Below are 111,063 nucleotides of genomic sequence, written 5' to 3' on the forward strand. Positions count from 1 at the left end.
TGGGCTGGCGTGCCGTTTTACATTCGCACCGGCAAACGGATGGCGGAAAAATCGACGAAAATCGTCGTCCAATTTAAAGATGTACCGATGAACTTGTATTACCGGACGAATGAGACGATCGCCCCGAACTTGCTCGTCATCCACATCCAGCCGGACGAAGGGATCACCCTTCATTTAAACGGCAAAAAAACCGGGGAATCGACGACCATAACAGCTCCATTTCAACTCGACTATTGCAACAACTGCATCGATGGGATCAACACGCCGGAAGCGTACGAAAAGCTGCTGTACGACTGCATGCGCGGCGACGCGACAAACTTCACCCATTGGGATGAGGTAGCAGCGTCATGGCAGTTTGTCGACCCAATTTCTGAGGTGTGGGCGAACACAAAAGCTTCCGACTTTCCGAACTATGCGGCTGGCTCCATGGGCCCGGCGGCCGCGGGCGAGCTGCTCAAAAAAGACGGCTTCCACTGGTGGCCGATCGAGCATCCGCGGCCATAACCGCGAATCGTTTGCGCCCGCCGCCCTTTTGGACAAGCGAGCGTTATCTCTCATGCAAAGGAGCGAATGAACGATGAAGGTGTATGACGTCACGGCCCCGATTTACGAGGGCATGCCCGTATATAAAAACAAACCGGAAAAACAACCGAAGCGCACCACCGTCACCAACGGCTATGTGACCGAATCGCGCATTGACATGGACGTGCACACCGGCACGCACATTGACGCCCCTCTTCATATGGTCGAAGGCGGAGCGACGTTTGAAACGATTCCATTGGACGACCTCGTCGGCCCGTGCAAGCTGTTCGATTTAACCGATGTCAACGACCGGATCACGAAAGACGACATCGCGCATCTTGACATTCAAGAAGGGGACTTCGTTCTGTTTAAAACGAAAAACTCCTTTGATGATGCATTTAACTTTGAGTTTATTTTCGTCGCCGAAGACGCGGCTCGTTATTTGGCCGACAAACAAATCCGCGGCGTCGGCATCGACGCCCTTGGCATTGAGCGAGCGCAAGAAGGCCATCCGACCCATAAAACGCTCTTTTCGGCCGGCGTCATCATCATCGAAGGGCTGCGGCTGAAAGACGTCCCCGAAGGCCGCTATTTCATGGTCGCCGCCCCGCTCAAACTCGTCGGCACCGACGCCGCCCCGGCGCGCGTCTTGCTGTTTGACCGCGAGCCGTAAAAACAGCCGGCCCCTTGATGGGACCGGCTGTTTGATCATGTCAAATTGAATATTCGCCATGGCCGCCCTAAAGACTGGTAAAATGGCGGGGGCTTCCCCGCCTCTGTTTACATCTCTTCCCCGTTCGTGCGAATGACGCGCTGGAACCAATAAAAACTTTTTTTCTTATAGCGCTTCAAATCGCGCAAGTTCTCGTCGTCGCGGTTGACGAAAATGACGCCGTAGCGCTTGCGCATCTCCCCTTGCGAGCTTAATAGATCCGTCGCCCCCCACATCAAATAGCCGATCACCTCGACGCCTTCTTCCATGGCCATCTTCATTTGTTCGATATGACGGCGCAAATAGTCGATCCGCTCATCATCTTCGACCGTACCGTTCTCATTCAGCTCCTCTTCCAATCCGATCCCGTTTTCGGTGATGAAAATCGGCATCTGATAGCGGGCGTACACGTCTTTTAAGGCAATCCGCAACCCGATCGGATCGATCGCCCAGCCCCATTTCGTCTTTGGCAAGTGCGGGTTCGGTTCAAGCCCTTTGATGATCCGCTCATCCTGTTCCTGATGGCGGACGATTTGGCTTTGATAGTAGCTGAACGACAAAAAGTCGACCGTCTGCGAACGGAGCAACTCCTCATCCCCCGCTTCGAGCGGCAGGCAGATTCCTTTTTTCTCAAGCCGGTTGGTCACATAACGCGGATAGGCGCCGCGGGCGAACACATCAAAGAAGAAATCAATGAACAGCTCTTTCGCCTGCACGTTCGCCAAAGCGTCTTCCGGCCGGCATGTCGCCGGATACGTCGTCAAATACGTCACCATCCCGCCGATCTTCGCCTCGGGAGCGATTTCGCGCAGCGCCTTCACGGCTTTCGCGTGGGCGATGAACACGTTATGACAGACGCGGTAGGCAAACGCTTCCGGGTCTTCGTCTTCCGGGCAGATCGCCCCCCATAAATACGGCTGTTCGAGCACTAAATTTTGTTCGTTGAACGTCAGCCAATAGTTCACTTTCCCGCGGTAACGCGCAAATACGGTGCGCGCGTACCGCTCAAACAAGTCGACGACTTTCCTTGATGCGAAGCCGTTGTATTTTCTCGCCAAAGCCAGCGGCAAATCAAAATGGTACAGCGTAATGACCGGCTCGATGCCGTTCGCCCTCAATTCATCAAACACAGCGTCATAAAACGCCAAGCCCGCTTCATTCGGCTCCCCTTCCCCGTCCGGAAAAATGCGCGTCCAAGCGATGCTCGTCCGGTAGGCGGTAAAGCCGAGCTCCTTGAACAACGCGATGTCTTCTTTGTAGCGATGGTAAAAATCGACCGCCACTTTCCAATCGGAATGCCCTTTTGGAATCGGGCGCGCATCCACGATCGACAGCCCTTTGCCGCCTTCGTTCCACGCCCCTTCCGTCTGGAACGACGTCACCGCCCCACCCCATAAAAAGCCGTCGGGGATGATCGATTTTCGTTGTGATGGCACGGCAAATCCCTCCTATGTGCGAACGGACAATGATTCGCTGATTCGAAAACATAGCACGTTGACTTTCAGGCGTTATTTTCATTATGACATAGTTGCTTTTTTCAGAACAAGCCAGGAAAAGGGGCAAGATCGGTCAAAACATGGCAGGTGATAAAATAGGGATGCTCCCCTTTTAGGACATCCCTTTACCTGCATGACAAAATGAGTAGTGCTCCTATAACTATTTGAAATTGTGTTTTACACTTCTCAGCCACGTATTGTAGAGAATTGTCGCAAAGGCAGAAACGAGAAATGCGAAAGTAAATTCCTTATTGCAACTTAATTTAAAGCCAAGAAAACACCGTTCTTTTTTCTACTTTGCTTTATTTAAGAAAGGCTTGCGATGTTGACGTTTTTGGTGTATATAATCTCTAACTTCATCGGAAAGAGTAGCATTCATATGGAGTTCCCTTGCAATGACATTCAACATCTTAGCAACGTCTTCGATACGAAAAAGATCGAGATCAGGAAGCAATTGAGAAACTGTCCGCTTGGCACTTTCTCTGTTAAAAAACGGATCTATACATCCTGCTTTCTGAGCAACTTGTAATGATAATTGTGCCGTTTGTTTTCGATAACTAGTTCCCCCATTTTGCTGAAAACGTAACTCTTGACGTAGCTCTTCGAGAAATTCCGGAAAAGACACTACGGGTCCCTCTCCTGTCCTGTTATTCATGATAGTTGCCCCCTTTCCTTCACAACTTAATTTTTACCTAATATTTTATCACATTCTCTCTATAATATGCCTTTTTCCTTCAAAATGTTATCTAGTTCATACAAATTCAAATCTCGATTTGAGGGATTCAGCAAATATTCTCTATATTCCGCTACCATTTCCAGCAACTTTTCTGTATCACATTTTTCTAATATCGGTGTCTCTTTTAAATCAATTAAATCTTTTTCACGAGTGGAAAAAATTTTGCAACAGGCAAGCAATTCGATAGTTGGAACATAGACACGAATAGCCGAAAAATCCAAATCCAACTCAAAAAGTGATTCCTTATTCCGCAAATCTTCCGATGGGGGAACTTCCATAATTCCTCCAACCACATCGACATTTATTTTTTCTAACTGCCTTAATAAGGCTTGCATATTGTTGGTGCTGATAAGATTAACATCGATATCCCTTGTAGGACGAAACTGTTCTCCCATTTGCTCCATAAGTAATAAAAGCGCCGCTCCCCCTAAAACAACGATTTCAGCGACAATTCCTTGTTTGCAACAGAGATAGTCCAATGTATAGAATTTATCTAAAATGGCGTCCCTGGTTCCCATTTCCTCAGATGAGTAGCCCATCGCTAAATTCCACCTCTATTTTCCATTCATTCTTTGAATCCATAATAACTCATTGTTTTATATACTTTCAATTTTGATTTCCGCATCATCGCTTCCATCTCATCGTCCCCCTTCTCCCTAAACAACCAAAAAACAGGTATAATGGAAAACGGAACAATACGCCGTATCCAGCGGAAAAGGGTAGGGGGACACGACGTTGAACATTTTGCTCATTGAAGATGATGTGACGTTGTTTCAAGAAATCAAAGCACGTTTGGAACAATGGTCGTACGACGTTTGCGGCATCCGCGATTTCGGTCGTGTGATGGAAGAGTTTTCTGCTTGCAAGCCGCACTTGGTGATCATCGACATCCAGCTGCCGAAATTTGACGGGTTCCACTGGTGCCGCCAGATTCGTGCTCATTCGAACGTCCCGATTTTGTTTTTATCATCGCGCGACCACCCGACTGATATGGTCATGTCGATGCAGCTTGGAGCTGATGATTACATCCAAAAGCCGTTTCATTTCGATGTGCTGATCGCCAAAATCCAAGCGCTGCTCCGCCGCGTGTACAACTACAATGCCGGACCCGTTCAGCTGCAAACATGGTGCGGGGCAACGGTCGACTATGAAAAAAGCACAGTCTCAAATGAACACGGAACAGTGGAGCTGACGAAAAACGAGCTGTTGATTTTGAAACATTTATTGGCCAAGAAAAACCAGATCGTTGCTCGGACGGAGCTGATCAAACGGCTATGGGAAGACGAACGGTTTGTCAGCGACAACACGCTGACCGTCAACGTCAACCGCCTGCGGAAAAAACTCGACGAACTCGGTTTGGGCCGCTTCATTGAAACGAAAATTGGGCAAGGCTATATGGCTACGGAAGAAGGGAGCCACTGATGATCAAAGACTATTTGTGGGAACGAAAAAGCTGGATGGCCCTCTTTCTCTTTCTGGAGCTGTTCATCCTGTTTGTCGCTTATCTGGATCCGACGATTCCGCTCTCCTCCATCCTTTACATCGTCTTTTTAACGACTATCATCTTTGTTGTCTTTGTCATCATCCGTTGGAAAAAAGAAACGGCATTTTATCAACGTTTGCAAGAGTGGGAGCGCGGCCTCGATCCCGTCTCTGCCCTGCGGGCGGCAAGCCCACTGGAGAAGATCGTCGAACGCGTCCTCGCCAGCCAAACGGACCAATGGAAACAGGAGCTGAAAGAACACCTCGCCACGTTGGAACAAGAGAAAGATGAACTGTTGTCATGGATTCACGAAATGAAAACGCCGCTGACGGCCATGCGGCTCATCATCGAACGGGTCGGGGACGAAAACACGAAAGCGCAACTCTTGTACGAGTGGCTGCGCATTCATCTGCTTCTTGATCAGCAACTTCATCAACGACGGCTTCCACACATGGAAAACGACTTATATATCGAACAAGTCGAGCTTGAGCCGCTTCTCATCAATGAGATTAAACCGCTGCAATCGTGGTGTATGCAAAAAGGCATCGGCTTTGACCTTCAATTGGACGTCCGCTCCGTCCTAAGCGATGCCAAATGGCTTTCTTTTATCATCCGGCAAATCATCACGAATGCGGTGAAATACAGCGAGTCATCTGACATTGTCGTGAAAAGCTTTATGAAAAACGGCCATGCCCGCTTGCAAATTCAAGATTTCGGCTTGGGCATTGATCCAAAGGACTTGCCGCGCATTTTCGAGAAAGGATTCACCTCCACCACCGAACACCAAAATGAAGCGGCGACGGGGATGGGGCTGTATTTGGCGAAAAAAGCCGCCAAACCGCTTCTTCTTGACTTTCATGTCGAATCCACGCCCGGACGCGGAACGACATTTACGATCCTATTTCCACAAGAAAATGACATCATCCGCACGCACCGCATGTGACGATTTTGTCACACGCGGTTTCGTTTTGTTCGGCCAAACGCAGGAAAAAACCAACCCCATTGCTTATGATAGAAACGAAGGAGGGAAAACGAGATGGTCATATTGGAAGCAACCAACATCTACAAAACGTACGGAACGAAAAAGAACCTACAAGAAGTGCTCAAAGGCATCGATCTGCGTGTGGAGAAGGGGGAATTTCTCGCGATCATGGGGCCTTCTGGATCAGGGAAAACGACGCTCCTCAACGTTCTTTCCTCAATCGACCGGGTGAGCGAGGGCGCTATTTTCATCGAAGGAAACAACGTCGTCGCCATGAAAGACCGAGAGCTGGCAGAATTTCGCAAACGCCATGTCGGATTCATCTTTCAAGAGTATCATTTGCTTGACACGCTGACGGTGAAGGAGAACGTCCTTTTGCCTTTATCGATTACGAAAACGCCCAAGCGAGAAGCGGAAAAGAAATTTGCAGAATTGGCGGCTGAACTTGGCATCACTGACATCCAAAACCACTATCCGAGCGAAATTTCTGGTGGGCAAAAACAGCGCGCTGCGGCGGCGCGGGCGTTCATCCATGAACCGAGCATCATTTTTGCCGATGAGCCGACGGGCGCACTCGATTCAAAATCGGCTTCCGATTTATTGCACAAGCTGCAACAACTTAATAAAAAACGGAAGACGACAATCATCATGGTCACCCACGATCCGGTCGCCGCCAGTTTCTCAGGCCGTGTCGTTTTTATCAAAGACGGACAATTGTATACGCAACTGTATAAAGGAACGGAAACGCGGCAGCAATTTTTCCAAGCCATTATGCAAACGCAAGGCGTGCTGGGCGGTGTTCGGCCATGAGCATGAAGCAACTCCTGTTCCGCAACTTGAAACAAAACATCCAACATTATTATTTGTACGTGTTTGCCTTGATGTTTGCTTCCGCCTTGTATTTCGCGTTCGTGACATTGCAGTACGATCCATCGCTTGATGCCATCAAAGGGGGAGTGAAAGGCGCGGCGGCCGTCCGCACAGGCGCGGTGCTTCTTATCGTGATTGTCGCCGTCTTTCTTTTGTACGCCAACGCCCTGTTTATCAAGCGTCGGAGCCATGAGATCGCTCTTTTGCAGTTGATCGGCATGACGAAACGAAACATCTTTTTTATGCTGGCGGCCGAAAACGTCATTCTTTATTACGGCACACTGATCATCGGCATATTGGTGGGATTTGCCGCTTCCAAGCTGTTGATGATGATTTTGTTTAAAATCATCGATATTCCGCTAGCGGCATCTCTCTCCTTTTCTGGACGAGCATTGGTGCAAACGTTGATTGTGTTCAGCGTGATTGATGTTCTCATGATGGGGATGAACCGCTTGTTTCTCAAAAAACAGACGATTTTATCCTTGTTCCGCACTACATCCACAACCGAAGCAAAACACGTATCCGTATGGAACATGGTCGTAGGGATGGTGGGGATCATCCTCATCGGCAGCGGCTATGGTATATCGACGAAATTGTTTAGCAGCGACTGGAAGAGCGTTCAAGGATTATTCATGGCCATGGCGTTCATTTTAGGCGCTGTCATCATCGGCACCTATTTATTTTTCAAAGGAACGATCAGCTTTCTGTTCCACCTATGGCGAAAACAAAAAGGTGGCTATTTGTCGATCAACGACGTGCTATCGGTATCGTCGCTCATGTTTCGCATGAAATCGAACGCGTTGCTGCTTACGATCATCACGACCGTGTCGGCCATCGCGATCGGGTTGATCTCACTAAGCTATATTTCCTATTATTCAGCCGAGCAATCAGCCAAAAACAACGTCGCCGCCGATTTCGCGTTTACGGACAAAAAGGATGCCGCCCGTTTTACGGCGGCGCTGCGATCTCATGATATTCGCTATCGGGAAACGATGATCGATGTCATCGAAGCACCGACTGATATTTCGATGATTTTAGACATCGCTGATCAAAGCCGGCTCCAGTTTCAGCCGTCCGCCGCGCCGCTATCGGTGATCAGCGACACAAGTACAGGCCGCATCGATGTCAAGCCTAATGAAGCACTGCTGACGGGATATCAGGACATGCTCCGTCAATTCTTGCCGTTTAAAGAAACGGGAACGATTCGCTTAGAAGTAAACGGCTGCATGGTCCCGCTTCAGTACCTTGGGATGAAAAAAGACTATTACGTCAACTACCATTTCACGTACGGCATGCCGACTGTCATCGTCGACCAAACAATGTTTGATCATTTGCAAAAAGAAACCGATCCACAAAAGAAAAAGGTGCATATCGGAATTCATCTGACTGACGAAACAAATATTGAACGGGCTGATCAGTTGTTTCAACGCATGGAGTTTTCCTCCATCGCCGATTCGCGCCTGATGATGAGCCGCCACCAAAAGCAAACGTTCGGATTGATCATGTTTGTCGTCACCTTTTTAGGACTCGCCTTTTTGGTCACATCCGGCTGCATTCTTTACTTCAAGCAAATGGGCGCCGGCGAAGAAGAGCGGCCGAATTACACCATTTTGCGCAAACTGGGATTCACCGAAAAAGACTTGCTCGGGGGCATTCGGCGGAAACAGCTGTTCTACTTTGGCATTCCGTTGTTGCTGGGATTGTCCCATAGCTATTTCGCTGTCCGTTCCGGCTGGTTCTTTTTCGGCACCGAACTGTGGACGCCGATGTTGACGGTGATGGCGATTTACACGGTCTGCTATTCGCTGTTTGGCGTGTTGTCCGTTCGTTATTACAAAAAGCTAATTCGCGAGGCGCTTTAAAACGATGCAGCGAGTGAGGGAAGAACCAAAACCGTTCCAACGTTCGCCCACTCGATCAGTGGTCATCCCATTCTGAAGATGCAGTTCCAGTTGACGGAACGAATTTTAGCTTTATCGAACACGAAAAGCCCTTAGAGTGGTGAATGACTCTAAGGGCTTTTTTCTTATTTCAACCATTCCGTATGGAAAATGCCTTCCTTGTCAACGCGTTCGTACGTGTGGGCGCCGAAGTAGTCGCGCTGCGCTTGGATTAAGTTGGCTGGGAGCACCGCGGTGCGGTAGCTGTCGTAATAGGCGAGGGCGCTTGCGAATCCTGGCACCGGAATGCCGCGCATCGCCGCGGTGGCGACGATTTCGCGGAGCGCGTCTTGGTAGCGTTCGACAATGTCTTTGAAATACGAATCCAAGAGCAAGTTCGAAAGCGCTGGATCACGGTCATACGCCTCTTTAATTTTTTGCAAAAATTGCGCGCGGATGATGCAGCCGCCGCGGAAGATCATGGCGATATCACCGTAGCGCAAGTTCCAGTTGTATTCCTCAGAAGCCGCCTTCATTTGCGCAAACCCTTGGGCGTACGAGCAAATTTTGCTCATATAAAGCGCGCGGCGCACGGCTTCGATGAAGTGGGCGCGGTCGCCTTCAAACGGCTTCACCGCTGGGCCTGCCAGCACTTTGCTTGCTTTCACGCGCTCGTCTTTCATCGCCGAGAGGAAACGGGCGAACACCGATTCCGTGATGATCGGCAGCGGCACGCCCAAATCGAGGGCGTTTTGGCTCGTCCATTTGCCCGTCCCTTTTTGCCCAGCTTTGTCCAAAATGACATCAACAAGCGGCTTGCCTGTTTCTTCATCGATTTTCGTGAAAATGTCGGCCGTAATTTCAATCAAGTAGCTGTTCAATTCGCCTTTGTTCCAGTCGGCAAACACTTCGTGCAGCTCTGCAGCATCCATGCCGAGCACATGTTTGAGCAGGAAGTACGCTTCAGCGATCAGCTGCATGTCGCCGTATTCGATGCCGTTGTGCACCATTTTGACATAATGCCCCGCGCCGTCCGGACCGATGTACGTCGTGCACGGCTCGCCGTCGACTTTGGCGGCGATGGCTTCAAAAATCGGGCGCACGAGCTCATGCGCTTCTTTTTGGCCCCCTGGCATAATCGACGGGCCTTTCAGCGCCCCTTCCTCGCCGCCCGAGACGCCCGTGCCAATAAAGTGGATGCCAAGTTCAGCGAGTTCTTTATTGCGGCGCTGCGTATCTTTAAAATACGTATTGCCGCCGTCAATTACAATATCGCCTTTTTCCAAATGCGGCTTCAGCTGTTCGATCGTCGCGTCCGTCGGCGCTCCGGCTTTGACCATCAGCAAAATTTTCCGCGGTTTTTCCAAGGCGTTGACGAATTCTTCGATGCTGTATGTACCGACAATGTTTTTTCCTTTCGCTTCTTGCAAAAACTCGTCCGTTTTTTCGCGCGAACGGTTGTAGACCGCCACTGAATAGCCTTTGCTTTCGATGTTGAGCGCCAAGTTTTTCCCCATGACCGCCAGTCCGATGACGCCGATTTGCTGTTTCGCCATTGTCCAACGTCCCTTTCCGTTTTTGTTTGTTCATCAAACAACATACCATACGTTTGCGCTTGCCTGCAAGTTTTTCTAAACCGATTTAGGAACGAGTCTGCACGACGGATTTGTTTGCCATTTTCATATTGAAAATGAAAGGGGCGCAACGCCCCTCATGCTTAGTAGCCTCCATAGTGCGGGAAGCCGTATGGTCCAAACAGGTAATGACCATAAGGCACGCCATACGGGAAGTGATGATAGCCGTCATACCCTCCATGCCAATGATGATGATGATAACCGTATGGAGGATAGCCGTAGCCGCCAAAGTACGGCGGATAAAAGCCGCCCATATACGGACCGAACGGTCGAACCATGGAATGCGCCTCCTCTTCATGAGTTGAAGTTCATTTCCATGATTAGGATATGCGCGGAAGAAAAAACGGTATAGGCAAACACCTATACCGTCTCTCCTGCCCGGGCAGCGGCTTGGGCAGCGGCCACCTGCTCGCGAATCGCGTCCGCTTCTTCCAAATGGGCAAACAAGACGCGCGGATCCAGCACCGTGAGCAGCCGCTCCGGCAGCGTCGCGATCCCGACGACATACGGCGTGCGCTCCGCGGATACGAGCTGCAGCGGTTTGATGGCTTCCGGTTCAATATCGACAATTTCCTTTGCTTCGTCAACGATAAACGCCACCGACAACCCGTCGACCGCGGCGACGACAAGACGCGTCTGCTCGGTTTCCTCGATCGCTTTCCCATATAGAAGCTTTCGCATATCGAGCACCGGCACAAGCTCGCCGCGGATGCGCACGACGCCGGCCATATAGTCCGGCATATGCGGAACGGCGGTCGGCGCTGTCATTTTTTCAATCGAGACGACATACGCGATCGAAACGGCGTACTGTTCCCGCTCAACGCGAAAGATGACGTATTTGTCCATTCCCCAGCCCTCTCTTCTTCAACATCTTGCCTTTGCTTTTTTTATCGGCAGCTTTCATCCTACTTTTCAGCGCGAATGTTCTCCGCTCGAGAAAAAGAGCATCCAGCCTCGGGATGCTCACTCGGCATTGGCGACTTCTTCGACAATGGCGATGACCATTTCCGTCAGTTTGACCAACTCTTCAATCGGCATCCGCTCGTTCGTCGTATGGATCTCTTCATAGCCGACAGCGAGGTTGACCGTCGGAATGCCGAAGCCGGCGATGATATTGGCATCGCTGCCGCCGCCGCTTTTCTCCAGCTTGCACGGCCGGCCGATTTTCGCCGCCGCCCGCTTGGCGATCTCGACGACGTGGTCGCCGTCGCTGAACTTGAAGCCTGGGTACATCACTTCGACCTCGACATCGGCGCGGCCGCCCATTTCTGCGGCGACTGTTTCAAACGCTTCTTTCATTTTCGCCACTTGCGCTTCCATTTTTTCCGGAACGAGGGAACGGGCTTCCGCTAAAATATCGACGCGGTCGCAGACGATGTTCGTTTGCGTGCCGCCTTCAAAGCGGCCGATGTTGGCCGTTGTTTCCTCGTCGATGCGGCCGAGCGGCATTTTCGCGATCGCTTTCGCCGCAATCGTAATGGCTGACACCCCTTTTTCCGGCGCCACACCGGCATGAGCGGTTTTGCCATGCACAACGACTTTCAGCTTCGCCTGCGTCGGGGCGGCGACGACGATGTTGCCGACTTTGCCGTCGCTGTCCAAGGCATAGCCGTATTTCGCTTGGATGAGCGACGGATCAAGCGCCTTCGCCCCGACAAGCCCCGACTCTTCTCCGACGGTGATGATAAACTGGATCACGCCGTGCGGGATGTTTTGCTCTTTCAACACCCGAATCGCTTCCAACATCGCCGCCAAGCCCGCTTTATCATCCGCGCCTAAAATCGTCGTCCCGTCGGTGACGACATAGCCGTCTTGAATCGATGGCTTCACGCCTTTGCCCGGCACGACCGTATCCATATGCGACGTGAAATAAATCGGATCCACCCCGTCTTTCGTCGCCGCGAGCGTGCAAATCAAGTTGCCTGCCCCATGCCCCGTTTTCGCGGCCGCATCGTCTTCGATCACATCGAGGCCAAGCGCTTCAAACTTTTGTTTGAGCACTTTCGCAATGTCCCTTTCATGCTTCGTTTCCGAATCGATTTGCACGAGTTCCAAAAATTCGTCGACAAGACGCTGTTCATTGACCATCGCTTTTTTCCTCCTGCTTATGTATTCCACCTTAAGTATACCGAAATGTTCCGCCAAGAGCCAAACCAGACGCCGGAACGATCGGCACGCACAGCGCTGACAGCCACGTTCGCAATGCGCCAGCGCGAGCTCCCGGGTTCGACAGACGAAAAAATCCGTAAGCAATGGGAGACATAGCAGCGGAATGAGCCTGATGGATGCGAATCCGTATGCGAAAATAGAGGCCAAGCAACAAAACGGGGCCCCTTGACCCCGTTTTTACAGCGGAATATTGCCATGCTTTTTCTTCGGCCGCTCCTCGTGCTTGTTTCGAAGCATCTCGAGCGCCTGAATGAGCTTGATTCTCGTATCGCGCGGGTCGATGACGTCATCGATCATGCCGTATTTGGCGGCGACATACGGATTGGCGAATTTCTCGCGGTATTCGGCAATTTTTTGCGCCCGCGTTTCTTCCGGATTCGGACTTTTTTCAATTTCGCTCGCGAAAATGATGTTCACCGCCCTTTGCGGCCCCATGACGGCCACTTCGGCGTTCGGCCACGCATAGACGACATCGGCGCCGATCGATTTGCTGTTTAAGGCGACGTACGCGCCGCCGTACGCTTTCCGCAAAATGACCGTAATTTTCGGCACCGTTGCTTCCGAGTAGGCGTACAAAATTTTCGCCCCATGGCGGATGATGCCGCCGTGCTCCTGCTTGACGCCCGGGAAAAAGCCGGTGACGTCCTCAAACGTAACGATCGGGATGTTGAACGAATCGCAAAAACGGATAAAACGCGCCGCCTTGTCGGACGAATCAATGTCAAGCCCGCCGGCCATAAACTTCGGCTGGTTGCACACAAGCCCCACCACTTCGCCTTTGATGCGGGTAAAGCCGATCACGATGTTTTTGGCGAAATCTTTTTGCACTTCCAGAAACGATCCGTCATCGACGACGTGGGCGATGACGTGGCGCACATCGTACGGGCGGACGGCGTCAATCGGCACGACATCAGCCAAATCGGGGCGGTAATCGTCCCCGTCCGGAATCGGGCCAAACGGCGGCTTTTCGTTATTGTTTGACGGCAAATAGCCTAAGAGCCGCCGCACCTCGGCGAGCGCTTCCTCTTCATTCGCCGCCGCAAAATGAGCGTTGCCGCTGATCGTGTTGTGCACGCGGGCGCCGCCTAAATCTTCGGCGCTGATTTTCTCCCCGGTCACCGCTTCAATCACTTTCGGGCCAGTGATGAACATTTGGCTCGTTTTTTCGACCATGAACACAAAATCGGTGATAGCCGGCGAATAGACGGCTCCACCGGCGTACGGCCCCATGATGACAGAAATTTGCGGAATGACCCCGGAGTAAATGGCGTTGCGGTAAAAAACGTGCCCGTACCCGTCCAGCGACAAGACCCCTTCTTGAATGCGGGCGCCGCCCGAATCGTTCAAGCCGATGACCGGCGCCGCGTTTCGGCGCATCTTGAATCATGCGGATGCCGTGCTCCTTCAGCTCACGGATGCGCTCGGTGATGTCTTCCACCCCAAGCGCCACATGCTGAATCCCTTCGCCGCGCTTCTCGATAACTTTCGCCACCGCGCTCTCTGCCGACAGCGGCTCAAGCGGCTCCAGTTTCGCCTCTCCCGCCTGCAAAAACGCCACTTTCACCTGCTCCGACTCGACTTCCTCGATGCCGAGAAACGGCAGGCCGAGCACATCTGCATAAAACGGAAGCGCTTTCTAAATCGAGCGGACGGCGATGCCGATATGGTCGACTTTTTTCACGTGCATCGTCTGCAACCCCTTTGCCGCAAAATGATGAGGCCAACGTTTTATTATTCGCCGTTTCGACAAAAAATCCTGCTTTTTTTGTTTTTCTTTGTCTGCGCAACGGTCAAGCCATGGAGCGGTTCGTTTCATCTCTCATCCTGCTTTTTTCCTTGTCCGCTCCGCTGTTTGCCGTTACAATAAACGTAGAACAGCGGACGGAAGGAGGACGGACCGTTGTCGCGCAAAACGCAAAAATTCGTGGTTTACTTGATGCTCATTTGCATGCTGCTGACGACGCTCCTTGCCGGCATCAGCCTATGGTTTTAACCCGGCAAAAAACGCAAGCTCCGAAACAGGAAGCTTGCGTTTCTCATTGGATGGCGCCGTATCGCTTGGCAATGTCGTAAAACGACTCGTTGCTGCGGAGAATGAGCACGCGTGCGCCGATCGGCACTCGCTCGTACAAATGCTCGACATCGCGGTTGTGCATACGCACACAGCCTTGCGAAGCGTAGCCCCCGATCGATGCAGGGTTGTTTGTTCCATGGACGCCATAGATGCGCCCATCCGTCCCGCGCGCATCAAAACCGATCCACCTTGTGCCGAGCGGATTGTTCGGCGCTCCGCCCGGGATGTTCTTTTTCCGATAATACGGGTGTTTCGCCTTTACCGTCACGGTAAACATTCCTTCCGGCGTCAACGCCGCATTCACCCCGGTCGCCACCGGATAGACGGCTTCGATGCGGCCGTCGCGGACGAGCGCGAGCTTATTGATCGCTTTGTTCACAATGACAAGCGGCTTCGCCTCCGCCGCTGTCTGAAAAGGAGCCCCCAATACTTCGGCAATCACGAGACAAATGGCCAACCATACCCGCATATCCGTCCATCCTTTGCTTGAGCGTTTGGCTATAGTGTGCGCCAAAACGGATGGACATATGCCCTGCATCATGCCTTCAGCCGCTGCGGTTTTCGTTCATTTCCGAGATGGAATTCGCTTTTGATGATTAAATATCGCTCCAATTCGCGCACCAAATGAAACAACGCCGCCTGCTCTTCAAACTGTTCGCTCGTCGTTGACAGCGGCATCGCCTTAAACTGTTCGCGCATCTCGGCAAGGCGCCGCAAAAACCGATCGGCCGTATTTCCCGGGTGAATGGCATCGCTTAATTCGTCGATAAAATCGGCGACCATCATCCGCTGCTCGACCGTGTAGACAAGCGATGTCACAAGCGGAAGCATATGCTCGATGATTTCCAACTGCCGCTCGCGCATGCGGAAGTAGCGGACATATTCATCCTCATTCCGCCATAATTGATTGTCGGCGTGGCGCATGGCGAGCTTTTTCGCTTTGTCGAGCGTCTCCGCCGCAAGCGGCAGCTCCTTCCCATCCCAATCAAGCTCATTTGTGCGCAAGTAGCGGACGATTTCTTTTAAAATAATGCGAAACAAATCTTCGACAATGCACTGGTACTCTTTGAGCTGCTTCTCGGCGCTCGGCATATACATGTTCATCAGCAGCGCTACCCCAATGCCAACCGCTACCAGCAAGATCTCATTGGCGACCAATCCCCACGTGATGTCCCCGGCCGCATACAAATGCAAAATAATGACCGAGCTTGTCGCAATGCCTTCATTGATTTTCAAGCGAACCGTCACCGGAATGAACAACAAAAGCAACAGCCCAATCGTCCACGGATGATAGCCGAAGACGGTAAAAAACAACGCCGCAAACCCGATCGCGACAACGCACGCCGCAAAACGAGCCCGGGCGGTCTCAAGCGACCGCTTTTTCGTCACTTGGACGCATAAGATGACGATAATGCCGGCAGAAGCGAAGTTATGAAGACCGATGAGCTGAGCGATGGCAATCGCCAGCGCCACCCCCACCGCCGTTTTCAATGTCCGATAGCCGATTTTCATCGCGAGTCTCCTTTGCCAATGGTTGCCGACTTCATTGTACCGATGACGGCCCTTTCGGTGCAAGGAAAAACGGACAATCCTGGCCTCCGCTCTGAAGCCGATCTGTCCCAACAGGCGCAAAAGGACAAAAAAGGCGGCTGTCCGCTCATGCAGGGCAGGCCGCCTAGGCTCACGACGGAGATTTCTCATAAATCGTCTTCCCGTCGCGCTCGATTTCGCGCCGGATCGCTTCGTTCAGCGCGTCGAAAAAGAGCACATCACATGAGTAAATGCCGACAATCTCGTCAAGATCCTCTTTGATTTTCCACTTCTGTTTTCCGGTCTAGTCAATGCACAAGTCAATGTCCGAGTTGTAGCGGGCCATGCCGCGCGCCCGCGAGCCGAACAAAACGACTTTTTGTATATCTTCTTCGCCCGCGAAATACGCCATCAGCCGTTCAAACACGGTCGGGCTCATTCCATACATCACGGTCGATCACTTCTTCTTTGATGTTTTGCAGTAGCGTTTCGATTTCGTGGACATATTCATTCATCTGAAATCAAACATGCCTACTTCAGAAAACAGTGAACAGACTAAATCACTTCTAACGATATTTCATGTAGCATATCGAGATCTTGCGTCTGGCAAGATGGGAGGAGCTCACCGTAGACACTTATATTTACTTTCCGCTGTGGAAAAGCCTCAACATGAATTGATTCAATTCTCGCCATATAACGCCCGTTATTTTGAATAAGGTTAAACATAAACTCGCTATAGAAAGCAGGAATATACACGTTCATAATAAAATACATACTTATCCCCATCGTGTAATAAGTTTCCAATATGATATCGCTGCCGAGTACATTCATTTTGCCAAATTAACCAAAGCACAAAAGGGCGCATCGCTTATTTCACCTCCATATACCAATTTACGAGCCATTCTTTTCGATACAGTAATAATTTTAATACCGATTCTTTGTAAATTTTACTCATGACATTTTCTGAAACACCATCTAAAACAGTTGTGACTTGTTGCTCATTTATTTGACTGATACGATCAATTTCCTTCTTCATTTCTATTATCACAAACAATAATGGTCATGCAAAAACCCGAAGTCCCTTTTCGAACTTCGGGTTCTCCTTTCACACTTCCTCGCAATATTCGTCAAACAGCGCCTGCAGCTTTTGCACGACGGCGACCGGTTCGTGCCCTTCGATGTCGTGGCGGTGGAGCATGGCACACAGTTTTCCGTCTTTTAACAACGCGAACGACGGCGAGGACGGCGGCTCGCCGACAAAATACTCTCGCGCGCGGGCCGTTGCTTCTTTGTCTTGGCCGGCAAAGACGGTCACCAAATGGTCCGGGCGCTTGTCGTAGTAAACGGCATGGGCCGCTGCGGGACGGGCGATGCCGCCGGCGCAGCCGCATACGGAGTTGATGAGGACAAGCGTGGTGCCCGGACGGCGGAATGCCGCATCGACGTCTTCCGGCGTACGCAGCTCTTCAAATCCGGCTTCGACCGCTTCACGCCGCGCTTGTTCGACGATGTCGTGATAGAGCGGAAATTGAAATTGGAACATCTCAACACCTCCTTCGGTTTGCCTTTATCATATCATACTTCGCCGCCGAGGCTCCGTTCGTATGCTTCAATCAGCTCGCGGACGGCGGCGGTGACCGGCTTGGCGCCGGAAATGACGCTGTTCTCGAGCATCGGAAGCTTCTCTTTCACGATCGGGTCGGCGAAAAAGCGCGTTTCGATATATTCTTTATCATGGCGTGCATCCAGTCTTTTTGCTGCTGGCGGCGGCGCCGTGCTCATACAAAAACGCGTAGTCTTGCGGCGGGATGACGCCGCCGACAAAAACGAGAATGTCGCCGCGGCCGATTTTTTCAAGCTCCGCCACAAGCTGCGGCACAAGCGTTTTATGTTCACCGGCGAGCGAGCTGATGCCGACAGCGTGCACGTCGTTTTCGACCGCCTGGCGCGCCGTTTCTTCCGGCGTTTGAAAGAGCGGGCCGATGTCGACGTCAAACCCTAGATCGGCAAACGCTGTGGCGACGACTTTCGCCCCGCGGTCATGCCCATCCTGTCCCATTTTCGCAATCAAGATGCGCGGACGCCGCCCTTCCAGTTCGGCGAACTGCTCCACCCGCCGCTTCACCCGTTCGAGCTGGATTTCGTTTTTGTATTCCGAGCTGTACACGCCGCTGATCGAGCGGATGGCGGCGCGATGGCGACTCGCCACTTTTTCGATCGCGTACGAAATTTCCCCGAGCGTCGCCCGGACGCGCGCCGCTTGGACGGCAAGCTCAAGCAAGTTCCCTTCGCCCGTTTCCGCCGCTTTTGTAATGGCGGCAAGCGCCGCTTCGATCTGCTCGCTATCGCGCGTCGCCTTGAGCTCGTTCAGCCGCTCGATTTGCCGCTTTCGCACGGCGGTGTTGTCGACTTCCAAAATGTCGATCGGTTCTTCTTTGTCCGGGCGGTATTTGTTCACGCCGATGATCGTTTCCGCTCCTGAATCGATGCGCGCTTGGCGGCGGGCCGCCGCTTCTTCGATGCGCATTTTCGGGATGCCCGTTTCAATGGCTTTCGCCATCCCGCCCAAGCTTTCAATTTCTTCGATATGCACCCACGCCCGCTTCATCAACTCGTTCGTCAACGTCTCGACGTAATACGAACCGGCCCATGGATCGATCGTCCGGCAAATGCCCGTTTCTTCCTGCAAGTACAGCTGCGTATTGCGGGCGATGCGCCGTGAAAACTCATCAGCGAGTCCGACATCTTTGCGACATCGCTCATTCCGATCCCCCTTTGCCTTCCAGACATAAGAAACCGCTTTCTTTTCAAGCCGCACCTTTCCCTCTCGAACCCGTCTGCTCAGAACAAAACGCTGATGACGCTTCGTGTGGGAAAAACGGTTTCTATGTTTATTGTAGTACATCGGCCGCGTTTGGACAATGAACAAAAAGGCAAACAACTTGCTGATGCCACCATTTCGCCATGAAATGGAAAACAAAGCGGTCAAAAAAACATGAACGATCCCGAAATGGCTCGATGACTTGGCGAAACAACACCATCTCAACGATTCACAAATCCTCCAAGAAGCCCTGAAAAAACATGAAAGGAAGAGGGCGTTGTTGCATGCTCTCTTGGACGATGCTCCCTCGTCCCCCTCCAAATCGCCGCTTAGCGAAAATCTCAACTGCCATTTATTCATTGGAAAATGTTTCGCAAATCGATCACGAAATCCTTCAATACATGAACCAAAACGGCGTCATCCCGGTTGTACACTCCATGAAGTTCCAATCTTCCTGTTTTTCCGCGCAAATACACTTCCACCACTTGATTCGCCGGGTCAACGATCCAATATTCCTTCACCCCGGCCCGCTCGTACGCGATCCGTTTGTCCATCCGGTCGATTTTGGCCGTGGCGGGGGACAAGATCTCGACGACCAAATCCGGAGCCCCGACAATGCGGTTTTTTTGAATTTTGTTTTTGTCGCAGATGACGACAAGATCGGGGCATACCCAGTTTCGGACGTTTTCATCCATCCATCCCTTTCGATGATCTTCGAAAAGATACACATCGATCGGGGCGGCCAACACGCGGCAATCCTTCCCACGAAGATGCATCCCGAATTCAATGGAAAGTTGGAGCGAAACGGATTGATGTTCCGGTGTCGGCGACGGCGCCATGCTGATGATGTTCCCATCCAACACCTCGCACCGTTTTCCTTCCGGCCATGTCGCATACTCTTTGTAGGTCATAGGGGCCTGTTCCTTTTCTGGTGAATCCATATCCTCCACCTTCCTCCTAATTTTATATTGATTATACACCATCCATTCCTGTATCTTGAACGATGTTTATTCCTCTTCCCGAACGAGCGGCAGGCGGACGAATACGGTCATCCCGCGTCCAAGGTCGCTGTCGAACCAAATCGCGCCGTCATGAAGAGAGACGATTTGTTTGACGATGGCAAGCCCCAAGCCGGTGCCGCCTTCTTTGCGAGTGCGGGCGCGATCGACGCGGAAAAAGCGCTGGCCGAGAAACGGGAGCTGGTCTTTTGGAATGCCTTTGCCCGTATCTTGGACGACAAGCTCGCCTTCCGCTTCCGAAAAGCGGGAAAGCCGCACCGTCACCACACCGCCTTCTGGGGTGTAGCGGATGGCGTTGTCAAGCAAGTTGCGCACGACTTGTTCGAGCCGGTCGGCGTCGCCGTTGACGATGATGTCATAGTCCAACTCGCACGCCAGCTCGATCCGCTTTTGCGCGGCGATCGGTTCGTACGTGGCGATGACATCTTCGATCACTTGGGCGAACGCCACCGGCGCGCGCTCGAGCGGCACGCTTTGCCCTTCAAGGCGCGCCAGGTCAAGAAGATCGCGCACCAGCCGCTCCATCCGCTCCGTTTCGCGGCGGATGAGGCGAAGGTACGCCTTTTCTTCTTCCTTCGTTTTCGCGAGGCCAGCAAGGAGCGCTTCGCTGTATCCTTTCATATAGCTGAGCGGCGTGCGCAGCTCATGCGAGACGTTCGCTAAAAACTCGCGCTTCCGCTCGTCTTCTTTGGCAATGGCGTCCGCCATTTGGTTGAACGCCTCCGCCAGGCGGCCGATTTCATCATCGCTCCGCACGGGGATGTCCGCTTTGTAGCGTCCTTCCGCCATGCGTTCTGCCGCTTGTTCCATCGCCTGCAGCGGCTCGGTCATCTGCCGCACCATCCGTCGGCCGACAACCAAAAGCGCGGCGGCGAATATGGCGGCCAACGGCCAAAACGCGGCGGCCGCCCGCTTCGTTGCTTCCTGAACGTCGGCTAACGGCAAATACAAGTAAATCGCTCCTTCAAGCCGCTTGCCGTCCAAAAGCGGAACGACGACCGCCATCACGCGGCGGCCGAACCGCTTTTCGTATCCCGTTTTGACAACAGGCTTCCCGGCTAACAATGTTTCCCGGTCGCGGCCGCTGACTAACGCGTCATAGTGGACCGGAAACGGAAAGCAGGCGCTCAGTTCGCGCGGGTTGTCAATCAATAAGATCGTGGCCGTTGATTTTTCGTCATACCATTCGATTTGACGGCGATATGCCTCCGTCACCGCCCCGCCGCGATAGTCGCGGGCGAGGCTCGTCCCTTCCGCGATCAACGTTCGCTCAACTTCTTTCATGTACACCGTCCGGTAAAAATAATTGAGAAGACCAAAAGAAAACGCCAGCGTCACCACGACCGCGGCGCCGATCGACAGCCATAGTTTTTGTCCTAACCGAAGCCGTTTCATGTTCATCCCTCAAACTTGTAGCCGATGCCCCAGACGGTTTGGATATGGCGAGCGGCGTCTTTCAGCTTCATGCGCAGCGTTTTCACATGCGTATCGACCGTGCGAGCGTTTCCTGTATAATCATATCCCCACACTTTGACGAGCAAGTCGTCGCGGCTGAACACCTGACCGCGGTGCTTCGCCAAAAACAGCAACAGCTCAAACTCTTTCAACGTCAATTTCACCGGTTTGCCGCCAACGGTCACGGTTCGGCCTTTTTCGTCGATGACAAGGTCGCCAAATTGCAGCCGTCCGTCGTGCTCGCGGACACGCTGCACCCGGCGCAGCACCGCCTCAAGGCGGGCGATGAGCTCTCCCGGGCTGAACGGTTTGACGATGTAATCGTCGCCTCCCAGCTTCAATCCTTTCACTTTGTCCCATTCTTCGCCAAGCGCGGTCAAAAACAAAATCGGCACGTCCGACTGCTCGCGGATGCGGGCGCAGACGGCGAATCCGTCCTGTTTTGGCATCATGACGTCCAACAGCACGGCATCAACCGGATGTTGCGAAAGCAGCACCAGCGCTTCTTCCCCGTCCCCTGCTTCGAGGCAGCGAAAGCCGGCGTTTTCCAAATACATGCCAACGAGCAGGCGCATTTCTTCTTCATCATCGACGATTAAAACGGTTCGTTCGCTCATGTTCGTCCCTCCCGAATGAATAGTTGCAGCGGGCCGTCTCCCGTCTTCCAACGGACAAGCGGACGCAACGTCGCCTCATCGACCACGATGATTTCATCGCTGTCATAGCTCGCGATATACAAACGACCGAACGCCGCTTCCATCGCAAATGGATTGGCGCCGACAGACGCCGAAGCGAGTTTCTTTCCATCTAGGGAAAATTGGTAAACTGTGTTGGAGCCATGGCTTAGCACAAACACGCCGCGGCCTGTTTCGACGAAATCGACCGGCATGACCGGAGCGGCGATCGTCCGGAGCAAGCGGCCGTCTTGCAGTGAGTAGACATGAATGTTCGTTTCCACACGGCTTCCGCTGCCGTGCCCGCCGACCCACAGCTCCTCTTGTCGCTCACGCACCACTCCGCCCAAGGCGAACTTCGGCACGGCGAACGAACGGATGACGCGGCGGCGGTCCACATCGATGATCCACGTCCGTTCGTCTTGAAAATCGATCACATACAACCTCGTTCCAGCGCGATTGACCAGCAGCGTCATCGGGGAGCGTCCGACCGAAAGGCGGGCGATTTCTTTCCCGTCCCGGCTCACAACGCGCACCGCGTGATGGGTGCTGTCGCCAAAAAACCACGTGCGGCCATCCGGAGATGGAGCAGCGCTCACAATGCCGCTTCCTATTTTCCATTCGCCAAGCAGCTTCCCGGTCGCGAGATCGTACCGATAGACCCCGTCAAGATCCCGCCCGTACAAAAAAAGCGTCCGGCCGTCTGGGCTCAACACCCCGCCTTGAAACGGCTGATCAATGTTCCAGCGGGCGATTTTGCCGCCATTTTTCGCGTTCAAAAAGGTGACCGTTTCCGCTTTGACATCGAGACTGATGACGACCGACAGCGAATCAGCGATCGGAGGAAACGATGTCTTCGCGCAGCCGCTTAGCATAAAGAACAAACACAACAGCATCCATACGCTCTCTCGTTTCATCTCGAGTTTCTCCTTCACCTATTCGTTTCTGCCCCCATTATACCTCACATTTGTGAGAGAAGTTTGAAATCGCGCCATGCAAAAACCCCACCGCCAACCGATGGCGATGGGGGAACCGTTAATAAATCGGCGTGTTGTCTTTGTTCATATTTTCCAAAATCGCTTTGACGCGGGCAAGGAAGCGTCCACAAATGAGGCCATCCAAGACGCGGTGGTCAAGCGACAAGCATAAGTTGACCATGTCGCGGATGGCGATCATGCCGTTTTTGACGACGGGTCGTTTGACGATCGTTTCCACTTGCAAAATGGCCGCTTGCGGGTAGTTGATAATGCCCATCGACTGCACCGAGCCGAACGCGCCGGTGTTGTTGACGGTGAACGTGCCGCCCTGCATGTCTTCCGGGCGCAGTTTGCCGGCGCGCGTTTTCGCCGCCAGTTCAGCGATTTCACGGGCGATGCCTTTGATCGTTTTTTCATCGGCGTGCTTGATGACGGGCACGAACAAGGCGTCATCCGTCGCGACGGCGATCGAGATGTTGATGTCTTTGCGTTGAATGATCTTATCGCCCGCCCACGTCGAGTTCAGCTGCGGGAATTCTTTCAGCGCTTGGGTGACCGCCTTGACGAAGAAGGCGAAATACGTCAAATTGAAGCCTTCACGCCGCTTGAACTCGTCTTTGATGGCATCGCGGTAGGCGACAAGATCGGTGACGTCGACTTCGACCATCGTCCAAGCGTGCGGCGCTTCGTGTTTGCTGCGGAGCATGTTCGCGGCGATCGCTCTGCGCACCGGGGTGACCGGAATTTCGATGTCGCCCGCTCCGGCTTCGACGTTCGGGGCCGCTAGTTTGACCGGCGCTGCTTGCGGCGCAGTTGGCGCGGCCGCGGCAGACGGTTGAGCCGCCGCGGCGGCTGTGGCCGGTTGTTCCGTTCTCGGTTCCGCTTTTGGCGCCGCTTGTTCCGCCGCCGGTGCCGCTCCCGCTTTCGGAATTTGGCCGGACTCAATGAGCTTCAGCAAATCTTTGCGCGTCACCCGCCCGCCAAGGCCGGTGCCTTCGACTTGTTCGAGGTCAATGCCGTGTTCCTGAGCCAAGCGGAGCACGGCCGGCGAATAGCGGCCGTTGTTTGCCCGGCCGGCCTTTTTCGGAGCGGCTGGCTTGGCGTTGTCTTCTGCTTTCGGCGCTTCATCCGCCGGCTTCGCTTCCGAAGCCGGTGCAGCGCCTTCGACTTCGATCGTGCAAATCGGCGCGCCGACTGGGAGCGTCTCCCCTTCTTTGGCGATCAGCTCGCGGATGACGCCGGCAAACGACGACGGAATTTCCGCGCTCACTTTATCGGTGATGACTTCAGCGATCGGGTCGTATTTGTTCACTTTGTCGCCCGGGGAAACGAGCCATTTGCTGATCGTGCCTTCCGTGACGCTTTCCCCGAGCTGAGGCATCGTCAATTGTTCGATGGCCACATCGATACCCTCCTATCTTGGCTGCAATGTCTTCGCCGCGGCGCCCCGGCCGCCTGCGGTTCGCCTCAAAACTTGAGAAGCTCCGCTGCGGACCGGGGTTCTCCGCTCCTCCACTGCTCCTACAATGAACCTCCCCCACTTATCGAAGTGGGGGTTTCCTGTTTCCCCTTCGGAGGTGGATGCATGATAGGCTGGTTGGCAGCCTATCTGCAGGCAACACCTGGCACCCGTCCCGTTGGGAGCCACAGGCAACATGAGTATCCATGATACTCAAGGGCGGGAACTCGCCATCTACGACTTCATACCTAAGCAATCCGTCGATACGTAAACGGTTTGACCGTAAATTCCAATGGGCGGATTTCACCATAATATACTTTGGCAAATAAATTCATTGCCCCATGGATATCACGGTGTCGTTTGTACCCGCATTGACATGTATAATTTCTAGAAGAAGATTTATTTTTCTTCCCGCAAACAGGGCATGTTTGCGAGGTATAACTTTCATCTTTTTTCTCGATTTGAATTCCTTCGGCATTCAATTTGTATTTGAGATAATCAAATAATTTTCCAAACGACCAATTGGATAATTTCTGATTGGTCTTTTTGTTTCGTTTCTTTTTCGTATTCCGTTGGATTCCTTCGATATCTCCAATGACGACTTCTTTCACTTGGTTTTCCAAACACCAACGAACAAATTGTCTCGTGGTTTTGTGCAGTGCATCCTTTAGTTGTGCCTCTGATTTCGAAAGTACATATTGTTTCGCCCGATTGTACTTTTTCCATTGTTTGGAGCCTTTTTTGCATCTGCTCATGAGTTTTTGCAGTTCTTTTAATTTCTTGTTTCTCAACCGATGAATGCTTCTTATTTTTCTTCCCGTGATAATGAGGCTTTCCCCATTTTCACAAATGGCTGCGATGGTGTGAATTTCCCCTGGGTCAATAGCAACACGGTTTTTACATGGATTTTCTTTTGGTTTTTTCCCATCTTCATACGATAAACAAAGCCACAAACCACGGTCATAGACCAACTCGATTTCTTTGACTTTTCCGTTTGGAAGTTTCTCTTTGTCGATTTTCACCACCAAAGGAGATTGTCGTTTTCGATTCCAAATTCCTAGCGACAGTTCCAACGTTCCGTCTTCATGCAAAACAAACCCATCTTTTGCCCATTTCGTGTTGAAATGTTTTTTCTTTTTGTATGGATATTTGATTTTTTCTCCCAGGCGTGTTGATTATCCAATAAAATCCAAAGGGTATAGAAAAAAGAGCACCTTTCCTGTAGAATGTGAGTAACGACACAAACAAACCCAGGAGGTGCTCTCTATGAACAAGCATACCACACTCCCGAATTTGATGCAAAAACTTGTTTCGGATGAAGAGATTCAACTGATTGCCGAAGCGGTTGGGTATCGTGATTCGTCTCGAACCTTTACGTTGCGCGAGTTGATTCACTTCTTCCTGCTGGCCGCCATGCATCAATGGAAAAGCTTTCGCCACGGAGCCGATGTGGGGCCTCTGTATGGATTGCCGCGATTCCATTATTCAACTGTATCCAAGAAAGCGAAAGAAGTTCCCTATGACATCATGAAACGCTTGTTGGCGTTGATCATTTCCAAGTGCAACCGCCAAACCCGCCGTTCGCTTCGGTTTCCCAAACCGCTTCGGGTGGTGGATTCGACGACCGTCACGGTCGGGAAAAACCGCCTCCCATGGGCTCCGTATCACGGCGAACGCGCCGGAGTGAAGCTGCACGTCGCGTATTCGCCGGAATCCTCGTTGCCGGCAGACGTGGTGGAAACCATCGGACTGCGTCATGATGGCCCGGTGGGAGAACAGTTGACGAACGCTCAACAAGTGCTGGTGGAAGACCGGGCGTATTTCAAAATCGAACGCCTCGATCGATTTGTGGAGCAGCATCAGCTCTTTGTCATTCGGATGAAGGACAACATCGAACTTCATCAGAAAAAAAGCTTGAAACGCCTTTCCAGCACATCCTCATCGGTTCAAGCCGACTTCACGTGCCAGTTGGGAACGAAACAATGCCGCTCCACCAAGCGTCACCGGGTGGTGATCTTTCGAGATGCGAATGGCCGCGACATTCGGGTCGTGACGAACCTCTTCCATGCGTCTGCGGAAACCATTGCCGACATGTACCAACAACGTTGGACTGTTGAGGTCTTTTTCCGTTGGGTGAAGCAATATCTGAATGTCCCGACCTTGTTTGGCACGACGGAAAATGCGGTATACAACCAACTGTTTGCGGCGTTCATCGCGTATGTGTTGCTGCGATGGCTGTATGATCAAACCAAAAAACAGACGAACGTCTCTCTTTCCTTCATTTCGTTCGTTCGCCGTTTTTTCTCTGGGCAGCTTCCTCTCGATTGGAAATCCGGGATGGCCGCTGCTTTGTTTGAGTATGCCCAAATTTATGGAAGGCGTATGTATAATTTTGGATAATCAACACTCGTGTTTTTCTCCTTTTTTCCGTGCTTCTTTTGCCCCATCACGGGCAAAGATATATTTATGCACAACCGCCTGGATGCTTTGGCTGTGGATAGAAAAACGACCTTTTGTTGCTTTTTGCAGTTCCGTTTTGGTTATCCATTTTCCTGTTTCCAAATGATGTTCTTTTGCCAAACGAAGGCATTCGTTCCAAACTTCTGCGGAGATACGATTGCATTCAAATAGTTTTTGGATAACTTCTTTCTTTGCCCGAAAACGGGTTTTCAGCGTTCGATACATGGTTTCACCTCCTATGTTTATTGTATTCTATTGCCATCCAAAGAAGAAAGAGAAAAACAGAAAAACCGAACGCCATTCATCCCCCACCTGTAGAGGTGGGGGACTTCTGGCTGATTTATGTTAAAACGCCGCGAGTTCACGCATCGCTTTTTCGACTTTTTCCGGGTTGACCATAAAGAACTTCTCCATCGTCGGCGCATACGGCATGGCCGGAACGTCTGGACCGGCAAGGCGCATAATCGGCGCGTCGAGATCAAACAAACAATGCTCCGCGATAATGGCGGCGACTTCGCTCATGACGCTGCCTTCTTTATTGTCTTCCGTAATAAGCAGCACTTTCCCCGTTTTGCTCGCCGCTTCGATGATCGCTTCTTTGTCAAGCGGGTAGACGGTGCGCAAATCGAGCAGATGGACGGAAATGCCGTCTTGTGCGACGCGTTCGGCCGCCTGCAAGGCAAAATGGACGCACAGCCCGTACGTGATGACCGTGATGTCCTCTCCTTCACGCTTGACATCAGCTTTGCCGATCGGCAATACGTAGTCGTCTTCCGGCACCTCTCCTTTAATGAGGCGGTAGGCGCGTTTATGCTCGAAAAAGAGCACCGGATCTTCATCGCGAATCGCCGCTTTCAATAATCCTTTTACATCATACGGCGTCGACGGCATGACGATTTTCAGCCCCGGCTGGTTGGCGAAAATCGCTTCCACCGATTGAGAATGGTACAGAGCACCGTGAACACCGCCGCCGTATGGAGCGCGGATGACGATCGGGCAGTTCCAGTCGTTGTTCGAGCGGTAGCGAATGCGCGCCGCCTCCGAAATGATTTGGTTGACCGCCGGCATGATGAAGTCGGCAAACTGAATTTCCGCGATCGGGCGCAGACCGTACATCGCCGCGCCGATGCCGACGCCGACGATCGCCGATTCGGCAAGCGGCGTATCAATCACGCGCTCTTCGCCAAACTGCTCGTACAATCCTTGTGTCGCTTTGAACACTCCGCCTTTTCGGCCGACGTCTTCTCCTAACACAAACACGCGCGGGTCGCGCTCCATCTCTTCGCGAATTGCCATCGTGACCGCATCAATATAGGAAATAACAGGCATCGTCAAATCCCCTCCCTTACTCCTCGGCATACACGTAGCGAAGCGCGTGCTCCGGCTCGGCATACGGCGCCTTCTCAGCGTAGTCAGTCGCTTCGTTCACTTCCTTCATGACGCGCGCTTGAATTTCTTCATCCCGTTCATCGGTCAAAACGCCCGTTTCTTTCAAATAGTTGGCAAATGTGATGATCGGGTCTTTGGCGCGCGCCTCGGCGAGCTCTTCTTCCGTCCGGTAGACGCGATGGTCGTCATCCGACGAGTGCGACGTCAGCCGATACGTCACCGCTTCAATCAACGTTGGCCCTTCGCCGCGGCGGGCGCGGTCGGCCGCTTCCTTGACGACGCGGTATACTTCAAGCGGATCGGTGCCGTCGACCGTATAGCCCGGCATGCCGTAACCGACAGCGCGGTCGGACACTTTTTCGCACGCGAGTTGTTTCGAAATCGGCACGGAAATGGCGTACTGGTTGTTTTCGCACATGAAGATGACCGGAAGCTTGTGAACACCGGCGAAGTTTGCCCCTTCATGGAAGTCGCCTTGGTTCGACGACCCTTCGCCAAAGGTGACAAAAGCGACAAAATCTTTCTTTTCCATTTTCGCCGCTAACGCAAAGCCGACCGCATGCGGCACTTGCGTCGTCACGGGCGAGGAGCCGGTGACGATCCGGTTTTTCTTTTGCCCGAAATGGCCAGGCATTTGCCGGCCTCCGGAGTTCGGGTCTTCCGCCTTGGCGAACGCCGCCAGCATCAATTCTCTCGCCGTCATTCCAAATGTCAGCACAACCCCCATATCGCGGTAGTACGGCAGTACATAGTCCTTTGTCCGATCGAGGGCGAACGCCGCGCCGACTTGCGCCGCTTCCTGCCCTTGGCACGAGATGACGAACGGAATTTTTCCGGCGCGGTTTAACAGCCACATCCGCTCATCGAGCTTGCGGGCGAGAAGCATTGTTTCATACATTTCCAACACCGTGTCATCGCTTAATCCGAGCGCTTGATGACGGTTTTGCGCCATCACAACAACCTCCCTTAGATTCACATAGTCAACCAATGATCACGCGCCAAGCTCATGCCGCCACGAACTAAAAATGAATCGCTTTGCCATCGACCGCCAGCGCCGCTTCCGCCATGGCCTCTGACAGCGTCGGATGCGGGTGGATCGCATGGGCCACTTCCCACGGAGCTGCATCAAGCACGCGGGCGAGCCCGGCTTCGGAAATCAAATCGGTCACGTGCGGCCCGACCATATGGACGCCAAGCAGATCGTCCGTGTTCCGGTCGGCGATGAGTTTCACAAACCCTTCCGCCTCACCGAACACAAGCGCCTTGCCAATGGCTTTAAACAGAAATTTGCCGATTTTGACATCATAGCCTTTCGCTTTCGCCTCTTGTTCGGTTAAGCCGACCGCCGCCGCTTCTGGACGGGTGTAAATGCAGCGGGGCACCATCGAATAGTCAATCGGCGCTGGATTGCGCCCGGCCAAATGCTCAATGGCGACAATCCCTTCATGGGCAGCGACATGGGCCAGCTGCAGGCCGCCGATGACATCACCGATTGCGTAAATGTGCGATTCTTTCGTTTGGCCGAACTCGTTTGTTTGAATATATCCCTTCTCCACAACAATTTCGGTGTTTTCAAGACCAATTCCTTCAATGTTCGCCTGACGCCCGATGGAAACGAGCATCTTGTCGGCCGCAAACGTTTTCCGCTCGCCTTGATGCTCCGCTTGGATCGTGACGCCGTTTCCTTTCTCGAGCGTTTCCGCGAGCACCCGCGCTCCTGTGACGATGTTGACGCCGCGGCGGAGGAGCAGTTTTTCCATTTCTTTTGAGACATCTTCATCTTCTGTCGGCAAAATGCGATCGGCATACTCAAGCACGGTGACCTCCACACCGAAATCGTTGAGCATCGACGCCCATTCCATGCCGATGACGCCGCCCCCGACGATCAAGATAGACGACGGAAGCACCTCCATTTGCAGCGCCTCATCCGATGTCATCACGAATTCGCCGTCCGGCTCAAGCCCCGGTAGCGTACGCGGCCGCGAACCAGTGGCAATGACGACGAATTTCGGGACAAGCATTTCGTTTTCGCTGCCGTCGTTCATCTCAACCGACACCGTCCCCGGCAGCGGGGAAAAGATCGACGGGCCGAGCAGGCGGCCGATGCCGGCGTACACATCGATCTTCCCTTTTTTCATCAAATGCTGCACACCTTTATGGAGCTGGTCGACAATCGTTGCTTTGCGCGCCTGCACTTTCGCGAAATCAAGGCGCACATCACCGACGATGACGCCAAACGCCTCGCTATTTTTCGTTTGCGCGTACACTTCCGCACTGCGGAGCAGCGCTTTGGACGGAATGCAGCCGGCGTGCAGGCACGTGCCGCCGAGCTTCCCTTTTTCGACAACCGCCGTTTTCAAGCCGAGCTGCGAGGCGCGAATAGCGGCCACATAGCCACCCGTGCCGCCGCCGAGAATGACGACATCGTATTCTTTTGCCATCTTGTCTTCCCCTTTCTCATCCGTTGCCGCATCAACGCCGGACTGAAACCGGCGAAGCCGCTTCACCCTGAATACGTTTTTTCCTCTTCTTCGCCGCGCAGGACGCGAAGCGCCCCTTCGGCAAGCGCCTGCAGTTCGTTTTCGCCCGGATGGACGATGACATCGGCGATCCATTGCACGCGGCGAGTGATTCGTTCGACAAACGATTTGCCATACGCCAACCCGCCGGTCAAAATGATGGCGTCCACTTTGCCCGCCAATACGGCGCTTGCCGCGCCGATTTCTTTCGCCACTTGGTACGCCATCGCCTCATAGACGAGCTTGGCCTTTTCATCGCCAGCTTCGATCATGTTCTCGACTTTCACCGCATCGTTCGTGCCCAAATACCCGACAAGTCCGCCTTGACCGACGAGCATGCGCATCACTTCCTCGCGATAGTAGTCGCCCGAGAAGCATAGCGCCACCAAATCGCCGGCCGGCACCGTCCCGGCACGCTCCGGGCTGAACGGGCCTTCGCCGTCAAGCCCGTTGTTCACGTCCACCACCCGCCCTTGCTTATGGGCGCCGACCGTGATGCCGCCGCCCATATGAGCGACGATCAAGTTCAGTTCGTCATACCGCTTGCCAAGCTGCTTGGCGACGCGGCGCGCGACCGCTTTTTGGTTTAGGGCGTGGAAAATGCTGCGCCGCTCAATGAGCGGAAAGCCGCTGATCCGGGCGATTGGCTCAAGCTCATCGACGACGACCGGGTCGACGATAAACGCCGGGATGTTTAAGGCCGAGGCGAGCTCATGCGCCAAAATGCCGCCGAGATTAGAGGCGTGCTGTCCCGAATAACCGCGGCGTAAATCTTCAAGCATCGCCTCATTGACACGGTACGTCCCGCCTTCGATCGGGCGGAGGAGTCCACCACGGCCGCAGACGGCGTTCAACTTCGATAAATTGATCCCTTCTTCATCGAGAGCTTGCAAAATCGTTTGTTTGCGGAACTCATACTGATCCGCAATCGTTTTATATTGCCGAAGCACCTCCGCCTCGTGGCGGATCGTTTTTTCGAGCAATGGCCGTTCGTTTTCAAAGACGCCGATTTTCGTTGACGTCGAACCTGGATTGATCGTTAAAATGCGGAACTTCTGCTCTTGCATCGTTGTCGTCCCTCCGTCATCCGCCGGCGGGGCGGAGGCCGCCCCGCGCCGCTGTTAGCGGGCGCGACGGCGGCTTAAAATATGGTGACCATTTTGCAAAAATTGACTGCGCGCTTTGCGCATCGTTTCAATCCGTTCTTCCGCCATCCGGTCGGCGGCCACATACGTTGGAATGTTGTCGCGCTTGGCGATGGCAAACACTTTTTCGATGTTGTCATAAATTTGCTCGATTTTTTTCATCGCCCGTTCCCGATTGTAGCCGTACAGTTCGTCCGCGACGTTGATGACGCCGCCGGCGTTGATCACATAATCCGGGGCATAGACGATGCCCATTTCATGGATGATGTCGCCATGGCGCGGCTCTTTCAGCTGGTTGTTCGCCGATCCGGCGATCACTTTCGCTTTCAGTTGCGGAATCGTTTGATCGTTGATGATGCCGCCGAGCGCGCATGGAGCAAAAATGTCGCACTCCACGCCGTAAATGTCGTTCGGGTCGACCGCTTTCGCTCCGAATTCCTCGACCGCGCGCGCCACCGCTTCCTTGTTGATGTCAGTCACGATGAGTTTCGCTCCTTCTTCGTGCAAATGGCGGCACAAATGATACGCGACATTGCCGACTCCTTGGACGGCGACGACTTTTCCTTCGAGCGAATCGCTGCCGAACGCCTCTTTTGCCGCCGCCTTCATGCCGCGGTATACGCCGTAGGCGGTCGCCGGCGATGGGTTGCCGGATGAGCCGAATTCGGGCGAAATGCCGGTGACATAGTCGGTTTCTTGATAGATGATATCCATATCGGCGACGGTCGTGCCGACGTCTTCCGCCGTGATGTAGCGGCCGTTCAGCCCTTGAATGAAGCGGCCGAACGCCCGGAACATCGCTTCGTTTTTATCTTTGCGCGGGTCGCCGATGATGACCGTTTTGCCCCCGCCCAAGTTGAGGCCGGCGGCCGCGTTTTTGTACGTCATGCCGCGGGCGAGGCGCAAGGCGTCTTCAAGCGCTTCTTCTTCCGAATTGTACATCCACATGCGCGTCCCGCCGAGCGCCGGGCCGAGCGTTGTGTCATGAATGGCAATGATCGCTTTCAAACCCGATTCTTTATCTTGGCAAAACAGCACTTGCTCATAATCGTAAGTTTCCATATATTTGAATAATTCCATCTCAGATGGCCTCCTTCTTTTCATTTCGCTGCCGAACAGATGGCGAGCGCCAACGAATACAGTTTGCTTTCCGCCGAGTCGGCGCGCGACGTCAAGACGATCGGCGCCTTCGCCCCGGCGATGACCGCGCCGACTTTGGCTTTTGCAAAGTAGACGAGCGACTTGTACAACATGTTGCCGGATTCAATGTCCGGCACGAGCAAAATATCAGCCTGTCCAGCCACTTCGCTTTCAATTCGTTTATGCTTCGCCGCCGTCATAGACACTGCATTGTCCAAGGCAAGCGGCCCGTCAAGCAGGCAATGTTCGATTTGTCCCCGCTTTTGCATCATCGCGAGCGCCGCTGCATCGACGGTTGCCGGCATGGCCGGATTGACCGTCTCCACCGCCGCCAGCGCCGCGACTTTCGGACGCTCGATGCCGATGGAACGCGCCACGCTGACGGCATTGTTCACAATTTGCACTTTTTGCTCGAGATCGGGGGCGATGTTCATGGCCGCGTCGGTCACGATGATCAGCCGTTCGAACGCCGGCACGTCAAACACCGCGACATGGGACAACACCTTTCCTGTGCGCAGCCCGTATTCTTTGTTCAAGACGGCTTTCAGAAAGGTTGCCGTCGGTACGTGCCCTTTCATTAAGGCATCTGCTTCATTCAAATGAACGGCGCGCACCGCCAGTTCGGCCGCTTGGGCGACCGAATTGGTGTGAACGATATCGACATCGGCAAAACGCGCCCCCCCCTTTTTCTTTGAGCAACCGTCCGATTCGCTCCCGGTCTCCGTACAGCACAAACCGGTCGAGGCGATGCTCGAGCGCCATCGCCACCACTTCGATCACTTCCTCATCCTCGGCGGCGGCCACGGCCACCGTCCGACCTTGACATTGACTTGCTTTCTCGATTAATGTGTTCAACTTCATCGTCTGCACCAACCTTTTCTGCCAATCCGTCGAGGCACTTCTTTATACGCAAAAACCATGCCAATCACCAATATATGAAAGCGCTTTATGAAATAAAGGCTGTTGAAGTTCGTTTGTGTAATCTTTTTCACTATACGCAAATTATTGCACACTGTTTTTGTCAATGTTGTATTTTTCAAGCTTGTAGTATAAATTGCGCACCGAAATGCCGAGCGCGCCGGTCCGCCTCGCTTTTCAACTTGGCGATGAGCGCTTCCTTTTCCTAGACGAGCTCCGCCATCATTCGCGCGACGGCGCTTGGAACGATATTCGCCCCCTTGGGCGCCTGCTGGCGGATTAACTCAAGAACGTCTGCCCTCCCGGTCGTTTCAATAATCAAATCAAGCGGCTCATCCATCCATGGGCGCCAGTCGCGGCCAACCGCAATGCCCCATTTGCGCGCCAATTGCAGCCCCGGGGCGTTGTCATCAACATCAATGACGGCCACGACGTCAAACCCTGACGCTTCATGGAGCAGTTTCAGCAACGAGGTTCCGCCCCGATGATGATCACGTTTTTCATCCTGTTCCCCCACATTTCGTCCTATGCCAAATTTTGCAGACAGTTTTATCATACCCGCTTTTTCGTTCCTTGACAAATGACGGATAACGGTTATGATAATCGGTGAAGTGATTTCTGCTGGGAAAGGGACGCGATCGCGATGGGGCGAATGATTGCGCTGTTCATTTTAGTCGTTCCGGGGCTGGCGGCGGCGCTCGGCATTAAATGGATGCGCGATGCGTTGTTTGGCATCATGCAGCCGCCGTTTGCCGCCTTATGGCTGCAATTTCTCGCCGGGCTTGTGCTGTTTGCAGCCGGGTTGGCGTTTATTGGCGGGTTTTTGCTGCACCGCGACCGAAAACGGAACAAAGTGCAGGCGCGTTTTCAACGAAAACGAAAAACGCCTTGATTCGGAATTGGAAACCATCCATTTCAAGGCAAGCCAAAAAACGCCTTAACGGTTTTCGTTAAGGTGTTTTCTCTTTCCATTCCTTCGCTTGACGCGGATAGTCGGTGAAAATCGCATCCACTTTATAGGCGAACATCGTCTTCGCCGTTTTCGGCTTGTTCACCGTAAAGGGCCGGACTGCGACGCCGCGGCGCCGCGCATCCGCGGCGAAGTCCGCCGTCACCGTTCGGTGGTACGGATGCACCCCGCCTGCATTCATCGCCTGCACATACGTCCACGGGTCATAGAGCGGCTCCATATAAAGAAGCGCCGTTTCGATCTCCGGCGCCAACTGGCGGCAAAGACGCATGCTGTTATGGTTGAACGACGAGAAAATCGTCCGGTTCTCGAGCCCATAGCGGCGCACAACGGCGATCACCTTTTGCTCAAGCCTTTCATAAGCCACGAGGCTGTTTTTCAGCTCAATGTTGACTAAAAGCCGTGTCGGCGCCAGCCAGGCGAGCACTTCCTCGAGATGGGGAATCGGGCAATGGCCGTAACGGCCGTCCCATTTCGCTGCTGCGTTGAACTTGCGGAGTTCGCGGTATAGGATGTCTTTGACCCAGCCGCTGCCGTCCGTCGTCCGGTCGACCGTTTCGTCATGAATGACGACCGGTTCGCCGTCTTTCGTCAACTGCACATCGAGCTCAATGCCATCCGCCCCCGCCTTCAGCGCTTCTTCAAACGCTGCCATCGTATTTTCCGGGTGGGTTCCCGCCGCTCCGCGGTGGGCAAAAATATATGTCATGCCGTTTCTTCCTTTCCCATATAATTCGCCATTTGGCCGACAAAGCTGGCCGAATGCGGCAGTGATCGGTTATACTAAAAGTAATGTATGAGGCACTGGAGGGGAAGATGATGCAGCCGCTGAAAATTTCCTTGGAGACGGCGCAAAAGCTGGCAAAAGCGCTCGGCGTGCCGATCGAGCAAGTGATGCACATGCCGCCGCATATTTTGATGAAAAAATTGCTCGAACTTGAGAAAAAGGAAACAGAGCATGACGAACCGTAGCGGCCCGCCCTCATCAACGGGTGGCTTGGCGTTTCGAGTAGGCGCCCGGCCGCAAAAAAGGCCGGCGCCAAAAAGCCGGTCAACCGCTTTTTCGGCCCGCCTCTTTTGCCTTCACCGCGTTCCGCCCTTTATGACGCTTTATGCTCAAGCCGCAGTTTGTCGGCCACCATGGCGATGAATTCGGAGTTGGTCGGTTTGGCTTTCGAGACGCTGACCGTATAGCCGAACAGCGATGAGATCGATTCGAGATTGCCGCGGCTCCAGGCGACTTCGATCGCATGGCGGATCGCCCGTTCGACCCGGCTTGCCGTTGTGTTGTATTTTTTGGCGATGTCCGGGTACAGCACTTTCGTGATCGAGCCGAGCAGCTCGATGTCGTGATAGACCATGGCGATGGCCTCGCGCAAATACAAATAGCCTTTAATGTGGGCTGGAACGCCGATTTCATGGATGATGCTCGTAATGCTCGCGTCCAAGTTTTTCGGCTTGTTGTCGCGCACTTGGGGCGCCGGGGCTGCTTTCCTCACAACCGGCGTCGTTTTACCGTAAACTTGCCGAATATGGTGGGCTAAGTTTTCCATGTCAAACGGCTTTAAAATGAAATAGGAAGCCCCGAGTTCAACCGCCTTTTTCGTCACGTCTTCCTGGCCGAACGCCGTCAGCATAATGACATTGGGCTGGTGTTCGAAGCCGGCGCGGATTCTCTCCAAAACAGCCAGTCCGTCCAAATGCGGCATAATGATGTCCAACAGCAAAATATCCGGCCGCTTTTCCTCAAGCATCTGCAGGCAGTCCTGGCCGTTGTACGCCGTGCCGATCACTTCCATGTCCGGCTGGCTCGAAATATATTCATCAAGCAATGACACCAATTCGCGATTATCGTCGGCAATACACACTTTAATGCTCAACTTGATCGTCCTCCCCCACATTTTCTTCCTATGTAACTTTCCGTTAACGTACATTCGACAACAGCAGCAAAAAATCCTTTTCTTTTTCACAAATTAATGCAAAATAAAAATTATAGCAAAAAACGAGCTCTTTAGACAATATTCGTTTTTTTAACCATGTATTTGTCGAAAAATCTTTACATGTTCCATTTTAACGGATGTTTCACCAAATATCTATGCCCAATCGGCAAAATATTTGCCGTCTTTTTTGAAAAATTTTTGGGCTGCAAAAAAAGCGAGCTGACTCGCGGTCAGCTCGCCTTTTTTTGACGGCCATATAGATCGATTCCTGCTTCTTGCAGCATCCATTCAATATGGACGCCGTATCCCGATGTCGGATCGTTGACAAACACATGCGTCACCGCACCGACAAGTTTGCCATCTTGAATGATCGGGCTGCCGCTCATGCCTTGAACGATGCCGCCCGTTTTCTTGAGCAGGCGCGGATCGGTGACGCGGATGACGAGTCCTTTTGTGGCTGGAAACTTTTGTGGAACGTTGCTGACAATTTCAACATCAAATTGCTCCACCTTGTCGTTTTCGACCACTGTCAATATTTTTGCCGGTCCTTCTTTCACCTGGCTGGCCAAAGCGATCGGAATCGGTTTCGTGAATGGGCTGTCCGGCAATGGCTTTGTCAGTTTACCAAAAATGCCAAACGGACTGTTATTCGTCACCGTGCCGATCATCTCTTCGCCATCGGAGAAGCGGGCTAACTTTTCGCCTGGATTGCCGCTCGTCCCTTTTTCAATGGAGGTGACGGTCGAGCGCATAATTTGCCCATTTTGCACCAAAATCGGCTTTTTCGTATCCATGTCGGAAATGACATGGCCGAGCGCACCGTACGTTTTCGATTTTGGGTCATAGAACGTCATCGTCCCGATGCCGGCGGCGGAATCACGGATATACAAGCCGATGCGGTACACGTCGTCATGCTTGTCTTTCAGCGGAACGAGCTTCGCTGTGACGGAGTGCTGATCGCGCAGAATGGTGAGATGAAGCGGTTTTCCGGTTTTGCCGGCTTCCTCAATGAAAGGGGAGAGATCGCTCATGTTTTCAATTTTTTGCCCGTTAATGGCGGTGATCACGTCGCCGATTTGGATGCCGGCCGCCTCCCCCGGGGACTTCTTTCCGTTTTCTGTTTCGACTAAGTGGTAGCCGACCACAAGCACCCCAACCGTATTGAGTTTGACGCCGATCGATTGCCCGCCGGGGATGACTTTCAGCGTCGGCAGCACGTTGACATCCACTTGTTTAATCGGCATTCCGGCGACCTGCAAAACCAACGTTTCTTCTCCGCGCTGTTTCGCCTTTACAGACCACGAACCGTTTTTTTGCTCAACATTGAGCGTTTCGGGAGCGTTTCGGTCATGGACGGCCGCTTGCACCGGAAGGGCTGACGCCCGAAATTCGACCGTATCGCCTTCAAACAGCACAAGCTGCTTTGGAATTTGCCAATATTCTTTCATCGGTTTGGTAAAACCGATCGCCATCAGCATGCCTAGGAGAAGCACTCCTGCTATGTTTCGGGCCATTTCTTTCTTCAATGTCGTTCACTCTCCTCGCTCCCGCCTACACCATACAAAAACGGTTACAGTTTTAATTTTGCCTGAACAGGGGAAAATATAATCGCAACGCTTATAAAAAAAGCTGCCCGGATTGGATGGACTTTCATCCGGGCAGCCCATTGCCTCGCAGCGGGGGCAACGGCCCGACGGGGGGGCGGACAGCAAGGCTATCGCTTCATTTTCGCCGCCAGCTCGAGCAGCTCTTTGGCATGCTGCTTCGTCAGTTCGGTCATCTCCACGCCGGAAATCATCCGTCCGATTTCCTTCACCTTCTCCTCCTCATCGAGCTTTTTCACGGCCGTTTTGGTCCGCGTTCCGTCCGTTTCCTTCACGATCAACAGATGCGTGTCCGCCATGGCGGCGACTTGCGGCAGGTGGGAAATGCAAAGCACTTGCGACTGGCTGGCGATGCGGTAAATTTTTTCGGCGATCGCCTGGGCGACCCGGCCGCTGACGCCGGTGTCGACTTCATCAAAAATAATCGATGTCACGCCTTGGTGTTTCGAAAAAATCGTCTTCAATGCGAGCATAATGCGCGACAGCTCGCCGCCTGAAGCAGTTTTGGCAAGCGGCTTCAGCGGCTCGCCGACGTTCGTCGACAGGTAAAATTCGACAACATCGATGCCGTCTTCCGCAAATTTGACCGGCACGCCGTCGACCAGCGGGGCGTCGAGCGGACCTTCGCGTTTGGCGAAGACGATGTCAAACTGCGTTTTTTCCATGTACAAATCTTTCAATTCTTGCTGAATGCGCTCAATCAGCTGCCGGGCGTACGCCTGGCGGATGCTGGTCACCTTTTTCGCCTCGGCAAGCAATTTGCCGGTCACGTCGGCAAGCTGCCGCTCGAGGTCGTGCACATGCATGTCGCGGTTTTCAATCGTCTCGATTTCTTCGGCGATCGCTTCGGCATACTGCAAAATATCGGCGATCGTCGCTCCGTACTTCCGTTTTAATTGCTGGATTTCCGCGAGGCGGCTTTCAATGGCGTCAAGCCGCATCGGGTCGTATTCAAGCTCCTCAAGTTGGTCGCGCAGCCTATACATGACTTCCTCGAGCAAATAGTAGCTGTTGGCCACCATTTCATGCGCCTCTTTAAGTTCCGCGTCCATCGCAGCGACGTCCTCGAGATGGCCCATCGCCTGGCCGACCGAATCCAAGCCGCGTCCTTCGCCGGCGAGCGCTTCGTAGCTATGCTGAATGGCTTGATAAATTTTTTGGAAATTCACAATCCGCACTTTTTCTTCCATCAGCCGCTCGTCTTCGCCAATCTCGAGCCCGGCTTGTTCGATTTCGCGCAGCTGAAACGTCAACAAATCGAGCCGATGCGCCATTTGCTGCTCATTTTCACTCAGCTTTTTCAACTTTTTTACCAACGCTTCACGCTCTTCATACAGAGCGCGATAACGCGCCAGCGCTGCCGCCGTTTCCGCGCCGCCAAACTCATCGAGAAGCGGCAGATGGCGGGATGGATCCATCAGCTCTTGATGCTCATGCTGACCGTGAATATCGACGAGCGTCGAACCGATGTCGCGCAGCACGGCGGTGGTGACGAGCTTGCCGTTGATGCGGCAGATGCTTTTGCCGCTCGCCAAAATGTCGCGGCGGAGCACCACCATCCCATCGCTGACATCAACGCCAATGTCCGCACATTTTTGGCAGCATGGATGGCGGTCGTCATCAAGCAAAAACAGCCCTTCGATTTCGGCCTTCTCTGCGCCGAAACGGACGAACTCAGACGAACCGCGCCCGCCGATGAGCAAATGAATGGCGTCGATGATGATCGACTTGCCGGCCCCTGTTTCGCCCGTCAACACCGTCAGCCCTTTATCAAACGACAACGAGAGCGATTCGATAATCGCGAAATTTTTAATCGACAGTTCAGCGAGCATTCCATCCTCCCCTTGAACGCTGGAATGGCGCCTGCCTTGTCCAGGCTGCCTTAATGATAAAACACGTGTTCACATCCCAACAAAGGACCGTCCCCGTTTGTTCCTCTCTCTGACGCAGAGGAAAGTCGGGCCGGTCCTCGGTTAAAGCATGGACAGCAGCTGGTTCGACACTTTTTTGGCGTCTTTTGGCGTCCGGCAGATGATTAAACACGTATCGTCGCCGCAAATCGTACCGACGATTTCGTCCCAGTCCAAGTTATCGAGCAGAACGCCGATGGCGTGGGCGTTGCCCGGCAGCGTCCGCAGCACGAGCAAGTTTCCGGTTCCGTCAAGCTTAATGAACACGTCAACGAGCGCCCGCTTCAGTTTTTGCAGCGGGTTGAAGCGCTGATCGGACGGAAGGCTGTACTTATAGCGGCCGTTGGCCATCGGCACTTTGACAAGCTGCATCTCCTTAATGTCGCGCGAGACGGTCGCCTGTGTGACGTTGAAGCCGGCTTCCCTCAGCCGGTCGACCAGCTCGTCTTGCGTCTCGATGTCGTTGTTCATGATAATCTCGCGAATTTTAATATGCCTTTGCCCTTTGTTCAAATCGCGCCACCTCCTCGTTCCCTAAGATGCGCAGTCGCGGCTCCGTCCGGCTGGGGGCGGGACTTCTTTCCGACGGTTGCTTAGGCGCCGTTTTCTTCCCCCTCTTTAAGGCTGAGGCGGGCGTGCGCTTCGCTGACGACGTCTGCAATCGGCTTGGCGAGCCGGTTTTCGCCTTCCCGCTCTTCGCCGGAATAGACCGCATGAAGCAAAAACTCGATATTGCCGTCGCCGCCGGTGATCGGCGAGTACGACAAATGAAGAACATCGAACCGTTCCGCGCAGGCAAACTGAACGATCGACTCCAGCACGTCGCGATGAACGGCCGGATCGCGGACGATTCCTTTTTTGCCAACCTTTTCTTTCCCTGCTTCAAACTGCGGTTTGACAAGCGCAATAACATCGCCGCCTGGAACGATGACCGTCTTGACGACCGGCAAAATGAGCCGAAGTGAAATAAACGACACATCGATGACCGCCACTTCCGGCAGCCCTTTTGTAAACAAATCCGGCGTCGCGTAGCGGAAGTTCGTCCGCTCCATGACGACGACGCGCTCATCTTGACGCAGCTTCCAGGCGAGCTGGTTGTAGCCGACATCGACCGCATAGGACAGTTTCGCCCCATGCTGCAAGGCGCAATCGGTGAAGCCGCCGGTCGAGGCGCCGATATCGAGGACAATTTTTCCTTTAACGCTGATCTGAAATTCGCGCAACGCTTTTTCGAGCTTCAAGCCGCCGCGGCTGACGTACGGGAGCGGGTTGCCTTTCACTTCAAGCGGGATATCCGTTGGCACTTTCTCTCCGGGCTTGTCGAGCCGGATGTCGTTCGAGTAGACGAGGCCGGCCATGATCGCCCGCTTCGCTTTTTCACGCGTTTCCGCCAGCCCGCGTTCAACAAGCAGCACATCGAGCCGTTCTTTTTTCCCTTTCATCATCTCAAGCCCTTTTCTGTTTTCTTGGCGCCATCGTTTTAATGCGGGCAACGATATGCGCGGCTGTCAGCCCAATTTCGCGCAGCAGCTCGCTGACGCTTCCGTGCTCAATAAACCGGTCAGGGATGCCCATCCGCTCGATCACCGCCTGATGGTAGCCGCGGTCATGGGCAAATTCAAGCACGGCGCTGCCAAAGCCGCCCTGCAGCACAGCTTCCTCGATCGTCAAAATCGGCAGGCGGCTTTCGAGCAGTTCAAGAAGCACCGCTTCGTCCATCGGCTTAATAAAGCGGGCGTTGACGACTTTGACCGAGACGCCTTCTTTCGCCAATTGGTCGGCAGCCTCAAGCGCCATGGAGATCGTTGTCCCAAACGTCAAGATCGCCGCATCGCGCCCATCGCGCAGCACTTCCCACGTGCCGATCGGAATCTCTTTCAGCTCCTCGTCAAGCGGAACGCCCAGGCCGTTTCCGCGCGGGAAACGCATGGCAATCGGCCCGTCATCGTAGCGGATAGCCGTATACACCATGTGCTGGCCTTCGTTTTCATCTTTTGGCATCATCAGCACCAAGTTCGGCACATGGCGCAAAAAGGCGATGTCAAACACCCCTTGGTGCGTTTCGCCGTCGGCGCCGACAAGCCCGGCGCGGTCAATGGCGAAAAAGACGTTTAAGTTTTGCCGGCATACGTCATGGACGACTTGGTCGTACGCGCGCTGCAAAAACGTCGAATAAATGGCCAAAAAAGGTTTCATCCCTTGCGTCGCCAGCCCGGCCGCCAGCGTCGTCGCATGCTGTTCGGCAATGCCGACATCAAACATCCGATCCGGAAATTCGCTTGCAAACCCTTCCAACTTCGATCCGACCGGCATCGCCGGCGTAATGGCCACGATGCGCGGATCCGTGCGCGCGAGCCGGCGCACCGTTTCGCTGACAAGCGCGCTCCACGACGGCCCGGCTTCCTTCGTTTTCACAAACGCACCAGTTTCAATTTTGTACGGGCCGGTGCCGTGCCACGTTCCCACTTTGTCGTTTTCCGCCGGACTGTAGCCTTTCCCTTTTTTCGTGATCACATGCACGAGCACCGGACCTTTCATTTTCTTCGCATAACGCAAATTTTCAAACAGATCCTCAAAATCATGACCGTCCACCGGTCCTAAATACGTAAACCCGAGCTCTTCGAAAAACACGCCGGAAACGAGCAAGTATTTTAAACTGTCTTTCAAACGTTCGGCCGTGGCCGCCAGCTTGCCGCCGACCGCCGGGATGCGCTTGAGCAACAATTCAAGCTCATCTTTCACCCACTGATATTTGCCGGCTGTTCGCAACCGTCCGAGGATGTTGTGCAGCGCCCCGACGTTCGGGGCGATCGACATTTCGTTGTCATTTAAAATGACAATCATATCCGTTTTTTCATGGCCGATATGGTTGAGCGCCTCGAGCGCCATGCCGCCGGTGAGCGCCCCGTCGCCGATGATCGGCACGATGTATTCATCCGTCCCTTTTAAATCGCGGGCGATCGCCATGCCCATCGCTGCCGACAGCGACGTTGAGCTATGGCCTGTTTCCCAGACATCGTGCTCGCTTTCGCTCCGCTTCGGGAAGCCGGACAACCCCTTGTACTGGCGGAGCGTGTCGAACTCAGCAGCGCGCCCCGTCAAAATTTTATGCACATACGCTTGATGCCCGACATCCCAAATGAGTTTGTCTTTCGGGCTGTCAAACTCCCGGTGCAGGGCGATCGTCAGCTCGACGACCCCTAAATTTGGGCCGATGTGTCCTCCCGTTTTGGACAGCTTTTCAATTAAAAACCGCCGAATCTCGGCGCTTAACTGTTTCAGTTCCGGAATGGACATCGTTTTTAACACGCGCGGATGTTCAATTTTCGTCAAATCCAAATGAGATCACTCGCTTTCATTCGGTCATTCTCCGAGCCGATTCCCTAGAATACAGGTAGTATTATTATACATGATTCGCCGCGAAAAATCGACTTTTTCCGCCAACGCCGGCCTTGGCGCCACTGTATGGCCGCGGCGCGAAGATGAAAGACCTATCATGGGGCGGAAGCAAAAAAGCAACACAGCCGCCCTTGCTCCGAAGCAAGGGCGGCCGTTCCGCTTTTAATGGTCGCGGGCGGCGACCAGTTCGCAAATATAGGCGAGCGCGGCGCCGTCAACGTCGGCGTTCCGTAAATGGCGCTGCGCCGCCTCGATATGGAACGCCAACTTTTCCTTCGCGCCGGCAAGCGACAGCAACGCTGGATACGTCGCTTTGTTGTTGCTTTGGTCGCTGCCGACCGGCTTGCCGATTTTTTCTTCTGCCCCTTCAATATCGAGAATATCATCGCGAATTTGAAAGGCAAGGCCTAGATGGGCGGCGAATTCGTCAAGCTCCCGCGTTTGCCGGGCATCAGCGCCGCCGATCAAGGCGCCGGCGTGCACGCTGTATTGCAGCATTTTCCCGGTTTTATGCCGATGGATGTATTCGAGCTCCGAAAGCGTCAGCGTTTTCCCCTCTCCTTCCATATCGGCTACCTGACCGGCGACCATCCCTTCCGGACCGGCCGCTTTCGCCAGCCGTTCGATGAGCCGAAGCCGGACGGAAGGAGGGATGCGCTCATCGTCGATTTCGGTGATCAATTGAAACGCGTACGTCAACAACCCGTCCCCCGCCAAGATGGCCATCGCCTCGCCGAACACTTTATGGTTCGTCGGCTTGCCGCGCCGCAAATCATCGTTGTCCATGCTCGGCAAATCATCATGGATCAAAGAGTACGTATGGATCATTTCAATCGCGCAGGCGACGGGCAATCCGACCGCCGGGTCTTTGCCGAGCGCCCGAACGGTGGACAGAAGCAGCAACGGACGGATTCGTTTGCCGCCGGCCTCCAATGAGTACATCATCGCCTTTTTCAGCTTCGCCGGCCCTTCTAAGCGCTCTATATAACGGGAGAGCGCTGTTTCCACCGCCTGTTTTTGCTCGTTGAGAAACTGTTCAACTGAAAGCTGCGCCACCGCTTACTCCTCCTCCGGCGAAAAAGGCACGAGCTGACCGTCTTCGCTCAACATATACTCGAGCTGTTTTTCGACGTGCTGCAGTTTATCATGGCAAAGTTTCGACAGCTTCATGCCTTCTTGAAAAAAGACGATCGCCTCTTCAAGCGGCACATTTCCTTCCTCGAGCCGTTCGACGATTTCCTCAAGCTTTTTCATCGCTTCTTCAAACGTCAGCTCTTTTTCTTCGCTCATATTGTTTTCTCCTCCACTCCCGTCACTTGACAATCGACTTGTCCGTCTTGAATCCGGATGGACAGGCGCTCGCCGACCTGAAGCTGGCCGATTCGTTTGACAAGCTCGCGCCGCTCATTGTACACCAAACTGTAGCCGCGCTCCATGATGCGGAGCGGACTGAGCGCCTCAAGCCGCGCGACATGGGAACGAAAGCGGAGCGCATGGCGCTCTAAGGCGGTGCGCATCGCTTTTTCAAGCGCGCCGGCAGCCGCTTTTTGCCGCTCCTTCGTCCGCTCAAGCTCGGCCGCCGGGTGATGGCGCCACAGCCGCAGGCGCAGCTCACGCCATTGTTGGCGCTTCTTGTCGAGCAACCGTTCGCGCTGGCGGGCGAGCCGGTCGAGCAACACGTCAAGCTGCTGCTCTTTTTGTTCGTACAGCCGCCTTGGATAGCGGAAAGCGTACGATGCTTGAAGCCGCCGCAACCGTTCCTGGCTGGCAGCGAGCTGTTCTTTCATGGCGCGGATCATCCGCCATTTCCGCTCGGCGAGCCGCTCAGTCAGCTCCCCGACGTGCGGCGCAGCCAGCTCTGCTGCCGCCGTCGGTGTCGGCGCCCGCAAATCGGCGACAAAATCGGCGATCGTAAAATCGGTCTCATGGCCGACGGCGGAAATGACCGGCACGCGCGAAGCAAAGATGGCGCGGGCGACGATTTCTTCGTTAAACGCCCACAATTCTTCAATCGAACCGCCGCCGCGGCCGACAATGAGCACGTCAACCCCGCCGAACTCATTTGCCCGCTCGATGGCGCGCACGATTGACAGCGCCGCCCCGTCGCCTTGGACGAGCGCCGGAAACAAAATGATTTTCGCAAGCGGATAGCGGCGGCGGATCGTCGTCATAATGTCGCGCACCGCCGCTCCGGTCGGCGATGTAACAACGCCGATGCAGCGCGGAAACGCCGGAAGCGGCTTTTTATGGACGGGAGAAAACAGCCCCTCCGCCTCGAGCCGCTGCTTCAGCTGCTCATACGCCAAATACAGGCGACCGATGCCTTCCGGCTGCATTTCTTTTACATATAGCTGGTAGTTCCCATTCGGCTCATAGACGGAAATTTCCCCACGCACAAGCACGTTCATCCCATCTTCGGGACGGAACGGCAAATGTTGATTGTAGCCGGCAAACATGACCGCGGCAATGCGCGCCTGGCTGTCTTTTAAGGTAAAATACATATGGCCGCGCGAATGCTGCTTAAAGTTGGAAATTTCACCTTTCACCCATAAATCGCGCAAATGCGGGTCGACGTCAAATTTGCGCTTAATGTATTTCGTCAGCGCCCCGACGGTGACGTATTTCACTTCCATCGAAACCGCCTCACTTCACGGCGAGCTGCCGGGCCGCTTCGATCGTGTTGTGCAACAGCATCGTAATCGTCATCGGACCGACCCCTTTTGGCACCGGCGTGATATAGCCCGCCACTTCTTTGACGGCGTCAAAATCAACATCGCCGCACAGTTTACCGCTCTCCAAACGGTTGACGCCGACATCAATGACGACAGCTCCCGGTTTGACGTGGTCCGGACCGATGAGACGCGCCTTGCCAACCGCGACGATCAAAATGTCAGCCTGCCGCGTGACGGCCGGCAAATCAGGCGTTTTCGAATGGGCGTAGGTGACGGTCGCATGCTCGCGCAAAAACAGCTGGCCGACCGGTTTGCCGACGATGTTGCTCCGGCCGACGACGACGACATGCTTCCCGGCAATGTCGATGCCGGCAGATTTGACCATCACGAGAACGCCATGCGGAGTGCACGGAAGAAACGCCGGCTGGCCGATCATCATTTTCCCGACGTTGATCGGGTGGAAGCCATCGACATCTTTTTCCGGGGCGATCGTTTCAATGACCGACCATTCGCGGATATGCTCCGGCAACGGCAGCTGCACTAAAATGCCGTGCACCGCCGGATCGCCGTTCAGTTCGCGGATTTTCGCCAACAGCTCCTCTTCGCTGATGGACGCCGGAAATGTGTAAAGAAATGAACGAATGCCCACTTCAGCGCACGCTTTTTGCTTCCCTTTCACATACGAATGCGACGCCGGATCGTCGCCGACAAGAATGACGGCCAGCCCCGGCTCAACGCCGCTTTCCTTCAACTTCGCTGTTTCTTCCGCCAACCCGGCGCGAATCGTTGCGGCCAGTTCTGCTCCGCTGATGATTTGTGCTGTCATCGTATCTCGTTCCCCTCTCCTTGTTCGTCCATCCATATCGGTTTGCCTGACTTGACGCCGAAAGCTTGCGCAGCCGGCGGCCTGTCCTATTTTTGCAGCGCCGCCTTCACTTTCGAAAGCACGCCGTTGACAAAACTCCCGGATTTCCAATCGCCGAATTTTTTCGCCAGCTCGACCGCTTCATCGAGGCTGACGCTCACCGGCACATCGTCGACATACTTCATCTCATACGTCGCCATGCGCAAGATGGCGCGGTCCACATTGGCCACCCGCTCAAGCGTCCACTTTTCCAAATTGGCACGCAACAGCTCGTCAATTTCCTCCTGGTGCTCGACGACGCCTAGTACAAGCTGGCGCAAAAATGGATCCGCTTCGCTGCTTCCTGCCACATTGGCCAGCGCCTCCTCCGGCGGAATGTGCCCGACGTCGATTTGAAACAGCGCCTGCAGCGCTTTTTCCCGCGCTTCATGCCGCTTCATTGCCTTCCCCCTCTCTAAATACGAACATTTATATTAAAATCTTATCATATTTTTCGGAAAAAGCCAGACCCTTCCCGTCGCCCGTCTTGCTGCCGATTTTACACCGCCGGCTCCGCTGTTGGCCTCGTTCATTACAATAACAGACTTTGACGAAAAAAACAAAAGGCGGCTGCTCCGAAAGCAGCTGCCTTCTGTTTTTGTCACCGTTGTTCGACGGCGTCGTGCTCCTGTTTTCCGCTTTCAAACTGAATGCCGACGATGTGCACGTTTACTTCGCTCGTTTCCAAGCCGGTCATGTTCCAAAGCGCCTGGCGCACGTTTTCCTGCACCTTTTTCGCCACGTTCGGGATCGACGCGCCGAACTGGACGAAGCAATAAAGGTCAATGACAACCCCGTCATCGCGCAAATCGACTTTGACGCCTTTGCCGTGATGCTTTTTGCCGAACCGCTCGGCAACACCAGCGGCGAAATTACCGCGCATTTGCGCAACGCCATCGACTTCGCTGGCCGCGATGCCGGCGATCACCTCGATCACTTCCGGTGCAATTTCGACTTTGCCAAGCCCGGTGTACTCCTGTTCGGAGTTAAACATATGTTCAGACATGGGGCACCTCCTATTCCGCCTTCATAATATCATATAACTCCAAAAACTTCGTATTAAACTCGCCGCTTTGGAATTTCTCATGCTCCATTAATTTTATGTGAAACGGGATCGTCGTATGAATGCCTTCAATGACAAACTCCGAAAGAGCCCGTCTCATGCGGGCGATCGCCTCCTCACGCGTCGGCGCGTGAACGATTAGTTTGGCGATCATCGAATCGTAATACGGCGGAATCGTATAGCCCGGGTAGGCGGCGGAATCGACGCGCACGCCCGGACCACCCGGCGGCAAATACATGGCGATTTTCCCCGGCGACGGCATAAAGTTTTTCGCTGGGTTTTCCGCATTGATGCGGCATTCGATCGCCCAACCGTTAAAGGAGACGTCCTCTTGGGTGAGCGACAGCTTTTCACCGGCAGCGACGCGGATCTGTTCTTTTACTAAATCGACACCGGTAATGAGCTCGGTGACCGGGTGCTCCACCTGAATGCGCGTATTCATTTCCATGAAATAAAACTGTTTGTTCCGGTGGTCATAAATAAATTCGACCGTGCCGGCGCCCATGTAGTTGACCGCCTTGGCCGCCTTGACCGCCGCCTCGCCCATCCTCCGGCGCATGTCGTCGTCAAGGGCCGGCGACGGCGCTTCTTCGACAAGCTTTTGCAGCCGGCGCTGGATCGAGCAGTCGCGCTCTCCTAAATGAATGGTGTTGCCATATGAATCGGCGAGCACTTGAATTTCGACATGGCGGAAATCTTCGATATACTTTTCAATATAAACGCCAGGGTTGCCGAACGCCGTCGCCGCTTCTTGCTGGGTGATGTTGATGCCTTTGACGAGCTCTTCTTCGTTGCGGGCGACGCGAATTCCTTTCCCACCGCCGCCGGCCGTCGCTTTGATGATGACCGGGTAACCGATTTCAGCGGCGATCGCCCGCGCCTCCTCAAGACTTTCAATAACGCCGCGCGAGCCCGGCACAATCGGCACACCCGCTTCCCTCATCGTCTCGCGGGCGATGTCTTTAATCCCCATTTTGGCGATCGCTTCCGGGCTCGGGCCGATGAACGTGACATTGCATTCGCGGCACAGCTCGGCAAACGCCTCGTTCTCCGCCAAAAAGCCATAGCCCGGGTGAATGGCGTCACAGCCGGTCAACGTGGCAACGCTCATGATGTTGGTGAAATTCAAATAGCTGTCTTTCGAGGCGGTCGGCCCGATGCAGTACGCCTCATCCGCCAGCTGCACATGCAAGGCGTCGCGGTCAGCCTGCGAAAAGACGGCGACCGTCTCAATGCCGAGCTCCCGGCAGGCGCGAATAATGCGGACGGCGATTTCCCCGCGGTTCGCCACCAACACTTTTTTGATCATCGTCCGTTCTCTCCCTTAGTCAGGCTTGACCAAAAACAACGGCTGGCCGTATTCGACGAGCTGGCCGTTTTGCACGAGCACCTCGACAATTTCGCCATCGACTTCCGCTTCAATTTCATTAAACAGCTTCATCGCCTCGATGATGCAAACAACCGTATCTTTTTTCACTTTGTCGCCCGGCTTCACATACGGCGGCTTGTCCGGCGCCGGCGCTGCGTAGAACGTGCCGACCATCGGCGATGTAATTTGATGCAAGTTGCCTTCCACAGCCGGCTTTGCTTCTTTGGCCGCCGTCGGTTCCGTTTCCGGCGCCTGCTTCACTTCCGAAGCCGCCACTTGGACAGGCGCAAGCGCCGGGGCCGCCGTCGGTTCGACCGCTGCCACTGCCTGTGCGGGCGCCGCCGGTGCGGCTGCCGGTGCAACGGCGACAGCAACCGCTTTTTTCATATGTACTTTCGTTTCTCCTTGCTCATATACAAATTCATCGATTGAGGATTGATCGACCAACCGAATCAATTCGCGGATTTCTTGAATTTTCATCGTTCTCACACCTTTCTCCAAGTGTCAGCCCGTCTTTCGCAGGCGGTGATCAAACGTATTCATAACGATTATACACACAACTGCAGGGCAAACGAAAGGTTTTTATGCAAAAAAAACTGCTCTGGCAAAGAGCAGCGCGTTCATCCGGCCGGCTGGAACTCGACGGTGACATATTGGGCATCCGGAATTTCTTTTTTCACCATATGAATGACTTCATTCGCCGATTTAGATGAGCTTTGTTTCGCTTTGATCGTCACGCGCACTTGGTTGTCATCGGCGCGCACGAGCACGTCTTCATACCCGCCTTTCGATTTGATGAGCGTCTCCAACGTTGCTTCTTTTTCGGACAATGCTTGCAATTTTTCAATTTTGTCGAGCGCTTCACTTTTTTCTTCCTCCGTCGCGTTCGCTGAAGCGACAATGGCGTTCAGCTCATCGCGCAGCCGGCTCCGTTCATCCTCAATTTTCATGCGCAGCGCTGTAAACAAATCATCGCCTGCGGTTGACGGCTCCTCTTTCGCTCCAGTCTCTTCCACCGCTACGCTTGGTTGTTTGGCCGGCTTTTCTGTTTTCTCATTCGCGGTGAGCGCCGGGCTGTTGCCCATCTCTTTCGGCGCCGTGACATAATACACCGACAGTACGACTACTAAGCTTAGCATCGTCAACAGCCATACCGTTTGTTTTTTCAACATGGCGATCTCCTCTCCCCTTACTTGAGTCATTTTTTCGGCAAGACCGCGACGCGGTAGCTCGGAACGTTTAACACGCGCGTCACCGCCTCGACGATCCATTTTTTAATTTGCAAGTTGTCGGCCCCTTTGGCGACGACAAGCACACCGCGAATATCCGGCTTTTTCGTGGCGACAACAAGCGGCGTTTCCTCGTCGCCATTGCGGATGATGATCACTTCTTCGTTTGTCGACTGATTTTCAATCGTCCGTTTTCCGCCTTCCTTGTCGCTTTCTTCGGTCGTTTGCTGCTGGGTCGAGCGTTTTTTCTCAAACAGCTTCAGCTCGGTTGAGTCAAGGTTGACGACAACGGTGACATCCTCAACCCCTTCAATTGCTTCGAGGGCGGCTTTCAACTCCTTCTCGTACCGTTCCTCATAGGCGGCGATCACTTTATCCTTTGTCTCCTTGCTCGACAAAAACGCCGGCTCGGACGGGGATTCCGGCTGATTGGCGGAAGGCTTGGCTTCGGCATCGTCTGCGCTACCTGCAAAGTGACTCGCCGCCATGAGCGCCACACCGGCCAGCAGCAGGACAACGACATATGAGAACGGCATGTGTTTTCGCGCCCCTTCCCCGTTCCCGTCTTTGGGCGGGGAAGAAAGAAATCGTTTGAAAAACGAGAGCATCCCCCCTATTCCCTCCCTCTAAATTGCACGGCAATTTTATTTTCATCGACTTCCCATTTGCCGGCGAGAAAGGCGCGCACCTCTTCAGCCAGCGAGGCATCGCTCTCGGGCAAAGCCGGCGGCTTTATTGTATCGATGACAACCGGCTCCACCGCGCTGGAAGGGCGTTGTTTCAAAAGCGCCACTTCAATCGTCTTGATGTCCTCTGGCATGCGCCAATTTTCGTTGTGATCGGCGTAAACTTTGACATCAGCCTTCAATCCATACTTTTCCATCAACTCCCCGTTTACGTCGTTTTCGAGCTGGACAGCCATTTGTTCTAAAATATATGCGCGTTGTGAAGCTTGTATTTCTTTTTTCTGTTGTTCCATTTGATTTTTTATCTCCTCTTCCCCCTTGAAGCCTTCGGAAAAACGGGCAAGTGCTGAAGCGACAAGCTGATCCGGATCCGCCGAAGCCATCCGGAGCACCGGCGTCAACATAATTAGGAGAAGCAAAAGTCCGACGACCATTTTGACATATTTTTGCATCGTCCCGGACGGCAGCAAAAAATCGATGATGATGGCAAACACCAAAAACAAAATGATGTTCGTCACCCATTCAATCACAAGCTGCATAACGTTCCTCCTAGCGGACCATCATCGTAATATTCCCTGCCATAACCATGACGGTGAGGCTGAAGAAAAACATGAGCGAGACGATCAAAAGCGCCGCGAGCACATAGGCGATGCTTTTGCCGATAATGTTGAGGCAAGACAGCACCGGACTGCCGCCAAGCGGCTGCAACAGCGCGGCTGATAGTTTGTAGATGATGACGATGGCGAAAATTTTCACCGCCGGAAAGATGGCAATCATCAACAACACAGCCACCCCGACCAATCCGACCGCATTTTTGAGCAGCATCGAAGCGGCAACGACCGTATCGGCTGCATCAGTAAACAGCTTGCCGACGACCGGGATGAAGTTGCCGGTGACAAATTTCGCCGCCCGCAGCGCCACCCCGTCCGCCACCGCCGCTGTTGCCCCCCGCACCGACATAACGCCAAGGAAAACCGTCAAAATGAGGCCGAGCAAACCGAGGGCGGCCTTGTTCAACAAATCGGCAAGCTGGGTCGCCTTGTACCGGTCGCTGAGCGTGCTGACGACACTTAAAAGCGCCGCTAGCAACAGAAGCGGGAGCGTGACATATTCCACGACAACGCCGGTTGTGTTCATCAAAAACAAAATGATCGGATGGAAAAACGCCGCCGATACGACGCCGCCGGAGGAGGCGAGCAAGGCGAGCAAAAGCGGAACGAGGGCGATGATAAAATGGCTCATCGTCCGCACCGCCTCGAGCGCATAGCCGGTTGCGAGGCGGAAGCTGTTTAAGGCGAGCAATAACAGCACCATGTAGACGACGGCGTGGGCGATTTTGCTTACCTCCTGCTGGGCGAACGCGTTTTGCAGCGATTGCAGCACGGTGCTGAAGACAGCGAGCAAAATGAGCGTCCCAAGCAGCTTCCCGTTGACTTGCAGTTCATAAAATAAATAACGGGCGAGCGCTTTCAGCCACTCGACGGGCGACCATTGCCGGTCGCCGCTTAAAAAATCGGAGAGCGGCCCTTTTTCGCTTTCCGGCAAAAAGCCCCCATACTCATGGACGATCGTTTCCCAATAACGGCGGATGTCGCTGACATCCAAATGAGCGAGCTGCTCGCTGACGTACGGCCCATCGCTCGCAGCTTGTACGACGAACGGGCAAAAAAAGAGAGAGAGCAACCCCGCAATGAGGAACGCTGTCCGCTTCAATCCGTTCCCTCCTTATCGCGCCGCCGGAATGAGGCTGATGACCGCTTCAATGATGGCAGTCAAAATTGGGACGGCGAGCGCCAAAATGACGATTTTGCCGCCGAGCTCAATTTTGGCAGCGATCGCCCCTTGGCCGGCGTCTTTGGAAATTTGCGCGGCAAACTCGGCGATGTAGGCAATGCCGATAATTTTCAACATCATTTCCAAGTACACCATTTGAATGTGGGCGCCTTCCGCCATCTCCCGCAGCGTCAGCAAAATATTGCTGATTTGGTCAACAAGAAGTAAAAAAATGGTGCATCCGACAAAAACAGTCAATAAAAAGGAGAGGCTCGATTTTTGTTCTTGCAGCAGCACAACGAGGAACGTCGCCACCAACCCGAGGCCGACGATTTGCAAAATGTCCATGGCCTCTCCCCCTATCCGCGGAACAAAAAGACATCTTTAATTTTTTGAAACAAATCGCTTACAATCGAAGCGACCATAAACAAAATATAAATAAAGCCGAGCAGCGTCACCCACTGGGCGTATTCTTTCCTTCCCATCTGGTCGAGCACCGTATGCAAAAACGCGATGACGATGCCGACGCCGGCGATTTTTAAAATGATATCGACATCGATGCCCATTCGTCCTGCCTCCTGTCTACATGAGTAAAATGACGAGCAGCAGCCCGGCTAACACGCCTAAACTTTTCGCCATTTTGCCATAGCGCGCCTGATCGTCCAGCGCCTCCGCTTCCTCCCGCTCAAGATGGGCGAGCGCCAAGGCGATTTGCTGTTGCTGGGTGAGCCGGTCATACTGGCCGAGCGTGGCGCCAAACTGTTTCATTACTTCCCACTCTCCTTGTTTGAGCGCGGTCTTCCCCCATACAGCCCGCAAGCTTTTTTCCCATGCTTCGGCCACGCTCGTTTCACACGCATGCAACGCCGCCGCAAACTGGGCAAACAGCTCGCCAATCGGAGCGGCCGTCTGGCGGGCGATATGCTGAGATGCCTCGGCAAGCGGCGTATGTCCGTACATCACTTCCGCTTCGAACGCCCTGAGCGCCGCTTTCAGCTGGCGAAGCTGGCGCGGCCGTTCGTACAAGGCGCGGGCGGCTGCCATCCCCATCCAAGTGGAGGCGGCAAGAATCAACAAGGCGCCCAGCCACTTCATCGGCCCGCCACCGCCCGCTCGTACAGCACGGCGCCGTTGGCGTCAACAATGCGCCGGATGAAGCCGGGATGCGGGACGTTCGTCAACTCAATAAACCGTTCAAACACCCGTTGCTCCATGACCGGACGCAGCGTCGGCCGCTGCCAAACATCTCGAACGGTGCGCCCGTGCACGGTCGTCCATATCGAAACGCCGGCATTCGCCGCCTCCAGCACCGCTTCGCTGTCTTCCTCGCGCCCAATTTCATCCACAATCATGACATCCGGACTCATCGAGCGAATCATCATCATCATCCCTTCCGCTTTCGGACAAGCGTCCAACACATCAAGGCGTGGGCCGAACGAAAATTGCGGAATGCCTTTCACGCAGCCGGCGATTTCCGACCGCTCGTCAACGATCGCTACCTTTTGCGCCGGAATGCGCCCAGTTCCGCTGCTGATCAGGCGCGCCGCGTCGCGCAACAGCGTCGTTTTGCCGGTCTGCGGGGAACCGATGATCATCGTATGGCGCCAGCGCCCATCATACACATACGGAATCAGCGGATCGGCAATGCCGATTTGCTCTTTGGCAATGCGGATGTTAAAGGAGGCGACATCGCGGATGGCTTTCACCTTGCCCCCTTCTGTAACGACTTTGCCGGCGAGCCCGACGCGATGGCCGCCTTCAATCGTCATAAATCCACGCCTCAGCTCCTCTTCGACGGCATAAATCGAATAATGGCTCAACTTGTTGAGCAAGTACACGCCGTCCTCTTTCGTCACTTCATATGGCAGCAAGCGGGCCTTCCCATCGACGATCACTTCAAGCGGCCGGGAAATACGGATGCGGATTTCTTCGATGCTGCGCCCCCAGGAAGGCATCTGCTGCAGCACAGCGGCGATCGTTTTCGGCAAAATTCCCCATACCGCTTCCATGGCCCTCCCCCTTTTTGGTGGACTAGTCTATATGTATGGGCGGAAGATGCTGTTTATGCCTTACTTGTAAATGCCGAACAAAATGAGCGCCACCCCGAGCGCGATGAACGCGAGCCGAGAAAACGAAAGCTCATCCGCCAGCGAAAGCAGACCGATCGCCATCGTTACGATCAGCACAGTCGGGCCGACAGCAGCGAGCACGGCGTTAATGGCGAGCGCCTTTCTTACATCATTAAAGACCAACATCAGCAGCGCTGCACTCAGTTCAATAAGCGCCGACAACATTCGCATGCCCGCCATCGCCAAAACGGACGAATCGATCGATCGCAGCCAATGTTTCATGTGTCCCTCCTCAAATAGAGATGGATTAGTACAAACGTATGCGGGAACAAGCCGTTTCAGAAGAAGTTTTTGCCGGTGAAAACGGGGATGGACAACGAAGCAGGACGGGGCACCTTTGGCGCATAAAAACAGCACCGGCCCGGAACATTCCGGATCAGTGCTGCCCTTGTTCAGGTTCTTACGCCCGTGACACGTATGTGCCGTCAGCCGTATTGATGATGAGGGTGTCGCCTTCGTTGACGAAAAATGGCACTTGAACGACAAGGCCGGTTTCAAGCTTGGCCGGTTTCGAACCGCCGGAAGCGGTGTCGCCTTTAATGCCCGGCTCGGTTTCAACAACTTTCAGCTCAACGGTATTCGGCAGCTCGATGCCGATCGTTTCGCCCTGGTACATCATGATGAACACTTCCATATTTTCTTTCAAAAACTTGAGCTCATATTCGATTTGCTTTGCCGGCAGCTCAATTTGCTCATATGTTTCCATGTCCATAAAGACGTGTTGATCGCCGTTGGCGTACAAATATTGCATTTTGCGCGTGTCAATTTGCGCCCGGTTCACTTTTTCGCCGGCGCGGAACGTCCGCTCTTGAATGGCGCCGGTGCGCAAATTTCGCAGTTTCGAACGGACGAACGCCGCACCCTTGCCCGGCTTGACGTGCTGAAACTCAAGGACGCGCCAAATCTCGCCGTCGACCTCGATGGTAAGTCCTGTGCGAAAATCGTTGACTGAAATCATTGCCCGAAATCCTCCTCACGCTATCCGTTATAAAATGATCAGTTCTTTCGGCGAATGAGTGAGCGCTTCGTTCCCATCGGCGGTAATGACCGCATCATCCTCAATGCGCACCCCGCCGAGCCCCGGGATGTAAATGCCGGGCTCGACCGTCACAACCATGCCCGGCTCCAGCACCGCATCGGAGCGGGCCGAAAGCGTCGGCCCTTCGTGAATTTCAAGGCCGATGCCGTGGCCGGTTGAATGTCCGAAATAATCGCCATACCCTTGTTCGCGAATATAATCGCGCGTCAGTGCGTCAGCCTCTTTGCCGGTCATGCCCGCTTTGATCCCGCGCATGCCGCGCCGCTGCGCTTCAAGGACAATGCCATAAATCGTTTGCAGCTCAGCGCTGACTTGGCCGACGGCGACCGTCCTTGTCAGGTCGGAACAATATCCCTTGTAGTAAGCCCCGAAATCAAGCGTGACGAGTTCGCCGCGCTCGATCGTTTTTTCGGACGCCACCCCGTGCGGCAGCGCCGAACGGTAGCCAGAAGCGACGATCGTATCGAAGGAGGACGAAGACGCCCCTTGTTTGCGCATAAAAAATTCAAGCTCATTCGCCACTTCAATTTCTTTGACGCCCGGACGAATGAACGACAAAATATGAGCAAATGCAGCATCGGCAATTTCCGCTGCTTCCTTTAATATCTTAATCTCTGCTTCCGACTTAATCAAGCGCAACTTTTCCACGACATGGGATGTCGGCGCAAGCTCGGCATCAATCGCCTCTTCATACGCCTTGTACGCCGCATACGTCACATGCTCCTGCTCAAAGCCGAGCGTTTTGATCCCGAGCCGCTTCACTTGTTTCGCGATTTCATCGACGATCGGTCCGCTGTGCTGGACGATTTCAAATCCTTCAACTTGCTTGGCCGCCTGCTCGACATAGCGAAAATCCGTAATAAAGACCGCCCCTTGGCGGCTGACAAGCGCAACGCCGGCGGTGCCAGTGAATCCGGTAATGTAGCGGCGGTTGCAGCCGTTTGTCACCAACAGCCCGTCAAGATGCTGCTCTTCAAGCAACGCTCGAAGCCTTTCCAGCTTTTCCATGTTTCATTCTCCTCTGCCCATGAATATTGTAATACAAAGGCGATGTGATACGTTGGCGGTTGCCGATGCGCGAGATCGGCTGCGCCTAAAAAATATGGAAACCTTCTTTATTTTACCATGATCGCAGCAGTTTCCGCCATATGCGCCTGCTTTGGCCGACAGCTTAGCTTCCTTCCTTGGCCGCCTGCGGTTCAGCGCTTGGCGACGGCCGGTTCATTTCCTGCGCCTCGAAAGAAACCGAATACCCGACAAACACGCCGTACAAAATGTACAAGCAGAGCGTTGTAATGACCGTATTCGTCTCTAAATCCGCAACCGGCTTCACGTTCGGAAACAGCGGATTGAGCAAATAAAACACCACTACCCAAAGCGCAGCGCCATACAACATTCCCGCCCACATGCCGCGGATGTTCCTTAGCAGTGCATAGTAAAGAAGCGCCGCCGCAATGGAAATGATGCCGATCAACACAATAGCCGCATAATTGCCGGCTTTGCCGTATTTCCAATCGCCGGCGACCCACGGGATGAGAACCATGTTCGGACTGATTTCGCTGAAGTTGAAAAAGTAAGCCAAATAGCCCATCAAGCTCCAAAACACCCCGCCGACAAATCCGGTGATAATCGTTTTTTGCACGAGCGTCATCGGCCGTTCCGTTTTTTCTTGCTCCAGTTTTCCTTTCTGTTCCGCCATCATGCTACACCTCCTTGTCTGTTAGTATGACCTGCAATTTGCCGCCCCATGAATCAAGCAAAAAAATGACCGCCTCTGTGTAAATAATGGATTTTTTGGAAATCATAACAGTAACATCAACCTAGAGGTTTCCGGACGTTTCTTGTAGAATAAAATAATAGGTTCATCACCAAAAGTTGTACTTGCACCTGTCATGAAAGTATGTTAGCTGTTTCTAGCCGAACCCGCAATGCAAAACGCTGGATATTTCTGTATCCGTATCCCCGACGTTTCATCAGCTTGATCTTGTTATTTGTTCCCTCCATTTTCCCATTTGAATAAGGGGATAAAATGCACGATATGATTTCGTCTGTTCGTTTGACGAGTGATTTTGCGATGGCGCGAACAGCAGAACAAGGACAAAACAAATACCGATGAACCCAGGCGTTCAAACGACGTTTCGCTTGTCGCTCGTTTTGGCTTTTGGATACATAACGAAAATGTTGAAGGGATTGATAGACAGCCTGCAAGGAATCACTCTCTTTCTGCCACTCCCGCACCGTTTGGCGCTCCTCCTCGGTGAGTTTCTCGGGGCACTGGGTCAATAAGCGGCAAACATGCCGAACATGCCCATGTTTCTTGTTCCCTTTTCCGAAGGATTTGCGGCATCGATCCAACGCTTCCGTAAACAATTGAATCACATGAAAATAATCGACCACATGCTTCGCTTCCGGACACACCCCTTGAATGGCTTTTTTCATCGCTGGAGCCAAATCACTCACGACATACTGAACAGAACCAGACACAGGAGCCAACACACGTCCAATGGCTTCCTCGTTCTTTCCTGCTTCAACGGCATACACTTCTCCCGTTTCGGCATCCATGACTGCCACTCCGTAATCATGTCCTTTTCGAAACGCAAACTCATCGACACAAACTGCCTTTGGTTGGATGTCATTCGATAGGAAGGAAGGGGCATGGGTATAAAACCAGCGTTCAACGGTCGTGTACGGAAGCTTGAGCATACGAGCCACCGCCTGAATGGATGTTCCGATGCAAGATTGCGCCACCCATTGCTGAAACGCATCCGTCGCTGCACTTCGAGGGGAAATTCCGGGATAAGACGTGCTGAATGTCATGCCACATGTACAACAACGTCTACGCTCCACAGGGAGTTCCACCCAAAAGATGCCGATCCGTTGAGCATACCCATGCATCCATTGCTTCTTTTTTCCTGTCATTTTGATCGTGCGTTTCAAGCAAACAGGACATAACGGGCATTGTTCAGGAAGAGAAAGTTCGAAAATCCAACGTTCTTCTTCTTTTCGCACCTTTTGAATCAAAACATCTGGTAAATCGATGAGTTCTTTGATAAACTGAGCGTACATGCGAATTTTCCTCCAATGGTTTGGTTTGGACACCTTTACCATACAGGAAAATTCGCATTTTTTGTACCCTCTATTTTCTCTATGCACACCGATCTTCAATGATCAAGTACAACTTGTGGTGAAGAGCCAAATAATAAACATAAAAAATAGGTTGGTGTTTGCCCGATGAAACAAGAGAAACCGTTATACGGCGGCCAGGCGGTTGTCGAAGGGGTCATGTTTGCCGGCAAAACGCATTCTGTCACCGCCATTCGCCGCACCGATGGAACGATCGAGTACTTTTCCGCACCGCGCCGCGCCAATCCGACGCTGGCCGCCTTCAAAAAAATCCCGTTTGTCCGCGGCATCGTCGCCATTATTGAAGCGAGCGCAACCGGGGCCAAACATTTGCAGTTTGCAAGCGAACGGTATGACGTCGCCCTAGGGGAAGAACAGACGGAGGCCGAAAGCAGTTCCAACCTGACGCTGATTCTCGGCGCCGCCGCGATCGGCGTGCTCTCGTTTTTGTTCGCCAAAACGGTGTTCACGCTCATCCCAGCGTTGCTCGCCGCCGCTTTCAAGCCGCTCATCCCGGGAAAAACGGGGCAAATTTTGCTTGAAGGGGCTTTTAAGCTTGCCTTATTGCTCGGCTACATTTACTTTATTTCCTTGACGCCGCTTGTAAAACGCGTCTTTCAATACCACGGGGCGGAACATAAAGTGATCAACGCCTATGAAGCGGGCTGGCCGCTCACTGTCGAACATGTCCAACGCGCCTCGCGCCTTCACTACCGGTGCGGCAGCAGCTTCATTTTATTTACCGTCATCGTCGGCTTGTTTCTGTATTTGTTCGTGCCGACCGATCCGCTTTGGCTGCGGATTGTGAACCGGCTCGCCTTAATTCCGGTCGTGCTCGGCGTTTCGTTTGAGGTGCTGCAGTTTACAAATAAATGGAGGGACATTCCGTTGCTGCGCTGGCTGGGCTATCCCGGTCTATGGCTGCAGCGGCTGACGACAAAAGAGCCGGACGACGACCAAGTGGAAGTGGCCATCGCTTCGTTCCAGCAGCTTCTTCGTTTAGAGGCGGAAGCGGAAGCGAAAAAAGCGGTGCAGTAATCGTAAAGGGGGTGGATTCATTGCGGCACAGGGCTGTTCACCCGCTCGCCGGACTTATGATTTTGCTTGGGACGCTTGGCATTGTGTATACCCTTTTTGCCCATCCGACGGTGCTGTTTCGCCAGCTGTTGTTTGTTGCGCTGTTTGCAGCCGCGATTTATCTCTTTTACCGTTTCGTCTACCAACGCCGCACTAGCAAAGAACGATTGTCGTATCTAAAAGCGGTGCGGCAGTCGAAAAAGCTTCATCCCCGCTCCGCGCACAAGCAGCCGAAGCCGGCGAAACTAAAACGGCCGTTGAAAAAGCGAACGGCGACTCCGCATTTGACCGTCATCGAGGGCAAAAAAGGCAAAAAAAAGAATCGGGCTTCCTTTTAGCTTGATTCTTTTTTGTTTTGGGCGCTCAAAACGCCCACCGCTGCAAAAACTGCCGCGCCCGCTCGCGCCCATAGTCAATGAGACGCCGGCGCGCTTCCAGGTCGATGGAAAAATCGGTCGCAAGAACGTTTTCCACCGGCAAAAAGATGATGTTTTTTTCATGGCGGCGCGAAATATAGCGGGCGTCATGCGCCTCTTTCATCGCCTCAAACAACGCTTCGTACAAATCAAGCGCGTTGGCAATGCGCCGTTTCGGCCGCTGGCCGGGCTTGGCGCTCAATTGAACGCCGAGCACCGGCCGTTTTTTCGTTTCTTTTTCTTCATCAAAGAGAAACAGCGGAAAGTTGCTGAGCACCCCGCCGTCAACGATGAGGGAGGTGCCGTCCCGTCCGTGAAGGCGGACCGGCTCGAAAAAGTACGGAATGCTCGTGCTCATCCGCACCGCCTTGGCGATCGAAAACGAGCCGGGGTCAATGCCGTATATCGCCAAATCATCCGGCAGCACGACGATGCGCCCGTTCGTCACATCGGAGGCAACGATATACAAACTGTCAGCTGGTACATCCCGAAACATACGCACTCCGCGGGCAGCGAGCGCCGATTCGATCCACTGTTCAAACACGTTTCCCTTATAAACTCCTAAATGCCAATATAGACGCACCCACTTCCAAACAGAAAACGGAACCCACGACGCCCGTTCATCCAAAAACTGCTCCAGCCTAAGCTCCTCGAACAACTGCGTCATCTCACGGGCGGTGTATCCAGCCGCCAGTAGCGCAGCAAGCAGCGCCCCGGCGCTCGTCCCGGCAAGCCGCTTCCAGCGCAGCCCTTTTTCTTCAATGGCCTCATACGCCCCCAGCAACGCAAACCCTTTCACTCCGCCGCCGGAAAAGACGAGATCAATGTCCATCGCCGCCTCCCCTTTCTCGCTGTTTATATATATATGTAAGAGAAAGAAAAGGCGTTTAGTACGAAAAACAAAAAAGAGCAAGCAGTCGCTTACTCCCCTTGCTCATTGCGCTTTTGCACGTCGCGCAGCGCCTCAAGACGGCGTTCGTCCTCTTGAAAATATTGCACCAAATCGCCAATCCGGTCGATGGCGTTCCAACTCAAATGGTGTTCAATCCCTTCCACATCGCGGTAAATGTTTTCTTCGTTGACGCCAATGAGGCGAAGAAACTGCTCAAGCAGCTCATGGCGGTACACAAGCCGTTGGCCGATTTTTTTTCCTTTCGGCGTCAAGACAAGGCCGCGGTACTTTTCATACACCAAATATTCATCTTTATCGAGCTTTTGCACCATTTTCGTCACTGAAGAAGGGTGAACGGACAACGCTTCCGCGATGTCCGAAACGCGGGCATAGCCTTTTTCTTCAATCAACAAGTAAATTTGTTCAATATAATCTTCCATGCTCGGTGTCGGCAACGTTTGTCCCCTCCTGCAACGTTTGCCTGCCGCCAGCAAATCCCCCGGCCTATACCGTCACTCCGATGCGTCGGCCCTTTTGGCAGACAAAAAGAGCAATCATTTCTATTGTACCATAAAAGGGGCATTACGTAAAATACTGCACCTCAGCCGCCGGGAAAAAGCGGGCAATGTACGAACGCATCGTTTCCTCCAGCTCCTGCGCCTCCTCGTCACGATACACGTATTTGCCGATGCCGTACCGCCCCCACTTATACTTGCGCTTCGATTCGTCCAAATCGAGCTTGGTTTTCGGGTAACGCTGCTCGATGACCCGCTTGGCCGGCTTGGTAAACCGATGCTGGATGAGCTCAAACGTCAAACTAGATAAATCCACTCCTTTCAAAACATTCGTACTCCTTTGCGATTTGCCATGACAGCTCATAAACGCAATGATACAATAAAACTAAGCTGAAAGGGGGGATGCAGAATGTCTCACGAGCTTGTCGAATTGCTTCGCTCAGTGCTGAAAGAGGAGTTGCAGCCGATTCATGAACGCCTCGACCGACTAGAAGCCGGACAACAGCGCCTCGAAGAACGGCAACAACGCCTCGAAGAACGACAACAGCGCCTCGAGGAAAAGTTGGACCATTTCATCATCGAAACGCGCAGCCATTTCAAAAAAATCGAGGACGAGCTGGCTGAGCATCGGCGTATGTTCGAGATACTGTCACATGATTGGCGCAACGCGAACATTGCGATTGAATATTTAAATCATAAGATCGGCCAGCACGATCTGGAAATGTATCAACTCAAAAAGCGGCTCGAACTCCAAGAAACAAAATAAAAGAGCATGCCCGATGACCGGCGCATACGCTCTAACTGCTTAGCTTACCCACGCTTGCGAATGCGGAAATTGTCTTCCAACAGCACCCAGTTTTCCGGATACGGATACCCGAGCACCCAGTAGCTGATTCCGCGCAATCCGTATTCTTTCACCAATTCAAATTTCGCCAACGCGCTGCGGGCGTCTTCAAACCATACTTCGTGCTGGCGGCCTTGCTCGTCCGTGTACCGGTAAAACGGCGAGGCGGCCGCCGCATCGTATTGGATGGACGCCCCGTAGCGAATGGGGCTAGCCGGTTCGGGTCGCTCAGTTCATTGGCGGCGACAATCCGCTCGAGTGGAACGCCGTAACGCTGAGCCAACTGCCAAAGCGTCTCCCCGCGTTTTACGACATGAACAATCATGACGCTCCCCCTTTCGTTCCCTCCTTTTACCACTACATCTTGGCTTTTGCCTTTTATGTAAAAAAACGCCGGTTCCTCTACGGAAACCAGCGTTTCATCCATCCAAACCCATCCGTATCACCATTACAGGCCGCACTTCAGCTGGGCGCCGCAGTTCGTGCACGTGTTGCAGCCGCCGATCTCTTCGACCGTTCCTTCGCGGCAAATCGGGCAAATGTTGCCGATTTCGGAGCCGATCGTCACATCGGTGGCGCGCACATCTTGAATCGTATCGACAAGCACGACGGCGCGTTTCGTTTCTTTTTCCTCTTGTTCTTCTGGAAGCAGTTCTAGCTGTTCTTCGATCCGGTTTTCTTCCGCTTTCAACGTTAACACTTGCTCATCGCGGCTGCCGTCGACGTAGACGGTGCCGCCTTTCGCGCCGCCGCGCCATAAACGCTCGTACACTTTTTGCACTTGCTCGACGGTGTAGCCTCTCGGCGCGTTGACCGTTTTCGACAAGCTCGAGTCGACCCAGCGCTGAATGATGCATTGCACATCGGCGTGCGCTTCCGGCGGCAAGTCCATCGCCGTCACAAACCAAGGCGGCAAATGGTTCGGGTCGGCTTCCGGATGTTTGTCCAAATATTCTTGGACAATGTCCGCTTTCACTTCGATAAATTTGCCCAAGCGCCCGCTCCGGTAGTACGAGAACGAGAAGTACGGCTCCAGCCCGGTTGAGACGCCAACCATCGTTCCCGTCGATCCTGTCGGCGCCACCGTCAGCAAGTGTGAGTTGCGGATGCCGTATTTCAAAATATCTTGGCGAATGTCATCCGGCATCCGTTTCATGTAACCGGTGTTGATGAACGCTTCGCGCAACTTTTGCGTTTCTTCTTCCGTTTCGCCGACCAAAAACGGGAAGCTGCCTTTTTCTTTCGCCAGCTCGATCGAGGCCCGGTAAGCGGTCGTGGCGATCGTGCGGAACAGTTCGTCCACAAGTTGATTTCCTTCCTCGGAGCCGTACGCTTTTTCGCAGTAAATGAGCAAGTCGGCAAGCCCCATGACGCCAAGGCCGATGCGGCGCTCGCCGAGCGCCTGTTTTTTGTTTTCCTCAAGGAAGTATGGCGTAGCATCAATGACGTTGTCTTGCATCCGCACCCCGATTTCAACCGTACGCTTCAGTTTTTCATAGTCCACGACTTTCCGCTCTTTGTCCACCATGTTCGCCAAGTTAATGGCGGCCAAGTTGCAGACCGAATATGGCGCAAGGGGCTGTTCCCCGCACGGATTGGTCGCCACGACTTTTTGTCCGTACGCGCGAGCGTTCGTCATTTCATTGGCATTGTCGATGAAGAAAATGCCCGGCTCGGCTGAATACGTCGCACAAATGTTGATCAACTTCCAAAGCTCGCGGGCGCGGATTTTCCGGTAGACGCGGACGCGGTAGCCCATTTGTTCCCATTCGCGCACATCGCCGACTTCATGCCATTTTTCATTGTAAATGCGCATTTCTTCTTCAGAATACGTTTCTACGTCCGGGAAGCGCAACGCGTATTCTTCGTCCTTTTCGACCGCTTCCATGAATTCTTTCGTCAAGCAGACGGAAATGTTCGCACCGGTCAAAAAGTCCGGGTTGTGCACCGTGTATGTACCGCCGGTGCGCAGTTTTTCTTCGGCATCTTTGATAATTTCCTCTGTGAAGCCGCCGTAGTCAGGCGCGTTTTTGTACCGGACGATCGCTTCGTACATCGTCCGCTCCCGCTCGGTGAGCGGCGTGAATTTCAGTTTGTCGCGCGCTGCTTTTTTGATGCCCTCGTCTTCCATATTTTCAAGCAGGTAGCGCAAAATGCGCGGGTTTTGCATTTTCGAGACGATGAATTCGATAATGTCCGGGTGCCAGTCGGCCAGCATAATCATTTGGGCGCCGCGGCGGGAGCCACCTTGCTCGACAAGGTGGGTCAGCTTCGCAATGTCGTCAAGCCATGAGACCGACCCGGACGATTTGCCGTTCACCCCGCGCGCAAGCGTATGGCGCGGCCGCAATGTCGAGCCGTTCGTCCCAACGCCGCCGCCGCGGCTCATAATTTCCATCACCTGCTTCCGATGTTCGGAAATGCCTTCGCGCGAATCTTTCACAAACGGCATCACATAGCAGTTGAAATACGTCACTTCCTTGCCTGAACCCGCCCCGTACAACACGCGGCCGGCCGGAACAAAATTCAAGCTGGCGAGCTCTTGATAAAACTTTTCGAACCACTCTTTCCGCTTTTCTTCGGTCTTTTCCACCGCCGCCAGCCCGGTCGCATTGCGCTTGGCGATTTGCTCATAGAAAATCTCGAGCGGCTTGTCGATAATGTCGAGCGATCGAAGGACAATGCCGGTTTCCGCCTCCTCGCCTTCGAGCACGTGCCGGTATTCGTCTTCAATCAACACGCGCGCTTTTTTCGCCTCCCAGTCAATATCGACGATAAAACCGAGACCGCGGGCTGGGAATTTCGGGTCCTCCTTGATCGTCAACACAACGAAATCGCCCGGTGTGAGCGTCAGCTTTTCCGTATCCTTAAACGAATAACGGTCCAACATGACCAAACGGGATACGCCTTTATGGGTGATGTGCATATCCGGCGTAATCGGATGCACTTGCGGAAATAGGCGGATATCCTCGTTCAGCTTGTCAATATTGATTTTCATTTTTTCGGACGACGCCACCGTCATTCTCCTATCTCTCCTCTTTTATATAATTATATAATCTCTCATGTTTTTGCCAATGTTGCCCTGTCTTCTCTACCTTACCATATCAAACAGAAAAAAACAATATATAGTATGATTTTTTACGAAAATCATACTATATATTGTGATTTAGAACAGATCATTTCGTTTTTGTCAAGCAAAAAAAGACAAAAAACGGCGAAAAACGGACCAGCCATGCCGTTTTTGCCAAAACAGGAGCGATGTTCCATATTGCCGCCTAACGCTTAAAGTTCCATTCATCGCTTTCGTATTTCGTCCGCGCCAGCTCTTCGACGTACGCCAACTCTTCGGCGGTGAGCGTGTACGGTTCCAATACGATGTTCAATCCTTTTTCAAATCCTTTGTAAAACGCTTCTTTCGCTTCCTCGATCGTCACCGTGCGGCTCGTCAACTCATTGATCGCGACGGCTTTCTTTTTAAAATCGCGCTGCAGACGCTCTTTCACCCGCTCGTTTGGATATTTAAACAAGCTGAACAGCAAGTCTTCGTCCAAATCGAGCAAAATCGAACCATGCTGCAAAATGACGCCTTTTTGCCGCGTTTGCGCGCTGCCGGCGATTTTCCGCCCCTCAACGACAAGTTCGTACCACGACGGTGCGTCAAAGCAAACAGCCGAGCGCGGGCTGCGCAAATCCGCTTTTTCTTCTTCTGTTTTCGGCACGGCGAAATACGCGTCAAGCCCAAGGAAGCGAAATCCTTCCAAAATGCCCTGGGAGATGACGCGATACGCTTCCGTCACCGTCTGCGGCATCGCGGGATGCGATTCGGAGACGATGACGCTGTATGTCAACTCTTTGTCATGAAGAACGCCGCGCCCGCCAGTCGGGCGGCGGACAAAGCCGAGGCCGTTCCGTTTCACCGCGTCTAAATCAATTTCTTTCTCCACTTTTTGAAAATAGCCGATCGACAACGTCGGCGGATTCCAGCCGTAAAAGCGGACCGTCGGCGGAATTTTTCCTTCGCTGTGCCACTCTAAGAGCGCCTCATCAAGCGCCATATTAAACGACGGCGAGCCCTCGCCGGAGTCAATAAAGCGCCATACTTCCTTTTTAGCCATCGTTCCACCTTCTTTTCAGAATCACCTTTACTAGTTTAGCAAACAACGCCGGCCAAGGGAAGAAAAATGGCATCGCGAAAACACTTTGCTTCCGAGCGGCAACTCTATATAATAGGAAATAGCGGACAAAGCGAAAGGAGGCATGACGGGTGGAAGCATTGCTCATTATTCTCGGGGCGGTCATCGTGTATTCCGTCATTACGTACTTCTGGCAGAAGAGAATTGTCAAAGCATTGACAGAAGAAGAGTTCCGCGCCGGCTACCGGAAGGCGCAATTGATCGATGTCCGTGAACCGGATGAGTTTGCGGCTGGACATATTTTAGGGGCGCGCAACATCCCGCTGACCCAACTGCGCATGCGCATGAAAGAATTGCGCAAAGACCAGCCGATTTATTTATATTGCCAAAACGGGCTGCGCAGCGGGCGGGCCGCACAAATGCTTTACCGGAAAGGGTATCGCGATTTGTACCATTTAAAAGGCGGATTTAAAACGTGGACCGGGAAAGTGAAGAAAAAAGCGTAGCGATCGGCAAAAAGAGGCGCGCTGCCGGACTAGGCAGGCGCCTTTGCTGTTGCGGCCGTCAAGGAGCCGTCTCAAATTCCGGCGGCAGGACGACCGCCTCAAGCACCGAAGCAGCCGCGCCGATGGCGCAGCTTTTCTCTTTCAGCTTGGAGGAGATGATAGACGGCTCGCTTTCTTTTTTGACGAGAATGCGCTCCCTCACCTCTTTGCGCGCTGCATCAAGCACGAAATCACCGGCCTGAGCAAGCGGGCCGCCGATAATGATCGCCTCCGGATTGTACGCGTAGATCACCTGCAACAGTCCGATGCCGAGATAACGCCCCGTTTCCTCCAAAATGCCGGCCAACGGTTCATCGCTTTCCGCCGCCAGCGCCATCGCGGCGATGGAAAAGCGGTCGTCCAGCCACTCCGAACGGCCTTCTTCGGCCAAACGGCGTTCAATATATTTTTGTGAAGCGTACATTTCCCAGCAGCCGGTATTGCCGCAAGTACAGCGGACGCCGTTGACATCGATCGTATGATGGCCGATCTCGCCCGCTAGCCCGTTCACCCCGCGATACAGCTGATGATGAAGGACGACGCCGGCGCCAATGCCGATGCCGGCGCTAATATACACAAAATGGGCAAACTCCTTGCCGGCGCCGAACCATTTTTCGCCAAGCGCCGCCAGTTTCGCCTCGTTTTCGACGATGACCGGATATTGCGGCCATCGCTTTTGCAAGGCCGATGCCAACGCCACATCGCCCCAACGCAAGTTCGGCGCAAAAATCACCGTCCCGCTTTCCGTATGGACAACGCCCGGCACCCCGATGCCGATTCCCATTACGCCGTACGGCGTCGTCGGCGCCCGGCGGACCGCGGCTTCAACCAATTCGGCCATCTCGCCGACAATCGCCTCCTGCCCTTCGGACGGGCGGAACGAACGCCGCTGCTCCCATATGATTTCAGCATTTAAGTTCGTCACCACGGCGTACAAATAGTTAACGCCGAGCTCGACGCCGACAAGCGAACCGGCGTCGGCATTAAAGCGGAGCATGAGCGGCCGGCGTCCGCCTGTGGAGACGCCGATGCCGCTTTCATGGACAAAATGCTCGGCGATCAGCTCATCGACGAGCGCTGAAACCGTCGCTTTATTCAGTCCGGTCGTTTTCGCAATATCGGCGCGTGAAATCGGGTGTTGGTCGCGGATCAATTTCAGGACGAGCTGTTTATTTATTTTTTTGACAAGAGTGATGTTCCCTGTCCTCACGTTTTCGGTCATCCTTTTCGTCATGACTTTTAGTATGCACCGCGAATGATGGATCAGCCATTGCTATTAGTTTATATAATAAACTAACTCGACTTTTCTGTCAATGCCGCCATAGCAATGCAGCTGTCCCCAAACGAAACGGCCCGCCCACTGTCGGGCGAGCCGTTTGTCGGTATCACGGATCAGTTTGTCGGCTTTTGATAGCGCAAAATCGGCTTGCGCGCTGCGGTCGTTTCATCAAGCCGCTTGACGACCGTCGTATGCGGCGCTTCTTGAACGATTTCCGGAGTTTCTTCCGCTTCCTTGGCAATTTGAATCATCGCATCGATGAACGCATCGAGCGTCTCTTTCGACTCCGTCTCGGTCGGCTCAATCATCATGCACTCTTCGACGATGAGCGGGAAGTAAATGGTCGGCGGATGGAAGCCGAAATCAAGCAGCCGTTTCGCGATGTCAAGCGTTCTGACGCCAAGTTTCTTTTGCCGCTTGCCGGATAAGACAAACTCATGCTTGCAATGGCGGTCATACGGCAAATCGTAATACTCGGCAAGACGGCGCATCATATAGTTGGCGTTTAAAACGGCGTATTCGCTCACCGCTTTCAAACCGTCCGGCCCCATCGAGCGGATGTACGTGTACGCCCGGACGTTGATGCCGAAATTGCCGTAAAACGGCTTGACGCGGCCGATTGACTGTGGACGGTCGTAGTCAAGGTAGCAACGGCCGTTTTCCCCTTTGGCGATGACCGGTTTCGGCAAAAACGGCACAAGGTCAGCTTTCACCCCGACCGGGCCCGATCCTGGCCCTCCGCCGCCGTGCGGGCCGGTGAACGTTTTATGCAAGTTCAAATGGACGACGTCAAAGCCCATATCGCCGGGGCGCGCCTTGCCGAGGATGGCGTTTAAGTTCGCGCCGTCATAGTACAGCTTGCCGCCCGCTGCATGGACGATTTCCGCCATTTCGACGATTTGCTCTTCAAACAGCCCGAGCGTGTTCGGGTTCGTGAGCATGAGCGCCGCTGTGTCAGGGCCGACGACGCGCCGCAAATCCTCCAAATCAACAAGGCCGGCGACAGTCGATTTGACCGTCACTGTCTCAAACCCCGCAACGGTTGCCGACGCCGGATTCGTACCGTGCGCCGAATCCGGGACGATTACCTTCGTCCGGTTGAAATCGCCGTTGGCCTCATGGTAAGCGCGGATCATCATGAGCCCGGTCCACTCGCCATGGGCGCCGGCGGCCGGCTGCAAGGTGACCGCATCCATGCCCGTGATTTCTTTTAAATGCTCCTGCAAGTCGTACATCAACTCAAGCGCCCCTTGCACCGTTTCTTCCGGCTGCAGCGGGTGGATGTGGGCAAACCCGGCGAGACGGGCGACGTTTTCATTGATTTTCGGATTGTATTTCATCGTGCACGATCCAAGCGGGTAAAACCCGGAATCAACGCCGTGGTTTCGCTTGGAAAGCGCCGTGTAATGGCGCATCAAATCGAGCTCCGATACTTCCGGCAGCTCCGGTTCTTCAGAACGCAAATAATCGGGCGGCACAAGCTCGCTGACATCGACAGCCGGAACATCGAGCGCCGGCAGGCTGTAGGCGATCCGTCCCGGCTTGCTTCGTTCGAAAATAAGCGGTTGATCGTTATGCATGGCAATCCCCCAATTCATTGACGAACCGATCGATTTCTTCTTTCGTGCGCAGTTCGGTGACAGCAACAAGCATATGATTGGAAAGTTCCGGATAATCACCGCCAAGGTCGCAGCCGCCGATGATCCCCTTTTCGAGCAGGCGGGCGTTCACCTCAGAAACCGGACGGTTGAGCCGGATGACGAATTCATTGAAAAATGGACCGGCAAACGGCGACACAACCCCGTGCTGTTCGAATGCCTGTTTCGCATAATGCGCCTTTTGCATGTTCATCGTCGCCATCTCTTTTACGCCCCGTTTTCCGAGCGCCGAGAGAGCCACCGAGGCGGCGAGGGCATTCAGCGCCTGGTTCGAGCAAATATTGGATGTCGCTTTATCGCGGCGGATATGCTGCTCGCGCGCCTGCAGCGTCAACACAAACCCGCGGCGCCCGTCTTCATCTTTCGTTTGCCCGACGAGCCGGCCTGGAATTTTCCGCATCAGCGGCGCTTTGACAGCGAAATACCCGCAATGTGGGCCGCCGAACTGCATCGGGATGCCAAACGGCTGCATATCGCCGACGACGATGTCCGCCCCCAATGCGCCGGGCGGGGTCAAAATGCCAAGGGCAAGCGGATTGCTCGCGACAATGAACAGGCTTTTCTTTTCATGGACGAGTGGCTCCATCGCCTTGAGCGGCTCGATTTGCCCGAAGAAGTTCGGGTATTGGACGACCACACACGCCACGTCATCCCCTATTTCCGCTTCAAGCGCTTGAAGATCGGTAACACCGCCGTCGTACGCAATTTCTTTTACCTCTAATCTCTGCCCTTTCGCATACGTGCGCACGACATCGCGGTATTGCGGGTGAACGGCCGCGGAAATAAGCACTTTCGTCCGCTTCGTATGAGCGGCAGCAAGCAGCACCGCTTCCGCGAGCGCCGTGCCGCCGTCGTACATCGACGAATTGGCGACATCCATGCCTGTCAGCTCGCATACCATCGTTTGGAACTCAAAAATGGCTTGCAGTTCGCCTTGGGAAATCTCCGGCTGGTACGGCGTATACGCCGTATAAAATTCGGAGCGCGACAGGACGTGGTCGACCACGGCCGGAATATAGTGGTCATACACGCCCGCTCCTAAAAAGGAAACATATTGCTTGGCGTTGGCGTTTTTGTCCGCTAACGCGCTTAACTCTTTCCATAGCTCCGGCTCCGACTTCGCCGGTTTCACGTTCAACTCGCCGCGAAAACGCACTTGTTCTGGAATGTCGGCGAACAGCTCATCAATGGATGCAACGCCGATCGTTCGCAACATTTCCTGCTTGTCTTCTTCCGTCATCGGCAAATAACGATGGAGCACCGTATTTTCCTCCTTGCTTATGACTTCTTGCTTATGACTTCGTCCGCTTGTAAAACGGGATCGGTACAATCTTCGCCTTCAAGCGCTTGCCGCGAATGTCCACCTCCACGACCTGACCGGTTGCGGCAACATCCGCTGTCACGAGCGCCAACCCGATGTTTTTCTTCAGCGTCGGCGACTGCGTGCCGGTCGTAATGAATCCGACTTCAGCGCTCCCGGCAAATACCCGGCAGCCATGGCGCGGAATGCCGCGGTCCATCATCTCGATGCCGACAAGCCGCCGCGGCGGTCCGGCTTCTTTTTGCCGCTTTAACGCGGCCTGGCCGATAAACGGCGATTCTTTTTCCGTTTTGACGGCAAACCCGAGCCCGGCTTCAAGCGGGGAGATCGTTTCGGACAATTCTTGGCCGTAAAGCGGCAGACACGCCTCAAACCGGAGCGTATCGCGCGCTCCCAGTCCGCATGGGAGGACGCCGTCTTCGGCCCCGGCTGTTAAAATGGCCTCCCATAACGTGATGGCATCCTCTGCCTGGCAATAGATCTCGAACCCGTCTTCGCCCGTATAGCCGGTGCGCGAGACGAGCGCCTTTACGCCGGCCACTTCCACATTGTCTTGGAACGAAAACGGACGCATCGCCGGCAAATCCAGATTGGTTAATTTTTGCAGCACGCGTTCGGCCGCTGGTCCTTGCAGAGCAAGCTGCGCCGTTTGCGCTGAAACGTTGTCAAGCTCGACATCCGCATCGATGTGCTCATTCAGCCAGGCAAAATCTTTTTCCGTATTGGCGGCGTTGACGACAAGCAAATAGTCGCTCTCTCCTTTTTGATAAATAAGCAAATCATCGACCGTGCCGCCATCTTCGTTGCACATGAGCGTGTATTGCGCCCGCCCTGGACGAAGCTTGGCGACATCGTTCGTCATCAGTTTTTGCAAAAAGGCAAGGCTTCCGCGGCCGCGGACCGCAATTTCCCCCATGTGGGAGACGTCAAACAGTCCGGCGCGCGTCCTTACCGCTTCATGCTCTTCCTTGATGCTTGCAAACTGCACCGGCATTTCCCAGCCGCCAAATTCGACTGTTTTGGCGTTGTAACGGGCGTATACCGGAAATAGCGGCGTGCGCTTTAACAAGGCGATTCCCTCCCTCATCGAAATGCATGACGCAAAAAAGGACAGACTCCCCCCTTTGCGAAAAAGAGAGGCTCTGTCCTGGCACCTGAAAGTTTCCCGTCGGCCGCTTGCCTGCGCCTTGGCGGCAGCGAGGTCCCGACGGTTTCCCCTTGGGTGGCCCGCCGATAGGCAGGCGCTCTCCAGAGCTGCGTCAAGCAAGAGTCTTTTTGCCTGAGAGATTCGCGTTTCCGCTTGCTCCTTCGGCGCTACATTCCGTAGTCTCTCCCCCTGCCGTCATCCGCCGATCAATAAAATTTTCCAAAGCGGGCATACTAAGAAACGCCCTTGACCGCCATTCATGCGAATGTTCTAAATTTATACTACCATTAACCACTCAAAAAGGGCAATAGGAAATGATCGAACTTTTATAGAAATTAGTCATCAAAATGTTCTTGTTTTGTCTAACAAAGAGGGTTTTTACGGAATAAACATTCGTTACAAGGGAAGGGGATGGACATGAACATTGCGATCGAAATGGACGAGACGTGGAAAAAGGAATTTCTTGAGCGCATTGAAAAAGACGGGCCGTGGGCAAGCTGGGAAATGTATGAGCTGGCGTTAGAGGCAGCCCATCATTTAAGCGTGCCGGAATTTGACGGCCTGCAGGCGCCTAAGCACTTGCCGCATTTGACGATCCTCCCGCACCAGCTCGAAGTGGCGCGCCGCGTCGTTGAAGAGATGAACGGCAAAGCGATTTTGGCCGATGAAGTCGGACTTGGCAAAACGATTGAAGCCGGGCTCGTCCTAAAAGAGTATATGATTCGCGGCCTTGTGAAAAAAGCGCTCATTCTCGTTCCCGCCTCCCTTGTTTCACAATGGGTGAAAGAATTGAACGAAAAGTTTTTCATCCCGGCCGTCCAGCAAAAAAAGAGCTACATCTGGGAACAATGCGACATTGTGGTTTCTTCGATCGATACAGCGAAAAAGGAGCCGCACCGCTCCATCATTTACGAACAGCCATACGATATGATCATCATCGACGAGGCGCACAAACTGAAAAACAACAAAACGAAAAACTACGAGTTTGTGCAAAATTTAAAAAAGAAGTTTTGTTTGTTGCTGACGGCGACGCCGATTCAAAACCGGATTGAGGAAATCTTCAACCTCGTCTCACTTTTGAAGCCGGGCCATTTAGGCAACGCCGAGCAGTTTGCCAAAACATACGGCAAAACAAGGGCGGTGCAGGCGAACGAGCATTTAAAAGCGCTCGTCAACAAAGTAATGATCCGCAACCGCCGCGCCGATACACCGATCGAATGGTCGAAGCGCCATGTCGAGCCGGTGTTGATCGAGTTTACGGATGAAGAGCGCGAACTGTACGAAGCAGTGAGGGCGCTCCGCCATGAGCCGTTCGCCGGTTCGTTTTCGCTCATTACGCTGCTTCGCGAGGCGTGCAGCAGCCGTGAAGCGCTGTTTTTAACCATAAAAAATATGATGGAGAAATGCGAAGGAGCCATTCCTGAAGCGCTTGAGCAGGTGCTGGAAAAAATCAACGCCGTCACGACGAATTCAAAGGCGGAAAAAGCGCTTGAACTGATCCGCTCCATTAACGATAAGGTGATTATTTTTACGGAATACCGGGCGACACAGCTGTATTTGCAATGGTTTTTAAAACAGCACGGCATTTCATCCGTCCCGTTTCGCGGCGGCTTCCGGCGCGGCAAAAAAGACTGGATGCAGGAACTGTTTAAACACCACGCCCAAGTGTTCATCGCCACCGAAGCGGGCGGCGAGGGCATCAACTTGCAATTTTGCCGCTATGTCATCAACTACGACTTGCCGTGGAACCCGATGCGCCTTGAGCAGCGGATCGGCCGCGTCCATCGCCTCGGGCAGACAGATGACGTTTACATTTACAACTTCGCCGTCAAACAGACAGTCGAAGAGCATATTTTAACGCTTCTCTATGAGAAAATCCGCTTGTTCGAGCGGGTAGTCGGCGAGCTGGACGACATTTTGGCGAAAATGAACCTCGCCAACTTGGAACGCTACTTCGAAGACGCCTTCGTTCATTCACGGAGCGAAGGGGAGATGAAAATCAAAATGGAAAACATCGTCGCGATGATCGAGCTGGCGGAGCAGCTCGGAAAGGAAGGAGGCAAACGGCATGCAGCAACATGAAATCCGTCGTTTTGTGGAGCGTTATTTTGCCGCCAACGGGTGCACGTTGTTGGAAGCGAATGACGACTATATGACGGTCCAGCTGACGCCAGAAATGGATAAAGAGCTGATGAACCGGCCGTTTTACTGGCATTACATCGAACGGACGGGCGGCGTCCCGCAGCCGATGCAGCTCACGCTGATTACCCGCCCGAGCGAACGGACGGAAAAGCTGAAAGGCGACCGGCTTCATTTCGGGGCGCCGCGGCTGCATCAGCTGTTCCGCTCGGCGCAAAAACGCGGCAGCTTCATTCGTTTGTACGAAGAGCCGGACGCCCCGCTCGCCAGCCATGCCGCCCTTCATCCATGGCTTGGGATGAACGTTGTCATTTCCTACGAATGCGACCGAAAAAAAGATGCCATCGTCTCTCTCGGCCTTCATCTCATCAGCGGCACGATCATCGAATCGTTCCACGAGCGGCTCCGCGCGCGCCGGCTGACGCCGAAAATCCCGGACTATTGTTTTACAATTTCGCCGCTCATTAAGCCGCCAAGCGGCATCGCCCGCCTCGAGCAATATATCCGCGGCCGCATTGCCGCCGACGATCATGCATGGGCCGAGGAAGCGCGCCGGCGCTGGGCCGACGATTTAGCTTTGCTTGATGAGTTTTACAAAGAGACGGAAGAAAAGCCGGAGTGTTATTATATCGAGAAAGAAGCGCTTGAAAAACAGTACAAGCCGCGCATCACCGTTTCCGTCATTAACGGCGGGCTGTTTTACTTGCTGCCTCGCACATCGTGAGCTGCCGTGCGAAAAGCCTGCGCCTGAGCCCGGCGCGGATTCCGCCATCCCTCCCCATCAAAAACGCCCGCCGGCTGCAAGCCAGCGGGCGCCCATTACAGGCGGCGCCGAAACAACAAACGGAGCGAAAGCGGCACGATGCCGAACAAGCGGTAAGAGAGCGGCGGCCGCTCTTGTTTGCGCGCGCTCCGCCGCCGCGCCCGCTCCTCTTTTGGCATATCCATATACGTGACGAACCGCTGGGTGACAAATTTGACATAGTCGTTGACTGCCATCGAAGCCCCCCCTTTTTTCTTTTAGTTTTTCCTCATCTTTCCTTTTTTAACCGTTTTCCGAAAGAAGTCCCCTCCTCAAGAAACGTAAATGGCACAGCCCGATGAGTAGGCGGGAGATGAATTTCGGCCGGCGGAGCAGTTCACCCGTTTTGCTCCGTCCATTCCGTAATATCGAGCGATGGAAGGGCAACGGTGAAGGCGACCGTCCGCTGCAGTCCGGCCGCCGAGCGAACCGTCAAGAAAACCCGGACGCTCGCCTCCGTTTCCTTTTGCCACCGGCAGACCGCCTCCCCGCGCGGATACGTCCACTTTCCTTCCTGTTTCGTTGTCACAGCAGCCGTTGCTGCAATTTGTTCCTTTACATCAAACACCGCCATTTGCACGAGCTCGTCCGCCTCAGCCGCCTGCCGGACGGCGTGCGCCGCCTTCTGCTCCGCCTCGTATAAAAGTGCGGCATTCGTCATAAAAAACGCTAGCAGCAACGCGACGACCGCGACAAGCGGGAAAATCACCCCATCTTGGCGGCCCATTTGTCCTCCCCCCTTGCGTCTTTTCCTCCTTGCCGACACCGCGCAAAGCATGAGGCCATAAAGCCTCAATGATGCGCTCGCTTCGTTCCAGGCTTAGCGCCGCCTTGCCTAAAACATCCGCGCCACAAACGCGTCGCACACCTTGCCGTCATCGGCTGTCACTTGCAAAAACAAGCCATGGGCGCCGATGCGATAGGACACCGCCCGCACATGGCGGAGCGCCGTCTCGTAGCCTGCTCCATTCACTTGACGAATCAGTTCCGCTTTTGGTGCAACCAACGAGAAACTGACCGTCTCGCCATTCCATTTGTGTAAGTACAGCACACGGCCATCCGTCGACCATTTTTTCGCTTCATTCAACTCGATTTGCAGCTGCTGCAAAAACAGCCTCCATTCCAAGCGCGCAAATCCGTCGCTCGGCTCTGCGGCGAGCGGGCGGACAGCAAGCAGCGCCGGGATGACCGCGGCCACCGCTAAAGCAACAGCCAAGGCCATCAATGCCTCAAGCAATGCAAACCCGCCTTCCTTACTTCCTATCGCTTGCTGTACCCGCACCGTTCTTTTTCGCGGCCGGCATAATCGTTCCAACGCACACAGACTTTCCACATCCGCCCTCCTTCCTCATACGCCCGAAGCCGAAACACCGTCCGCCCAATCGATGCCTTCGTTTCACCAACAAGCGGCTCCTCATACAGCGCAATGGCCAGCAGCCGCTGCGCTTGTTCTTCAAGAGCGAGGTTGTTCCGTTCAAGCTCCATTTGCATCAACATAGGCAGAAAAACGGCGGCCGCCGTCCATAACAGCGCCAACGCGAACAACGCTTCCATGAGCAAAAATCCGTGGCTACATTTTTTGCACATAAAACCGCCCCTTCCCGAGCAAAAACGTCACCTTGTAGCTGCCCCGGCCGCTTTTCACCCAAACAGTTCCCGCTTGCTCGATATTGCCATTATCGGTAAAGATGAGCGGATTACGGAGCGTGCCGAGCTGAAACCGCCAAGGCGCAGGAAGCGAGCGGACAACGACTGTCCGGCCGCTTCCTCCTTCGACCGCCCTATACTCACCGCGTCCATTGCTGAAAAAGACGGACACCTTCCTCCGATGGGCGATGGCGTGCTGCTGCGCGCTGTACAAGTCGACGCGCAGCACGGCCAGCATATGCGCTTCCTCCTGCTGGCGCACCGCCCCACCGAACGCCGGAACAGCCAACACCGACAGCAAAAGGACGACCGATAAAACGACCAGCATTTCAAGCAGCGTAAACCCGCCGTTACGAGCCACTTTCACTCACATCGCCGTTCGCGCTGATTTGGATGGCATGACCGTTCGGACATTTGTCCGACTTGATATAGCGGCCAGCGAGCAATTCCTGCACCGTCGGAATTTTGTTATGTTCCATCTCGTATGCCTTCACTTGCGCCTGCACGGTGTTCAGAAACGCTTCGCACCCTTTTTCGTTAATCATGCTGTTATGTTTCGCAATGTTCGGAATCGCAATGAGCAGCAGCACGGAAATGACCATCAGGACGATCAACATTTCAATGAGCGTAAACCCTTTTTGGTTCACAACTATTCCTCCTCGCTCGACAAATGTAGTTATCGCTTGTTTTACAAGCTGTTCAACATCGAAAACATTGGCAGCAAAATGGCCAAATACATGCCGACAATCAGCGCCCCGACAACCGACAGCAAAAGCGGCTGCACGAGCTTCAGCGCAGCCTCGGCCCGTTTTTCGATCATCTGCAGCAAAAACTCGCTGTAATGTTCAAGTTCTTTGCCAAGCTCGCCGTTCGACTGGCCGTGGCGGATGACAAGCGCCAGCTCTTGTTCGTAATAGCGGGCGGCGCCGATTAATCTGTCAAGCGCCATCCCTTTCATCAACCCGTGGCGAAGGCGCCGGCCTTCCATTTGCAAAAATGGCCAGGACGACGGCTCGCTGAACACGCCGAGCGCATCATAAACCGACAACCCGGCCTGCAGCAAGCGCCCGAGCTGTCGGGCAGTCAGGCAGGTGAGGAACAGTCTCAGAAACGAAGCAAGCCCTGGAATTCGCAAGGCGAATTGAAGTTTTCGGGAGACCGGCCAGCGGCGGAAATAAGCGGTGTAAAACAGCCCAGAGAACACCGCCAAGACGGCGATGGCCGCCATCGCCATAGGGGCATGGGCGACCACCGCAAGCAGCCAAGCGGTGTGCCCGCGTTGTGGAGAAAACGCCGCCGCCGCCCGTTCAAACTGCGGCAGCAGCCACCATTCCATCAAGACGAGCATGATGATGAGCAAAGAAAGAAGGAACAGCGGATAGCGGCTGAAGCGGTGAAGCTGCTCGTAGAAGCGCGCTTTTTGCGCCAGCGCTTCCCCTGTCTCTGCCATGCCGCGCGGTAAATCGCCATGCCGTTCGGCAAAAAAGAGAAGGTTAACCGCCATGCGGTCGACCGACAGCGCTTCGACAGCCGCAAACAGCGGCAGCCCGGCGCGCAGCTGCTGCAAACAGCGTTCCACTTCCATCCGGCGGTGTGTGGGAGCCTGAATGGCCAAAAACTCAAGCGCTTGCCCAAGGGGGTAACCGCGCTCGAGCAACCGGCCGAGCCGAGTGAAAAACAACGCCTGTTCAGCGAGCGGCCACATTTTGCGTTTCATCTTTCTCCCCCTCCGACGAGCTCAAGCATGCGAACGGGCAGGTAGCCGAGCGCAATCCCCTTGCGGATCAAGCGCGCCAGCGTCATATAAGAGCGCTTTGGCTTCCCTCTCCCATTGGAGAGGGAACGAATCACGTCCTCCAGCGCTGAACCGCAAAGCAACTCATAAACAGCCGTGCGCCGGCGTCGTCCAAGACGGCCGCACGATGGATGGCAATCGTCGCCGCACAGCGGGCAGCAAAGCTCGACAAGCCGCTGGGCAGAGACGGCAAGCAGCGTCTCGGCCAAATCGCCGAGCGGAATGCCGAATTCATGCAGCCGGTAGACGGCGCCGACTGCATCGGCGGCGTGCATCGTCGAGACGACCAAATGGCCGCTCAACGCTGAACGGATGGCAATGGCCGCCGTATCATGATCGCGGATCTCGCCGACCATCAACACATCCGGGTCATGGCGCAGCGCCGCTTTTAACCCGGCGGCGTATGTGATGCCTGCTTTTTCATTGATTTGCACTTGCAACAATCGTTCGTTCTGTTTTTCGATCGGATCTTCAAGCGTGATGATGTTGCGTTGCCTTTCAGCTTGGCAAAGATCAAGAAGGGTGTAGAGGGTCGTCGTTTTTCCCGACCCCGTCGGGCCGGTCAACAGCACAAGCCCTTGCGGATGCTGCATGAAGGAAAATAATCGTGCGGTGGAGCGGAAGAATAAAGATAGTTCGCGAAGCGGCAGAGAGAAGCGCTGCGGCAGAAGCCGAATGACGAGGCTTTCATCGTAGAGCGTCGGCAATGTCGATAAACGCAAATACACCGTTTCCCCAAACTCAGCCACTTCCATGGCGCCGCTTTGCGGACGGCGTCGTTCCCCGATGTCCATGCCGGCTAAAAATTTAAAGTGGGCGATGAGACGTTCCGCCGTTTCCTTCGAAAGCACGCCAACGTCGACAAGCATGCCATCAAGCCGAAGACGAACAGCGGCATCGCGGCGGCGCGGAACGAGGTGAAGATCCGAGGCGCGGCGCTGCACCGCTTCGGCGAGAAGGCGGTTTGCCGTTTGTTCGATCTCGTTCAGCACATATTCCCTCCTTTCGACAGACTGCTTTGTATTTCGACGAGCATGAGTCGTTATCCTGCTTTTGGCGCAGCTTTTTTGTGAAATTTTTTTGAATGTCAGTCCACTCACTGCCAATAGTGACAAAAATCATTCCTCGCTTTGGACGATTTCATTATAATAACCATATCAATGATTCATTTAGGAGGGAAACCAATGGAACAAACGCTGAAAATCACAAGCGTATTGTCTGACCCGACAAGATTTCATATTTATGAATATATGGCAAAAGTGCATCGCGAAGTTTCTGTTCAAGAAATCGCAGAAAAATTTCATATCCATCCAAACGTTGCCCGCTTGCATTTAACGAAGCTTGAAGACGTTCGCATGGTCGTATCGGATACGCAAAAAACGGGAAAAGGCGGGCGGCCGAGCCGGCTGTACCGCCTGTCCGACGAAGTGATCGGGCTGTATTTTCCGTTCCGCGATTATCAACTCCTCGCCCGCATCGCCATTCAAACGATGGCCAAACTCGGTCCCATTGGAAGCGAGGCGTTGCGTGAAACAGGAAAGCGGTTCGGCCGTGAGCTCATCGCCAGCCGTTTGCCGCATAACGGCACAGCGAGCGCGCTCACCATGGCGGACAAAATCGCCATAATGGAAGAGGCGGCCGAAGCGGCTGGATTTTTGCCGCAATTGCACTATGATGAAGAAAAAGGAGTGCTATACCTCGATATTTTCAACTGCCCGTTCAAAGAAATCGCCGCGCAAGCACCTGATACCGTCTGCGGCATGCACCACGCTTTTTTGGAGGGAATGGTCGAGACGCTGTTTGCCGGTGCTGAAGTAACGGAAACGGAAAATATGATGGAAGGCAGCCACCGCTGCGCCTACCGCACCATCATCCGTCCGTGACAGCGTCCCTCCTTCCTTCTTTTTTGTCTGAAGCAAGCAACGGCCGGCATTGGCATCATTTCTTACCACTTGTCCGAAAGCGTTATTTACATTCCCAATCATTGTACATTATAATAAGTAAAGACCAATGGATTGCTCAAAAAGGAGGGATACATAATGGATCGCATGTTCCGCGTCTTGGCTTTTTGGACTGGCATTTTTGCCGTCATGTTTTATCTTGGCCATATGCATACGACATCGCTCATCTTCTTTGGCCAAACCGTGTTTTTCCTTTTCGTCGGCTTTTTGAAACTGACCGAGCGAATGTACATTTACATTTTCGGGGCGTATTTGACGATTTTCTTTGCCGCTTTTACATACTGGACGACGTTCATGATGGTGCCCGGCATGGGCGAATGAAAACAGGCAGAGCCCGTTCTCTGCCTGTTTGTCTTTATGGCAAAAATTCCGGCGCCGCCCAAATGTCCGGGATGGGAAGCTTCACGCCTTTTTGTCCGATGAGCACATCGAAAAAACGGCTGATGCCGTCATCGGCGACCAACGCGCGAAGCATCCGGTCTTCCCGGCTCGGCGGGGCAAACAACTCCGCGCTTTTGGAAACTGCCCATTCGTCCAAGAGACCGGCAGCAAGCAAAAACCGATCTTGGCGGAGAAACGCCACCTCCTCCCACCCGGTCTGCCGGGCGTACAAGCGGATGGCATCCCATTGTACATGGGCCGTCAAATCCATCTCCCCAGGACGGTGAAGCGGGTCGGGGACGAGCCGATGGCGGAAATAACCCCGCAAGCTGCCGTGCCGCCGCGCCGGCGCCCGCAGCTGTTCGTCCGTATAACCATAATCAATCGTCACCATCACCGCCTGGCGAAACTGCGGCCCGATGTCAAGCCAAAATGATCTTGCCGCGAGCGGCACTTCCAAGCGCTGCCCTTCGGCAAGCGAGAGGCCGCGCTCAGCCAAGTAGCGGGCAATATCCAAATTGCAAAGCGGCTCCTTTTCCTCGACGAGCCGACCGTCACGGGCGGCGACGAAACATTCATAAAGAATCCCTTGTTCCTTTGCAATCACATGAACCGGGAGTGCGTCAAAAAATTCATTGCTGAATACGATCCCAGAAAACGGCCCACGCTCGGCGAGCCAGCGAGAGACGTTGTCATATTGCTCCACTTTATCGGCAGCCGCGCGAAGCGTTTCCCGCTGCCTTTGACGGTGGAACAGGCTTTGATCGATGATCGTATACGACAACTCACGGTATGTATCAGGGCTTTTTTTCTCCCATTCTTCCAATATCGCCAGCGCCAAACGTCCATCCCCGCCCCCCACTCGCAAATCGCCGGCGGCAGGCCGCCCCGCTCGACAATCCGAATGAAAAACGAAGCAAGCGCTTTTCCGAATACGGCAGCGAACGAGCTGTTCGTAATGAAATCTCCCTTCCTGCCGATTTTCGTCCGCTCGCGCATATAATAGCCCGCCTGTGCGTCATAAAGCGCCATGTTCATATAATCGGCGTATGACACCCGCCCTCCCGGCGCCGCGGCAATTTGTTCGTACAGTTGTCCCATGATGGTTTCCTTCCGTGAACTACCCACCACCTACGCTTCGCTTAGAGGTGGGGGCTTCAAGCGACTTGTGTGTGTTCGCTGAACGGTAAGCCACACACAAGAACCCTTTACGCTTCCCTTCGTTCCGAAGGTGTCCGTTCTAGCCATATTCTATCATATTCGTTGGCTAACACCAACCGAAATTCATCTCCCACTTTCACTGGTGCTGGCGCACCTTCACGTTTAGAAGTAGGAGACTTCTTTCGGAGGGAAGTTAAATTTTTTATTTTTACTATTGACATAGTGAAAATAATGGTATATGGTTACAGTAGTAGCTTAACTATATCCCCTCCCATTATTATGGATAGAACATCCCCCAAAAACCCTTCTTGGCGCGGCTGAGAGGGGTTTTTTTATTTTGCAGGCTTCACAGGCAGACGCCTGTCTGCCTGTTTCCATGCCCTCTCCGGAAGCCCTGCCGTGCGGCGGCTGTCGGGAAATCAAGAAAACCCGTGCAAAAATGGATTGGTGTCCATTTCCATGCCGATCGTCGTCTCCGGTCCATGCCCGGACAAAACCAACGTCTCTTCAGGCAGCGTCAACAGCTTGCGGTGAATGCTTGCCAACAGCTGCTGGTGGTTGCCGCCCGGCAAATCGGTGCGCCCGATGCTGCCGGCAAACAGCGCATCGCCTGAAAATACGAGCTGCGCGGCTTCACAGTAATACGAGACGCTGCCCGGCGAATGGCCAGGCGTTTCCCGCACGTCAAACACAAACGGACCGATCGTCAACGTCGTCCGCCCTGTAAGGCATGTCGGCTCGCAACGGACAACGACCGGACCGCCGAAATAAAGTGAACCGTTGAGCGCCGGATCTTGCAGCCATGATTTTTCGTTTTCATGCACATACACGGGAATATCCCAGCGGGCGAGCACATCAGAAATGCCGCCGATATGGTCAAAATGGGCATGCGTCAGCAAAATCGCCAGCGGGGTCAATTTCTTTTCTTCAATTCGGCGCACGATCGTTGCTCCTTCCGCTCCAGGGTCAATGATGACACATGCACCGTCCGCGGCCGACAACAAGTAGGCGTTCGCCTGAATCGGGCCGACAGGAATGCGCGTCCATTCCATCACCGTCTCCTCCTTATCGTTGGCATGGTCAGCGTTATCCTTATTTTACCGTTTTTCTCCCGCCGATGAAAGAGAAACATGCAAATGCGGAACAGACCTCGACAAAAGAAAAAAAAAAGATTACAATGAAAAAGAATGAGCTCGCTTGTACATACTGTTTCACAAGGGGGTAAAACGGATGGGTACAGTCATTATTTTTGCGCTCGTGACGTTGCTCGCCCTTTACGGCATGCTCCGCACGCTGCGCGAGAAAAATGTGCTCGGATTTTTATTTGGGCTTGGCACAGCGGCGGTTTTCGGCTGGTTTACAGTGATGACGATTTTGCACCACGGCATTCCGACAGGCACACACTGAAAACGCAAGAGGCGGACGGAGCCTCTTGCGTTTTTTCACACCTTTCAGAGCATTGCGATGCAATTGGCAGCCCATGCGGCATTTCTCCGCAAACGCCGCCTTCAAGCCATTTCGAGCGCAGCCAAAAACAAACCGAGGCTGTCGCGGTATATTTGCGCAAATTGCGAGAGCGGTAGCGGGTTGACCCCTTCTCCGAGTTCGACCGTATAGCCTCTGCGCCGCCATGTCTGAATGAACCAGTCGCGGTAGCCGGCGTGGCTGTCAATATAGCGAATCGCTTGGTATCCGCTCGCTTCGGCCATCGCCTTGACGGCCGCCTCCGCTTCTGGCGGCTCCAATCCTTCGTACCCCCAATAAATCTCCTTTCCTTGTGTATGAAACGCAACAACCATTGCAAAATCCCCTTCTTCAGCCAGCGCTGCCATCGCTTTCGCCTCCGGCTCGGTGAGCGGGGCGAAGCCGGGAAAATCACGCGGCGCCGGTCCCTTTGGCGGTTTGCGTGCCTGTTCAATTTCCCAGCGGGCCGGAAACTGGTTGTTTAAGTCGATGCCACGAATGTTCGCTTTCCACTGGGAAAAATCAGCGGCCCCACCGTTAATGCGGATGGCTTCACTCCGGTGCGGCTCCTTCTCGGGAGGACCGTTCAACACAAGATTGACGCCATCGGGATTGACCATCGGCACGACGGAAAGAGTCGTTTTATGGTAATACTCGAGAACCCGGCGGCCGGCCAACATGTCGTCATTGACAAGCGCCCGCACATAGTCGTCGATGAGCGCCATTAATACTGCCGTTGTAATCCATTCGTTGGCATGGAACGATCCGTTCATATGGACGCGCACCGGGCCGCGGCCGATTTGCAGCTCAACAAGCGGCAAACCGAGCACGCTGTATCCGATCGTCCGCTGGCGCACAAACGGGTAATGGCGGACGATCGCGTCAATATCCTCCGTCAAAGCGGCAAAATCGTACGGCCGGACGCTGCGAACGACAGGAGCGGCGATCCGCATAGGCAGCGGCGCTGTTCCGTCAATGACCGCCATCGCCCCCGGCATCCGCCGCAACGCCTCGATCGGCAGCGATAGACTGCGGGAGAGTGTTTCCCATGACTCGATGACGCCATATCCCGGAATAGCGACTGTCTGTCCGGGACGCAGCCTTCCTTTGTCGACATGTGGATTGGCGTCTACAATCAACTCCGTCGGCACTGAAAACCATTGCCCGTATTTTTCAAGCGTATCGCCAGGCCATGCTTGGACGCGCATGCGCCATCTCCCCTTCCCTTTCTTCTACCTTCAACATATGCGGCAGGCGCCAAAAAATGAAAACAACGGCTTGCTCCAGCAAGGGAGCAAGCCGTTGCGGTTTAGGCGCCGATGAGCGATTTCGCCAACCAGGCGCCGCCGATGACTCCGGCGTCATTGCCGAGCGTTGCCAGCACGATCTCCGCTCCGGCGGCGACACGCGGAAAAGCATAGCGGCGGAAATGGGCGGCGACATGCTCAACGAGCAGTGCCCCCGCCTTCGAGACACCGCCGCCGATCACAATTTTCTCCGGATTGGTCACATTAGCCGCATTCGCCAACGCCAAACCGAGATAGCGCGTCACCTCCTCAACAACCTCAAGCGCGAGCGCATCCCCCGTTTTGGCGGCGTCAAACACAGCTTTGGCGGTGACATCGCCGCCGCGGAGCGCGCTCGGACGCTCGCTGGCAGCCAGCTTTTCGCCGGCAATCCGCACAATGCCGGTCGCCGACGCAATCGTTTCCAAACAGCCCGTTTTGCCGCAGTTGCACGGCGCGCCGCCGTCTGCAACCATCGTCATATGGCCGATTTCTCCACCGGCGCCGTTCGTCCCGCGCACGATGGCCCCGTTGGCGATTACGCCGCCGCCAACGCCGGTGCCGAGCGTCACAAACAGCAAATGGCGCGCCCCTCCCCCGGCCCCTTTCCACATTTCGCCGAGGGCGGCGATATTCGCGTCATTGTCGACGGCCACCGGCAGCCCTGTCTCTTCTTCGAGCTGTCGTTTTAAGGGGTAGTGTTTCCATCCTAGATTGACCGCTTCATACAGCATTCCTGTTTCTTCCTGAACCGGCCCGGGGGCGCCGATTCCGATGGCGAGCAGCTGTTCTTTCGTTCCGCCAAGCCGGGCGAGCGTTTCATCCAACGACCGGGCGATATGGGCGACGATCCGTTCGCCGCGGTTGGACGTGTCTGTTGGAATTTCCCATTTGTGTACAATAATTCCGTCTTCTGTAATAAACGCCATCTTCGTCGTCGTGCCGCCAAGATCGATGCCTACCAACCATTGTTCCATCGCCATTCCCTCATCCTTTTCTCATTCGTTTTTCCCGCTCGATTTGCGCTTCCTGCCGCAAAACAAATAACGCAGCCTGCAATTGTTTGACATCGATGAGCTGAGACTCGTACAGCTCTTTCACTTCCTCCTCCATCAGCTCCAAATCGGCGATCCGGTCGCCGACATAAATGATCGTGCCAAACTGTTTGAGCAGCTGTTGCACATCGTATACTGTCTTCATCGTCATCGATTCTCCTTTTCTCCCTTTTTAGTGTATCGGCAAATATCCGCAGCCGTCAAGACAAAAAACGCAGGCGCTAAAAATCAGCACCTGCGTCAGCGGTCAGGGTCGCGCGGGTGAAGAATCGCCGGTCGCCGGTTTTTCAGCGGCATCGGCGAGCGGATGAGCACATCGCGCATCGCCCGATAAGAAAACGGAATAAACGGCCATAAATACGGGATGCCAAACGACGACATCCGGGCCAAGGAGATGATCCAAACGGTAAGGCCGAGCACATAGCCGTACAGGCCGAACAGGCCCGACAAAATGAGCAAAGCAATGCGGACGAGCCGGTTCGCCAAGCTCATCTCATAGCTTGGCGTCGCAAACGTGCCGATGGCGGCAACCGAGAAATATAAAATCACTTCGTTGGAAAAGAGGCCGACCTCCACGGCAATGCCGCCGATCATAAGCGCCGCCACCAAACCGAGCGCTGTCGCCAGCGAGGACGGCGTATGAATGGCGGCCATTCGCAGCATATCCATGCCGATTTCGATCATCAAAATTTGAGCAAAAAGCGGAATATCGCCTAATTTCGCCTTTCCTAAAAACTGCAGCGGCCCCGGCAGCAGTTTCGGCTCCGTCATCAATAAATACCAAAGCGGCAACAAAAACACCGACGCCCAGACAGCCAAAAAGCGAACGAGCCGCAAATACGCCCCGACGATCGGCTTGTTCCTGTATTCTTCGGCATGCTGCAAATGATGCCAAAACGTTGCCGGGGTGATAATGACGCTTGGCGACCCGTCAACGATGACGAGCACATGCCCTTCGTACAAATGGGCGGCCGCCGTATCAGGACGCTCCGTATAACGAATGACCGGGTACGGGTTCCAATGCCGCCCGGAAATAAACTCTTCAACCGTCTTTTCCGCCATCACGAGCCCGTCCGTATCGATGGCGGAAATCGACTGCCGGACGCGGCGGACAAGTTCCGGGTCGGCAATTTCTTCAATATAGCAAATGCAAATGTCCGTTTTCGAGCGGCGCGCCACCTGTACATACTCCATCCGCAGCGACGGGTCGCGGACGCGGCGGCGGATGAGAGCCGTATTAAAGATGATCGTTTCCACAAACCCGTCGCGCGCCCCGCGCACTACCCGCTCAGTGTCCGGCTCCTGCGGGCCGCGCACTGGATAGGTGCGGGCGTCAATTAAAAGGATGCGATCCACGCCATCAACGACGAGTGCCGTCGGTCCGGAAAGCACGGCGGCGACCGCCTCCTCGAGATCGTTCGTTTGCCCGATTTCTACATAAGGAAGATGCCTTTTTAACAGTTTTTCGAGCGGATCAGCGTCCAGTTCGCTCTCGTCTAGATGGGACAAATTTCTCATTAAATAATGCAAAATATCGTCTTTCACAAACCCGTCAATCATAAACAATGCCATCGCCCGGCCGCCATACTCGACGTCGAGGCGAATGACATCAAAGCTTTTGCCGACCCCAAGCCGCTCGGCTAAGTAAGCCGCATTGTCTTGGAGACGGCATGAAGCTGGCCGTTTCGGCACACGTTTGTCCATCGCCATCCCCCTGCATCTCGTGTTACTGTATACTCCCCATCATAGACAACCAGCAGGAAATTCATACATAAATGTCCCTTTCTATGCATATATTGGTGGAAACTTGTCCGCTCAGGGAGGATGCCATGAGACGATGGTTGTTGGCCGCCGTAGGAGCAGCGTTTTTTCTCGCCGCTATAGCTGCGCTGTTTTCGTGGTGGGAGCGTCAGCGCACCGAGGAAACGATTAAATTTTTCCCGCTTGACCGCGAGGCGGTGTTCACCGAAGCGAAAACCACTCTTGCGCTTGCAACAAACAAAGAGCGCGGGCGCTATTCGCTGCGTTGGTCCACTATCTCCACGCTGAATCGCCGCGCCTATTTGCGGCAAGACGTTTCATTGCTGTTTGCTGACGGCCGATTGGTTGATGTATTGTCCCGATGGGAGACGAACACCGGAACGATCGCTATGGAAAAAACAGCAATTATGCATGACAGCCGTTTTTTCCAAGCCATTTCGTTCCATCATGGTGAACTGCACAAGGGCGAAACGATCACAAGCAGCCAAACGATGTCAAGCGCGTATTTGTATGTCATCGACTCGCCATACCATCCGCTCGCATCATTCCGCCGGCCGAAAACGGACGCCGAGCGCGAATGGCAGCGCGTCTTGAACAAGGCAACGAACGAATTTCTCCGCCATAAGGCGGACGAGCTGCTTTCCCATTTTTCGCTATCGAAAGAAGACTACTACGCCCTTTATTTGCCGGAGCTTGTCGCTTATACGGAACAACCGCTGCCCGGCTTGTCGATGACAAAAACACAGACGATCATCGGCCGCCTATGGGAGGGGATCTATAAGTCATACGTTCTCGGCATAAAAAAAGAGGATGGCTCCATCCTCTCGCCGATCGGCAGCACGGTGCCGCTTATTTTGATCCGGAAAGATTACGGTCAAATCCTTGTTTTGCTTGAAGCGAAAAATGGAGACAAAGTCATGCTCATCCAAGTTCCTTAGCGGAAACCAAGCCATAAGCCGGACGCTGCCAATAACAACGCGGCGGCCAATGCGCCGGCCTGCCGCCCCGAAGCGGTCTGCTTCGGCAAATGGACAGCACCCGCTGCCAGAAAGCCGCCGACAAGCCCGCCGATATGGCCGGCGTTGTCAATGCCGGGAACAAGCAGGCCAAACAGCAGGTTGACGACGATTAAGCTGATTACGTTCATGCCCATCGTCCGAAAAAATAGATGCCGGTAAACCGTCCCAAAATAAAGAAGTGCCCCAAACAATCCGAAAATGGCGCCGGACGCCCCGGCCGAAATCGATGGAGTGAACAAAAAGCTCGACAGCGTTCCGAAAAAACCAGCCGTTGCATAAATGATCAAAAAGCGAAGCGAACCGTACAACCGCTCTGTCGTCGTCCCTAAATAATACAGCGCAAACGTGTTCGTCAACAAATGCAAAAACCCGATATGCAAAAACATCGGCGTCAAAAATCGCCACCATTCCCCCGCCTCAATGAGCGGATTGAATTTGGCGCCATACCGGATCAAGACGTTGGGGTCCGTGCTGCCGCCGCTCCACTCGAGAACAAAAAACATAGCGACTTGCACGATCATCAGCAGCCGAGTGAACACCGGCCTGCCGTATTCAAAAATGCGCCGCTCTTCCTCCCGTTGACGGCGCCATTCCGTCAGCACTTGATGTTTGAAACGCTCGGCGGCGGCGAACGGGTCTTCCTCTTCCGCAGATGGAGCCGGGCGGAGCGTCGCCCCGGTCATCTCCTCGAGCCGCGGCAGCATGTCATTGATGTTGCCGCTATGAATGAGAAGCGTATGAAACGCGCCATCGCCCGTCCCTAAAAGCGGCAGCGGTTCGTCAATGAGAAACTCCCAGTCATCAACCGGCGGATACGCCATGATGTATACGTTGACAACCCGGCCTCCTCTGCCGGTTGCCCGTCCGTCCATCCGCCGAATGAATTGCCACGTATATTCCATATCAAGACGCAACGACCGACTCCAGTCGAAATCGGCGCGGACGAGGCGGATGAGTGTCGGCCGCCGCCAGCGGGCCGATTCGAGCCATACTTCATCCCCGCGTTCGGCCATCCGCGCGATGCGGTAACCGCCGCGAAGCAAAAGATGAACAAGCTGCCAAAACAATACATCCATCGTTCCAACCATGTTCTTCTCTCCTTTTCTCCAGCAGGCCGAACCCAGCGGACAGCAAAGCTCCGGCTGTCTGGATGATCCAGCGCAAGCCAGAGGGAGGCTGTGCCGTTCCCGCCCCAGGCGCGCTTTTTCCCCCCCGCCCGCTTTGAAATCGACGATAAGGGTGGCCAGCTTCCCGTTCGCGGCATCATAAAACGGCCAGCCGGCCACCGCCTCTCTAGCGCAACATTTGCGACACAACCGCGTTGCGCACCGCCGGAATGTTGAGCGCAAAGCGAACAAGCTGCTTTCGCAGCGGCGGAATGCGCAACGCCCAGTCAGCCATTCGGTAACGATAACGATAGGTGAGCCATCCGGCTGCGACCGCCAACAGCGAGTACGACCATTTGTTCATTGGTGTTCCCCCTTCATCAATATGACATGCTCGTTATTCTTTTTCCCTTTTTCCCCTTAATTATGAAGCAGACGGCCTAACGCCCCAGCACAAGGGCGGCGGCAAGCACCGCACCGGCAGCCGACAAGACGTTGACGGCATCGTTGTCAAGCCAGCGCCATCCTTTCACCTGAACGGTCATCCGCCCGCAATGCTGTTTTCGCTCGGTGGCGATCCCGCATACCGGACAGCGGTAAACGGTCTGCCAGGCGGCGCCAAGCCATGTATCCAGCCAGCTGCCAAACCAGCCGAACAGTGCAAGGGGGAGCCACGGTGCAGCGGGAAGGAGCAACGCGCCGCTGGCGGCGATGAACAGCGCCCCAGCAAGGGAAGCGGCCGTGCCAAGGAGCGTCACCGCTCCGGAAGTGCCGGCCTCGACCGGCTGAAAACTCGGCCATGTCCGCGGCGGACGCCGGCTCAAGGCACCGATTTCCGACGCCCATGTATCGGCGTTCGCCGCCGCGACCGCGACGACGAACAGCTCGTTCCAAACCGGGTCAGGGAGCAGCGCCGCCAGCAGTCCGAGCGCAGCCGGCACTCCACCGTTGGCCAGCACTTGGACCGCATCACGCCGCCCCCCTTTTGCCACCTTTTCGGCGAGTTTCTCCTTTTTCCGCCTTCCGATATGGCTGAAAAAGCTGGAGCTGGCAAAAAATAATCCTAGCAACCATAGCCCGCTCCATGAAAAACCATACCCAACCAAGGCGCCGACAACAACGGTCGCCGCCGCTCCCGAGACGGACAGCAAGCGCAGTAGCCACCCGCCGCCGGCTGCGATGGCGGATGCAGCAATATACGCCCATTCACCGCTCACAGCGAATGACCCCTTTATCGGTAATAATGAACTCTACCGGCACGTCATGTTCTTCTGCTGGGATGTCGTCCACCACTTGAAACGAATAGGCAAGCGCCGCCGTCACTGCCGCCGCCCCCGGCAAGTACCGGTCATAATACCCGCCGCCGTAGCCGATCCGAAAGCCATTTTTGGCAAAACACACTCCTGGAACAATAATGAGATCAAACTCCTCGCGATCCATCGCCGTCGTTTGTTCCTCGATCGGCTCAAGCAGCCCGGCATACGCCTCTTCAAGCTGGGCAAACGACACGATCCGCCGAAACGTCATCGTTTTCGCCGCTGGGTCGCATTTTGGCACGCCGACTTTTTTTCCTTCCCTCCAAGCTTGTTCAATGATCGGCGCCGTATCCACTTCCGTCTCCCGCGCCACCGTGATGGCGATCGCCCGGGTTTGTTTCCACGGCGTCCATTGATATAAATAACCGGCAATTTGCCGGTCGCAAACTCGTTTTTCAGGCGCCGGAAGCTGCCGAAGCCGGCTGAGCATATGACGGCGCAGTTCCCGTTTGCGGTCCATCGTCGCTCCCCTTTCTGCCCGAAAGATAAAAAAGCAGCAGGAATGGCGTTCCTACTGCTTACTTCGTTTCGCGGTGCAACGTAACTTTGCGGTCCCGCGGGCAATATTTTTTCAGTTCAAGACGTTCCGGGTTGTTGCGTTTATTTTTGGACGTAATATAGTTGCGTTCGCCGCATTCTGTGCATGCCAGTGTAATGTTCACACGCATCCTTTTTCCCTCCAAACGTGCTTTATATAATCAGACCTTTCTATGATAGCATTTTTCTGCGACGATTTCCACCTCTAAATTTCATTTCCCTCCATTTTATCTTTTTCCACAAGACCGGCCACAAATAGAATGCGATATGATATAGTGAAAAGAGGAGGGATTCATGATGGTAGAATACACGATCATCGCCTTGGCGGCCTTATCGATTCTTTTGCTTGTCCTTTCCTTTTTCGCCAAAGACGAATGGAAGCCGCTTGAAGAACAAATTGACCAGCTGGCTGTCTCGTTGGCGCAAGAAACGTATCAAATGAAAAAACGGCTGCAAGTCATCGAGGAGGAACTGCTCATCCCTGAGCGCCGGCGCCCGCCCCGCCGCGGTCCTTTTTCCGACACCGAGCGGCGCATCTTCTTTTTGCATAAACAAGGATTTCCGCTCGAAGAGATTGCGCAAGAGACCGGTTTGACGGTTGCCGAGGTCGAGCGGATCGTGAGGAGATTGCTGCGATGAAGAAACGGACGATGCGCGCCTTTGCTCTCGGCCTGCTTGTTGCCACGTCATTCATCGGCGTCTCGTATTATCATTCCGCCCCCGATGCGCCGACGGAAGCGGAAGTGCAAGCGTTTCTCGAACAACGCGGGCTTGTTGCCATTGCGAAAAGCGAATACGATCAACTTCGCCGCGGCCGGCAAACGTCGGCTGAACAGCCGGCTGCGCAACCGGCGAAAACAGTATACATATACCGCCTTGTCATCCAAAAAGGCGACACTCCGGAAACGTTCGCCAAAGAGCTTGAGGATGCCGGCATTATTCAAAGCGCTCGCACGTTTCGCGAGTATTTGCAACAGCACGGGCTGACGCGCTCGATCCGCCCCGGCGCCTATAACGTGCGAAGCGATATGGATTATGCGGCGATCAGCCGCTTGATTGCTAAACCATAACGGAAAGAAGGAGGCAAATGATGAAAAGACTGCCTCCTTCTTTGTATTTGCATCAATCATTCAAATCATAATGCTTCCCTTTGACGAGATAAAGGAGATGCTCGGCGATATTGGTCGCATGATCCGCCGTCCGTTCAATATACCGGGCGACGAGAGCCAGCACGTTCATTTGCGCCAGCGCCTCTTTATCTGTTTTCTCCATCTCAAGCAGCGCTCTCATCATCTCCCCGTACCGCTCGTCAACCTGACGATCCATATCGGCAATTTGTGCAGCCAGCGATGCATCTTCCCGATCGTACGCCGTCATAGCCGCCGATACCATGTCTGCCGCCAATTGGTGCATCGACACTAGCGAGCGGATGTCGATGACGAACGGCTCGCCGCCGATGCGGATGCACGCCTTGGCGACATTAACGGCCAAATCGGCGATCCGCTCGATATCGCCCGCGATTTTGATCGCGGCGATGATGCGGCGCAAGTCGGTCGCGACCGGCTGCTGTTTCGCAATGAGCCACAACGCAAAGTCGTTCACTTCTTCTTCGAGCTTGTCAATCGAGCCGTCTCCATCAATGACGGCCATCGCCAAATGTTTGTTTTGTGTTTGAAACGCGTCAATCGCCTGTTGCAATGCCACTTCTGTTAACCGCCCCATCTCAACCAGCTTGTTGTGCAGCGCTCGCAAGTCATCAGCAAACGTTTCACGCATTTCAGGCTTTCCTCCCTTGTTTTTTATCCGAAACGACCGGTAATGTAGTCTTCTGTACGCTGGTCGGCCGGATTGGAAAACAGCTTGTTCGTCTCTGCGTATTCAATCACTTCTCCGTTCAAGAAAAACGCTGTTTTGTCCGAAATGCGGGCCGCTTGCTGCATGTTATGGGTCACAATAATGATGCTGTATTGTTTTTTCAATTCTTGAATAAGTTCCTCGATTTTCAACGTGGAAATCGGATCGAGCGCAGACGTCGGTTCATCCATTAAAATAACGTCCGGCTCAATCGCCAAACAGCGGGCGATGCACAATCGCTGCTGCTGTCCGCCTGATAACCCGTAGGCATGATCGTGCAGCCGATCTTTTACCTCATCCCAAAGCGCCGCCCCTCGCAAACTTTTTTCGACAATTTCGTCGAGCACTTTTTTATTGCGGATGCCATGAATGCGAGGACCGTACGCAATATTGTCGTAAATCGATTTCGGGAACGGGTTCGGCTTTTGAAACACCATGCCGACTTGTGTCCGCAATTGTTCAACCGGATAGGAAGGGTCAAAAATGTTGCGCCCGCGGTAGACGAGCTGGCCGGCAATGCGGACGTTCGGCACGAGCTCGACCATTCGGTTCAACGTTTTAATATAGGTCGATTTTCCACATCCTGACGGCCCGATAATTGCCGTCACCTCATTTTCATAAATTGTTAAATGAATGTGCTTCAGCGCATGATGTTCACCATACCATAAGTTTAAATCTGTTGTCTCGTACCACGAGTGTTGATTATCCAAAATTAGACATACGCCTTCCATAAATTTGGGCATACTCAAACAAAGCAGCGGCCATCCCGGATTTCCAATCGAGAGGAAGCTGCCCAGAGAAAAAACGGCGAACAAACGAAATGAAGGAAAGAGAGACGTTCGTCCGTTTTTTGGTTTGATCATACAGCCATCGCAGCAACACATACGCGATGAACGCCGCAAACAGTTGGTTGTATACCGCATTTTCCGTCGTGCCAAACAAGGTCGGGACATTCAGATATTGCTTCACCCAACGGAAAAAGATCTCAACAGTCCAACGTTGTTGGTACATGTCGGCAATGGTTTCCGCAGACGCATGGAAGAGGTTCGTCACGACCCGAATGTCGCGGCCATTCGCATCTCGAAAGATCACTACCCGGTGACGCTTGGTGGAGCGGTATTGTTTCGTTCCCAACTGGCACGTGAAGTCGGCTTGAACCGATGAAGATGCGCTCGGAAGGCGGTTCAAGCTTTTTTTCTGATGAAGTTCGATGTTGTCCTTCATCCGAATGACAAAGAGCTGATGCTGCTCCACAAATCGATCGAGGCGTTCGATTTTGAAATACGCCCGGTCTTCCACCAGCACTTGTTGAGCGTTCGTCAACTGTTCTCCCACCGGGCCATCATGACGCAGTCCGATGGTTTCCACCACGTCTGCCGGCAACGAGGATTCCGGCGAATACGCGACGTGCAGCTTCACTCCGGCGCGTTCGCCGTGATACGGAGCCCATGGGAGGCGGTTTTTCCCGACCGTGACGGTCGTCGAATCCACCACCCGAAGCGGTTTGGGAAACCGAAGCGAACGGCGGGTTTGGCGGTTGCACTTGGAAATGATCAACGCCAACAAGCGTTTCATGATGTCATAGGGAACTTCTTTCGCTTTCTTGGATACAGTTGAATAATGGAATCGCGGCAATCCATACAGAGGCCCCACATCGGCTCCGTGGCGAAAGCTTTTCCATTGATGCATGGCGGCCAGCAGGAAGAAGTGAATCAACTCGCGCAACGTAAAGGTTCGAGACGAATCACGATACCCAACCGCTTCGGCAATCAGTTGAATCTCTTCATCCGAAACAAGTTTTTGCATCAAATTCGGGAGTGTGGTATGCTTGTTCATAGAGAGCACCTCCTGGGTTTGTTTGTGTTGCTACTCACATTCTACAGGAAAGGTGCTCTTTTTTCTATACCCTTTGGATTTTATTGGATAATCAACACGCCTGGTCTCGTACACAACGCCTTTTGTTGCAACATCTTCGACCGCCGGCGTTGCCGCAGACGATTCGACCAACGGTGAGAGTTTTGTTTTCTTTGTGTTTGTTGCCATCATCTGATTGGTCTCCTTTCGCTCTTCCCCGAAATTTTTGCGTTAAAACCGCTTTTGAAACTTGTTGCGAATCAATACCGCGACCGAATTCATCAAAATTAAAAAGACGAGCAGGACGATAATCCCGGCAGCCGCTACATGCTGAAACTCCTCTTGCGGCCGCCCTGTCCAGTTGTAAATTTGCAACGGCATAGCGGTAAACGTATCAAGTACGCTGCCCGGCAGGTAGGCGATAAACGTCGGGATGCCGAGCACCACAAGCGGAGCTGTCTCCCCAATAGCGCGGGAAAACGCCAAAATGGCCCCCGTCAGCATTCCCGGCAGCGCCGCCGGCAACACCACCCGACAAATCGTTTGCCATTTCGTCGCCCCCATGGCATACGACGCTTCCCGCAGCTGCTGGGGAACCGCACGAATCGCCTCTTGGGCCGCGACGACGATCACTGGAAGAATGAGCAAGCTCATCGTCAACCCGGCCGCCAAGACACTGCGCCCAAGTCCAAGCTCACGGACAAAAACCGTAAGCCCCAGCAGGCCAAACACGATCGACGGCACGCCGGCCAGATTGGAAATATTCGTTTGAATCAACGCGGTGAAACGGTTTTTGCGCGCGTATTCTTCCAAATAAATGGCCGTCCCAACCCCCAAAATAAACGAAACCGGTGCGACAATCATCATCAGCCAAAGGGAGCCAACCAGTCCGGATTTAATCCCAGCTTCCTCCGGACGGCGCGAAGGAAAGCTGTTTAAGAAATCACCATCGAGCCAGCCGATCGCCTGCATGATGACACGGGATAATAATAATGCGAGAACAATGAGTCCAAAAATCGTAGCAGCAAAAAAAATGGCTTGCAAGACGGCGTTTTGCACCAGCCTTCCTTTCATTCGTCTCCAAACGAGCGGTTTGTCCAATTTGTTTTCCATGTGTTCAATACTCCTCCCTCAATCGGCGGGAAATGTATTGCGCCAATATATTCATCAGCAGCGTGAAAATAAAGAGCGTCATCCCGACAGCGTAAATGCTGTAATAAATCGTCGTCCCATAGCCGGCGTCGCCGGTTGTCACCTGGACGATGTAAGCGGTCAATGTTTGAATCGATTGCGTAACATCAAACGTAAACTCCGGCGATGATCCGCCAGCCACCGCGACGATCATCGTTTCACCGACCGCCCGGGAAATGCCTAAAATAAATGAGGCAATCACTCCGGAAGCGGCGGCAGGAAGCACGACCTTAAGCGCTACTTCAAACTTTGTCGCGCCAAGGGCCAAGGCGCCTTCGCGAATGGAGTTTGGCACTGCGCTCATCGCGTCTTCTGACAGCGAGGCGATCATCGGAATGATCATAATCCCCATGACGAGCCCCGGGCTGAGCGCATTAAAAATCTCTAGATCCGGGATGACCTTTTGCAATAACGGCGTCACGATCGTCAACGCAAAAAACCCGTACACGATCGTCGGAATGCCGGCAAGCACTTCGAGCGCCGGCTTGATGATTCGGCGCGTCCGCTCCGACGCATACTCGCTCAAGTAAATGGCCGAAGCGAGCCCAATCGGAACAGCCAAAAGCATAGCGATACCGGTCGTCAGCAGCGTGCCGGTCACAAGCGGAGCGACTCCGAACGATCCGTGTTCCTCATTCCACGGAAGCCACTCTTTGCTTGTGACAAACTCAACAATCGATACACGGCGGAAAAATTCGATCGTCTCAAAAAGAAGGGTAAACAAAATGCCGAGCATTACGAGCACGGAGAGTGCCGCCAATGTAAAGAGGAACTTCGGCGCGAGCTTTTCCATCCTTTTCGTCCAATGTTGCCGCGCTTGGTTTTCAACGATCATCTCCCGAACCGAGAACTGCTGTTCTTTCTTCGTTGGAACCCCCATAAAACGAAAACTCCTTTCCGACTTATTCCAACCGCAGTCACAAGTCTAGGCCGACAGACACCCCTTGTCGCCGGCCTAACGAAACCTATTTCAATCCTTCCAATGTTTCAAGCTGTTCTTTATACTTTTCCTCCGGCAGGCGGACGTAACCGACCTCTTCCGCCAAGTCCCCGGCTGTTTCCAGCAAAAATTCCATATAGTCATACACTTGCGGCTTTTCTTTCAACGATTTGACGTTCACATACGTAAACAGCGGCCGCGAAAGCGGGGTGTATTTCCCGGTTTCAATCGTCTCGTTTGTCGGCTCGACTGGCCCGTTGCCGCCATCGATCGGAACCACTTTCAGCTTATCTTTATTTTCCAAGTAATACGCATAACCGAAGTAGCCGATCGCATATTGATCCCCTTCAACCCCACGAACGAGGATATTGTCGTCTTCCGAAAGTTGAGCCGTTTTGACCAGTTCTTTTCCTTCCAGAATCACTTCATCAAAGTAGTCATATGTCCCAGAATCATGACCAGGCGAGAAAAACTTGATTTCCTCATCCGGCCAGCCCGGACGGATATCCGACCATTTTTTCACCGTGCCGTCTTCCGTCCACATTTTTTTCAACTCATCCACCGTCAAGTAATCAACCCAATCGTTTTCTTTATTGACCACAACAGAAAGACCGTCATAGGCAAGCTGAAACTCTTGGAACTCGATGCCGTTGTCGGCAGCTGCCTGTTTTTCTTCCTCTTTGATTGGACGAGAGGCGTTCGAAAAATCGGTTTCCCCTTTCGTGAACTTCTCAAATCCCCCTCCCGTTCCAGAAGCACCGACGGAAACTTTGACGTTTGGCTGTTCCATCATATATTCTTCAGCAGCTGCTTCCGCAATTGGATATACCGTCGAGGAACCGTCCATGATCACTTCACCGGACAGCTCTTTCGTTGCGGATCCACTGTCCGCCTCGTTTTCCTGCGCTCCATTTCCTCCTCCACAGGCGGCAACAATCATCATTGTTCCGCCAAGCAAACTCGACAACATCAGCCGTTTCCATTTGCTCATCGCTTTTCCCCCTGACTGTTTTCTTTTACATGTCCTAGTTTTTCCTTACATGCCCTATCATAAATGGACGCTGTTAATAAGGTTTAAACAGAATGTTAAGATTGTGTAAACTCCAGATATCCAATATCCATTATTTTTCATCAATAGCTTCTCTTTCCGCTAAAAAATAAAAAGGGCTCTTCACCAAAAGTTGTACTTGATTTTTTCTGAACTCTATTTACGCTTGTAAGGGAAAATCAACAAATCCGTGATTTTTTTCAAATCTTTGTGCAGGAAGCTGTATTGCTTGTCAAGTACATGTTGTGGTGAAGAGCCATAAAAAGAGCTGATCCGACAAAAGGAGCTCTCCCTATCGAATCAGCTTCAGCATCAAGATTGTTCTGTTGTTTCGGTGCCGTCGGCTGGCGGTTGAACAGGCTCTCCAGCCATTCGTTTCGCCTTCAATTCAAAATAGGCGTCCAAAATACGGCGGCCGATGCGGTTGTTAATGCCGTCGCTTGCCCCTTGCGTCGCCCACGGAACGACAACAGCGAACGACACTTCTGGATCGTTGTACGGCGCATAGCCGACAAGCGTCAAATTGTTGGTCGAGGCATTGCGGCGGCTTTTGATCGGCCCGTCGTAAAACGCTTCAGCCGTCCCTGTTTTTCCGGCCGGCTTGTACGGAGCGCCGGCGAAATACGCATACGCCGTTCCGCCCGGCTCTTGCATCACACGGCGGAACCCTTCCTGCACGCGCTCAATGTATTCCGTCTTCATATCGACGCGGTTTAACACGATCGGCTCGAACCGTTTGATGACGCGGCTAGGTTTTTTTCCGTCAATGGACGGCTCACGAATTTCTTTGACGAGCTGCGGCTTCATCCGGTAGCCGCCGTTGGCGATCGTCGAGACGTATTGCGCCAGCTGCATCGGCGTATACATATCATACTGGCCGATGGCTAAGTCAAGCAAAAATCCGCCGCGCGTGCCTCGGCCTTGGAAGCCGCTAAGTTCGTTCGGCAAATCGATGCCTGTTTTCACGCCAAGGCCGAATTGGCTGAAATAGTGGCGAATCGTCGTAAATGCCTCTAGATTGATGCGAAGCGGCGCGTGCGGACGATACACACCACCCCCGATGGCGATCGCTGTTTTGAACATATAGACGTTCGATGACTGCTTGAGCGCCGTCAGCTCGTTGATCGTCCCCATCGTTTTCCATGACTTTTTCGGTTCTGTACCTTTAATGTATAACGGCTCATCCTTAATATACGTATTCGGATGAAGCACCCCGGTTTGAAAGCCGGTGAGCACGGTCGCCCCTTTCACCGTCGATCCCATCGCATAAGCAGACGTAATGTTGCCGATGGCAAAGTCGACAAATTTGCCATCTTGAAGAAGCTTGCCGGCCATCGCCAACACTTCGCCCGTCTTCGGGTTCATCATGACGACAAACGCCCGGTCCAAGAGCGGCGACCGGCCTTTGCGCTTCGTCGCCAAAATCTCCTGCTGAATGATCTCTTCGACTTTTTGTTGCAATTCGGCATCGATCGTCAGCACAAGGTCTTTCCCGCGCTCGCCCGGGTACACTTCCTCAACCGAAACGACGCGGCCCGACTTGTCGACCACGTTTTTCACTTTCGCCTTTTTGCCGTGCAGCACTTCTTCATACTGCATCTCCAAATAGCTTTTGCCAACGCGGTCGTTGCGGCTGTAGTCGCGGGCCAAAAAGTAGTCGAGCCGCTCGCGCGGAACGCCTTCATCTTCTTCCGTCACACTGCCGAGCACGGAGCGGAATGTATTGTCATACACGTATTTCCGGTCCCAGTCCACGGTCGTATTGACGCCAGGCAGCTCGCTTAAGTGTTCGCTGACGACCGCATATTCGCGGTCGGTCACCCCTTTGCTTTTGACCGTCTGCGGCGTCAAGGCGTAGCCGCTCTCCATCTCATGTTTAATGGCGATCACTTCAAGCTCCGACTTCGAAATTTGCGCCAAATCTTGCTTGGTGATGCGGTCAAGCGTCCATTCATACACCTTTTTGTCGATCTCTTTTTGTGTCAGCCCTTGGTCAGCGAGCTTTTTCCGTTCTTGTTCGCTCACTTTCTTTTTGGCTTCTTCCGGATGGGTCAAAATCCAATAATCTTTCATGTCTCGCTCCGTCACTTTTTCCTCTGCATCCGGAATGTCGATGTATTGGGCGAGTTTCCTTGCTATGTCCAATATTTCTTCCGGCTGTGTCGTTTTGGAGCGCGTGTACGTAATCGCCTTTTGCGGTGTGTTGTCGACGATCACGTGGCCGAATCGATCGTAAATTTTGCCGCGCGGCACCGGCGTGCTGACGATTTCATCCTGCGTCCGCTCCACTTCGCGCCGATAATCTTCACCGTAGACGATTTGTACGACGCCAAGGCGCAAAATCAGCGCCGAAAACAACAAGAAGACAAAGAAAAACAAAATGTTCAACCGAATCGGCACTTGTGCCCGTTTCTTCCGTTTCATCCCCCGGCCCTCCTTTCCCCCCTATTGTAAAAGAAAAAGAAGGGGTTGGCTAGGGAAAAACATGGGCGACTTTTATGCTGTCGGGCCGCCCCGTTCATTGGCCAGCTTCGGCCGAAGCAAAAGCCGACCTTGCCGCTCCCGCTCCGGATGGCCATCAGTCAAGCGGATGCGGCGGACGAACCAATAAATGATCAAATGCCCGGCGCCGCATACAAACATCAGCACACGAATGCCCGTCTGCTCGTTAAAGAGCTCCACCGCCGCCAAAAAAGCAAGAATCGACGCCACCCGTCCGGCGTTTAAAAACAGCTCGCGGACGACGATATATTCGACGCGCGCTTCCGCTGATTTCCAGCTTTTCCCGATCACGTCAAACGTCAACGATGAGTACGGAACAAGCAAAATCGGATAAGCGATGGCAATCGTGACGGCATAAAGAAGAAGGCGCGGGTACGAAGGATGAAAGACGATGAGAAAAATGGCTGCATACAGCAAAAGACCGCCCAACAAAATGGCTTTCATCCGGTATTCCCGCTTCATCAACCGGGAGACGACGTAATAAGCGATAAACGATGTGAAGGAATTGACCAATCCGTACTTGCCAAGCGCCCATTCGCTATGGGAGCTGACGTAGACAAGCACGGAAATGACAAAAACGAACGAGCCTTCACGCAGTCCTTGAAAAAAATGGGCGTTCGTAATGAGCCGCCAGTTCCGGTTTTCATTCCGTTCCTTTAAAATGCGGAAAAATAAATATTTCCCCGCGGCCGCGCGGCGCTTCAAGAAAAAGCTGAGCAGCACAGCGACAAGAAACAAGCCGAGCGACAGCGAGAAAACGAACGTATACCCTTTCGCTCCATGAAGCGATGAGATGATATAACCGGCGGCAATCGGCCCGATCATGCCGGCTGATGAGGTCAACACCCCGAAAAAACCGTTAAAAAAGTCGCGCGTCTCCGGTTCGGTAATTTCAAATGTCAGCACGTTAAAAGCGAGCCAGTAAAAACCGTAGCCGACGCCGAGCAGCGCGCCGAGAACGAGCAAATATTGATGGGCGCGGGAGCCGACCAGCAAAACCGTGACAAAAAAAACGGCTAAACATGACACGCCAAGCCGCAAAACGAGAATGCGGTCGATCTGTTTCGCCAGACGGCCGGCAACGATAAACGTCAGCGGCTGCATCGTGACGACCGCCAAGTTGTACAATGCCAAATCGCGAAAATCGCCGGTCTGTTTCCACAAATAAATGTTGACAAACGTGTTCGACAGGGAAACACCGAGCGCGTAAAACCCGCCGATGCAAAGCAAAAGCAACAGGTCGCGGTTCACTTGTTCTTGGCCGGTTAGTTTTTGGAAAAATGCCATTGCAAACTCCCCTTTTCATCTATCGGGTAGTGTGGCCATTTCTGCCGCCTCTATGCACCCGGCGCAACGAAAACCGCTCCCTTTGCCTGCCCCCTTCGTCGAAAAAAAAGCGGAGCGTTTTGTTTCGCCCCGCTTTGTTCATTATTTTGCTTTCGCTTCGCTGTACCGTTTCGCCACTTCGTCCCAGTTGACGACGTTCCAGAATGCGGCAATGTATTCCGGACGGCGGTTTTGGTATTTCAAGTAGTACGCATGCTCCCAAACGTCCAAGCCGAGAATCGGCGTTTTGCCTTCCATAATCGGCGAATCTTGGTTCGGCGTGCTTGTGATTTCCAGCTCGCCGTTGTTCACAACAAGCCATGCCCAACCGGAACCGAAACGGCCGGCCGCTGCTTTCGAAAACTCGTCTTTGAACGCGGTGAAGCTGCCGAATTTTTTGTTGATGGCGTCAGCCAGCTCACCCGTCGGCTCGCCGCCGCCATTTGGCGACAAAATCGTCCAGAAAAGCGAGTGGTTCGCATGGCCGCCGCCGTTGTTGCGCACCGCCGTGCGGATGCTTTCCGGAAGGGCTTCCAAATTGCTGAGCAGTTCTTCGAGCGATTTGTTTTGCAAATCCGGATGTCCTTCAAGCGCCGCATTCAAATTTGTAACGTATGTGTTATGGTGCTTCGTGTGGTGAATGTTCATCGTTTCTTTGTCGATGTGCGGCTCCAGAGCATCATACGGATACGGCAATGCTGGCAATTCAAATGGCATACCGATCTCCTCCTTTTTGATTTATGTACACGAACGCCAAAGCGTTCGCTTGAGATTAGCTTACCAAAGTTGGCACAATGTTTCAATCGACTTGCTTGTCCTCGCTTTTTGTTTACATATTTTCAACACACCGTTGACCGTTTCTTCATAATGACAAGCTATAGTATATGGCTGCCATTCGTTCCGAAGCCGATGCACTAAATGAACGGGTGTTGCAATGGCGCGCCTTGCTTGAAACCTTTCATTTGCCTTCTGACTAAAGCGGGAAGATGCCCGCTTTTTCTTTGTCTCAAGTTGAATTCTTCCTCTTTCCCGGCTACAATGGAAAAGGAGATAAAGAAAGGTGTGTCTGCGATGAACGTATTCGTCCAGCTGTGGAAAAGCTTATATTCTCCGAAAGACATCGCCCGCTTTCGATTTCAGGGAATTGGGAAAACGATCGGTTATTTGTTTTTGCTGACTTTGCTGTCCACTCTTCCGACGTTTTACTATGTCTCCTCGTCGCTCACTGAAGGCATCCGCACAACGAGCGCCTTATTGAATAACGAGTTGCCGCCGTTTTCGATTGAAAACGGCGAACTTCACTCGGAGGCGGCCACGCCGATTCATATTGATCAAGGCGGATTTACGATCATTTTTGACAGCACCGGCAAAGTGACGAGTGAGAACGTCGAGCAGTTTCCGAACGCCATCGCGCTCTTGAAGCATGAAGCCGTGCTCGTCGCCGGCCATCAGGCGCAGCATTACAGCTATGCCACGTTTCCGGATGTGACCATTACCGACGAAGACGTTCGCGCGTTCATCGCCGGTCTTCAGTCGCTTCTCCCTGTCCTCATCCCGCTTTTTGGGTTCGTTTTATACGTGCTCGCCTGCGCCGGGAAATTCATCAGCGTGTGCATCTTTGCCTTTTTCGGCCTGATTCTTGCCGGCGTGCTCGACAAAACGCTGCGCTACCGCCATACATGGGTGATGTCGGCTTACGCCATTACGCTGTCGACCGTCTTTTTCACCGTGATGGAAACGGTGCAAGCGGTCGTGCCCTACGGCGCGTTGATCCATTGGTTCGTTTCGCTTGTCGTTCTCTTTTTGGCAGTCAAGGAAGTGCCATCAGCCAAACGGGAAATATAAAAAAGCTGCCTGTCGATGCAGGACAGCTTTTTTTGTGCTTACGCTGCTTTGCTTCTTTCTCCTCGTCCTCGACGCGCGCGCCGCCCCCCCCCCCGGAGTCTGCCAGCGGCTGAAGCGCTGTAGATCCCACTAGTGCAATGGTGCCGGAGTAGGTTTCTTCTTTCTTTGCCGCTCCTTCATTGCCGCCCGCGTTGTTCTTTTCAGTCTGCCCGCAGCCGGCCAAAACGCCGGTCATCAACAAGGCGGCCAATCCCAATTTGACTCGTTTGCTCCACATTCAGAAATCCTCCCGTTTTGTTTTCGTACTTTCAACGTACAAGACCATTGTAGCGAGACATCGTTAGGCCCTTATAAAGCAGTTGTTGAGTTTCTGTAAAGACAAAAAACAGGAATATTTTCAAAAAGCCGTCAAGCGAGCCTTGAAGGCAAAGAAGAACGGTGATGCCGTTTTTCAAATTGGAGACATTCTTTTGTTGAAGTGTTTTCCTCATGAGCTCAACGACCTTGCTAAGGAAGACATATTTTCGCTGGACAAGCATACATATGAAATAGATATACGCATGCGGAGGAAGCGTCATGAAAAAATTCATTTTTCTCCTGCTTCTCTTTCTTTCCAGTTATATCGTTTACCGCGACCTTGTCATCGGAACGCTTCACCCTTCATCTGAAACAGCGGCAGCCGTTGTCCAGTCGAAACAGGCGGCCATCCCGTACCGGACGGTGACCATTCGCCCTGGCGATACGTTGTTGTCCATCATCGAGAAAGAACTCAACGGTCCATTGCCCGTTCCGCTCGAGCAGCTGATCCGTGATTTTGAACGGTTAAATCCAGGCGAACATGCGCAAACATTAAAAATCGGGAAAACTTATAAAGTACCGATCTATCGCTAACCGGCGAATCGCTTGTCAAACGGCGGATGGCACTGTTACAATAATGCAGAAAGCGACTCGAATGTTAAAGGAGCGAATTCCCGTGGGTGAAATCATCCATCGTTCAAAGACTCGGCCGGTCCGCGTCGGTCCGCTGACGATCGGTGGGAGCAACGAAGTCATCATTCAAAGCATGACGACGACGAAAACGCACGATGTCGAGGCGACGGTGGCGCAAATCCGCCGGCTTGAGGAGGCGGGCTGTCAAGTCGTCCGCGTCGCCTGCCCGGACGAACGGGCTGCCGCGGCGATACCGGAAATTAAAAAGCGAATCAACATCCCGCTTGTCGCCGACATCCACTTTGACTACAAACTGGCGCTGAAAGCGATCGAAGGCGGCGTTGATAAAATCCGCATCAATCCAGGCAACATCGGGCGCCGCGAAAAAGTCGAAGCGGTCGTGAAAGCGGCGAAAGAGCGCGGCGTGCCGATCCGCATCGGCGTCAACGCCGGATCGCTGGAAAAACGCATTTTAGAAAAATACGGATATCCAACAGCCGACGGCATGGTCGAGAGCGCCTTATACCATATCCGCATCTTGGAAGAACTCGATTTTCACGACATTATCGTTTCGTTGAAAGCGTCCGATGTGCGCCTCGCCATTGAAGCGTACGAAAAAGCGGCGCGCACGTTCGACTATCCGCTCCATGTTGGCATCACCGAGGCGGGAACGCTTTTTTCCGGCACGATCAAAAGCGCGGTTGGACTCGGCGCCATTTTAAGCAAAGGCATCGGCAATACGATCCGCGTTTCGTTAAGCGCCGACCCGGTTGAAGAAGTAAAAGTGGCGCGCGAAATTTTAAAAACGTTCGGGCTCGCCTCCAATGCGGCGACGCTCATTTCCTGCCCGACGTGCGGGCGGATTGAGATCGATTTGATCAGCATCGCCAATGAAATCGAGGACTATATCGCCAAAATTAAGGCGCCGATCAAAGTCGCCGTGCTCGGTTGCGCGGTCAACGGCCCGGGCGAAGCGCGCGAGGCGGATATCGGCATCGCCGGCGCCCGCGGCGAAGGCTTGTTGTTCCGCCACGGCAAAATTGTCCGCAAAGTACCGGAAGAACAAATGGTGGAAGAACTGAAAAAAGAAATCGATAAGCTGGCGGAAGAATATTTTGCAAAGCAAAAGGAAAACAAAGCCGCTCTGAAAGGCAGCGCCGCCCAATGAGCGGAATGTTCCTGCATAACGAGAAAGGGCGTCCCCGCCTTGGGGACACCCTCGCTTTTTTTTACGTATAAAACGGCATAATAAACAGGCGGACGAGAATGGCGATGACGCCAATCCCGATGGCCCAAGCCCCAAGCGTTTCCGCGCCGCGCCGGCGCGCGATAAACCCGACAATAATGCCGGTCGCCCCTAACAAAATCGGCCAAATAAACAAGGCGATGATGGACAGGGCCAAAGCGAGCCAGCCGAGCCCGGCGCCGTCCGCGCGTTCTTCATCCCGCTCGTCGCGGCGGCGAATCGGTTCAGCGACTTCCGCCGCTGTTTCTTCCATGAAAGTGCGTTCTGGTTCCTCTTTTTCGATCGATTGCACGTAACTTCCATTATACGTGCGCTCGCGGTCGTCTGCCATATGCTTCCCTCGCTTTCCTAAAGTAAGGAGCATTCTTAGTATGAGAAACCGGTGCCATTTTATCAGTGTGAATATTTTCTAAAAGGGGGATGCGACGATGAAACACCGGCTCGGGATCGACATTGACGGCACGGTTACGTGTCCGAGCACATTTATTCCGTATTTAAACGAAGCATTCGGCAAAGAGCTCGCATTACACGACATTACACAATACAATTTGGCGCCGTTATACGGCGTGGCGGAGGAAGAAATGGACCGGTGGCTTGCGGAAAATGAGGCGGGCATTTACGAACGTGCGCCGCTGGCTCGCTACGCGCTTGAGGTGATTGACAGCTGGAAAGACAAATACGAGCTGTATTACATCAGCGCCCGCGGCCGCCATTTGTACGAGCTCACCGAACGCTGGTTTCAACGGCACGGCATCCATTACCACCATATTGAGCTGATCGGATCCCACGATAAAATCGCCGCCGTCCGCCAATACAGGCTGGCCGCCTTTTTTGAAGATAAATACGATAACGCTTGTGAGATCGCAGAAGCATGCGGCATCCCGGTCATTTTGTTTGACACGCCATACAACCAAGGTCCGCTTCCTGACAATGTCATCCGCGTCCGGCATTGGCTCGAGGCCAAGCGTGAAGTCGAGCTGCGCTTGGCGCCATAAGAAAAACATCTCCCATCTTATATCGGGAGATGTTTTTGACATTGCGGACATGTTCCGTAAATTTCAAATTTATGGTCGGCGATTTCGTAGCCGTCGAGCTGCGTGGCCAGCCTTTCCATTGGACATATATCGATTTCTTTTGTTTTCCCGCACTCGGTGCAAATGAAATGATGGTGATGGCGGCGGGCGTCGCAGGCGAACCGAAACCGTTTCTCTCCTGACAACTCGGTCATCTCCAAAATGCCGAGCGCAGCAAAGAGCGACAAATTGCGGTACACCGTGTCAACGCTTAAGCCCGGATAAGCGGGACGAAGCGCCTCAAGCACTTCTTTTGCCGTCAAATATTTGTCGCGGCCGGCAAACAGCTCGAGCATTTGTTTCCGTTTTTCCGTATATTTAAACCCTTTTTCCTTCATTAACCGCAACGCTTCGCCAACGTTCATCGCGACCGCCCCCTTCTCCATTTTTTCCATCCTAATACGAGAAGCAAAATGGCCACGGCCATCATGACAATCGTTCCGCCCGGCGCCCAATCGAGTTCGTATGCCGCCAGCAAGCCGACGATGACGGAAAGCTCCCCGAAGAAAACGGAATATGCGATGGCTTGTTTAAAGCTTTTGGCGATGCGGATGCTCGCGGCCACCGGCAGCGTCATGAGCGAAGAAACGAGCAGCACGCCAACGATGCGCATCGACGCCGCGATGACGAGAGCGACAAGCACGATAAACAAAAAATGAATGAGCTTGGCGCGGACGCCGGAAACGCGGGCATATTCCTCATCAAACGAGAGAAGAAACAATTCCTTGTAAAAAGCGAAAATGACGGCGACAGCAACAATCGCGACGCCGAGCGCCGTTCCGACATCAGAGCGGCTGACAGCGCTCACGCTGCCGAACAAGTACGAAAACAAATCAGTTGTAAATCCGTTGGCCGCTGAAATCAAAATCACACTTAAGCCGATGCCGGCCGATAAAATGATCGGAATGGCAAGCTCCTCATAATGCCGGTACACAGCACGCAGCTTTTCGATAAACAGCGAGCCGATGACGGAAAAGCCCATGCCGATGTACAGCGGGTTCCATCCGGCTGCCGCCGGCACGGACTTCCCGAGCAGCAGCCCGGCGGCAATGCCGGCAAGCGTGACATGGCTCAACGCATCCGCGATGAGCGAGAGCCGCCGAACAACGATAAACACGCCAAGCAGCGGCGCGGCAAATCCGGTCAATACCCCGGCCCAGAAGGCGTTGCGCAAAAACTCGTACTGCCATAAGGCTTCCCACACGTGTCATTCCTCCAACGTCAATCGTTTATATGGCCCCTCTAGTGCTCGTGGGAGAGAACGTGAAGCGGATGCCCGTAAAACTGCGAAATGGCTTCGTCGCCAAGCTGTTCAAACTCCTCCGCTTTTCCATGGAAATAGAGGCGTCTGTTCAAACAGGCGATATGGGTGACCCGCTCCGTCATCGTCCCGATGTCGTGCGTCACTAAGATAAGCGTCAAACCGCGGCGGTTCAAATCGCCAAGCAGCTCATAAAACTCGTGCACATGGCGGGCATCCACGCCGACCGTCGGCTCGTCTAAAATGAGCAAATCCGGTTGGCTCGCCAATGCCCGGGCGATAAACACCCGCTGCTGCTGGCCGCCGGACAGCTCGCCGATATTGCGCTTCGCCAACTCGCTCAGCCCAACAGCCTCAAGCGCCGCCGTGACCGCCCGCCGGTCTTCTTTCGTCAACAGGCGGAACAAGCCGCGTTTCGCCGTCAATCCGCTCGCCGCCACTTCCTCAACCGTCGCCGGGAAACCGCGGTTAAAACTGTTGGCTTTTTGCGATACAAAGCCGATTCGATGCCATGCCCGGAACGATTCAACCGGTTCACCGAACAACAAAATGCGGCCATGCGACGGCTTGAGCAAACCGAGCACGCATTTCAGCAGCGTCGATTTTCCCGAGCCGTTCGGGCCGACCAATCCTAAAAATGCTCCTTTCGGCACCGTTAAACTAACATGCTCAAGCACGTTCTCGTTTTCATAACGGAACGACACATCCTCAATTTGCAAAACAAGCCCACTCTCCATGGCGGTTCTCCCTTGCTAATTCAGAATCATTCTGATTTGCTTCACTATGCAAGTATACCCCGCCATCCGCGTTTTGTAAACCTCAATGAATCGCTGATTTAAAGCGGGCGCCGCGCACTTCATGC

Annotated in this window: 120 protein-coding genes, 11 pseudogenes and 1 riboswitch (2 of these 132 only partly in view); of the genes and pseudogenes, 28 read left to right on the plus strand and 103 right to left on the minus strand. The window is 53.7% G+C overall.

What is annotated here, in order from left to right; genetic code table 11:
- Both zwf and NSQ51_RS10615 read left to right on the plus strand, forming a co-directional pair.
- On the plus strand, positions 1–504 hold the final stretch of the coding sequence (gene zwf, locus NSQ51_RS10610; RefSeq protein WP_049625498.1) for a glucose-6-phosphate dehydrogenase. 990 nt of this gene lie to the left of the window's left edge; the window shows 504 of its 1,494 coding nt (coding positions 991–1,494); its start codon lies beyond the left edge, outside the window; the stop codon is at positions 502–504.
- Between the two features lie 73 nt (positions 505–577).
- Positions 578–1,195, plus strand: coding sequence for a cyclase family protein (locus tag NSQ51_RS10615; protein ID WP_033016473.1), 618 nt, complete (start codon positions 578–580; stop codon positions 1,193–1,195).
- A gap of 107 nt (positions 1,196–1,302) precedes the next feature.
- Here the strand turns inward: NSQ51_RS10615 and NSQ51_RS10620 are convergent, their stop codons facing one another.
- The 3 genes from NSQ51_RS10620 to NSQ51_RS10630 form a co-directional block, all read right to left on the minus strand.
- The gene (locus NSQ51_RS10620; protein WP_049624860.1) at positions 1,303–2,670 is read right to left on the minus strand and encodes a glycoside hydrolase family 1 protein; all 1,368 of its coding nucleotides are present in this window, start codon (positions 2,668–2,670) and stop codon (positions 1,303–1,305) included.
- 352 nt (positions 2,671–3,022) lie between these two features.
- Positions 3,023–3,385, minus strand: a complete 363-nt coding sequence (locus NSQ51_RS10625) for a hypothetical protein (RefSeq protein WP_049624859.1) — start codon at positions 3,383–3,385, stop codon at positions 3,023–3,025.
- A gap of 59 nt (positions 3,386–3,444) precedes the next feature.
- Positions 3,445–4,005, minus strand: a complete 561-nt coding sequence (locus NSQ51_RS10630; protein ID WP_044745324.1) for a DUF6036 family nucleotidyltransferase — start codon at positions 4,003–4,005, stop codon at positions 3,445–3,447.
- 196 nt (positions 4,006–4,201) lie between these two features.
- On the opposite strand from NSQ51_RS10630, the gene NSQ51_RS10635 reads away from it, so the two are divergent.
- From NSQ51_RS10635 to NSQ51_RS10650, 4 genes are all read left to right on the plus strand, one after another.
- A complete protein-coding gene (locus tag NSQ51_RS10635; protein WP_015375336.1) occupies positions 4,202–4,888 on the plus strand; it encodes a response regulator transcription factor in 687 nt (228 codons plus the stop codon).
- Positions 4,888–5,892 carry a sensor histidine kinase gene (locus NSQ51_RS10640; RefSeq protein WP_049624858.1) on the plus strand — a complete coding sequence of 335 codons (1,005 nt, stop codon included), beginning with the start codon at positions 4,888–4,890 and terminating at the stop codon, positions 5,890–5,892. The genes NSQ51_RS10635 and NSQ51_RS10640 overlap by 1 nt, the downstream gene beginning before the upstream one ends.
- Before the next feature lie 93 nt (positions 5,893–5,985).
- Positions 5,986–6,741, plus strand: a complete 756-nt coding sequence (locus tag NSQ51_RS10645; protein WP_015375338.1) for an ABC transporter ATP-binding protein — start codon at positions 5,986–5,988, stop codon at positions 6,739–6,741.
- The gene (locus NSQ51_RS10650; RefSeq protein WP_121650071.1) at positions 6,738–8,663 is read left to right on the plus strand and encodes an ABC transporter permease; all 1,926 of its coding nucleotides are present in this window, start codon (positions 6,738–6,740) and stop codon (positions 8,661–8,663) included. Before NSQ51_RS10645 ends, NSQ51_RS10650 begins: the two co-directional genes overlap by 4 nt.
- 164 nt (positions 8,664–8,827) lie before the next feature.
- Here NSQ51_RS10650 and gndA read toward each other — a convergent pair whose 3' ends face one another.
- The 6 genes and pseudogenes from gndA to NSQ51_RS10680 all read right to left on the minus strand — a co-directional run.
- Complete coding sequence (gndA, locus tag NSQ51_RS10655; protein WP_033016466.1) at positions 8,828–10,237, minus strand: NADP-dependent phosphogluconate dehydrogenase; 1,410 nt, start codon at positions 10,235–10,237, stop codon at positions 8,828–8,830.
- 161 nt (positions 10,238–10,398) lie between these two features.
- Entirely contained in the window at positions 10,399–10,593 is a 195-nt protein-coding gene (locus NSQ51_RS10660) for a hypothetical protein (RefSeq protein WP_080986169.1), read from the minus strand.
- Between the two features lie 82 nt (positions 10,594–10,675).
- Positions 10,676–11,161, minus strand: coding sequence for a chemotaxis protein CheW (locus NSQ51_RS10665; protein ID WP_049624856.1), 486 nt, complete (start codon positions 11,159–11,161; stop codon positions 10,676–10,678).
- 117 nt (positions 11,162–11,278) lie between these two features.
- Positions 11,279–12,403 carry a tripeptidase T gene (locus NSQ51_RS10670; protein WP_033016462.1) on the minus strand — a complete coding sequence of 375 codons (1,125 nt, stop codon included), beginning with the start codon at positions 12,401–12,403 and terminating at the stop codon, positions 11,279–11,281.
- 258 nt (positions 12,404–12,661) lie between these two features.
- Positions 12,662–13,846, minus strand: a pseudogene (locus tag NSQ51_RS10675) (acyl-CoA carboxylase subunit beta); the annotation flags it as partial.
- Positions 13,839–14,171, minus strand: a pseudogene (locus tag NSQ51_RS10680) (VOC family protein); the annotation flags it as partial. The pseudogenes NSQ51_RS10675 and NSQ51_RS10680, both read right to left, overlap by 8 nt.
- 213 nt (positions 14,172–14,384) lie before the next feature.
- On the opposite strand from NSQ51_RS10680, the gene prli42 reads away from it, so the two are divergent.
- Positions 14,385–14,477: a stressosome-associated protein Prli42 gene (gene prli42 / locus NSQ51_RS10685; RefSeq protein WP_152908485.1), complete on the plus strand. Its 93-nt coding sequence runs from the start codon at positions 14,385–14,387 to the stop codon at positions 14,475–14,477.
- 43 nt (positions 14,478–14,520) lie between these two features.
- Here prli42 and NSQ51_RS10690 read toward each other — a convergent pair whose 3' ends face one another.
- The 6 genes and pseudogenes from NSQ51_RS10690 to NSQ51_RS10715 form a co-directional block, all read right to left on the minus strand.
- On the minus strand, positions 14,521–15,027 hold the full coding sequence (locus tag NSQ51_RS10690; RefSeq protein WP_049624854.1) for a L,D-transpeptidase: 507 nt from the start codon (positions 15,025–15,027) through the stop codon (positions 14,521–14,523).
- Between the two features lie 68 nt (positions 15,028–15,095).
- Positions 15,096–16,070, minus strand: a complete 975-nt coding sequence (locus tag NSQ51_RS10695) for an aromatic acid exporter family protein (protein WP_033016459.1) — start codon at positions 16,068–16,070, stop codon at positions 15,096–15,098.
- A gap of 169 nt (positions 16,071–16,239) precedes the next feature.
- Positions 16,240–16,536 (minus strand): annotated as a pseudogene (locus tag NSQ51_RS10700) (nucleotidyltransferase domain-containing protein).
- Positions 16,537–17,193: 657 nt separating this feature from the next.
- Positions 17,194–17,631 carry a BrxA/BrxB family bacilliredoxin gene (locus NSQ51_RS10705; protein WP_049624851.1) on the minus strand — a complete coding sequence of 146 codons (438 nt, stop codon included), beginning with the start codon at positions 17,629–17,631 and terminating at the stop codon, positions 17,194–17,196.
- 32 nt (positions 17,632–17,663) lie between these two features.
- A pseudogene (locus NSQ51_RS10710) lies at positions 17,664–17,860 on the minus strand (methylmalonyl Co-A mutase-associated GTPase MeaB); the annotation flags it as partial.
- Positions 17,851–18,993 (minus strand): annotated as a pseudogene (locus tag NSQ51_RS10715) (methylmalonyl-CoA mutase family protein); the annotation flags it as partial. The pseudogenes NSQ51_RS10710 and NSQ51_RS10715, both read right to left, overlap by 10 nt.
- A 43-nt stretch (positions 18,994–19,036) precedes the next feature.
- Here NSQ51_RS10715 and NSQ51_RS10720 point away from each other — a divergent pair.
- Positions 19,037–19,171, plus strand: a pseudogene (locus NSQ51_RS10720) (type II toxin-antitoxin system HicB family antitoxin); the annotation flags it as partial.
- 94 nt (positions 19,172–19,265) lie between these two features.
- Here NSQ51_RS10720 and NSQ51_RS10725 read toward each other — a convergent pair.
- From NSQ51_RS10725 to NSQ51_RS10750, 6 genes are all read right to left on the minus strand, one after another.
- Positions 19,266–19,850: a Uma2 family endonuclease gene (locus NSQ51_RS10725; protein ID WP_049624849.1), complete on the minus strand. Its 585-nt coding sequence runs from the start codon at positions 19,848–19,850 to the stop codon at positions 19,266–19,268.
- Positions 19,851–19,916: 66 nt separating this feature from the next.
- Positions 19,917–21,323, minus strand: coding sequence for an ATP-binding protein (locus NSQ51_RS10730; RefSeq protein WP_049625110.1), 1,407 nt, complete (start codon positions 21,321–21,323; stop codon positions 19,917–19,919).
- 2 nt (positions 21,324–21,325) lie between these two features.
- Positions 21,326–22,000, minus strand: a complete 675-nt coding sequence (locus tag NSQ51_RS10735) for a response regulator transcription factor (RefSeq protein ID WP_049625109.1) — start codon at positions 21,998–22,000, stop codon at positions 21,326–21,328.
- Complete coding sequence (locus NSQ51_RS10740) at positions 21,997–22,974, minus strand: lipoprotein (RefSeq protein WP_049625108.1); 978 nt, start codon at positions 22,972–22,974, stop codon at positions 21,997–21,999. The genes NSQ51_RS10735 and NSQ51_RS10740 overlap by 4 nt, the downstream gene beginning before the upstream one ends.
- 118 nt (positions 22,975–23,092) lie before the next feature.
- A complete protein-coding gene (locus NSQ51_RS10745) occupies positions 23,093–24,436 on the minus strand; it encodes a dihydrolipoamide acetyltransferase family protein (RefSeq protein ID WP_121650072.1) in 1,344 nt (447 codons plus the stop codon).
- Positions 24,437–24,741: 305 nt separating this feature from the next.
- Positions 24,742–25,584: a transposase gene (locus NSQ51_RS10750; RefSeq protein WP_339239206.1), complete on the minus strand. Its 843-nt coding sequence runs from the start codon at positions 25,582–25,584 to the stop codon at positions 24,742–24,744.
- Positions 25,585–25,759: 175 nt separating this feature from the next.
- Here NSQ51_RS10750 and NSQ51_RS10755 point away from each other — a divergent pair, with 175 nt between their 5' ends.
- A complete protein-coding gene (locus tag NSQ51_RS10755; protein ID WP_015375695.1) occupies positions 25,760–26,893 on the plus strand; it encodes an IS4-like element IS5377 family transposase in 1,134 nt (377 codons plus the stop codon).
- Here NSQ51_RS10755 and NSQ51_RS10760 read toward each other — a convergent pair whose 3' ends face one another.
- The 8 genes and pseudogenes from NSQ51_RS10760 to NSQ51_RS10795 all read right to left on the minus strand — a co-directional run bounded on the left by NSQ51_RS10760 (position 26,894) and on the right by NSQ51_RS10795 (position 34,533).
- Entirely contained in the window at positions 26,894–27,178 is a 285-nt protein-coding gene (locus tag NSQ51_RS10760; protein WP_339239211.1) for a transposase, read from the minus strand.
- A gap of 120 nt (positions 27,179–27,298) precedes the next feature.
- Positions 27,299–28,282 (minus strand): alpha-ketoacid dehydrogenase subunit beta, encoded by a 984-nt coding sequence (locus NSQ51_RS10765; RefSeq protein ID WP_021322378.1) that lies wholly within the window; start codon positions 28,280–28,282, stop codon positions 27,299–27,301.
- Positions 28,283–28,298: 16 nt separating this feature from the next.
- Complete coding sequence (locus tag NSQ51_RS10770; RefSeq protein ID WP_033016452.1) at positions 28,299–29,294, minus strand: thiamine pyrophosphate-dependent dehydrogenase E1 component subunit alpha; 996 nt, start codon at positions 29,292–29,294, stop codon at positions 28,299–28,301.
- Positions 29,295–29,361: 67 nt separating this feature from the next.
- Entirely contained in the window at positions 29,362–30,783 is a 1,422-nt protein-coding gene (lpdA, locus tag NSQ51_RS10775) for a dihydrolipoyl dehydrogenase (RefSeq protein ID WP_033016492.1), read from the minus strand.
- A 62-nt stretch (positions 30,784–30,845) separates the two neighbouring features.
- The gene (gene buk, locus NSQ51_RS10780; protein ID WP_033016450.1) at positions 30,846–31,928 is read right to left on the minus strand and encodes a butyrate kinase; all 1,083 of its coding nucleotides are present in this window, start codon (positions 31,926–31,928) and stop codon (positions 30,846–30,848) included.
- Positions 31,929–31,982: 54 nt separating this feature from the next.
- On the minus strand, positions 31,983–33,086 hold the full coding sequence (locus tag NSQ51_RS10785; RefSeq protein WP_033009431.1) for a leucine dehydrogenase: 1,104 nt from the start codon (positions 33,084–33,086) through the stop codon (positions 31,983–31,985).
- Positions 33,087–33,106: 20 nt separating this feature from the next.
- Positions 33,107–34,007, minus strand: a pseudogene (yqiS, locus tag NSQ51_RS10790) (phosphate butyryltransferase).
- Between the two features lie 262 nt (positions 34,008–34,269).
- Positions 34,270–34,533, minus strand: coding sequence for a hypothetical protein (locus NSQ51_RS10795; protein WP_230581370.1), 264 nt, complete (start codon positions 34,531–34,533; stop codon positions 34,270–34,272).
- Between the two features lie 174 nt (positions 34,534–34,707).
- Between NSQ51_RS10795 and NSQ51_RS10800 the strand changes: the two genes are divergently transcribed.
- Positions 34,708–34,956, plus strand: coding sequence for a DUF2627 domain-containing protein (locus tag NSQ51_RS10800; protein WP_033009427.1), 249 nt, complete (start codon positions 34,708–34,710; stop codon positions 34,954–34,956).
- A 58-nt stretch (positions 34,957–35,014) separates the two neighbouring features.
- Here the strand turns inward: NSQ51_RS10800 and NSQ51_RS10805 are convergent, their stop codons facing one another.
- Entirely contained in the window at positions 35,015–35,743 is a 729-nt protein-coding gene (locus NSQ51_RS10805; protein ID WP_033009425.1) for a glycerophosphodiester phosphodiesterase, read from the minus strand.
- 110 nt (positions 35,744–35,853) lie between these two features.
- Between NSQ51_RS10805 and NSQ51_RS10810 the strand changes: the two genes are divergently transcribed.
- Complete coding sequence (locus NSQ51_RS10810; RefSeq protein WP_064502501.1) at positions 35,854–36,006, plus strand: YycC family protein; 153 nt, start codon at positions 35,854–35,856, stop codon at positions 36,004–36,006.
- A 128-nt stretch (positions 36,007–36,134) separates the two neighbouring features.
- On the opposite strand, the gene spo0A is transcribed toward NSQ51_RS10810, so the two are convergent.
- The 6 genes from spo0A to dxs form a co-directional block, all read right to left on the minus strand.
- Positions 36,135–36,914 (minus strand): sporulation transcription factor Spo0A, encoded by a 780-nt coding sequence (gene spo0A / locus NSQ51_RS10815; RefSeq protein ID WP_033016446.1) that lies wholly within the window; start codon positions 36,912–36,914, stop codon positions 36,135–36,137.
- Between the two features lie 290 nt (positions 36,915–37,204).
- Complete coding sequence (gene spoIVB, locus NSQ51_RS10820; RefSeq protein WP_080986151.1) at positions 37,205–38,500, minus strand: SpoIVB peptidase; 1,296 nt, start codon at positions 38,498–38,500, stop codon at positions 37,205–37,207.
- 188 nt (positions 38,501–38,688) lie between these two features.
- Positions 38,689–40,410 carry a DNA repair protein RecN gene (recN, locus tag NSQ51_RS10825; RefSeq protein ID WP_033009423.1) on the minus strand — a complete coding sequence of 574 codons (1,722 nt, stop codon included), beginning with the start codon at positions 40,408–40,410 and terminating at the stop codon, positions 38,689–38,691.
- 141 nt (positions 40,411–40,551) lie between these two features.
- Positions 40,552–41,001 (minus strand): transcriptional regulator ArgR, encoded by a 450-nt coding sequence (gene argR / locus NSQ51_RS10830; protein WP_033016443.1) that lies wholly within the window; start codon positions 40,999–41,001, stop codon positions 40,552–40,554.
- Positions 41,002–41,081: 80 nt separating this feature from the next.
- Positions 41,082–41,930, minus strand: coding sequence for a TlyA family RNA methyltransferase (locus NSQ51_RS10835; protein WP_033009419.1), 849 nt, complete (start codon positions 41,928–41,930; stop codon positions 41,082–41,084).
- Between the two features lie 4 nt (positions 41,931–41,934).
- Positions 41,935–43,827, minus strand: a complete 1,893-nt coding sequence (gene dxs / locus NSQ51_RS10840; protein WP_049624620.1) for a 1-deoxy-D-xylulose-5-phosphate synthase — start codon at positions 43,825–43,827, stop codon at positions 41,935–41,937.
- Positions 43,828–43,897: 70 nt separating this feature from the next.
- On the opposite strand from dxs, the gene NSQ51_RS10845 reads away from it, so the two are divergent.
- Positions 43,898–44,053 carry a hypothetical protein gene (locus tag NSQ51_RS10845; RefSeq protein ID WP_155266802.1) on the plus strand — a complete coding sequence of 52 codons (156 nt, stop codon included), beginning with the start codon at positions 43,898–43,900 and terminating at the stop codon, positions 44,051–44,053.
- Here the strand turns inward: NSQ51_RS10845 and NSQ51_RS10850 are convergent.
- From NSQ51_RS10850 to NSQ51_RS10950, 21 genes are all read right to left on the minus strand, one after another.
- A complete protein-coding gene (locus tag NSQ51_RS10850; protein ID WP_049624621.1) occupies positions 44,050–44,943 on the minus strand; it encodes a polyprenyl synthetase family protein in 894 nt (297 codons plus the stop codon). The genes NSQ51_RS10845 and NSQ51_RS10850 overlap by 4 nt on opposite strands.
- A 3-nt stretch (positions 44,944–44,946) precedes the next feature.
- Positions 44,947–45,177 carry an exodeoxyribonuclease VII small subunit gene (locus NSQ51_RS10855; protein ID WP_049624622.1) on the minus strand — a complete coding sequence of 77 codons (231 nt, stop codon included), beginning with the start codon at positions 45,175–45,177 and terminating at the stop codon, positions 44,947–44,949.
- The gene (gene xseA, locus NSQ51_RS10860) at positions 45,174–46,520 is read right to left on the minus strand and encodes an exodeoxyribonuclease VII large subunit (protein ID WP_033016436.1); all 1,347 of its coding nucleotides are present in this window, start codon (positions 46,518–46,520) and stop codon (positions 45,174–45,176) included. Before xseA ends, NSQ51_RS10855 begins: the two co-directional genes overlap by 4 nt.
- Before the next feature lie 10 nt (positions 46,521–46,530).
- A complete protein-coding gene (folD, locus tag NSQ51_RS10865) occupies positions 46,531–47,385 on the minus strand; it encodes a bifunctional methylenetetrahydrofolate dehydrogenase/methenyltetrahydrofolate cyclohydrolase FolD (RefSeq protein WP_033009410.1) in 855 nt (284 codons plus the stop codon).
- Between the two features lie 86 nt (positions 47,386–47,471).
- A complete protein-coding gene (gene nusB, locus NSQ51_RS10870) occupies positions 47,472–47,864 on the minus strand; it encodes a transcription antitermination factor NusB (protein ID WP_033016434.1) in 393 nt (130 codons plus the stop codon).
- 200 nt (positions 47,865–48,064) lie between these two features.
- Positions 48,065–48,469 (minus strand): Asp23/Gls24 family envelope stress response protein, encoded by a 405-nt coding sequence (locus NSQ51_RS10875; RefSeq protein ID WP_033016433.1) that lies wholly within the window; start codon positions 48,467–48,469, stop codon positions 48,065–48,067.
- A 10-nt stretch (positions 48,470–48,479) separates the two neighbouring features.
- Positions 48,480–49,835, minus strand: coding sequence for an acetyl-CoA carboxylase biotin carboxylase subunit (gene accC, locus NSQ51_RS10880; protein ID WP_049624623.1), 1,356 nt, complete (start codon positions 49,833–49,835; stop codon positions 48,480–48,482).
- Between the two features lie 15 nt (positions 49,836–49,850).
- On the minus strand, positions 49,851–50,375 hold the full coding sequence (accB, locus tag NSQ51_RS10885; RefSeq protein ID WP_049624624.1) for an acetyl-CoA carboxylase biotin carboxyl carrier protein: 525 nt from the start codon (positions 50,373–50,375) through the stop codon (positions 49,851–49,853).
- Between the two features lie 140 nt (positions 50,376–50,515).
- Positions 50,516–51,067, minus strand: a complete 552-nt coding sequence (locus NSQ51_RS10890) for a SpoIIIAH-like family protein (protein ID WP_033016429.1) — start codon at positions 51,065–51,067, stop codon at positions 50,516–50,518.
- 26 nt (positions 51,068–51,093) lie between these two features.
- Entirely contained in the window at positions 51,094–51,732 is a 639-nt protein-coding gene (gene spoIIIAG, locus NSQ51_RS10895) for a stage III sporulation protein AG (RefSeq protein ID WP_033009400.1), read from the minus strand.
- A 5-nt stretch (positions 51,733–51,737) separates the two neighbouring features.
- A complete protein-coding gene (gene spoIIIAF, locus NSQ51_RS10900) occupies positions 51,738–52,349 on the minus strand; it encodes a stage III sporulation protein AF (RefSeq protein ID WP_121650073.1) in 612 nt (203 codons plus the stop codon).
- Between the two features lie 10 nt (positions 52,350–52,359).
- Positions 52,360–53,523 carry a stage III sporulation protein AE gene (spoIIIAE, locus tag NSQ51_RS10905; protein WP_033016426.1) on the minus strand — a complete coding sequence of 388 codons (1,164 nt, stop codon included), beginning with the start codon at positions 53,521–53,523 and terminating at the stop codon, positions 52,360–52,362.
- 12 nt (positions 53,524–53,535) lie between these two features.
- Complete coding sequence (gene spoIIIAD / locus NSQ51_RS10910; RefSeq protein WP_049624625.1) at positions 53,536–53,931, minus strand: stage III sporulation protein AD; 396 nt, start codon at positions 53,929–53,931, stop codon at positions 53,536–53,538.
- 11 nt (positions 53,932–53,942) lie between these two features.
- A complete protein-coding gene (spoIIIAC, locus tag NSQ51_RS10915) occupies positions 53,943–54,149 on the minus strand; it encodes a stage III sporulation protein AC (RefSeq protein WP_020960538.1) in 207 nt (68 codons plus the stop codon).
- Between the two features lie 16 nt (positions 54,150–54,165).
- Positions 54,166–54,678, minus strand: coding sequence for a stage III sporulation protein SpoIIIAB (spoIIIAB, locus tag NSQ51_RS10920; RefSeq protein WP_033009392.1), 513 nt, complete (start codon positions 54,676–54,678; stop codon positions 54,166–54,168).
- Positions 54,675–55,592, minus strand: coding sequence for a stage III sporulation protein AA (gene spoIIIAA / locus NSQ51_RS10925; RefSeq protein WP_033016424.1), 918 nt, complete (start codon positions 55,590–55,592; stop codon positions 54,675–54,677). The genes spoIIIAB and spoIIIAA overlap by 4 nt, the downstream gene beginning before the upstream one ends.
- 60 nt (positions 55,593–55,652) lie before the next feature.
- Positions 55,653–55,934 carry a YqhV family protein gene (locus NSQ51_RS10930; protein WP_033009388.1) on the minus strand — a complete coding sequence of 94 codons (282 nt, stop codon included), beginning with the start codon at positions 55,932–55,934 and terminating at the stop codon, positions 55,653–55,655.
- Positions 55,935–56,112: 178 nt separating this feature from the next.
- Complete coding sequence (efp, locus tag NSQ51_RS10935; RefSeq protein WP_033016423.1) at positions 56,113–56,670, minus strand: elongation factor P; 558 nt, start codon at positions 56,668–56,670, stop codon at positions 56,113–56,115.
- 27 nt (positions 56,671–56,697) lie between these two features.
- Positions 56,698–57,759 carry a Xaa-Pro peptidase family protein gene (locus NSQ51_RS10940; RefSeq protein WP_033009385.1) on the minus strand — a complete coding sequence of 354 codons (1,062 nt, stop codon included), beginning with the start codon at positions 57,757–57,759 and terminating at the stop codon, positions 56,698–56,700.
- A 163-nt stretch (positions 57,760–57,922) separates the two neighbouring features.
- Entirely contained in the window at positions 57,923–58,453 is a 531-nt protein-coding gene (locus tag NSQ51_RS10945; RefSeq protein ID WP_033016421.1) for a YqhR family membrane protein, read from the minus strand.
- A gap of 188 nt (positions 58,454–58,641) precedes the next feature.
- The gene (locus NSQ51_RS10950; protein ID WP_050367390.1) at positions 58,642–59,817 is read right to left on the minus strand and encodes an ISL3 family transposase; all 1,176 of its coding nucleotides are present in this window, start codon (positions 59,815–59,817) and stop codon (positions 58,642–58,644) included.
- Positions 59,818–59,982: 165 nt separating this feature from the next.
- Here NSQ51_RS10950 and NSQ51_RS10955 point away from each other — a divergent pair, with 165 nt between their 5' ends.
- Complete coding sequence (locus NSQ51_RS10955) at positions 59,983–60,912, plus strand: DUF1385 domain-containing protein (RefSeq protein WP_033016420.1); 930 nt, start codon at positions 59,983–59,985, stop codon at positions 60,910–60,912.
- A 20-nt stretch (positions 60,913–60,932) separates the two neighbouring features.
- Positions 60,933–61,289 (plus strand): SA1362 family protein, encoded by a 357-nt coding sequence (locus tag NSQ51_RS10960; RefSeq protein ID WP_049624626.1) that lies wholly within the window; start codon positions 60,933–60,935, stop codon positions 61,287–61,289.
- 25 nt (positions 61,290–61,314) lie between these two features.
- Here the strand turns inward: NSQ51_RS10960 and NSQ51_RS10965 are convergent, their stop codons facing one another.
- The 3 genes and pseudogenes from NSQ51_RS10965 to NSQ51_RS10975 form a co-directional block, all read right to left on the minus strand.
- The gene (locus tag NSQ51_RS10965; RefSeq protein WP_049624627.1) at positions 61,315–62,199 is read right to left on the minus strand and encodes a patatin-like phospholipase family protein; all 885 of its coding nucleotides are present in this window, start codon (positions 62,197–62,199) and stop codon (positions 61,315–61,317) included.
- A gap of 89 nt (positions 62,200–62,288) precedes the next feature.
- The gene (gene mntR, locus NSQ51_RS10970; RefSeq protein ID WP_033016413.1) at positions 62,289–62,714 is read right to left on the minus strand and encodes a transcriptional regulator MntR; all 426 of its coding nucleotides are present in this window, start codon (positions 62,712–62,714) and stop codon (positions 62,289–62,291) included.
- A gap of 127 nt (positions 62,715–62,841) precedes the next feature.
- Positions 62,842–63,099 (minus strand): annotated as a pseudogene (locus NSQ51_RS10975) (spore photoproduct lyase family protein); the annotation flags it as partial.
- An 84-nt stretch (positions 63,100–63,183) separates the two neighbouring features.
- Between NSQ51_RS10975 and NSQ51_RS10980 the strand changes: the two are divergent.
- The gene (locus NSQ51_RS10980) at positions 63,184–63,540 is read left to right on the plus strand and encodes a hypothetical protein (protein WP_049624628.1); all 357 of its coding nucleotides are present in this window, start codon (positions 63,184–63,186) and stop codon (positions 63,538–63,540) included.
- 44 nt (positions 63,541–63,584) lie between these two features.
- On the opposite strand, the pseudogene NSQ51_RS10985 reads toward NSQ51_RS10980, so the two are convergent.
- The 4 genes and pseudogenes from NSQ51_RS10985 to NSQ51_RS11000 all read right to left on the minus strand — a co-directional run.
- A pseudogene (locus tag NSQ51_RS10985) lies at positions 63,585–63,824 on the minus strand (spore gernimation protein); the annotation flags it as partial.
- A 50-nt stretch (positions 63,825–63,874) separates the two neighbouring features.
- A pseudogene (locus tag NSQ51_RS10990) lies at positions 63,875–64,045 on the minus strand (LysM peptidoglycan-binding domain-containing protein); the annotation flags it as partial.
- A gap of 21 nt (positions 64,046–64,066) precedes the next feature.
- The gene (locus NSQ51_RS10995; protein ID WP_049624630.1) at positions 64,067–66,640 is read right to left on the minus strand and encodes a vitamin B12-dependent ribonucleotide reductase; all 2,574 of its coding nucleotides are present in this window, start codon (positions 66,638–66,640) and stop codon (positions 64,067–64,069) included.
- A 253-nt stretch (positions 66,641–66,893) separates the two neighbouring features.
- Entirely contained in the window at positions 66,894–67,733 is an 840-nt protein-coding gene (locus NSQ51_RS11000) for a biotin/lipoate A/B protein ligase family protein (RefSeq protein ID WP_033010185.1), read from the minus strand.
- 149 nt (positions 67,734–67,882) lie between these two features.
- On the opposite strand from NSQ51_RS11000, the gene NSQ51_RS11005 reads away from it, so the two are divergent.
- A complete protein-coding gene (locus NSQ51_RS11005; protein ID WP_033016410.1) occupies positions 67,883–68,257 on the plus strand; it encodes a rhodanese-like domain-containing protein in 375 nt (124 codons plus the stop codon).
- 58 nt (positions 68,258–68,315) lie between these two features.
- Here NSQ51_RS11005 and NSQ51_RS11010 read toward each other — a convergent pair whose 3' ends face one another.
- The 4 genes from NSQ51_RS11010 to gcvT all read right to left on the minus strand — a co-directional run bounded on the left by NSQ51_RS11010 (position 68,316) and on the right by gcvT (position 73,623).
- Positions 68,316–69,506, minus strand: coding sequence for an ROK family transcriptional regulator (locus NSQ51_RS11010; protein ID WP_064213575.1), 1,191 nt, complete (start codon positions 69,504–69,506; stop codon positions 68,316–68,318).
- Between the two features lie 182 nt (positions 69,507–69,688).
- The gene (gene gcvPB / locus NSQ51_RS11015) at positions 69,689–71,155 is read right to left on the minus strand and encodes an aminomethyl-transferring glycine dehydrogenase subunit GcvPB (protein WP_121650006.1); all 1,467 of its coding nucleotides are present in this window, start codon (positions 71,153–71,155) and stop codon (positions 69,689–69,691) included.
- A complete protein-coding gene (gene gcvPA, locus NSQ51_RS11020) occupies positions 71,148–72,494 on the minus strand; it encodes an aminomethyl-transferring glycine dehydrogenase subunit GcvPA (protein ID WP_049625172.1) in 1,347 nt (448 codons plus the stop codon). Before gcvPA ends, gcvPB begins: the two co-directional genes overlap by 8 nt.
- A 31-nt stretch (positions 72,495–72,525) precedes the next feature.
- A complete protein-coding gene (gene gcvT / locus NSQ51_RS11025; protein ID WP_121650005.1) occupies positions 72,526–73,623 on the minus strand; it encodes a glycine cleavage system aminomethyltransferase GcvT in 1,098 nt (365 codons plus the stop codon).
- A 188-nt stretch (positions 73,624–73,811) separates the two neighbouring features.
- Positions 73,812–73,900: riboswitch (glycine riboswitch) on the minus strand.
- A gap of 218 nt (positions 73,901–74,118) precedes the next feature.
- Here gcvT and NSQ51_RS11030 point away from each other — a divergent pair.
- The gene (locus NSQ51_RS11030; protein WP_033016407.1) at positions 74,119–75,783 is read left to right on the plus strand and encodes an SNF2-related protein; all 1,665 of its coding nucleotides are present in this window, start codon (positions 74,119–74,121) and stop codon (positions 75,781–75,783) included.
- Complete coding sequence (locus tag NSQ51_RS11035; RefSeq protein WP_033016406.1) at positions 75,770–76,564, plus strand: YqhG family protein; 795 nt, start codon at positions 75,770–75,772, stop codon at positions 76,562–76,564. Before NSQ51_RS11030 ends, NSQ51_RS11035 begins: the two co-directional genes overlap by 14 nt.
- Positions 76,565–76,659: 95 nt before the next feature.
- Here NSQ51_RS11035 and NSQ51_RS11040 read toward each other — a convergent pair whose 3' ends face one another.
- The 8 genes from NSQ51_RS11040 to comGA form a co-directional block, all read right to left on the minus strand.
- Positions 76,660–76,839: a YqzE family protein gene (locus NSQ51_RS11040; RefSeq protein WP_033016405.1), complete on the minus strand. Its 180-nt coding sequence runs from the start codon at positions 76,837–76,839 to the stop codon at positions 76,660–76,662.
- Between the two features lie 140 nt (positions 76,840–76,979).
- Positions 76,980–77,369 carry a competence type IV pilus minor pilin ComGG gene (gene comGG, locus NSQ51_RS11045; protein ID WP_033016402.1) on the minus strand — a complete coding sequence of 130 codons (390 nt, stop codon included), beginning with the start codon at positions 77,367–77,369 and terminating at the stop codon, positions 76,980–76,982.
- A 108-nt stretch (positions 77,370–77,477) separates the two neighbouring features.
- Positions 77,478–77,879 (minus strand): competence type IV pilus minor pilin ComGF, encoded by a 402-nt coding sequence (gene comGF, locus NSQ51_RS11050; protein WP_230581369.1) that lies wholly within the window; start codon positions 77,877–77,879, stop codon positions 77,478–77,480.
- Between the two features lie 23 nt (positions 77,880–77,902).
- Positions 77,903–78,229 (minus strand): competence protein ComG, encoded by a 327-nt coding sequence (locus NSQ51_RS11055; RefSeq protein WP_121650004.1) that lies wholly within the window; start codon positions 78,227–78,229, stop codon positions 77,903–77,905.
- Positions 78,213–78,650, minus strand: a complete 438-nt coding sequence (gene comGD / locus NSQ51_RS11060; RefSeq protein WP_033016398.1) for a competence type IV pilus minor pilin ComGD — start codon at positions 78,648–78,650, stop codon at positions 78,213–78,215. The genes NSQ51_RS11055 and comGD overlap by 17 nt, the downstream gene beginning before the upstream one ends.
- Positions 78,640–78,936 (minus strand): competence type IV pilus major pilin ComGC, encoded by a 297-nt coding sequence (gene comGC, locus NSQ51_RS11065; protein ID WP_080706542.1) that lies wholly within the window; start codon positions 78,934–78,936, stop codon positions 78,640–78,642. The genes comGD and comGC overlap by 11 nt, the downstream gene beginning before the upstream one ends.
- 41 nt (positions 78,937–78,977) lie before the next feature.
- Positions 78,978–80,006: a competence type IV pilus assembly protein ComGB gene (gene comGB, locus NSQ51_RS11070; RefSeq protein WP_033016395.1), complete on the minus strand. Its 1,029-nt coding sequence runs from the start codon at positions 80,004–80,006 to the stop codon at positions 78,978–78,980.
- The gene (gene comGA, locus NSQ51_RS11075; RefSeq protein WP_011231917.1) at positions 80,003–81,076 is read right to left on the minus strand and encodes a competence type IV pilus ATPase ComGA; all 1,074 of its coding nucleotides are present in this window, start codon (positions 81,074–81,076) and stop codon (positions 80,003–80,005) included. The genes comGB and comGA overlap by 4 nt, the downstream gene beginning before the upstream one ends.
- Positions 81,077–81,268: 192 nt before the next feature.
- Here comGA and NSQ51_RS11080 point away from each other — a divergent pair, with 192 nt between their 5' ends.
- The gene (locus NSQ51_RS11080) at positions 81,269–81,967 is read left to right on the plus strand and encodes a helix-turn-helix domain-containing protein (RefSeq protein WP_011231918.1); all 699 of its coding nucleotides are present in this window, start codon (positions 81,269–81,271) and stop codon (positions 81,965–81,967) included.
- A 156-nt stretch (positions 81,968–82,123) separates the two neighbouring features.
- Complete coding sequence (locus tag NSQ51_RS11085; RefSeq protein ID WP_033010198.1) at positions 82,124–82,366, plus strand: DUF2626 domain-containing protein; 243 nt, start codon at positions 82,124–82,126, stop codon at positions 82,364–82,366.
- Positions 82,367–82,400: 34 nt separating this feature from the next.
- Here NSQ51_RS11085 and NSQ51_RS11090 read toward each other — a convergent pair.
- A pseudogene (locus NSQ51_RS11090) lies at positions 82,401–83,527 on the minus strand (SAM-dependent methyltransferase).
- Between the two features lie 479 nt (positions 83,528–84,006).
- On the minus strand, positions 84,007–84,639 hold the full coding sequence (locus NSQ51_RS11095; protein ID WP_049625174.1) for an MBL fold metallo-hydrolase: 633 nt from the start codon (positions 84,637–84,639) through the stop codon (positions 84,007–84,009).
- Between the two features lie 178 nt (positions 84,640–84,817).
- On the opposite strand from NSQ51_RS11095, the gene NSQ51_RS11100 reads away from it, so the two are divergent.
- The gene (locus NSQ51_RS11100; RefSeq protein WP_033010201.1) at positions 84,818–84,994 is read left to right on the plus strand and encodes a DUF2759 domain-containing protein; all 177 of its coding nucleotides are present in this window, start codon (positions 84,818–84,820) and stop codon (positions 84,992–84,994) included.
- Between the two features lie 101 nt (positions 84,995–85,095).
- Here NSQ51_RS11100 and NSQ51_RS11105 read toward each other — a convergent pair whose 3' ends face one another.
- The 4 genes from NSQ51_RS11105 to NSQ51_RS11120 all read right to left on the minus strand — a co-directional run bounded on the left by NSQ51_RS11105 (position 85,096) and on the right by NSQ51_RS11120 (position 89,096).
- Positions 85,096–86,259 carry a M14 family metallopeptidase gene (locus NSQ51_RS11105; protein ID WP_033014614.1) on the minus strand — a complete coding sequence of 388 codons (1,164 nt, stop codon included), beginning with the start codon at positions 86,257–86,259 and terminating at the stop codon, positions 85,096–85,098.
- A 101-nt stretch (positions 86,260–86,360) separates the two neighbouring features.
- Positions 86,361–87,314: an ROK family glucokinase gene (locus tag NSQ51_RS11110; protein WP_033014814.1), complete on the minus strand. Its 954-nt coding sequence runs from the start codon at positions 87,312–87,314 to the stop codon at positions 86,361–86,363.
- 10 nt (positions 87,315–87,324) lie between these two features.
- Positions 87,325–87,537 (minus strand): YqgQ family protein, encoded by a 213-nt coding sequence (locus tag NSQ51_RS11115; protein WP_033014816.1) that lies wholly within the window; start codon positions 87,535–87,537, stop codon positions 87,325–87,327.
- A 95-nt stretch (positions 87,538–87,632) separates the two neighbouring features.
- Positions 87,633–89,096: a spore germination protein gene (locus NSQ51_RS11120; RefSeq protein WP_049625175.1), complete on the minus strand. Its 1,464-nt coding sequence runs from the start codon at positions 89,094–89,096 to the stop codon at positions 87,633–87,635.
- 125 nt (positions 89,097–89,221) lie between these two features.
- Here NSQ51_RS11120 and NSQ51_RS11125 point away from each other — a divergent pair, with 125 nt between their 5' ends.
- Entirely contained in the window at positions 89,222–90,091 is an 870-nt protein-coding gene (locus tag NSQ51_RS11125) for a hypothetical protein (protein WP_033014617.1), read from the plus strand.
- Here the strand turns inward: NSQ51_RS11125 and NSQ51_RS11130 are convergent.
- The 5 genes from NSQ51_RS11130 to rpmG all read right to left on the minus strand — a co-directional run bounded on the left by NSQ51_RS11130 (position 90,088) and on the right by rpmG (position 93,262).
- Positions 90,088–91,260: a rhomboid family intramembrane serine protease gene (locus NSQ51_RS11130; protein WP_049625176.1), complete on the minus strand. Its 1,173-nt coding sequence runs from the start codon at positions 91,258–91,260 to the stop codon at positions 90,088–90,090. The genes NSQ51_RS11125 and NSQ51_RS11130 overlap by 4 nt on opposite strands.
- Before the next feature lie 205 nt (positions 91,261–91,465).
- Complete coding sequence (locus NSQ51_RS11135) at positions 91,466–91,642, minus strand: hypothetical protein (protein WP_162839640.1); 177 nt, start codon at positions 91,640–91,642, stop codon at positions 91,466–91,468.
- 76 nt (positions 91,643–91,718) lie between these two features.
- Positions 91,719–92,495: a DUF92 domain-containing protein gene (locus tag NSQ51_RS11140; protein WP_049625177.1), complete on the minus strand. Its 777-nt coding sequence runs from the start codon at positions 92,493–92,495 to the stop codon at positions 91,719–91,721.
- Positions 92,485–93,054, minus strand: a complete 570-nt coding sequence (locus NSQ51_RS11145) for a 5-formyltetrahydrofolate cyclo-ligase (RefSeq protein WP_049625178.1) — start codon at positions 93,052–93,054, stop codon at positions 92,485–92,487. The genes NSQ51_RS11140 and NSQ51_RS11145 overlap by 11 nt, the downstream gene beginning before the upstream one ends.
- A gap of 58 nt (positions 93,055–93,112) precedes the next feature.
- Entirely contained in the window at positions 93,113–93,262 is a 150-nt protein-coding gene (rpmG, locus tag NSQ51_RS11150) for a 50S ribosomal protein L33 (RefSeq protein ID WP_011231931.1), read from the minus strand.
- A gap of 166 nt (positions 93,263–93,428) precedes the next feature.
- On the opposite strand from rpmG, the gene NSQ51_RS11155 reads away from it, so the two are divergent.
- Together NSQ51_RS11155 and NSQ51_RS11160 are read left to right on the plus strand one after the other, a co-directional pair.
- Entirely contained in the window at positions 93,429–93,770 is a 342-nt protein-coding gene (locus NSQ51_RS11155; RefSeq protein WP_033010212.1) for a hypothetical protein, read from the plus strand.
- Positions 93,767–94,201 carry an endolytic transglycosylase MltG gene (locus NSQ51_RS11160; protein ID WP_033014624.1) on the plus strand — a complete coding sequence of 145 codons (435 nt, stop codon included), beginning with the start codon at positions 93,767–93,769 and terminating at the stop codon, positions 94,199–94,201. The genes NSQ51_RS11155 and NSQ51_RS11160 overlap by 4 nt, the downstream gene beginning before the upstream one ends.
- A gap of 52 nt (positions 94,202–94,253) precedes the next feature.
- Here the strand turns inward: NSQ51_RS11160 and phoU are convergent, their stop codons facing one another.
- The 10 genes from phoU to sodA form a co-directional block, all read right to left on the minus strand.
- Positions 94,254–94,907 carry a phosphate signaling complex protein PhoU gene (gene phoU / locus NSQ51_RS11165; protein ID WP_033014630.1) on the minus strand — a complete coding sequence of 218 codons (654 nt, stop codon included), beginning with the start codon at positions 94,905–94,907 and terminating at the stop codon, positions 94,254–94,256.
- 23 nt (positions 94,908–94,930) lie between these two features.
- Positions 94,931–95,695, minus strand: a complete 765-nt coding sequence (gene pstB / locus NSQ51_RS11170; protein WP_233434070.1) for a phosphate ABC transporter ATP-binding protein PstB — start codon at positions 95,693–95,695, stop codon at positions 94,931–94,933.
- Complete coding sequence (locus NSQ51_RS11175) at positions 95,688–96,821, minus strand: IS4 family transposase (RefSeq protein ID WP_121678437.1); 1,134 nt, start codon at positions 96,819–96,821, stop codon at positions 95,688–95,690. The genes pstB and NSQ51_RS11175 overlap by 8 nt, the downstream gene beginning before the upstream one ends.
- A 30-nt stretch (positions 96,822–96,851) precedes the next feature.
- Complete coding sequence (locus tag NSQ51_RS11180; protein WP_121650080.1) at positions 96,852–97,031, minus strand: hypothetical protein; 180 nt, start codon at positions 97,029–97,031, stop codon at positions 96,852–96,854.
- Between the two features lie 39 nt (positions 97,032–97,070).
- Positions 97,071–97,952 carry a phosphate ABC transporter permease PstA gene (gene pstA / locus NSQ51_RS11185; RefSeq protein ID WP_033014634.1) on the minus strand — a complete coding sequence of 294 codons (882 nt, stop codon included), beginning with the start codon at positions 97,950–97,952 and terminating at the stop codon, positions 97,071–97,073.
- A gap of 4 nt (positions 97,953–97,956) precedes the next feature.
- Positions 97,957–98,910 (minus strand): phosphate ABC transporter permease subunit PstC, encoded by a 954-nt coding sequence (pstC, locus tag NSQ51_RS11190; RefSeq protein ID WP_033014638.1) that lies wholly within the window; start codon positions 98,908–98,910, stop codon positions 97,957–97,959.
- Positions 98,911–98,995: 85 nt separating this feature from the next.
- Positions 98,996–99,961 carry a PstS family phosphate ABC transporter substrate-binding protein gene (locus NSQ51_RS11195; protein ID WP_049625180.1) on the minus strand — a complete coding sequence of 322 codons (966 nt, stop codon included), beginning with the start codon at positions 99,959–99,961 and terminating at the stop codon, positions 98,996–98,998.
- Positions 99,962–100,330: 369 nt separating this feature from the next.
- Positions 100,331–102,442, minus strand: a complete 2,112-nt coding sequence (locus NSQ51_RS11200) for a penicillin-binding protein 2 (RefSeq protein ID WP_049625181.1) — start codon at positions 102,440–102,442, stop codon at positions 100,331–100,333.
- A gap of 72 nt (positions 102,443–102,514) precedes the next feature.
- Positions 102,515–103,807 (minus strand): MFS transporter, encoded by a 1,293-nt coding sequence (locus NSQ51_RS11205; protein WP_033014640.1) that lies wholly within the window; start codon positions 103,805–103,807, stop codon positions 102,515–102,517.
- Between the two features lie 141 nt (positions 103,808–103,948).
- Positions 103,949–104,563 carry a superoxide dismutase SodA gene (gene sodA, locus NSQ51_RS11210; protein WP_033010224.1) on the minus strand — a complete coding sequence of 205 codons (615 nt, stop codon included), beginning with the start codon at positions 104,561–104,563 and terminating at the stop codon, positions 103,949–103,951.
- Positions 104,564–104,917: 354 nt separating this feature from the next.
- Between sodA and NSQ51_RS11215 the strand changes: the two genes are divergently transcribed.
- A complete protein-coding gene (locus NSQ51_RS11215; protein WP_033014641.1) occupies positions 104,918–105,691 on the plus strand; it encodes a DUF1189 domain-containing protein in 774 nt (257 codons plus the stop codon).
- Here NSQ51_RS11215 and NSQ51_RS11220 read toward each other — a convergent pair.
- On the minus strand, positions 105,657–105,968 hold the full coding sequence (locus tag NSQ51_RS11220; protein ID WP_259463642.1) for a hypothetical protein: 312 nt from the start codon (positions 105,966–105,968) through the stop codon (positions 105,657–105,659). The two genes, NSQ51_RS11215 and NSQ51_RS11220, sit on opposite strands and share 35 nt — an antisense overlap.
- Positions 105,969–106,267: 299 nt before the next feature.
- Between NSQ51_RS11220 and NSQ51_RS11225 the strand changes: the two genes are divergently transcribed.
- Together NSQ51_RS11225 and ispG are read left to right on the plus strand one after the other, a co-directional pair.
- Entirely contained in the window at positions 106,268–106,582 is a 315-nt protein-coding gene (locus tag NSQ51_RS11225; protein ID WP_011231945.1) for a LysM peptidoglycan-binding domain-containing protein, read from the plus strand.
- Positions 106,583–106,664: 82 nt separating this feature from the next.
- The gene (gene ispG, locus NSQ51_RS11230) at positions 106,665–107,789 is read left to right on the plus strand and encodes a flavodoxin-dependent (E)-4-hydroxy-3-methylbut-2-enyl-diphosphate synthase (protein WP_033014644.1); all 1,125 of its coding nucleotides are present in this window, start codon (positions 106,665–106,667) and stop codon (positions 107,787–107,789) included.
- 61 nt (positions 107,790–107,850) lie between these two features.
- On the opposite strand, the gene NSQ51_RS11235 is transcribed toward ispG, so the two are convergent.
- The gene (locus NSQ51_RS11235) at positions 107,851–108,198 is read right to left on the minus strand and encodes a hypothetical protein (protein WP_033014645.1); all 348 of its coding nucleotides are present in this window, start codon (positions 108,196–108,198) and stop codon (positions 107,851–107,853) included.
- A gap of 97 nt (positions 108,199–108,295) precedes the next feature.
- Here NSQ51_RS11235 and NSQ51_RS11240 point away from each other — a divergent pair, with 97 nt between their 5' ends.
- Positions 108,296–108,862, plus strand: a complete 567-nt coding sequence (locus NSQ51_RS11240) for a nucleotidase (protein ID WP_033014646.1) — start codon at positions 108,296–108,298, stop codon at positions 108,860–108,862.
- 17 nt (positions 108,863–108,879) lie between these two features.
- Here NSQ51_RS11240 and NSQ51_RS11245 read toward each other — a convergent pair whose 3' ends face one another.
- The 4 genes from NSQ51_RS11245 to NSQ51_RS11260 form a co-directional block, all read right to left on the minus strand.
- On the minus strand, positions 108,880–109,305 hold the full coding sequence (locus NSQ51_RS11245; RefSeq protein WP_033014648.1) for a Fur family transcriptional regulator: 426 nt from the start codon (positions 109,303–109,305) through the stop codon (positions 108,880–108,882).
- Positions 109,302–110,144, minus strand: coding sequence for a metal ABC transporter permease (locus tag NSQ51_RS11250; RefSeq protein WP_033014652.1), 843 nt, complete (start codon positions 110,142–110,144; stop codon positions 109,302–109,304). The genes NSQ51_RS11245 and NSQ51_RS11250 overlap by 4 nt, the downstream gene beginning before the upstream one ends.
- 38 nt (positions 110,145–110,182) lie before the next feature.
- Positions 110,183–110,938, minus strand: a complete 756-nt coding sequence (locus NSQ51_RS11255) for a metal ABC transporter ATP-binding protein (protein WP_049624491.1) — start codon at positions 110,936–110,938, stop codon at positions 110,183–110,185.
- An 82-nt stretch (positions 110,939–111,020) separates the two neighbouring features.
- On the minus strand, positions 111,021–111,063 hold the end of the coding sequence (locus tag NSQ51_RS11260) for a YitT family protein (RefSeq protein ID WP_080985661.1). It continues 839 nt past the right edge of the window; the window shows 43 of its 882 coding nt (coding positions 840–882); its start codon lies beyond the right edge, outside the window; it ends in the stop codon at positions 111,021–111,023.

It is taken from the genome of Geobacillus sp. FSL K6-0789, from assembly GCF_038593135.1.
Classification (GTDB): Bacteria; Bacillota; Bacilli; order Bacillales; family Anoxybacillaceae; genus Geobacillus; species Geobacillus stearothermophilus.

Coding starts and splice junctions, on each gene's coding strand:
- NSQ51_RS10875 (WP_033016433.1), bottom strand. CDS start 48,469: ATGTCTGAACATATGTTTAACTCCGAACAGGAGTACACCGGGCTTGGC.
- efp (WP_033016423.1), bottom strand. CDS start 56,670: ATGATTTCAGTCAACGATTTTCGCACAGGACTTACCATCGAGGTCGAC.
- NSQ51_RS10950 (WP_050367390.1), bottom strand. CDS start 59,817: ATGTACGCTCAGTTTATCAAAGAACTCATCGATTTACCAGATGTTTTG.
- NSQ51_RS10805 (WP_033009425.1), bottom strand. CDS start 35,743: ATGACATATATTTTTGCCCACCGCGGAGCGGCGGGAACCCACCCGGAA.
- NSQ51_RS11080 (WP_011231918.1), top strand. CDS start 81,269: ATGGAACAAACGCTGAAAATCACAAGCGTATTGTCTGACCCGACAAGA.
- NSQ51_RS10645 (WP_015375338.1), top strand. CDS start 5,986: ATGGTCATATTGGAAGCAACCAACATCTACAAAACGTACGGAACGAAA.
- NSQ51_RS11195 (WP_049625180.1), bottom strand. CDS start 99,961: ATGAGCAAATGGAAACGGCTGATGTTGTCGAGTTTGCTTGGCGGAACA.
- NSQ51_RS10735 (WP_049625109.1), bottom strand. CDS start 22,000: ATGAGCGAACGAACCGTTTTAATCGTCGATGATGAAGAAGAAATGCGC.
- folD (WP_033009410.1), bottom strand. CDS start 47,385: ATGACAGCACAAATCATCAGCGGAGCAGAACTGGCCGCAACGATTCGC.
- NSQ51_RS11220 (WP_259463642.1), bottom strand. CDS start 105,968: ATGTGGAGCAAACGAGTCAAATTGGGATTGGCCGCCTTGTTGATGACC.
- NSQ51_RS11255 (WP_049624491.1), bottom strand. CDS start 110,938: ATGGAGAGTGGGCTTGTTTTGCAAATTGAGGATGTGTCGTTCCGTTAT.
- rpmG (WP_011231931.1), bottom strand. CDS start 93,262: ATGCGTGTGAACATTACACTGGCATGCACAGAATGCGGCGAACGCAAC.
- NSQ51_RS11035 (WP_033016406.1), top strand. CDS start 75,770: ATGCAGCAACATGAAATCCGTCGTTTTGTGGAGCGTTATTTTGCCGCC.
- NSQ51_RS11200 (WP_049625181.1), bottom strand. CDS start 102,442: ATGAAACGGAAGAAACGGGCACAAGTGCCGATTCGGTTGAACATTTTG.
- NSQ51_RS11105 (WP_033014614.1), bottom strand. CDS start 86,259: ATGCGCGTCCAAGCATGGCCTGGCGATACGCTTGAAAAATACGGGCAA.
- NSQ51_RS10965 (WP_049624627.1), bottom strand. CDS start 62,199: ATGGACATTGATCTCGTCTTTTCCGGCGGCGGAGTGAAAGGGTTTGCG.
- NSQ51_RS10640 (WP_049624858.1), top strand. CDS start 4,888: ATGATCAAAGACTATTTGTGGGAACGAAAAAGCTGGATGGCCCTCTTT.
- NSQ51_RS10765 (WP_021322378.1), bottom strand. CDS start 28,282: ATGCCTGTTATTTCCTATATTGATGCGGTCACGATGGCAATTCGCGAA.
- NSQ51_RS10665 (WP_049624856.1), bottom strand. CDS start 11,161: ATGGACAAATACGTCATCTTTCGCGTTGAGCGGGAACAGTACGCCGTT.
- spoIIIAF (WP_121650073.1), bottom strand. CDS start 52,349: ATGCAGCTTGTGATTGAATGGGTGACGAACATCATTTTGTTTTTGGTG.
- NSQ51_RS11125 (WP_033014617.1), top strand. CDS start 89,222: ATGAGACGATGGTTGTTGGCCGCCGTAGGAGCAGCGTTTTTTCTCGCC.
- NSQ51_RS10615 (WP_033016473.1), top strand. CDS start 578: ATGAAGGTGTATGACGTCACGGCCCCGATTTACGAGGGCATGCCCGTA.
- NSQ51_RS10800 (WP_033009427.1), top strand. CDS start 34,708: ATGGGGCGAATGATTGCGCTGTTCATTTTAGTCGTTCCGGGGCTGGCG.
- NSQ51_RS11225 (WP_011231945.1), top strand. CDS start 106,268: ATGAAAAAATTCATTTTTCTCCTGCTTCTCTTTCTTTCCAGTTATATC.
- NSQ51_RS10760 (WP_339239211.1), bottom strand. CDS start 27,178: ATGTATCGAACGCTGAAAACCCGTTTTCGGGCAAAGAAAGAAGTTATC.
- NSQ51_RS11120 (WP_049625175.1), bottom strand. CDS start 89,096: ATGGACAAACGTGTGCCGAAACGGCCAGCTTCATGCCGTCTCCAAGAC.
- NSQ51_RS11115 (WP_033014816.1), bottom strand. CDS start 87,537: ATGAAGACAGTATACGATGTGCAACAGCTGCTCAAACAGTTTGGCACG.
- NSQ51_RS11235 (WP_033014645.1), bottom strand. CDS start 108,198: ATGGCAGACGACCGCGAGCGCACGTATAATGGAAGTTACGTGCAATCG.
- NSQ51_RS11000 (WP_033010185.1), bottom strand. CDS start 67,733: ATGGCTAAAAAGGAAGTATGGCGCTTTATTGACTCCGGCGAGGGCTCG.
- nusB (WP_033016434.1), bottom strand. CDS start 47,864: ATGAAGCGGCATGAAGCGCGGGAAAAAGCGCTGCAGGCGCTGTTTCAA.
- xseA (WP_033016436.1), bottom strand. CDS start 46,520: ATGGAAGTGAAATACGTCACCGTCGGGGCGCTGACGAAATACATTAAG.
- NSQ51_RS11030 (WP_033016407.1), top strand. CDS start 74,119: ATGAACATTGCGATCGAAATGGACGAGACGTGGAAAAAGGAATTTCTT.
- NSQ51_RS10755 (WP_015375695.1), top strand. CDS start 25,760: ATGAACAAGCATACCACACTCCCGAATTTGATGCAAAAACTTGTTTCG.
- NSQ51_RS11205 (WP_033014640.1), bottom strand. CDS start 103,807: ATGGCATTTTTCCAAAAACTAACCGGCCAAGAACAAGTGAACCGCGAC.
- NSQ51_RS10980 (WP_049624628.1), top strand. CDS start 63,184: ATGTCTCACGAGCTTGTCGAATTGCTTCGCTCAGTGCTGAAAGAGGAG.
- NSQ51_RS10670 (WP_033016462.1), bottom strand. CDS start 12,403: ATGGTCAATGAACAGCGTCTTGTCGACGAATTTTTGGAACTCGTGCAA.
- NSQ51_RS11240 (WP_033014646.1), top strand. CDS start 108,296: ATGAAACACCGGCTCGGGATCGACATTGACGGCACGGTTACGTGTCCG.
- comGG (WP_033016402.1), bottom strand. CDS start 77,369: ATGGGCCGCCAAGATGGGGTGATTTTCCCGCTTGTCGCGGTCGTCGCG.
- NSQ51_RS10845 (WP_155266802.1), top strand. CDS start 43,898: ATGATTCGCCGCGAAAAATCGACTTTTTCCGCCAACGCCGGCCTTGGC.
- NSQ51_RS11055 (WP_121650004.1), bottom strand. CDS start 78,229: ATGTGCAAAAAATGTAGCCACGGATTTTTGCTCATGGAAGCGTTGTTC.
- NSQ51_RS10945 (WP_033016421.1), bottom strand. CDS start 58,453: ATGATGGCGGAACAGAAAGGAAAACTGGAGCAAGAAAAAACGGAACGG.
- gndA (WP_033016466.1), bottom strand. CDS start 10,237: ATGGCGAAACAGCAAATCGGCGTCATCGGACTGGCGGTCATGGGGAAA.
- NSQ51_RS11215 (WP_033014641.1), top strand. CDS start 104,918: ATGAACGTATTCGTCCAGCTGTGGAAAAGCTTATATTCTCCGAAAGAC.
- NSQ51_RS10690 (WP_049624854.1), bottom strand. CDS start 15,027: ATGCGGGTATGGTTGGCCATTTGTCTCGTGATTGCCGAAGTATTGGGG.
- NSQ51_RS11085 (WP_033010198.1), top strand. CDS start 82,124: ATGGATCGCATGTTCCGCGTCTTGGCTTTTTGGACTGGCATTTTTGCC.
- NSQ51_RS11135 (WP_162839640.1), bottom strand. CDS start 91,642: ATGAACAAATGGTCGTACTCGCTGTTGGCGGTCGCAGCCGGATGGCTC.
- comGB (WP_033016395.1), bottom strand. CDS start 80,006: ATGAAACGCAAAATGTGGCCGCTCGCTGAACAGGCGTTGTTTTTCACT.
- NSQ51_RS10650 (WP_121650071.1), top strand. CDS start 6,738: ATGAGCATGAAGCAACTCCTGTTCCGCAACTTGAAACAAAACATCCAA.
- NSQ51_RS10630 (WP_044745324.1), bottom strand. CDS start 4,005: ATGGGCTACTCATCTGAGGAAATGGGAACCAGGGACGCCATTTTAGAT.
- lpdA (WP_033016492.1), bottom strand. CDS start 30,783: ATGGCAAAAGAATACGATGTCGTCATTCTCGGCGGCGGCACGGGTGGC.
- NSQ51_RS11180 (WP_121650080.1), bottom strand. CDS start 97,031: ATGATGGCAACAAACACAAAGAAAACAAAACTCTCACCGTTGGTCGAA.
- pstC (WP_033014638.1), bottom strand. CDS start 98,910: ATGGGGGTTCCAACGAAGAAAGAACAGCAGTTCTCGGTTCGGGAGATG.
- NSQ51_RS10930 (WP_033009388.1), bottom strand. CDS start 55,934: ATGAAACATTGGCTGCGATCGATCGATTCGTCCGTTTTGGCGATGGCG.
- pstA (WP_033014634.1), bottom strand. CDS start 97,952: ATGGAAAACAAATTGGACAAACCGCTCGTTTGGAGACGAATGAAAGGA.
- spoIIIAB (WP_033009392.1), bottom strand. CDS start 54,678: ATGAAGTGGCTGGGCGCCTTGTTGATTCTTGCCGCCTCCACTTGGATG.
- NSQ51_RS10890 (WP_033016429.1), bottom strand. CDS start 51,067: ATGTTGAAAAAACAAACGGTATGGCTGTTGACGATGCTAAGCTTAGTA.
- NSQ51_RS11160 (WP_033014624.1), top strand. CDS start 93,767: ATGAAGAAACGGACGATGCGCGCCTTTGCTCTCGGCCTGCTTGTTGCC.
- NSQ51_RS10770 (WP_033016452.1), bottom strand. CDS start 29,294: ATGGCGCAAAACCGTCATCAAGCGCTCGGATTAAGCGATGACACGGTG.
- NSQ51_RS10835 (WP_033009419.1), bottom strand. CDS start 41,930: ATGAAAGGGAAAAAAGAACGGCTCGATGTGCTGCTTGTTGAACGCGGG.
- NSQ51_RS11155 (WP_033010212.1), top strand. CDS start 93,429: ATGGTAGAATACACGATCATCGCCTTGGCGGCCTTATCGATTCTTTTG.
- phoU (WP_033014630.1), bottom strand. CDS start 94,907: ATGCGTGAAACGTTTGCTGATGACTTGCGAGCGCTGCACAACAAGCTG.
- NSQ51_RS10810 (WP_064502501.1), top strand. CDS start 35,854: ATGCAGCCGCTGAAAATTTCCTTGGAGACGGCGCAAAAGCTGGCAAAA.
- NSQ51_RS10855 (WP_049624622.1), bottom strand. CDS start 45,177: ATGAGCGAAGAAAAAGAGCTGACGTTTGAAGAAGCGATGAAAAAGCTT.
- NSQ51_RS10940 (WP_033009385.1), bottom strand. CDS start 57,759: ATGGAAAAGCTGGAAAGGCTTCGAGCGTTGCTTGAAGAGCAGCATCTT.
- NSQ51_RS10695 (WP_033016459.1), bottom strand. CDS start 16,070: ATGAAAATCGGCTATCGGACATTGAAAACGGCGGTGGGGGTGGCGCTG.
- NSQ51_RS11040 (WP_033016405.1), bottom strand. CDS start 76,839: ATGGCAGTCAACGACTATGTCAAATTTGTCACCCAGCGGTTCGTCACG.
- NSQ51_RS11110 (WP_033014814.1), bottom strand. CDS start 87,314: ATGGAACAATGGTTGGTAGGCATCGATCTTGGCGGCACGACGACGAAG.
- NSQ51_RS11245 (WP_033014648.1), bottom strand. CDS start 109,305: ATGAACGTTGGCGAAGCGTTGCGGTTAATGAAGGAAAAAGGGTTTAAA.
- gcvPB (WP_121650006.1), bottom strand. CDS start 71,155: ATGCATAACGATCAACCGCTTATTTTCGAACGAAGCAAGCCGGGACGG.
- sodA (WP_033010224.1), bottom strand. CDS start 104,563: ATGCCATTTGAATTGCCAGCATTGCCGTATCCGTATGATGCTCTGGAG.
- NSQ51_RS10625 (WP_049624859.1), bottom strand. CDS start 3,385: ATGAATAACAGGACAGGAGAGGGACCCGTAGTGTCTTTTCCGGAATTT.
- NSQ51_RS10785 (WP_033009431.1), bottom strand. CDS start 33,086: ATGGAATTATTCAAATATATGGAAACTTACGATTATGAGCAAGTGCTG.
- NSQ51_RS10660 (WP_080986169.1), bottom strand. CDS start 10,593: ATGGTTCGACCGTTCGGTCCGTATATGGGCGGCTTTTATCCGCCGTAC.
- NSQ51_RS10955 (WP_033016420.1), top strand. CDS start 59,983: ATGAAACAAGAGAAACCGTTATACGGCGGCCAGGCGGTTGTCGAAGGG.
- NSQ51_RS10730 (WP_049625110.1), bottom strand. CDS start 21,323: ATGAAACGGCTTCGGTTAGGACAAAAACTATGGCTGTCGATCGGCGCC.
- NSQ51_RS10705 (WP_049624851.1), bottom strand. CDS start 17,631: ATGTTCCAATTTCAATTTCCGCTCTATCACGACATCGTCGAACAAGCG.
- NSQ51_RS11175 (WP_121678437.1), bottom strand. CDS start 96,821: ATGAACAAGCATACCACACTCCCGAATTTGATGCAAAAACTTGTTTCG.
- buk (WP_033016450.1), bottom strand. CDS start 31,928: ATGCAAGAGCAGAAGTTCCGCATTTTAACGATCAATCCAGGTTCGACG.
- spoIIIAC (WP_020960538.1), bottom strand. CDS start 54,149: ATGGGCATCGATGTCGATATCATTTTAAAAATCGCCGGCGTCGGCATC.
- spoIIIAA (WP_033016424.1), bottom strand. CDS start 55,592: ATGGAAGCGGTATGGGGAATTTTGCCGAAAACGATCGCCGCTGTGCTG.
- spoIIIAG (WP_033009400.1), bottom strand. CDS start 51,732: ATGCTCTCGTTTTTCAAACGATTTCTTTCTTCCCCGCCCAAAGACGGG.
- accB (WP_049624624.1), bottom strand. CDS start 50,375: ATGAAAATTCAAGAAATCCGCGAATTGATTCGGTTGGTCGATCAATCC.
- NSQ51_RS10995 (WP_049624630.1), bottom strand. CDS start 66,640: ATGACGGTGGCGTCGTCCGAAAAAATGAAAATCAATATTGACAAGCTG.
- spoIIIAD (WP_049624625.1), bottom strand. CDS start 53,931: ATGGACATTTTGCAAATCGTCGGCCTCGGGTTGGTGGCGACGTTCCTC.
- accC (WP_049624623.1), bottom strand. CDS start 49,835: ATGATCAAAAAAGTGTTGGTGGCGAACCGCGGGGAAATCGCCGTCCGC.
- NSQ51_RS10740 (WP_049625108.1), bottom strand. CDS start 22,974: ATGAAACGAGAGAGCGTATGGATGCTGTTGTGTTTGTTCTTTATGCTA.
- NSQ51_RS10725 (WP_049624849.1), bottom strand. CDS start 19,850: ATGGATTCACCAGAAAAGGAACAGGCCCCTATGACCTACAAAGAGTAT.
- recN (WP_033009423.1), bottom strand. CDS start 40,410: ATGCTCGCTGAACTGTCGATTAAAAATTTCGCGATTATCGAATCGCTC.
- NSQ51_RS11100 (WP_033010201.1), top strand. CDS start 84,818: ATGGGTACAGTCATTATTTTTGCGCTCGTGACGTTGCTCGCCCTTTAC.
- NSQ51_RS11145 (WP_049625178.1), bottom strand. CDS start 93,054: ATGGACCGCAAACGGGAACTGCGCCGTCATATGCTCAGCCGGCTTCGG.
- NSQ51_RS11130 (WP_049625176.1), bottom strand. CDS start 91,260: ATGGTTGGAACGATGGATGTATTGTTTTGGCAGCTTGTTCATCTTTTG.
- NSQ51_RS11095 (WP_049625174.1), bottom strand. CDS start 84,639: ATGGAATGGACGCGCATTCCTGTCGGCCCGATTCAGGCGAACGCCTAC.